A 111343-nucleotide genomic window follows, 5' to 3' on the forward strand; every position below is an offset into this window, starting at 1 on the left:
GCCGCGTGGACGGGGACAAGGTGGTCTGCGGCTACCACGGCTTCACCTACGACACCAGCGGCACCTGCGTGTACGTCCCCGGCCAGAAGCGCATCCCGCGCACCGCGCGCGTGTCGGCCTACCCGGTGGTGGAACAGGACTCCTTCGTGTGGGTGTGGATCGGCGACCCGGCGCTCGCCGACCCCGCCTCGATCCCGCGCGCCCGCCACCTGGCCGACCCGCGGATGACGACGGTCGGCGGGATGGAGCCGATCGACTGCGCCTACGGCCTGCTCGTGGACAACCTGCTGGACCTGTCGCACGAGACCTATCTGCACGGCGGCTACATCGGCACCCCCGAGGTGGCCGAGACGCCGATCACCACGGAGGTGGACGAGGGCGCGGGCGTGGTGCGGGTCAGCCGCCGCATGGACGACGCGGCCTGCCCGCCCTTCTACGCCCGCTCCACCGGCATCCAGGGCCGCATCACCCGCTGGCAGGACATCGAGTACCACGCCCCCTGCCTGTACCTGCTGCACAGCCGTGTCGCCCCGGTCGGGGTCCTGCCGCACCCCGACGGCACCGACCCGGACGCCTTCCACGTCGAGATCACCTACGCCATCACCCCGTCGACGGACAACAGCGTGTACGACTTCTGGTGCGTCTCCCGGGACTTCGCACAGGACGACGACGACATCACCACCTTCCTGCACGACTTCAACCGGACCGTCGTCCTGCAGGACGTCGACGCCCTCAACCTGCTGCAGAAGACGCTCGACACCGAACCCGACGACTACCAGGAGCTCAGCATCAACATCGACACCGGCGGACTCGCGGCACGCCGTGTCCTGGCCAGGATGGCGGCCGAGGGCGCACAGGGTGCCACCGGTGTCGCCGCCACCGACCCGCCCGCCCCGGCCGCGGTGCGATGAGCGGCCCCGCCACGGACGAGGTCTACCGCGTCCACTGGCTCCCCGGCACCGACCTGCTGCGCGGCGTGTGCCACTGCGGGGCGGAGACCACCGCCGAGGACCCGGTGACGCTGTGGGAGTGGCTGCTGGCCCACCCACGCGGACACGACGGACCCGAGGACGAGGAGCACTGGTGACCCACCTGTACGAGAGCGAACTGCTCGTCGCCGCCCGGGCCGAGGAGGCGGCCGGCGTGGTCTCGCTGACCCTGCGCCGGCCGGACGGCGGCGACCTCCCGGCATGGCGGCCCGGCGCGCACATCGATCTGCTGCCCGACGGCGGACCGGTCCGCTCGTACTCGCTGTGCGGCGACCCCGCCGACCGCTCCTCCTGGCGGATCGCCGTGCTGCGCGAGCCGGACGGGCGCGGCGGCTCGGCGTACGTCCACGACAAGGTGGCCGAGGGCAGCACGGTGGGCGTCCGGGGCCCGCGCAACCACTTCCCGCTGGTCCCGGCCGCGCGCTACCTGTTCGTCGCGGGCGGCATCGGCATCACCCCGCTGCTGCCGATGACCGCCGCCGCCGAGGCCGACGGGGCGCGGTGGAGCCTGCTGTACGGCGGACGCACCCGCGCGTCCATGGCGTTCGCCGAAAAGCTGACCGCGGCGTACGGCGACCGGGTGCGGATCGTGCCACAGGACGAGTGCGGGCTGCTGGACCTGGACTCCTACCTGGGCGACCCGGCGCCGGACACGCTGGTGTACTGCTGCGGGCCGGAGCCCCTGCTGCGGGCCGTCGAGGAGCGGTGCGCCGCGCACTGGCCGGCCGGCGCCCTGCACGTCGAGCGGTTCAGGGCCGCGGAGAGCGAACAGGACCATACCGCCGCGAAGTTCGAAGTGGAGCTGCGCCGCTCCGGGCTGACGCTGACGGTCCCTCGGGGCCGCAGCATCCTCCAGGCGGTGCTGGACGCCGGCGTCGAGGTCCTGTACTCCTGCACCGAGGGCACCTGCGGCACCTGCGAGACCGACATCCTGGAGGGTGAGGCGGACCACCGCGACTCGGTCCTGACACCGCAGGAGCGCGCGGCCGACGAGACGATGATGATCTGCGTCTCCCGCTGCCGCGGCCCCCGGCTGGTCCTCGACCTCTGACGCGGTGCGGACAGGGGACCAGAGCCTTCAGCGGGACGTCCGACGGGCCGTCGACTGGACCTGGGCCCGGACGGCGATCGTGTCGACAGCAGGTGCAGGCCGGTCTCACCGGCCAGCAGGGCGAGCGCGATGCTGGCCGCCCGCCCAGCTCGAGCCCTGCGGCTGCTTCCCCGCCGCGGCGGTGCCGACGCCGCCCTCATCGAGGTCCAGCCGGATCGGTGCCCGGCCCGCCGGGCCGCTGGGTCCTGCCGGGTCCGTCGCGGTGGGAGGCTGTAGTTCATGGCGGAGCTGAGCATCGAAGACTGGACAGGGCGGCTGTGCGGGCGGCTTTGACGTCGTGGACTGCGCCGGGCAGGGCGGGCGAAGCCCACAGCAGACGCCCGAACGGGTCGGCGATGACCTGCACGTTCATGCCGTGCTCTTGTACTTGCCGGAGTAGTACGGCCGGTCGGCGGCGATCCGTTCGATGGGCAGACCGTGGCGACCCCGACGCCGAACCCGGCCGCGAGCCGGGCATGGGTGTGGGCGCACCGCAGGTGGGCCAGGACCAGCAGGGCCTGCTGGTCCTGGCTCAGCCGGCGCCACCGCGTGCCCCGCTCCAGGCGCCGGGCGGACAGCAGGCGGGAGAAGTACCGCAGGGTCGAGCTGGACTGATCGATCCCCGATGGGTAGACAAGCACGTGAAGCTACGGGCGGACAGGCTGATCTTGGTCGACAACGCAGCTCCATGCCGAGTTCACTCGGCTCACTGCGGAGCTGCAGGCCGCGGACAGGGCCGCCAGCAGTCTTTACACCATAGGCAATGCGACGCACCGGGCCGACGCGCTCAAGGCGTCGGAACAGCGTGACCGGGCACGCGACTGGGAGTCCGTGCTGAATGGCATCCGCAAGCAACCGGGGCACGAGGGATTCCTGCTCCCCCCAAACTGGAAAGAGCTGCGGTCTCTCGACCCGGGCGCGCCGGTCGTCCTACTCACGGCGTCCCGGTTCCGCTGCGACGCCCTGGTTCTGCACCGAGGAGAGACCGAGTCCGTCGCCCTCGGCTGTACGCGAGACGAACTCCTGCATCACGTCGACGCGTTCAACGACCGGGCGACACGGCGGGAAAAGGGCGTCAGGCGGTTCCGCAACGAACTCGCCCGGCTCTGGGGCGCCGTGGTCGGACCGGTCCTGACCGGGCTCGGTCACACCGAGCCCGTGCCCGACGCCTCGGCGCGCGCGCCGAGGATCTGGTGGTGCACCCCGGTCATCGGCACCCTCCGGCCCGTCTACAGCGGGTTGGCCCGGCTGATCGCGAAGGAGTTCTACGAGGGCATCTCCTCGCTGGTAGCGCACGACGACACCGCCCGCGTCCTGCACGCGGCCGTGTCCGCCGTACGCCCCGCCGATCGCCCCTGGCCGGAGACGGCCTGGACTCCGTTCATCCACTTCGGCCCCTGAGCCGAGATCAGCAGATCCACCACGAACAGCTGAACAGCGGACGTTGAGATCGTCCCCGCTCGGGTTCTCGACCGGGGGCATAGGTGTCCGCCACGGGGAGGTCGCCGATAGCGGGCCAGGCCACCTTGAATGCCGCTCCTTCGTCTCCGCCGTCGGCCTGACAGAGCTTCACCGCTGGGAGTGGGACGGCACGCAGCAGTTCCGTGACGTCACGCACACCCGGTGGTAGGCACCGTCCACCGCGAGTGGATCTCCGCCGCCAGCGAAGAATGTCCGAACCGGTCTCAGGCTCCATGTGTTTCAAACACTCGTTCGCGAAGGCGACCGCCGTCCACACGAAGTTCGCGTCCCGGAGATCGCAGTACTCCTCGTCCAGCCGGGCGAAGAGAACCAGGACGTACAAATCGTTCAGGGGCGTGGTCTCGCCGCGCACCCACACCGCGGTGACGTCACGCCCGGAGCGGGCCTGCAGCCGGACGGTGTCCTTCGCACGCCAAGCTCCGTCAGCGCCGCCGAGAGCTCGGTGCCCGCCGGCGGCGCCTGAGTGTCGGCCGACAGGCCCTGCCCACTCTTGCCCATCTCCGCAACGGCCACCCGTACGCCCAGCTCGCGGCCGGGTTCGGCATCGGGACCACGACCGCGTACCGGTACATCACCGAGGCCGTCGAGGTCCTGACCGCTCTCGCGCCGACCCTTGCGGAGGCGGCCCGGACAGCATCGTCGCAGGCGTTCGTGCCGCTGGACGGGAAGGCGGACCTGAATCATCTGTCCCGCAGCGAGGGCCGGCGCACCGTCGCGGAGCTGCTGGAGCGCTTCCACTTGACGGAGGCGGCGAAGAAGCCCGCGTCCACCTACTCCGGCGGTATGAAGCGCCGTCTCGACATCGCGATGACGCTCGTCGGCAGTCCGCGGATCATCTTCCTCGACGAGCCGACCACAGGGCTCGACCCGCGCAGCCGCCACAACACGTGGCAGATCATCCGCGAGCTGGTCTCCGGGGGCGTCACCGTCTTCCTCACCACCCAGTACCTGGAGGAGGCCGACGAGCTCGCCGACCGCATCGCGGTCCTGGGCGACGGCAAGATCGCTGCTGAGGCAACCGCCGACGAGCTGAAGCGGCTCATCCCGGGCGGGCATGTGCGGCTGCGGTTCGCCGCCCCGGCCGCGTACCAGTCGGCGCTCCTGGCGCCGAGCGAGGCCACCACCGACGACGAGGCGCTGGAGATGCAGGGGCGCGGCGACGTCGGCCAGCGCCAGTTGCGCTCCATCCTCGACTGGCTGGACGCGGCCGGGATCGAGGCGGACGAGCTGACCGTGCACACCCCCGATCTCGACGACGTGTTCTTCGCCCTGACCGGCGGTCTGGCCCAGCCGCGGAAGGAGGCCGTGCGATGAGCTCCCTGTCCCTGGCCGTACGCGACTCGACGACGATGGTGCGCCGCAATCTCCTGCACGCGCGGCGCTACCCGGCACTCACCCTGAACGTCGTGCTGACGCCGCTGATCATGCTGCTGCTCTTCGTGTACGTCTTCGGCGACGTGATGAGCGCGGGCATCGGCGGTGGCGGTGCAGACCGCTCCGAGTACATCGCCTACATCGCTCCGGGCATCCTGATGATGACCATCGGCACCACGCTGGTGGGCACTTCGGTGTCCGTCGCCGACGACATGACCGAGGGCATCATGGCCCGCTTCCGCACCATGGCGATCCACCGTGGTTCGGTGCTCATCGGGCATGTGGTGGGCAGCGTGCTGCGGTCGATGATCAGCGTGACCCTGGTCGGTGCCGTCGCCGTGGCCATCGGGTTCCGGTCCGTGGACGCCACGGTTGCGGAGTGGCTGGCGGCGTTCGTGCTGCTCGCGCTGGTCGCCCTGGCGTTCACCTGGATGGCGATCGCGGTGGGGATGGCCAGCCCGAACAGCGAGGCGGCGGGCAACAACGCGGTGCCGCTGGTCATCCTGCCCTTCATCTCCAGTGCCTTCGTCCCGGTCGACGCGATGCCGGGCTGGTTCCAACCGATCGCCGAGTACCCGCCGTTCACTCCGGCCATCGAGACGCTGCGCGGCCTGCTGCTCGGCAGCGAGATCGGACACAACGGGTGGCTCACCCTGGCCTGGTGACTGGGCCTGGCCGTACTCGGCTACTTCTGAGGGAGACCAACGCCGTGTGCACCGCGACGATCGACGACAAGGGGAAAGGGCGCCATGTGTTCGACCGTGCTCACTGGCAGGACCGCCTCGGCCTGTTGCGTTCCCGGTATCACGTGCCGGGTGCGGCGCTTGCGGTGCTGGTCGACGGTGAGATCCACGAGCTGGCCAGCGGCGTGCTGCATCGGGACACCGGTGTGCGGGTGACCGCGGACTCGGTGCTCCAGTCCGGTTCGTTCGATCGCCAAGGTGTACACGGCGACGCTGGTGATGCAGCTGGTCGACTCCGGTCAACTGCGGCTCGACACCCGGGTGGTGGGCGTACTGCCGGACTTCTCGGTCGCCGATGACGAGGTCGCCGAGATCGTGACGGTCAGGCAGTTACTCAGCCACACCAGCGGCATCGGCGGTGAGTTCACCCATGACACCGGCCGCGGTGACGACTGCCTGGCCCGCTACGTGGAGGCGTGCGCGGACGTGGGCCAGGACTGCCCGCCGGGGACCATCGTGTCCTACTGCAGTACCGGGTAAGCGATTCTCGGCCGGATCGTGGAGGTGATCACCGGGCAGACCTGGGACGACGCGCTGCGTGACCGGGTGCTGGCACCGCTGGGTCTGGAGCATTCGATGACACTCCCGGAGGAGGCGCTGCGGTTCCGGGTGGCGATGAGCCATGTCGGTGGGCTGGAGGACGAGCCGGAGCCCGCGCCGGTGTGGGACATGCTGCCGCGGTCGGCCGGGCCGTACGGGCGTGTCCTGGTCACCGCCGGGGACGTGGTGCGGTTCGCGCGGATGCATCTGCATGACGGTCTCGCGCCGGACGGTACGCGCGTGCTGTCGGCCGAGTCGGCGGCGACGATGCGTCAGCGCGTGGCCGACTGCCGGGACCCATGGTCGTTCATGGCGGACGGGTGGGGGCACGGGTGGGCGCTGTACGACTGGGGCGGTGTCGCCGGTTACGGTCACGACGGTGCCGCTGTAGGGCAGTTCTCGTATCTGCGTGTCGTGCCCCGCAGCGGTGTCGTCGCCGCTTTGCCGACCAATGGGGGCAGTGCGACCAGTTTCACGTCGACCTGTTCCAGGAGCTGCTGGGTGAGCTGGCCGGGGTGCGGCTGCCCGACGCGTTCGCTCCTCCCGAGAAGCCCCGGAAGGTCGATGTGGGCGCGCTCACCGGTACATACGAGCGGGAAGGCGTACGCATCACGGTCGGTGAGCGTGACGGTGTGCCGCGGGTGCGGCTGGAGCTGACCGGTGGGGTGGCGAAGTACTCGCCGCCGATCGAGTCGGATCTGGTGCCGGTGTCCGACTCGGTGCTCGCCATGCCGGGGATCGGTCCGGTGAGCGCACCGTGCCTTCCACTGGTTTTCGGGACACTTCCGGACCGTACGCCCTACGTCTGCTTCGGCATGCGCGCTTCCCAGAAGGTCTCTTGAGGATGTCGCCGTCGGGGGTCAACGGCTCTGCCGGGGTTCGGGCAGTCCCCGTCGGTCGAGCTTTCCGTTGGGGCCCAGCGGGAGGCGGTCGAGGACGACGAAGGCGGAGGGGATCATGAAGGCGGGAAGCCGGCCGGCGACGAACCGGCGCAGTCGCCTCGGGTCGGGGCCGCCTGCGAGTTCTTCAGGGCCCGGTGCGGCGGATACGAGATAGGCGACGAGACGGCCGCCGCCTGGGCCGCGCGCGGGACTGACGGTCACCACGGCGTGGGCGATGCCGGGGTGGTCGGTCAGCACAGCTTCGATCTCGGCGGGCTCGATGCGGATCCCGCGGATCTTCATCTGGGTGTCGGCACGCCCGAGGTGTTCCAGTTGCCCCTCCGCGTTCCAGCGGGCCAGGTCGCCCGTGCGGTACATGCGCTCCCCCGGCAGACCGAACGGGTCGGCGACGAATCGTTCGGCGGTCAGGTCGGGCCTGGCGTGGTAGCCGCGGCCGATCGAGCCCGCGACGTACAGCTCCCCCGCGACGCCGGGTGGCACAGGGGCGAGGCCGGGGCCGAGGACATAGGGTCGGAGAGCAGGAAGTCCAGCCGTCGGCTGGGGTCGCGGGGGTCGATCGGCAGGTATCCGGCACCGGATTTCAGGATCCCCAGCAGTGCCACCACCAGGTCGGCCGAGCGGGGCAGCGCCAGCCCGACCAGCGCTTCCGGGCCGAGTCCGGCCCGGATCCGCGCGGCTGCCAGCGGGTCGGCCCGCGCGTTGAGTTCCCGGTAGGTCAGCGACTGGTCGGCGCACACGACGGCCACCGCGTCAGGGGTCGCGGAGACCTGACGCTCCACCAGTTGCGGGATCGTCAGCCGGGGCATGGGCACCGCTGTGCCGACCAGTTCCTCCAGCAGCCGGTGCCGTTCGGCCGCGCCCAGGACGTCGACCGCGGCCACCGGCAGACCGGGGTCCGCCGCCACCTGTTCCAGCACCCGTACGAACCGGCCCGCGAGTCTCTCCACCGCCGTCCGCTCGAACAGGTCGGTGGCGTACTCGATCGCACCGGTCAGCTCCTGGCCGCCCGCACCGGCGGCCGCGGTGACGGCGAGGACCAGGTCGCCTCGCGCGGTACGCGCGCCGGCCGGTTCCTCGGCCACGGTCAGGCCCGGCAGGTCGAGGAGGGGCGTGGTGCGGCGGCGTGCGAGGACCGTCCGGAACAGCGGGAGGGGGCCGGAGCGGTGCGGGTCGAGTGCGTCAAGGGTCTCTTCCCGGGAGTCGAGGCATCGGTCCCGTACGGCGTCGAGGAGCGTGCCGAAGGACGGGTTGGCCGACAGGTCCGTGCGCCGCAGGCGGATGGTGTCGTACGGCTCGTTCGAGCCCGCTGCCGTGGCTCGGTCGCTTGCCGCGGTCAGTGAAGCGGTCGGCGTGTCGGTGCCGCTGCCCAGATGGTGCCAGAGCACCGCGAGCGCCAAGCGCAGGACCATGGCGGTGGTCGCGCGCCGGTTCTTCGCCAATGCGCCGATCGCGTCGAGGAGTTCGGGCGCGAGGGGGAAGTGCACCGTGTCGTGGCGGTGGTCTGCGGTCGGCCGGGGCGATACGGTGGCGGGGGGTGGGGCGGGTTCGGGCCAGGCCGGCGGGATGCCGTCGCGCCGCGCGGTGTAGGCGGCCGGCAGGTCGCGCACCAGGGGCGTCGACAGTTCCCGGTCCGCCGCGCCGGGGCGCAGTACCAGAACCAGTAGGAGCACGTCGGGCGTGCAGGCCAGCACCTGCGCCCTGACCGCTAGTGCTCTGACCGCATACGTTCACCGGGTCGGCGTTGTCTTTTGTGAGGCATGTGAGAGCTGCGTCGTGTGCGCTCGCGGACGAGGCTCCAAGCAGGCTCAGCCGTGGAGGAAGGAGGTGACTTCGGAGAATGGTGTGGCGGTCTCGGGTGTGAAACGCTTGGTCTCGCCTCGGAAGGAGCGGACCTCCAGCCAACTCTGGGCTGCCGCAGTCGGGAGCACGTCCAAGAGCGCCTTGAGGTCTGCGGATCTGAAGACCTTGAAGGTCCGCGTCCGGCGGTAGTTGGACGGCTGGACATCGAACCTGAGGTCGACGACCGGCTGTGGCTGGCGGCTCCAGTCGCTGTAGGGCAGTGCATCGTGGCCGCGGATTCGCGCGTCGATGAGGACTTCCGGATCCGCGTCGCCGATCTCGCAGTCGAAGATTGGGAAGGCTGTCGCGACGCGAGCGGCGATGGCTGGATACGCGATGCAGGCTTGCCCGAGTGCCGGCGCGCAAAACAAGGCGTGACTGAAGGGTCCCACCGGCATTGACAGCGGCACCTTGTGGTGGGACTGCCCGTCGAAGGGCAGGTCGCGCCCAGCGCCGAGGACGGCCAGGAAGGACGACACGGCCGCGGGGTCACGGCACTGTCCGCGCACGGTGAAGCGAACGGCGCTGCGTCCCTGGTCTCGCAGCACGAAGTACTCGTGAAATCCCATGGGGTGATCCGGGGCATGGCTGCGGTGGTACGTCTCGTCAAAGCCATCGATCGGCAGATACTCGGGGACCGGGGCATGCGGCCGGGTGCTTGACTTGATCACGTCGAGGACGGGCGTCTGCTGGTCAAGTTCGGCGACGTCAAACGGCCGCTCGACCTCGGCGAAGCCCTTGCGGAGCCATTCGTTGATCTTGCGGGAAGCGTGGCGGCTGGCGCGCTGTTCGTCGTCCAGCGTCGACGTGCTCGCCTTGCCGCTGGTGCCTATCGCGCCCCAGCGGAGGAAGGAGCGGATGCCTTCCTGGCGAATTTCCCGGTACTCGGTCTTAGCCCCCTGTAGGAGCTCGAATCGTCGCCAGCCCGCCACCAGTTCCTCCAGCGCATGTGAACAGGGGAGCGGCGCAGTGCAACCCGAGGCCGTCCTCCGGCCGACACGTTATCCGGTGACTGAGCCGGTGGTCCCCGCTCCCGGCGTCGTTCACGCCGCCGCGGGGAGTGGCCGTCCGCCCCAGCGGATGCCTTTTTCACTGCGGACACCCGCACGTTCGCGGCGTTGAGCGGCCAAGACGTCGTGGTGGCGGGCGTTCTTGTTGCGTCATCGCAGGTAGGCATGCAGGGCCCGGGTCTGGGCGGTGTGGTTGGGGTGGTTGGAGTTGGCGATGGTGAACTGCCGCAGCGGCCCGAAGTGGGCCTCGATCGGGTTGGCCCAGGACGCGTAGGTCGGGGTGAAGCACAGCTCGACCCGGTGCTTCTTCGCCCAGCGGCGGATCTTCTCGCCCTTATGGGCGGACAGGTTGTCCAAGATCACGTAGATCGGGCTCCGTCGGGGCGGGCGGCTCGGATCGACGCGCACCGGAATCCGCTCCATGGGCCTCGGCGACTTCCTGAGCTGCCGCATCCCCGGAACTGAGGTCCACCTCGGCATGTCCCGGCGACTGTTCGCCACCTGCGAGCGCCTCCACGAGGAGGACCTCGCCATCGCCCGGCGCACCCCAGGACTGCGCGCCGAGGACCAGCTGGCAACCGACCTGGAACTCAGCGACGAAGCCCAGGAAGAACAGCGACTCACCCAGCGACGCATCTTCCGCGAACAGCAGGAGGAAGCCCGCCCACGGCTGCGTCCCCTGCTCCGCGACGCCTACGAGCGGGGTGCAGCGAGCGACTGGAGTGACCTTCTGCGCCGTCCACAGGAGCCGGAACTCGATCTGGAGGGCGACGAGGGTCTCCTCGAAGCGGCGACGCCGGAAACGTACCTGGCCGTTAGCCGATACAACCTGCCCTCCGCACGCGCCTGAGGGCTGTCCCGTAATCGATCTTCAGACGTGCAGGGCATGCAAAGCAGCTGGGGCGGCGGTCCGCCTATGCGGCCTGGAGGAGGTTGTGCAGGCGGGCGACGCCGGGCATGGCATGGTGAACGCCTTCACCTTTGAGTCGGCAGCCGCGCAGGATTTTCCACGTCTTCATCCTGGCGAAGACATGCTCAGCGCGGGCTCGGACTTGCTTGTGGAAGCGGTTGTGCTCCTGCTTCCAATCACATAGGTCACCGCCGGCGGGGCGTCGATGCGGGATCACAAGACCGGTGCCCGGGTAGCCGCCATCAGCGATTGTTGTCGTCTCCCCGACGGCCGCCTTGGCGCCGGACTCGACCCATGCCTTGCAGTCGTTGCGGTTACCGGGGACCGGCCGTCCGACCGCGACGACCAGACGGGTGTCAGCGTCGATGACGACCTGGTGGTTGGTGCAGTACCTGTAGTTCTTCGATTGCTCAGCGATGCCGTGGTCGCGGGTAGGAACCAGGGTGCCGTCCACGATGAGTACTGTGCCCCTGCGGAACCGCTGCCGCTGCTTGAGCGCGAGCAGTGGGCCGGTGCGGGCGACGATCCGGTCAGCTGCGGACTTCGAGACGCCGAGCAGCGGCGCGAGCTGCCGTAGCGTCAGGTTGGTTCGCCAGTAAGCGGCGACGAGCAACACCCGGTCCTCCGGCGGCAGCGACCATGGACGCCCCGGGCGCAGCACTTCGGCTCCCTCGCGGCGCAGCATCGTGATCAGCTTGCGGAAAGCGCGCGGGTTCAGCCCGGTGAACGGGGCTCTCCAGGACGACTCCGACGCCGTGATCACTGCAGCCACATCAAGAGGGTCGCACCACCCCGGAGAACAGGGCTTACGGGGATCAGTACCAGCCAGAATTCGCTGGGCGGTCCCGTCATCGGCCGGTACCGTGCGACGCAGAGTCAAAGGGGGTGAGCGGGTGCGCCCAGTGCTGTTGGTGGATGTGGACGGACCGCTGAATCCATATGCCGCCAAGCCACACCGGCGGCCTGAGGGCTATGAGACGCACCGGTTGCTGACGCCTCGGTGGGAGGCCGCTGAGCGGCGTCGGCTGGCTGAGTGGGGGCTGCCGAACAAGCCCGTGAAGCCGCTGCGTGTGTGGCTCAACCCGGACCACGGGCCGACGCTGAGCGCGCTCCCCTACGACCTGGTGTGGGCAACAACGTGGGAGGAAGAAGCCAACACCTTCGTCGCCCCAGTCCTGAGATTGCCCGAGCTGCCCTTCATTCCCTGGCCCTCGCCGCGGCCCGAGCCCGGGAACGGTGTGTTCTGGAAGACACCTGAGATCGTCGCGTGGGCGAGAGGCCGTGCGTTCGCCTGGGTCGACGACGAGATCACAGAAGCGGATCGCACCTGGGTGAAGGAACACCACGACGGTCCCGCCCTACTGCACCGGGTCGATCCCCGACGCGGCCTTGCCATCGACGACTTCGCCGCGCTGACGGCATGGGCAACCGGCCTGAACTTGACTCCGCAACTGATCGGCGATCGGCCGCGACATCGTCGTGCCTGATCGTTACGGGACAGCCTTTAGGGCTTGCAGATCATCAACATGTTGTCTTGATCTTGCTGTTGGGGTCGTTGCTCAGGGCGATGACCCGGGCCTGGAGGGTTGTGAGGGCGGCAGGCGGGGTGGTCGCCGGCGTGACGCTGATGCCGTGTGCTTCGAGCAGTGTCCTGATCTTCAGCAGGGTGCGATGCATGGCAGTCCGGCTGCTGCCGAAGAGCACGGCGAGGGGTTCTGCGGCCAGGTTGACACGCAGGTGGAGCACGGTGGCCAGGACCTGGTCGGGGAAGGCGAGCCGGGGCGGGCGGCCGCGTCCGGTGTCGCCGTCCGTGGCCAGGGTCTGAGTCAGGTCCCCCAGCTGGTGTGGGGACAGTCCGGTCAGCGCGGGGTCGGACAGCAGGGCCGGGTCCCACTGCGGCGCCGGTGTCCGCTGGGTTCGGGCCGCCGGGATGGACGGGGCCGGCTGGGAGTGCAGGGCATAGTTCCAGTCGCCGTGGAAGGCATGGCGGGTCAGTGGCAGGGCTGCCATGTCCGCGTTGTTGATGGCGACTCCGGTCGGGTAGGTGTTGGTGTCCAGCTTGGCCGTGACGCGCAGTCCGGTGCGGGTGGTGGTTGCGGCGATGGACGGCTTGCGCCTGTCTCATCCCAAGTCGCCCGTCGCACGGCCCATGCTTCCGCCGCTTGCGGTGCACGCCTGGGCGCACGCCCTCGAGCGGCGGTACGTCCAGGTCATGGTCGAACGTCGCGCGTATCCGAGTGATCTGTCCGATGCCCGCTGGGAGTTGATCGAGCCGGTGCTGACCGATTGGCGGGCCGAGCGGCGCCGGCACGCACTGAACATCGGCCGCCCGCCCGAGCATGATCTGCGCGAGATCATGAACGCCATCTTGTACGTGGACCGCACCGGGGTGCAGTGGCGTTATCTGCCGCACGACTTCCCGCCTTGGGAGACTGTGTACGGCTACTTCGCCAAATGGCAGAAGAACGGCGTATTCGCCCAGCTCACCGGCGTGCTCCGACGAGCGTTACGGCAGAAGGAGGGCAAAGGCGCGGAGCCGTCCGCTTGCGTGATCGACGCCCAGAGCGTGAAAACCTCCACCAGTGTCCCGGCCGCCGGACAGGGCACGGACGCGGCGAAAAAGATCGTGGGCCGCAAGCGGAGCATCGTCACTGACACTCTCGGACTGCTGCTGGCGGTGCTCGTCACCGCGGCGAGCGTGCAGGACTCCGTCGCCGGCACCGACTTGATCGACCAGGTGGCCGCCGCACACCCCACCATCCGCAAGGTCTGGGTGGACGGCGGCTACCGACAGCACCTCGTCGAGCACGCCGCCGCCCTCGGCATCGACATGGAAATCGTCCAACGCACGCCCGGAAAGCAGGGATTCAGCCCGCTGCCCAAGCGCTGGACCGTGGAGCGGACCTACGGCTGGCTGATGCTCCACCGCCGCCTGGCCCGCGACTACGAGACCCTGCCCGCCCGCTCCGAAGCCGTGATCCAGCTGGCGATGACCGACCTGATGGCCCGCCGCCTCACCGGCGAAGCAACCATCTCCTGGCGCGACCCGACACGACAGGATCAAACACTCATTTCGGGATGAAACATCGGGAGAAAACGACCTCTGAGGCTCCACGGCCTTGACCACGAGGTCCCACCGGACGCTGTCGAAGAACTTCTGGGTGTCGAGCTCGATCACTCAGTCCTTTCTCCAGCAGCGTTGCCGGCAGCGGTCCAACGCATCATGGGCCGACCGTCCGGGCCGATATCCGTACGAGTCCGGGTGGAACACCGGCTCCGCTCGCCTCGTCAAGTGCCTGGCCACCACAGTCTGGGCAACCCGGTCGGGCTCGCAAACTCGTGCGAGGGCTCCGGATAAGAAGAGGCCGTCACAGTGATGCTGGACGGCCTCCTCGACGACGTTGTCCCGCGGCCTTGACGCTGCTGCCTGTGGGCTTACCTCCCTTCCACGTTGCCGACTGCGAGTTCCGCGGGCAATTGCTCTCCTGGTCCGGCTGGTGGCCCTCCCTGGTACAGATAACGACGGCCCTGCAGAACGTAGATCCCGTCCCCGCCGGTGACGACGAAGTGGTCCGGGTTCTCCTTTCCGTCATTCTTGCTGAGGTAGAGCAGATAGGTGCGACCGACCTTCATCAAACGAGACGTGTCGGGTGACTCGACGTCCTGCGTGCCGAGTTGTTGCACCTTGATGTTCGGTCCGGAGATCTTTCCGGTCAGGATCTTCGACACCCTGAGATCAGTCACGGTGATCGGAAATCCGTCGCGCACGGCGGTACCAGACCCGACCGCGTTGGCGAGAACCACCGCCGTGCTGTCTTCTTCCACACGGCTGAGATCGGTGTAGCGGTTGACCAGGGAGACGGATATCCGCTGCTTCGGCCGGGTCTCCGCTTGCTCCGCGGCGCAGCCGCTCGATGAAAGGATCACCAGTGCGACCGTGCCCACGACGGCCGCCCGCAGGGCAGGGTGCCGGATGGGGGAGGAGTGCATGCGTCGGCCGCTCAGTACAGGGCGTTCGCGCCGTTGATGTCGTCCTGGCGCGGCGTCCAGAAGCCGCAGACGTCGTACCAGCCGTCGATGGCCCTGTCCATGATCGAGACGCTGCTGCAGCTCGAACCGCTAGCCTCCCTGTTTCGCTTTGGGTGGCTGCGATGGGTCGATCCCGGCGTGACCGGCAATTTTGGCTACTGGTCTGCGGTGGACATGGCGATGGCCCGGCGCTCGGCCGGGTTCTCCGGGTTCCTGGGGTCGTGGGTGGTCAGGGACGGTGACGGTGGTCAGGTGGCTGGTCGGGGCAGGGCGGCCAAGCAGTCGAAAGCGCGGGTCAGCTCATGTCGCCAGGGCCAGGTGGTGGCGATCCGCAGACGCAGGCGCCGTCCGCCGCGGGTGATACGGGCAGCTGCGTGCAGGATCCGGTAACGGAGCTTCTTCGGCTCGGCGGTGGCCAGTTCACCTTCCAGTAGCAGGGTGCGAGTCCAGGCGAGCAGGTCGGTGGCGGCGAGTGCGAGTTCGAGCCAGGTGGCGTTGATGGTGAAGTGGCGGGACGGGAAGCGGCCGAAGCCGGTGTTCTTGCCGTTGCGGATGCGGTCTTCGACGCGGGCGTGCGCGCGGTGGCGGGCTTCCAGGTACTGGGCTGTTCCGCCGCGGGAGTGGGGGGTGTCGGTGAGGTAGACCTGGTGGCGCATGCCTTCGTCGAGGTCGAACAGGGACAGTTGGGCGCCGGGGTGCGGGCGCTCGCGGCGGACGATGATCCGGGTGCCGTCCGGGTAGCCGGCCAGGTCGATCATGCCGGTCAGTTCGGCGACTTCGGCTCCGGTCCGCAAGCTCCCGTCCTGCTCGAGTGCGGGGTGCCAGACCTGGCCGGGCAGGGCCCGGATCGCGCGGCGGACCGGTTTGGTGATGGGGTGTCCGACCGAGAAGAACGTGCGGATGCCGCGTGCGCGCTTGGAGCGGATGTGGTGCAGGAAGGCTTTGGCGCCTCCGGCGGTGTCGGTGCGGACGAGGATGTCGGTGCCGTGGCGATGGGCATCGGGGATCTGGGCGAGGGCCTGGTCCAGGATGGTGATGTGGTCGGCTGCGCTGTTGGCTCCGGCGTTGCCGGGCCGTAGTAGTCCGGCGAGGGCTTCGCCGGTGTTGTCCAGGAAGCACAGCAGCGGGTGGAATCCGAAGCCGTGCTTGTAGGTGGCTGCCGCCTGCTCCTTCTCGGAATGGCAGGTGACCAGGGTGGCGTCGATGTCCAGGACCAGACCCGCGAGGTCGCGGCCGGCGGCGCGGGCAGACGGTATCCCCGCCCGGGTCTCGGCAGCTTGCAGCCATGCGACTTCCCGGGCTGTGGCTCTGGCTGCGCGCAGTGCGGACAGCGTCGTGGGATCGATGCCGGCCAGCAGCCGCCATGCGGTCGGTGTGGAGGCGACCGGGCCGAACACCGCAGGCTGGTCGCGCAGGACGGAGAGGTCACGGATTGCTTCGCCGCCGTCGGCGAGCATCACGGCCATGTCCACGGCGATCCGTCCGGGGGCGTGCCCGGTGCCACGTGGTCGCAGATGGCGCAGCGCGTTGGTGAAGGCGGCGGTCAGGCCGGTGGCGTCGGCGAGATCGGCCAGCAGCCGAGATCCTGCGTGGCTGATCACCCCGTGGCCGTCGGCCGAGACGACGAGCTTGGGGCGTGAGGCGGTAGTGTGCACGCAGAAAGTGCCTTCCTGCTGGAACGACAGAAGCCTTAGACAAGCCCTATCGTCCCAGGTCAGAAGGCACTTTCGTGTTTCCGCCCAAGATTCGGACGCCGCTCAAGCGAAACGGCCAGGCTAGCCGCCGCGGTGTGGGCGAGGCCCAGGGCGTGGCCGAGCTCATGGACCATGATGGCCTGGCGCTTGGTCGCGCCGTAGTTCTGCGTGTAGTAGTCGTTCCACCACGTCACCATGGTGGTGTCCCAGGTCCCGCCGCTGCAGCTGTTGGTGACGGGGTTCTGCTGGCTGGTGTTGAGTGTGATGCCCACGAATTGCGCGCCCTGCCAGGTCGCCCCGAAGTTGCCGTTGGCGACTCGGATGTTGGCTCCGCTGGTGACCTCGTTCATGTTGAACTGTGTGCTGGTCGAGTTCCACGCTTCCACCGCGTTCTTCGCGGCCGCGGCGTAGCCCGACGTCGTGGTCGCGTCCTGCCATTTCAGGGTGCCGGTGGAGAACTGACAGCCGAGGGTGGCGTATGCAGCCGCCGGGGAAGCCGGTATGACGACGGTGGCGGAGGCGACGGCGAGCGCGGCCAGAATTCCCTTCCAGTGCTTCACGTAAATTCCTCTCGGTTCGGTTTTTCGTTCTCTGACGGTGGGACTCGAGTGGAGCGGCTCAGTTCGGCAGTTCGGGCTGCAGCGCTGCCGAGACCATGTCGAAAAGCCCCCAGTACCCTTCGACCCAACTGCTGTCCGGCAGGCCGGTGCTGGTGGCTACATGAGTGAAGGCCTCCGCTCCGACCCAGCCCTGGAACTCGCCGGAGTCGTCGATGATCTGCAGCATGGGGCGGGGGTGGGAGTTGTAGGCGTAGCAGGCCTGCCCCTGGGCCAGGGACTGGCACCAGTACTCCTCGGTGTTACGGCGGCCGCCACCGATTTCACCGATGTAGCGGACACGGTCCTTGTCGGTGCCAGCGCAGGAGGTGTTCGGCTGGAGCCAGCCCATGCACGGGCTGCCGGTGCACGGCTTCCACGGGTTCGAGGCCGTACCGAAGGTCCAGGTGCCGCCCGTTCCCTCCCGGCCCACGATGCCCGTCCGCGTGGCGGGGTCGGACGAAGACGCCTTGGCCACGACGAAGGCTCCCCGGTACGGTTCCGCGTTGTAGCGTGGGTCGTTGACGAGCTGACTCATGGTCGCCCGGCTCGTGCGGTCCAGCGAGGCGTTGCTGCCGTAGCCGACGCCGAAGTTGGCGTACGCGGAGAAGGTGCCCTGAGTCGGAATCTCCACGTCGTTGCCGTAGGCTCCGTAGAAGGTGGGGCTCGTGATGCGGGCCGCTCGCCCGTCGGCCAACCCCGTGGTGACGTTCCAGCGTTCGGTGACGGACTGTGCCAGCGCCGTGCCGGCGGCGTTCCTGGTCCAGGTCACGGCGAGCCGCCCGTCCGGCGTGTAGTCGAAGGTGCCCTGGTAGCTGCCCATCGGATCGCCGGTGAATCCGTCGACCGTGCGGACCGCGCAGGTGGGGACGTCTCCGCCGCAGTCCGCAGTCATCACGTTCACCCGCTGCGGCTGTTCCCGCTGGTTCCAGGTCCAGTAGTTGGTGGTCACCGTGCCATCGGGCTGGAAGGCGTAGTACCCGAGCCGGACCCAGTTGCGGTAGTTGTTCTTTGCCGCGAGGTCCAAGTAGCCGACGGAGACGACCCAGTTCGCTTTGCCACCAGGCAGCGGTGTGACCGCCCGTGCCGGTCCCGCCGTGACCAACATCGCTGCCAAGAGTGCCACGACCGCCGCCAGGGCCCCGGCCGATCTCGTGACGACGGCTCTCATCACGCTGCTCACCAACGACGACTCCACTCCTCAGGCGTCCACCAGGCGTGTTCCAAACACGTCCTTTTACCCGGAGCCTTCGCACGGGTTCACGGGAGACGTAAACCCGTGCGAAGGCTCCGGGTAAAGACGAGTGCACCCCCACCCCACAGACACGGAGACCGCGTGAACGGCTCGCCTGGCAGACCTGGCGATGATGCTTGCGTCATCGCCGACAGCTGACGCCCGCCCAGTGCGACTTCGCCAAAGTGGTGGGCGTGTTCTCCACGGCACCCGACGTCCCCCGGGACAAGGCCAGGACGCTGTACGAGGTCATCAGACGGCTGGCAGGAGTGACCGAACCGGCCCGGGGCACGGACGGCGCCGGGCGGACCGTCCTCGCGATCGGAGTCGAGGGCGAGTACCGCGACTCCTCGGACGAACACAACGGCATGCAGGTGCTGCTCGACCCCACGTCCTTGGCCTACCGGGGGGGTGCGGTATGTGGGCGGACTCGGCTACTGCATCGGCGGTGAGGCATCCGGAGGCCCCTTCGTGACCAAGGGAACGGTTGTGGCCACGGCGACCCGAGTCTCGACCGCGCTCGTGGACCAGGCAGGCCAACGACCCTGACCTCGGCGCGGGTTCAGGAGGAACGCAGCAGTCCGTTGGCGGCGACGGCCGCAGCGTCGAGCGCCTCCGCCGGGCTCTTCCGTCCGGTCGGCGCCGCCCGGATCTCGGGCGCGAGCAACTCCATCACCGCCTTCATGACCCGGCCGGAGCAGATACGTTCCCGCGGGCACCGAACGCCGCCTCCCGGGCGGGCCCCTTGAGCGGGCCGCCCACTAGCCTCGTGGTTTCACGAGCGTGGCTGTCCTACATGTGATCGACGAGGTGAGGAGTGCCGCTGACCTGGCGCGATGGGACCTGTTCAGAGTCCTGGTGCGGTCAGGGACGCCCTGCAGCTTGAGCCGGGGGGTGGCGAGCGCCTCGCCGAGGCCGAGTTCGGCGGCGGCGCCGGGGAGTGCGACGAGGAACGCGGCCCGCGCCTCGTCCACGGTCAGTCCGGTGAGCCGGGTCCGGTGGCCGTCGACCAGCCGGTAGCCGCCGGCGTGGCCGGCGGCGCCGTACAGCGGGATACCGGCGGCACCGAGCGCCTCGATGTCCCGGTAGACCGTCCGGACGGAGACCTCCAGTTCGTCGGCCGGCTGCCGGGCCGTCATCCGGCCCCGGTTCTGGAGCAGCAGAAGCAGGGTGACCAGCCGGCTCGCACGCATGCCGCTCAGTATCCACTGACAGTGGATGTCAGCAGACTGGCCCTAACCTGCTGCGCATGGACGACAACTGGACCATGGACCTCACGCGCACCGGGCAGGCCACCGTATGAGCATCGTCGAACTCCGGCAGTACACCCTGCATCCCGGCGCCAGGGAGACGCTGATCGAGCTGTTCGAGCGCGAGTTCGTGACCGGTCAGCAGGCGGTCGGTATCACCGTCGGCGGCCGGTTCCGCGATCTGGACGACCCGGACCGCTTTGTCTGGCTGCGTGCGTTCCCCGACATGGCGCACCGTCGGCGCGCGCTGGAGGCGTTCTACACCGGCCCGGTCTGGCGGGAGCACCGCAACACCGCGAACGCCACCATGATCGACAGCGACGACGTCCTGCTGCTGCGCGGCCCGGGCTTCACGCCGGAGCCGGGGACGAGTGAGGTGCTCGCGACCGTCTGCCATCCCACCGACGCGGCCGACTTCGACGCGTACGCCGCCCGGCACCTGGGCCCGGGGCATGCACTGCACCGCACCGAGCACGCCGAGAACGACTTTCCCCGCCTGCCCGTTCGCACCGGGGAGGATGTCCGGATCTGGTTCGGCCCGGCCGAACCGGCACCCTGGCCGACCCAGCGGCTGCGGCTGGAGCCCGTGAAGCCTTAGCCTCGGGCTTCACTTGGAGCCCGTCCGGATCACGGGCGGGAACGCGAAAGTGCCTTCTGAACTGGGACGATGAACCTTGTCGAGGGGTCCTGTCGGTCCAGGCGGAAGGTACTTTCTACGTGCAGGTATCGGTTCGCGTCCCGAGCTCCGTGTTTCTGCCGACGGTGCGGGGGTGGTCGGTCACGCCGGTGCACGGCTACTGGCTGATCTGGCTGATCTGGCTGATGCCACCGGGCTGACCAGCTCGTACTCCACGGCGCTGAGTCCACTTCGACCACGCGGTACCGGTCATGACCCGGGCCGGATCGCCACCGACCTCGCGGTCATGCTCGCCGACGGCGGCGAGGCGATTGCGGATCCGGCCGTGCTGCGGGACCAGAGCGAAGTGTTCGGCCCCGTCGCCTCTACACCGACTGCCTGGCGGCTGCTGGCCGCCGTCGACGAACGCGTACTGGACCGTCTGCGCTCAGCCCGGGCCCGGGAAGTGGCCTGGCTGCAGGCATCCGAGATCCGCTGCGGCATACCGGCGGCGAAAGCCGGCGGACGGGAAGTGCCCGGCCTGGTCCTGGGCATCGACGCGCAGCTTCAGCTTCCACCCGCTGCTGTGCTTCCTCGCCGACACCGGCGAGGGCATGTCCGGACGGCTGCGGCCCGGAAACGCCGGCGCCAACACCGCCGCGGACCACACCGCGGTACTGGACGACGCTCTTGCGCAGATCCCCGACGCCCACCGGCACGGCACCGACATCCTGATCCGCACCGACAGCGCCGGAGGCGCCAAGGCATTCCTGACCCACCTGCGCAGCCTGCGCTCGCGCAGCATCCACACGTTCTTCTCGGTCGGGCATCCCGTCAGCGAACCGGTCCGCCGCGCGATCCGCACCCTGCCCGAGCACGTATGGCATCCCGCGCTGGAGCAGGACGGCTCCCTGCGCACCGGAGCAGAGGTCGCCGAGCTGACCGGCATGGTGGACCTGGACGGCTACCCCGACGGCACGCGGATCATCGTGCGGCGTGAGCGCCCGCATCCCGGCGCCCAACTGTCCCTGTTCGACCTTGACGAAGGCATGCGCCACCAGGTCTTCCTCACCGACACCCCCTACGGCGAAGGCTCATTGCAGCACCTCGAAGTACGCCACCGGGCGCACGCCCGCGTTGAGGACCGCATCCGCTGCGGCAAGAGCACCGGCTTCGGCCGCTTCCCTTCGCAACACTTCGCCGTCAACCAAGCGTGGCTGGAGTTGTCCCTGACCGCCTGGCACTGTCCCTGACCAGCCACGACCCGAGGAACCCAGGAGAACCCGACCCGCGCGTCGGGCCCCGGCCATGCCCGCCCGGACACGAGCAACCGAAACCACCGCTTTACCGCCACCCGATCAGCCCAGCCATGCGAAGCGAAACGGGGAGGTTGGGCAGTCTCGTTCGGATCAGTCGGTCGTTGGCCCGGGTGTGCCGTTAACAGCAGCAGACGTCGGACGAACGAGGCAGAGTCGGCCGACTCGCCCGTGAAATCCCTGCAACGAGACGGAGCACCGAAATCGAGGAACGCGAGGTCAGCGGCGGACATCCGCACACCGATCGCGTCCACACCCTGCACGATGTGCAAGAGACGAGCCAGGCAGACAGAAAGCTGCGACGTGCCCGTTGGCTTTGGCAGCCCGTTGATCTCTACCAGCAGTCAACGGATGGCACGCAAGGAGGAGGCATCCACTTCTCGCGGATCCCGATATGCGGTGCACGGTTTCTCTCCGCTTCTCCGCACCTCAGCCTCCTCACTTATGGGAACGGCTCTCTCTGATGACGTATTCCGGTCCTACGGCGACCACCCGGCGTGCGCGAAGTCGGCAAGGTCGCTGACGTGACGCACCTTGAACCGCCCCACCAGCACATCCTGCGCTGGCTCACCGGGGCACGGCAGCGACTCATCCGCCGACGTCCGACTCGCTCCAGGCTCGGCTCGGTCGCCGAAACCCCCGCCGGGAGAAGCCCGCGCCTTCACCCCCTGGTCCTTGAGAGAATTTTTCCCAAGGTGTATTGACTCGGGACGCATCCCGTGGAGACTTATTACTAGACCACAACACCGAAAGAGCCACAAAGTCGGTGAGGACGTCTAGTCGGCGGAGTGACTCGGACAGGATGTGGTTCAGGCCCCCGGCAAGCCGGCGCGACACCGAGGCGACAGTGACGACTGAAGCTTCAAGACACGCGCAGCACTACCGGGGACTGTTTTTTGCCCTGGGAATCTTCGCGGGCGCCTGGCTGAGGTGCGAAGGCTCCGTCACGCCGATGTGAGGCTGGATCTTCACGGTGATGGCCGCGTCCTCGGGGCGTCACCCTCCTCGTCCTCCCCGAGGATCATGTACACGTCCCTCTGCCCGGTGCCGCGCACACCCCAGTCAGTGTCACCAGCCACCCGGCACGCGGGAACGGCCACACCACGGGGGTGAAGCCGGCACATGCGCCGCCCGGACGGCCTCGTACAGGCACTCGATATTGGCCGCAGGGGTCACCCGACGCACCCCAGGAGGTCGGTCATGCGCGTCGGCACCGGGCTGCCGCAGAAGGAAGCCGAAAGCGCCCGATAGATTCGGCTGATCCTTTGCGCGGAGACTGCAGCGATCCGCCGCAGATGTCAGGAGCGCATCAGCAGGGCTTCAAGGGGCTCGCTGTGGTGCAGACGGTTGATGGCATCGGCCAGCAGCGGGGCCACGGACCGTACCTGGAGAGGAAGCTCCTGCGCCTGCCCTGCGGCGAGAGTGTCCGTGACGAGCACGCGACGGAGCCGGAGCCGTCCGAGCCGGTCCCGGGCGTCTCCCGCCAGCAGTCCGTGGGTCGCAGCGACGGCGATGTCCGGAGCGGCCCCGCAGGCGAGCAGGACACGCACGGCCGCTTCCACCGTTGCGCCCGTGCTGATCATGTCATCCACGATGACCGTGGCCCGACCGGCGACCTCACCGACCAGTTCCTCGGCCTGCACCCGCGTGCCCGACTCGCGGATCTTGCGTACCACGGCCACAGGGCGCCGCAGCAACCCGGCGTAATGCTCAGCCAGTTTGACCGCACCGAGATCCGGCGACACCACCACAGCCGTACCGGATGTCTCCACGGCGAGCGCGGCAGCAAGGGTCGGCACGGCTGTCAGCATCTCCACCGGAATACCGCACATCGCTTCCAGCGCGGCGGTGTGCGGGTCCACGACGACCAGCCGGTCCGCACCCGCGGCCTCGAGTGCCTCGGCCACGACCCGGGCTCCCACCGGCTGGCCCGCCTGTACGCGCCGGTCCTGCCGGGCATAGCCGAAGTACGGGACGACGGCGGTGAGCCTGTCGGCACCACCCCGGCGGCAGGCGTCGAGCAGCAGGAGCAACTCGATCAGGTGCTCGTTCACCGCAGGCCCCGTGGGCTGGACGACATACACGTCCTCGCCCCGCACAGGGCCGACCACGGGCCGCAGTTCCCCGTCCGGAAACCGCTCCAGCTCGCAGGCCACCGGCGCGGTGCCCAGCGCCGTCGCGACAGCGTCGGCAAGGGCTCGATGAGCCGAACCCGCGACAACACCCGCGCTCATCATCGCCTCCTTGACCCGCGAGAGCCGGCCAGGATCACGGACACAGCAGGCCACCTGCACCCCCGGGGGTCGGCTCTTGCCGCTCCGTCTCCAAGATCTCTCGCCCCGCCGCGGACCGCGGTCGCGTCGCGTCCTTGGGTGCCCGCCCGCACTCGCGGTCCGTGAACTGGCTCTGGCATCCGGGTGCGGCGTCACATCGCCGCCGGGGACGAAAGTGTCAGGCCCTGGTCCCAGGCTAAGCGGTCAGGGCGCCGCCGTCCTCCTGCGGTCGCGCCACCGGGAAGGCCCGGCGATACGCCCCCAAGAAACCTGTTCGCTGCGGGCACCGGTCGAGCGTTGTTTACTGGCTATGAGCGGTGACCGGCAGCGCACGCGCTGCCGTGGCCGACCGGAGCGGTGGTGCTCGCCTATGGCTGATCAGGCTCCCTACGGGACGTGGCGGTCTTCGCTGACCGCCCAGGACGTCGCCCGGGTTCCGCGCCTGCGTACCGTCGCGGCCGAGGACAGCGGAGCGGTGTGGTGGCAGGAGGTCCGCCCCGCACAGGGCGGACGCGCCAGCGTGATGAGGGGCGGCCCTGGGTCCGAGGCCATGAAGGTGCTGGTCGCCGATCTCGATGCCATCGGCTTCTGGGACGGCGCCCCCTGGCTCCCGGTGGGCCGCAGCGCGGCGGTGGCCGCCGGAGACGACGCCCACCGGCTGTTCCTGCTGGAGCCGGGCGAGGAGCCGCTGCCGCTCACCGGGAACGCGGAGGCCGGCGAGGCGAGCGTGAACCGCTTCGCAGATCTCGTACGGGGGCCGGAGGGGGACACGCTGTGGTGCGTCGGGGAGACAGACCATCGTGCGGCAGGCGGGCGAAGGTCGCTGGTGGCGGTGCCACTCGACGGCAGCCTGGCCGTTCGCACCCTGCTCACCACCGCGGACCACCTGTCCACGCCCCGGCCGTCGCCCGACGGAACGTGGCTCGCCTGGCTGCAGTGGCCGGATGGGCAGATGCCGTGGGACGGCTCGGAGCTTCGGGTGGGCCGGATCACCGCGGAGGGCCTGACCGAGGTCCGGACGCTGGTCGGCGGTCCGGTCGAGTCCGTGTTCCAGCCCGAATGGGCTTCCCCGCGGTCCCTGTACGTGGTCTCCGACCGGACCCGGTGGTGGAACCTGTACCAGGTGGAGCTGACCGGTGCGCTGCGCCCGCTGTGCCCTTGGGCCGAGGAGTTCGGCCAGCCCCAGCGCGGGGCCGGCCTGGCCACCTACGGCTGCCTTCCGGACGGCCGGCTGGCCGTGCTGCACGGAACCGAGGAGTGGAGGCTGGACGTCCTCGATCCGTCCAACGGAGTGGTGGCCCCGCTGGCTCTGCCCTACACCGCCTGGCAGCCGAACCTGCGTACCGGGCGCGCCGTGATCGCCGGGGTGGCGGGCACGCCGGGCTCTCTGCCCTGCGTCGTGGCCGTCGACCCGTCGACCGGCCGGCACTCGGTCCTGAGCCGGCCGGTCCCGGAGCCACCGGCGGAGTACCTGCCCCTCAGCCGGTCAGCGGTCTTCACCGCACGGGACGGCCATGAGGTCCACGCCGTGGTGCACCCGCCGCGCAACCCCCACTTCCGGGCGTCGGGCCGCGAGCTCGCGCCCTTCCTGCTGTTCCTGGACGACGATCCAGCTTCCCAGGCGACCGGCATGCTCGACCTCACCATCGCCTTCTTCACCAGCCGTGGACTCGGTGTCGCGGAGATACACGGACGTGGCGCGTCGGGATACGGCCGCAGCTACCGCGAGCAGATCTACGGGCGGTGGGGCACAGCGGACGTGGAGGACTGCGCCGTGGCCGTGAGGGCCCTGGCCGAGCACTGGGAGGCCGATCCCGCACGGCTGGTCGTCCGGGGGACCGGTGCGGGAGGCAATACGGCCCTGGCGGTCCTGGCCGGCACCGACCTGTGCGCGGCCGCCGCCGTCTACGCCCCGGTCACCGGCCTCGGGCCGACCGCACCCGGCACGTCCCATACCCTGGCGGACCGCCTGAGAGCGCTTGCCGGCGACTCGGCTCTGCTGCGCCCCCCGTCGTGGCCGGCCGCCCGCATACACCGCCCGGTGCTGATGCTGCACGGCCTGCACGACAGGACCGTACCCGCCACTCACAGCGTGCTGCTGCGCGACAGGCTGCAGGAGTTGCGGGTTCCGCACGCCTGTCTCGTATTCGGCGACGAGGGCCACGTCTTCCGCAGGGCGGAGACGATCACTCAGGCCCTGGAGGCGGAACTCTGCTTCTACGGCCAGGTCCTCGGCTTCCGCCCTCAGCAAACCCGACACCTGCGCATACACGGGCTGAGCAACGGCGAGCACCCGACATGCAGCGACACCTCACCGCGACCGGAAGAGGCCGGCACGCGCGGATGACCAGCCGGGCAGCCACGCCCGTGGCGCACGACAGAGAGAGCTGCCGCGAACGTTCCTGCACGAGGAGGGGCCAGTTGAAGGACAAGCGTGTGGCCCACCCGGGCATGACGGCCGATGCCCGGTTGAGCCGACTGGAAACGCAGGTCGCAGCCCTGGCCGAGGCCGTCCGGGCACTCGCCCGTGGCCTGGAGAGCATCCCCTCGCAGGACGTTCCGCCCGAGGAGGCGGCACGCGGTGCACGACTCGCCCACGAACTCCTGCTCTCCCAGGGCCTGTAGACGCACCGTGGCGCCGGAGAAGACAGAGTCGTGAGGAGGCCGCCCTGCGCGGCGCGGTCCTGCGGGCCCAAGGCGGCTTCACCGGGGATGCGCAGTGCGGTGTCCTCCTCGATCCCGGGTGGGATGCGTACTGTGACGGAGTCGCGGTGGGCGACTCTGCCCCGTCCGCCGCCGCAGTTGGGGCACAGAGTGTCGGTGATCGTGCCGCTGCCGTAGCCCCTGGGCGACGGATGGTGACCGTTTCGGTTCCCCCGGTGAGGACGCGTGTGAGGGGTCTGGCAGAAAGCTCGAAACTCACGCCGCAAACCCGTCCGAGGCGCCGCTGCCGACCGTCACACCAGCAGTGCGCCTCGGACAAACCGGCCCGCCGGGCCTGCCAGGGCCTGCGCGGCCGGCATCCCCCAACGATCCAACAGCGTGCCGGGCGGCCGGGGACACTCGGGACCCTCGTCCCCCGCTCCCGCGAGGGGTTCTGAGAGGCCCGGCGGCGCGCGGCGCCAACCAGCCAGCATTCCGACCCAAGAGCTGCCCGCCGTCGGACACGCACCGACGGTGGCCCTGGCTGTCAGTACAGTCCAGGACGCTCCTTAGAAAGGAGGTGATCCAGCCACACCTTCCGGTACGGCTACCTTGTTACGACTTCGTCGCAATCGCCAATCCCACCTTCGACGGATCCCTCCCCCGCAAGGGGGTTGGGCCACCGGCTTCTGGTATTACCGACTTTCGCGACGTGACGGGCGGTGTGTACAAGGCCCGGGAACGTATTCACCGCAGCACTGCTGATCTGCGATTACTAGCGACTCCTGCTTCACGGGGCCGGGTTGCAGACCCCGATCCGAACTGGGACCGGCTTTGGGGATTCGCTCCGCCTTGCGGTTTCGCAGCCCATTGTACCGGCCATTGTAGCACGTGTGCAGCCCGAGACATAAGGGGCATGATGACTTGACGTCGTCCCCACCTTCCTCCGGGTCGACCCCGGCGGTCTCCCGTGAGTCCCCAGCACCCCGAAGGGCCTGCTGGCAACGCGGGACGAGGGTTGCGCTCGTTGCGGGACTTAACCCAACATCTCACGACACGAGCTGACGACAGCCATGCACCACCTGTGCCGGACGCCCGAAGGCACCTCCCGTTTCCGGGAGATTTCCCGGCATGTCAAGCCTCGGTAAGGTTCTTCGCGTTGCCTCGAATTGAGCCACATGCTCCGCCGCTTGTGCGGGCCCCCGTCAATTCCTTTGAGTTTTAGCCTTGCGGCCGTACTCCCCAGGCGGGGCACTTAATGCGTTGGCTGCGGCACGGACGGGATGGATACCGCCCACACCTAGTGCCCATCGTTTACGGCGTGGACTACCAGGGTATCTAATCCTGTTCGCTCCCCACGCTTTCGCTCCTCAGTGTCAGGACAGGCCCAGCAAGCCGCCTTCGCCTGCGGTGTTCCTCCCGATATCTGCGCATTTCACCGCTCCACCGGGAATTCCACTTGCCTCTGCCTTCCTCTAGCCAGCCCGTATCGGCTGCGGTTCCGGGGTTGAGCCCCGGGATTGCACAGCCGACGCAGCAGGCCACCTACGAGCTCTTTACGCCCAGTAACTCCGGACAACGCTTGCACCCCACGTATTACCGCGGCTGCTGGCACGTGGTTAGCCGGTGCTTCTTCTGCGGGTAACGTCACCCGAGGGCTTCTTCCCCGCTGAAAGAGGTTTACAACCCGAAGGCCGTCATCCCTCACGCGGCGTCGCTGCATCAGGCTTGCGCCCATTGTGCAAGATTCCCCACTGCTGCCTCCCGTAGGAGTCTGGGCCGTGTCTCAGTCCCAGTGTGGCCGGTCACCCTCTCAGGCCGGCTACCCGTCGTCGCCTTGGTGGGCCGTCACCCCACCAACAAGCTGATAGGCCGCGGGCCCATCCCGGGCCGGAAACCCTTTCCATCTCCATGGATGCCCGTGGAGATCACATCCGGTATTAGCCCTGGTTTCCCGGGGTTATCCCGGAGCCCGGGGCAGGTTGCCCACGTGTTACTCACCCGTTCGCCACTGATCCACCCCGAAGGGCTTCACCGTTCGACTTGCATGTGTTAGGCACGCCGCCAGCGTTCGTCCTGAGCCAGGATCAAACTCTCCGTGAACGCACGTGAACCGGAGAGCCGTCGGCCGGAAGATCCTACCGGCACACTCTCCTCACTGTGCATTCGCAGGAACCTCAACGAGATCACTTCGATCTCGCCGGGGAAAATAGCGCTGGCTTCGGCACGCTGTTGAATTGTCAAGGGTTAGAAGGTATCGATTGGGGTGCGTCACCTCTTCGAGGAACATCTCCCAATTGCCCTTCATATACGACAACCAAATATTCCGTCGAGATATTTCCTCAACGCACGGCGGAACCTGAATCGTAATGCTCGATGGCTTCGGCCAGCCGCGCCTGGCTGCGCCCTCAAGCCAGCACGGTGAACGGGATGATCTGGTCGGAGGCGAAGCGGTCGAGCACCGCACCGGTGCGCAGGTCCTCCAGCAGGCGCCCGGCGGTGGCCCGCCCGATCGTTTCGGCCCGGCGCCCAGCCGGAGGGCACTGATGTCGTCGTGCTCTTCGATGCGGACTTCGTATCGGGCCCGGGCCAGCACCTCACGAGCGCCGTCCGCCATGCGCCGGCTCACCGAGCGTTCCTGCAGGTGGGAGGCGAGGGCGATCCCCCACAACGATCGCACCGGCCCGGATCGCTCCGCTTCCACAGGGGCGAGCGGGCCACCGCGCCCCACCTCCAGCCGCAGCACGCCGCCGCCGGTCGGCACGCAACCGGGCCGGACCAGGGTGACCGTGACGGCGAGCCCCATCCGGCCGAGCCGTGGGGCGACCACGTGCAGGGCGTCCTCCACACCTCTCTGCCACGCCTTCAACCTGCGCTCTCGGGGCGGCTGCGGCTGCTAGGTGCCCGGAGCGTTCATCGCGCCATGCGTGGCTCCTGCGTCCGCCGCATCCCTGTCAGGCGGCCCACGCGGCCAGCGGCATGTAGCGCTCCGGGGCCCGCAACTGGGCCAGCGCCTGCTTCTCGAGCTGGCGCACCCGCGCGGGCGTCAGCCCCACCTGGTCGGCGATCTGCTGCACGGTCCGCGGCCGGCCGTTGTGGAAGCCGTACCGCAGGGTGAGCACCAGCGCCTCCTGGGGCGGCAACGCGTCCATCGTCGCCTTCAGCTGCTCGGCGAGGCCGCGGTACTCCGCGACCTCCGGAGCCTGCAGCACCTCGGTGTCCACGATCACGTCACCGACGACGGTGTCGCCCTCCTCGCCCACCGGGGTGTCGAGACTGATCGTCCGCCGGCCCACCTGGCGCAACTGGGTCACCTTCTCGCCGGCGAAGCCGCTCTCGGCCGCCACCTCTTCCACGGTCGGCTCACGTCCCAGGGCCAGCTGCAGCCGGCGCTCCGCCCGGCCGAGCTTGCCGATGTCCTCCACCACTTGAAGGGGAAGCCGTACCGTCCTGGCATGGCGGGCCAGGCCCCGCTCGATCGCCTGCCGGATCCACCACGTCGCGTAGGTGGAGAACTTGTAGCCCTTGGCGTAGTCGAACTTCTCCACCGCCCTGATCAGGCCCAGGTTCCCCTCCTGCAGCACGTCCAGGAGAGGCAGGCCGCGACGGCCGTAACGTTTCCTGGCGATCGCGACGACCAGCCGCAGATTGGCGCGGATCATGTGGTCCTTGGCGAGCTGACCGTCGCGGGCCACTGTCTGAAGGTCATGGCGCCTGTCAGCGGGCAGTTCCCGCCCGTCGGCCTCGGCCTCGCGCAGCAGATGGTCGGCGTACACCCCGGCCTCGATCCGCTTGGCCAGGTCCACCTCCTCCTCGGCGCTGAGCAAAGGGGTGGAGCCGATCTGGGTCAGGTACTGGCCCAGCAGGTCGAACGCGTCACCCGGCTCCACCGGCTCAGTGCGGTGACGAGCCTCGGCCACGCTCGCCTGCAGCGCCATGATCATCAACCTCCGTGTGGGTCCCAGCGCGCTCCCCCCGATGCGCTCCAGGACGGCCATGCCCTGGGACACCGTCCACGCTACGCGCCCTGCAGAACGACGTCGTGCCGAGGACGTTCCGGAGGCATCCCTGCAGTTCCCACCGCTGTTCCGCGCGATTCCGGTCATCCCGGGGGCCGGCGAGCCGGAGCGAGCTCGTGGTCGATCGTGACGGCCGAGCAGCCGTCGGGCCTGCGCAGCGGCGTCGAGCGGGTCTCCTCGACGTCCCGGCCATGGAGGTCGAGAGGTTCCAGAAGGGTCGTGATGTTCCGGCGATACCGGTGACCGCGTACATGGCGATACCGGTGACCGCGTACATAAGGTCGGCTGATGGCACCGGCGAGCGGTGCGGTCACGGACCGTACCTGGAGCGGCAGCGCTCGCGTCCGCACGACGGCAAGGCCGTCGGTGACGAGAAGACGACGGAGCGCGCGGTGCCCGAGCCGGTCGTGAGCGGCCCTCACCAAGACGCCGTGCGTCGCGGCCACGGTGTTCTCGGGAGCGGCCCCGCCGTCGAGCAGGCCCGCACGGCGGCTTCCACCGTCCCGCCGGTGCTGATCATGTCGTCAACGATCACTGCGGGCCGGCCGGCGACATCGCCGACCAGCGCCTCGGCCTGCACGCCGGCGCCTCACTCGCGGGTCTTGCGCACCACGGCGACAGGTCGCCGCAGCGGTCCTCCGTAGTGGCCGGCGGGGATCGGTCTGTGCTCGTCTCCCGGTTCGCTGGGCCGGCGAGTGCGCTCGCTTGCCGTGCCTCTACAGCGGCACCACCTCGTCGGCCTGTGGCCCCTTCGGCCCTTGGACGATCGTGAACTCGACTCGCTGGCCCTCCTCCAGGCTCTTGTAACCGGGTGTTCGGATGGCCCTGAAGTGAACGAAAAGATCAGGACCGCCCTCGTCCGGGGTGATGAACCCGAAGCCCTTGTCCGCGTTGAACCACTTCACCGTGCCTTGCGCCATCGTCATGTCCCTTGCAGAAGAGGTCCGAAGATCAGGACACACTGTCCGTCGGCACGGTACAGCGCTGCGGCCACCGACCAGGTGCCGCCACGACGCGGACGGCAGCATGATGCCCGGTCGGGTAGAACCGGTGCCTTACCGGCGGGCTTCGTCGCCCGGCACCGGTACTGGACGCGATGGAGCTGCCGGCCCTGGGCCGACGGACGTCTGCCGTCCGTCGCTGGCGCTGTGCGGGTCTGAGAGGGCGATCCGCGAACCGCCCTCAGAACGCGCAGACGTGCCCGCTACAGCCCCCGCTGTAGTCGTCGCGGATCGCCACCGCGGCCCCAGGGGCGGTACCGGGGACGGCCAGCGTGAGGACCTGGCCGGTGCGTGCTCCGTACCGGTAGACGGTGATCCCCTTCACCCGTGCCTGCCACGCCGCCAGGTAGATCGCGCGGACGTCCGCGGCCGTGGCGGACTCTGGCAGGTTGACGGTCTTGGCCACTGCCGCGTCGACGTGGCGTTGAACCGCGGCCTGCATCCTCAGGTGCCATTCGGGCGGGATCTCGAAGGCGGTCACGAACGCCTGTCGTACGTCGGCGGGCACGCCGTGGACCTGGCGCACCGTGCCCGTGCGGTCGATCTCGGCCATGAGCTGGTCGGACCAGAAGCCCCGGTCCCGCGCGACGCGTTCGAAGCGAGGGTTGGTCTCGGTGAGCTGGCGGCCGAGGATGTGGCGCACGTAGGAGAGGGCGAACATCGGCTCGATACCCGAGGTGGTTCCGGCGATGAGCGAGATGGTGCCGGTCGGGGCGATCGAGGTGAGCTGGGCGTTGCGCAGCGGTCTTGTGCCGCGCGGGGCGTGGCGGCTGTGTTCGTACAGCGGGAAGGGGCCGCGCCGGGCGGCGAGTTCGGCGGACGCGGACCGGGCCTCCCGCTGGATGACGCGCAGGACGCGCTCGGCCAGTCGGAGCGCGGGATCGGAGTCGTAGGGGATGCCGAGGGTCGCCAGTAGTTCGGCCAGCCCCATCACCCCCAGGCCGATCTTGCGGGAGGCACGCGCCGGGCCCTCCAGCTCAGGGATCGGGTACCGGCTGACGTCGATCACGTCGTCGAGGAAGCGCACCGCGAGCCGGACCGCGGCGCGCAGGCGTTCGACGTCGACCGTGCCCCCGGTGGTGAAGCGGGCCAGGTTGAGCGAGCCCAGGTTGCAGGACTCGTACGGCAGAAGGGGCACCTCGCCGCACGGGTTGGTGGCCTCGATCCGCCCGAGGGAGGGCAGCGGGTTGGCCCGGTTGATCCGGTCGAGGAACAGCAGGCCGGGATCACCACCGTGCCATGCCGCCCGGCAGATCCGGTCGAACAGCTCCGCCGCGGCGACCTGTGCCACCGTGGCGCCGGTGCGCGGATTGACCAGGCGGTGCCGCCCACCGTGGAGCACGGCCCGCATGAAGCGGTCGGAGACCGCCACGGAGAGGTTGAAGTGCTCCAGGCCCCCGCTGTCCTTGGCGTCCACGAAGTCGACGATGTCCGGATGCGAGATGTCCAGCACGGCCATCGAGGCCCCGCGGCGCCGTCCTCCCTGGGCCAGGACTCCGGCAGCCGCGTCGAACACCGTGAGGAACGACACCGGGCCGCTGGCGACTCCCCCCGTACTGGCTACGGCATCACCACGGGGACGCACATGTGAGAAGGAGTAGCCCGTGCCTGCCCCGGCCTGGTGCAGCACGGCCGCGTGTCCGAGCGTGGTGAAGATCGAGTGGAGGGAGTCGGCGAGTGGGAGGACGACGCACCCGGACAGCATTCCCAGGCTCGTTCCCGCGTTCATCAGGGTCGGGGAGTTCGGCAGGAACTCCAGTCGGCGCAGCGACGCGGCGAACGCCTCCGCCCATCGGGAAGCCGACCCGGGGGACCACTCGTCCTCGGCCTGCGCCACATGGTGGGCGGCGCGGTCCATCATTTCTCCGGTCGACTCGACCACCGTCCCGTGAGGATCCCGCAGCAGATAGCGCTCCTTGAGGACGGCGACCGCGCCGAGGCCGAGCTTGAGGTCGTCGCGCACGCCGAGGCGGAGCTTGGCCCGGCGTATCTCGGCGTGACCGCGACGGTAGACGACGTAGGCGCGGGCCACGTCCGCGAAGCCACCCGTCATCAGCGCGCGCTCCACGGCATCCTGTACGTCCTCCACCCCTGGCGGCCGGCGCCCGAACCGTCTGCCCAGCTCGGCGCCCACGGCCGCCGTCACCGCAGCCGCCAGCGCGGGGTCGCGTCGACCCACCTCGCGCGCCGCCCGGGACACCGCCGCCTCGATCCTGGCCGGATCGAAGCTGACGACCGCCCCACCGCGCAGGCGGAGCCTACGCGGCGCTGGATGCGGCAGCGACCGACCTGCCGTTTCAGTCCGCCGGGTTCCGGACATCGCCTCCCCTCCTGCGTGAGGCTGATGGATATCGAGGGCACTCCGGCACGAGACGCCAGGGGCTGTGCCGCTCCATCCAGCGCCCTCCCGCGACGGAGCACACGTCAGCGTCAGACCGCCGCAGTGGCCGGGGCCATGTGGTCGGTGAACCAGTCCCGGGCCAGCTCGGTGACCTTCTCCAGGGCACCGGGTTCCTCGAAGAGATGGGTGGCACCGGGCACAACCGCGAGACGGCTCTCGCAACGCAGCCGGGCCTGAGCCTCGCGATTGAGATCGAGTACCAGCTGATCGTGACCCCCGACGATCAGCAGCGTGGGCGCCGTCACCGCCGGCAGCCGCGGCCCGGCCAGGTCGGGCCGGCCACCCCGGGAGACGACCGCGGCGATCCGCACGCCCGGCTCGGCGGCCGCCCACAACGCGGCTGCCGCGCCGGTGCTCGCACCGAAATACCCGACAGCCAGCCCTTGGGTCTCGGGCTGTCCGCGCAGCCATCCGGTGGCATCCGCCAGCCGGCGGGCCAGCAGCCCGGTGTCGAACACGTTGGCCCGGTCGGTCTCCTCGGCCTCGGTGAGCAGGTCGAACAGCAGGGTGCCAAGCCCCGCCCGGTTCAGTCCGGCCGCGACGAACCGGTTGCGCGGGCTGTGCCGGCTGCTGCCGCTGCCGTGCGCGAACAGCACGACCCCGCTCGCGCCCTCGGGCACGGTCAGCTGCCCGCGCAGCACCATCGCACCGGCTTGCACGTCCACCTCCCGGTCCTCGGGCACGCTGTGACGGGCCTCGGTGCGGCGGGTGCTCACCGGGCGGGCGACCGCTTCTTCCAGACAGGCGACGACCTCATCGTCGTCGGTCTGGGAGAAGTCGGCGTAGAACTGTCCGATCGCGTAGAAGCTCCCGGGGGTGTGCGGGCACACCAGTTCGTCGGCGTCCTCGCCCAGCCGTGCGGTCCAGTCGTGCGGTGCCACGGGGACGGCCAGCACGATCCGTGCGGCCCCGCGCCCGCGGGCGATCCGGCAGGCCGCGCGCGCCGTCGACCCGGTGGCCACCCCGTCGTCGACCACCACGGCGGTGCGGCCCTCGAGCCCGACCGGTTCCCGCCCGCCCCGGTAGTGCCGGGCGCGGCTCTCCAGCACCTCCCGCTCACGCGCCTCGACCTCGGCCAGCTCGTCCGGGGTGACACGCGCCATGCGCACCACGTCGTCATTGATCACGCGCACACCGCCCTCGCCGATCGCCCCCATCCCCAGCTCCGGCTGGAACGGCACGCCCAGCTTGCGGACCAGGCACACGTCCAGCGGCGCGCCCAGCGCCCCGGCGACCTCCGCGGCGACCGGAACCCCTCCCCGGGGGAGACCCAGCACCACCACCTCAGCGCCCTTGAGGTGCTCCAGCCGGGTGGCCAGCTGCCGGCCGGCATCACGACGATCCACGAAGAACACGATCCGACCTCCTCGTCCCGGAGGAACACGGCGAGCGTCGCCTGCGCACCGCACTTCCATCCTCACCCCGGCAGGGAACGGACGCGCACCGCTGCGAGACGTGCTCAAGCCTCGCTTCGGATACGGAGGTGGAACGGCCCGCATGAGGATGGAGCGCAGGCTCAGAGCACCCGGAGGCGATCACGGTGTCGGGCCGTGTGGCCTGCCTGCGTCACCCGATCAGAACCGTTCCGAGGCGGCACGCGACGTCTGACCAGGACGGCCCGCACGCTGCACCGACTGGTTCCACCAGCGCAGGTGGGCATCAGGCCGCCCCCTCCCCGGCAGGGTGCGGCAGGGTGCGGCACGATGACGAATGACGACCGGGCAGGGTGCGTGGTGCATCGGGCACTGGCCGACCGAGCCGAGCAGCAGCCCGGAGAATCCGCCCGGCCCACGGCTGCCCACCACCAGCGGCACCGCCCACCGGGCCGCATCGCTGAGCACCCGCACCGGATGTCCGCGGACCACCACGTGCCGGAGCTCGGCCTGGGGGTACTCACCGCCCGCCGCCCGGGCCCGCAAGACGTCCGCCGCAGAGCCGTCGGCACGCTGTGCGCGACGGGCCAGTGCGGATCAGGCGGTGCGGTGGACGCACACCTGCCTTTCGGTGGGTCGGAAAGCGTCGGAGTCCACGGGCGTGGCTGCCGTCTGGAGTGGTCGGGTCGCCGCGATCGGCTACTCCTTGACAGCTCCGGCGTTGGCGCCTTGGACGAAGTACCGCTGGAAGCAGAAGAACAGCGCGGCGACGGGCAGGGTGGCCAGCAGGGCTGCCGCGAGCTTGAGGGGGTACTGGGTGCCGCCGCCCAGGCCGCCGGAGACGAGTCGGGCGAGGCCGGTGGTGAGGGTCTCGTACCGGCTGGACTGCGTGGCCACGAGGAAGTGGGTGAACTCGTTCCACGAGCCCTGGAAGGAGAGGATGGTCAGGGTCAGCAGGGCTGGGCGGGCCATCGGCAGGACGATCGACCAGAAGGTGCGGAAGACGCCGGCGCCGTCGACACGGGCGGCCTCCTCCACTTCCCGGGGGATGGACTCGAAGAACTGCTTCATGATGAAGATGCCCGCTGCGTCCACCATCAGCGGCAGGATCATGCCGGTGTAGGTGTCGAAGAGGCCGAAGGTGTTGAGCACGAGGAAGCGCGGGATCAGCAGGGCTACGTTCGGCACCGCCAGCACGGTGAGCACGAAACCGAACAGCAGGGTGCGGCCGGGGAAGCGCAGCCGGGCCAGGGCGTAGCCGGCCATCGAGTCGAACAGGACGCGTCCGGCGGTGACCACGACGGTGACGAACGCCGAGTTGCCCAGCCAGCGCAGGAACGGGACCCCGTCACCGGCCCGGCTGAGGCCGAACAGGCGCTGGTAGGCGGCGGTCGTGGGGGTGGCGGGGATCAGACCGAGGGGCTGGGCGGCCGCGTCCGGGTCGGTCTTGAACCCGGTGACCAGCTGGATGACGAACGGCATGAGGTACAGCAGGCCGAGTGCGGCCACAGCCGCATGGCCGAGGATGCGCAGCGGCAGAGGGAAGCGGCCGAACGCGGGACGTCCCTGCACCCGGTCGGCCCCGGACTCGGCGCTCATCGGTTCCTCCGCGTGCGGGGGCCGCGCTCCCGGAACAGGAAGCGCTGGATGGCGGTCATGGTCAGGATCAGCGTGAGCAGGATGAAGGCGATGGCCGCACCCTGGCCGAAGTCGGCGTCGCCGAACGCGGAAGAGTAGGACAGGAAGGCCGGCGTGAGAGTGGTGTTGCCAGGGGCGCCTTGGCTCATTACGTAGACTTGGTCGAAGACCTGCCAGGTGCCGATCAGGCCGAGGGTGAGGACGAGGAAGAGCACGGGTCGCAGCGCCGGCAGGGTCACATACCGCAGCATCTGGAAGCGGCTGACACCCTCGATGGCGGCGGCTTCCTCCAGCTCGCGGGGGATGTCCTGGAGGGCCGCGAGGAAGATCAGCATGAAGGTGCCGGAGGTCGTCCACACGGCGAGCAGGATGATCATACACATCGCGACGGACGGTCCGGACAGCCACTCGAACCAGGACAATCCCATGAAGGAGTGGTCGGCGAGGACTCCTGCGGGGTGGTCGCTGTCGACGATGCCGAGGCCGCCCAGGAGGAGGGAGAGCACGCCGCGGGGGTCGTTGAACCAGTTCGGGCCCTTGATCCCGGTCCAGGACAGGATCTTGTTGACCGCGCCGCTGCCCTGGAACAGGAAGAGGAAGATCGTGGAGACCGCGATCGAGCTGGTGACGGAGGGGAAGAAGAACGCGGTGCGCAGCACGCTGCGGCCGCGCAGCATGCGCTGGTTGACGATGAGCGCCAGCGTCAGCGCGAGCGCGGTCTGCAACGGGACGGTCAGCAGCACGTAGTAGGCGTTGTTGCGCAGGGAGGTGGCGAAGAGGGTGCGGTCGAGGCCGTCCTGGGTGAGCAGGGCCCGATAGTTGTCAAGGCCGACGAAGTCCGCCCGGCCGCTGAAGGGGTTGGACTGCCCGTCCCAGTGCAGCAGGCTCACCCACAGCGCCATCAGAGTCGGAAGCGCCAGGAACAGGCCGAGGATGATCGCCATAGGGCTGACGAACAGCCAGCCCCAGGCTCCTTCGGCGCGGCGCCCCACGCGCGGGGCGCGGGAGGTATGGGGCGCCGCGGCCGGGCCGGTCCCGCCGGGCGTGTCAGGTTCGCCCGGCGAGACGGCCGTACGGGGACCACCGCCCGCGCTGGAACCCGGAGCCGGGCGAGGGGTTTGTGACGTACGCGGGGACATGGCGGCTCAGTTGCCCTTCGTGAGGGCCTGTTCGCCGTTGCGCTGCAGGTCGGCGAGGATCTTCTTCGGGTCGCCGGTGCCCAGGGCGGCGAGCTCGGTGTTGAACTGGGTCAGCACCTTGTCGAAGCCCGCGGCGGTCACCGGGCCCTGTGCGTAGGCGGAGGCGTCGGCCCACGCCTTCGCCGACGGGTACTTCTTCGCGTACTCGGCAAGGGCGCTGGTGCGGGAGGGCATCACGCCGAAGGCATCCGCGTTCTTCAGCATCTGCGTGCCGGTGGTCAGGTACCGCACCAGGTCCACGGCCGCTGCCCGATGGGCACTGTCCCGAGCGACGCCCCAGCACTGGCTGAAGGCGAGCGTGCCCTTGCCGAGCGGGCCGGCGGGCAACGGGACGACCGCGTACTTCACGTTCGGGTAGTCGGCCTTCATGCCGCCGGTGAGCCAGTTGCCCTCGATGGTCATGGCTGCCTTGCCCTTGCCGAGGGCCTCACCGCCCCAGTTGGTGTCGACCTGGTTGGCGTACTTCAGGGAACGGGCCTTCAGCAGCGACTGCACATAGTCGAGGGCCTCGGTGTTCTGCGCGCTGTCGGCGGTCATCCTGGTTTGGTCGCTGTTGGTTATCCAGCCGCCTGCTTCCCTCATGAAGACGCCGATGCGCGCGTACTCGCCGTTGACGACCAGACCCGTGACGTCGCCCTCGGTCAGCTTCGCGGCGACCGCCTTCAGCTGGGCCCAGGTGGTCGGGTAGTCCTTCGCCGTCAGTCCGGCCTTCTTCCACAGGTCCGTGTTGATCGCCAGGGCGAGGGTGGAGGTGTCCTTGGGCAGGCACACCAGCTTCCCGTCATAGGTGAAGGAGGCGCGCAGCTGGGCGGAGAAGTCGTCCGCGTCCTTGATCTGATCGCCGTACGGGTAAAGGGAGCCGCCCCGGGCGTAGTTGGCGAACTGGGCGGAGTCGACGTAGAAGGCGTCCGGCGGCTTGTGCCCGGCGAAGGACTGGGCGAGCTGCTGGTTGATGTCCTTGGCGACGTCGACCGTCACGGTGTTGCCGGACTGCTTCGCGTACGCGGCCGCCGCGTCCTTGACGGCCTTGGTCTCCGCGTCCCCCGAGGAGGCGATCAGCACCGTGAGGTGCTGCTTGGAGCCGGTGTCCTGCGCAGTCTTCTTGTCGCTGCCGAAACTCGACGAACAGCCGGCGGCGACCAGCATGGCAGCGCAGGCGACGAGGGCCGCGACGGCCGTACGGTTGGGCATTGCTTCCTCCGAGGGTTACGTGTGGTACCTGCGGCTCCTCCCGGGCGCACGAAGGCGTGGGCCAGGGGCGTGGGGTGGAGGAGGAGAAACGTTCCGAGGTGGGGTGGGGGGTGGGACCGGCCGGGGAGAGGGAGGGTGGGCGGTTCGGGTAGGGCTCAGATGCCGGCGGGCGGTTCGGGTAGGGCTCAGGTGCCGGCGGGCAGCGCCGCGGTGGCGCTGTCACGCACGACCAGGGAGGGCTCCAGCAGGAGCCGCTCGGGCGGGGCGTCGGGGGCCGCGATCCGTGCCAGCAGGAGGCGCACGCATTCCCGGCCGATGTCCTCCAGCGGCTGGGCAACCGAAGACAGGCCGGGCGAGAGGAGTTCGGCGGTCGGCGAGTCGTCGAAGCCGACCACGGCGACGTCACGGCCGGGGGCGGCGCCCCGCTCGCGCAGGGCCTGATAGCAGCCGAGCGCCAGCATGTCGCTGGCCGCGATCACCGCGGTCGCCCCGCCGTCCAGGAGCGGTTTCGCCGCCACGCGGGCCGCGTCGAGGCCGTTGACGCACTGTCCGCGCCGCCCGCGGGTCGGCAGAGCGTGCCGTCTCATCGCCCGCAGCCAGCCCTCGGCACGGTCGTCACCGGTGCCGGAGGAACCGCGTTCCCATCCCAGGAAGGCGATCTTGCGATGCCCGAGGGCGACCAGGTGCTCGACGGCGGCATCGGTGCCCGAGGCGCCGTCGACGTCGACCCAGTCGCCGACGGGCCGTCCCGACCACATCCGGCCGAACCCGACGAACGGCACGCCCTGTTTGGCCAGCCATGCCTGGCGCGGGTCGCCCCGCTCGGTGCCGCTGAGTACGAAGCCGTCGACCTCGTGCTGGGCCAGCAGTTCCTCGTAGCCCTCCAGGCTCGGGCCGCCGGGCGGGGAGGCGAACAGCAGGATCCGGTACCCGGCCTCGTCGGCGGCATCCGACAGAGCGTGCAGGAAGCGGTCCATGACCGCGCCGCCCGCGGTGCCGGGCGGGGTGGGCTGGATGCCGTAGCCGATGAGCTTGCTGGAACCGCTGCGCAGCGTCTGCGCCGCACGGCTGGGCCGGTAACCCATCTCCTCGATCACGCGGCGGACCCGCTCCAGGGTCTCGGGGCGCAGCAGGTCCGGGGAGTTGATCGCGTTCGACACGGTCTGCGACGAGACGCCGGCCCGCCGGGCGACCATCGCGAGGGTCACCGGGCCGCCTTTGGCCGAGGAACGGTTGCTGGAGCGGGGCATACGGCTCTCTCACAGGCAGAGGAGATACGGACTTGATTCGAACGTTCCAAGACCCGTTGCCATGGCTCTGACGAGTCACTTACTGTCCTTGGAACGCTAAAACACTGAGAGGTTCCACTTCTTTGGATGCCACTGTCAAGACCCAGGACCCCAACAGCTCTGTCACGCCACCGACTTCGGCGGCCGAGGGCTTGCAGCCGTTCCTGCATGACGCGGTCGTCACCCTGCACGCGCCGACCCTCGTCGTCTCGCATGCAAACGGGCAGCTCAACGGGGGTGCGGATGGCTTCTACCACGGCGACCGCAGGGCGCTGTCCCGACTCGTCGTCGCCGCCGAAGGCATCGCCCTGACCCCCGTCTCCGGGGGCTTGCGCGGCGCAGACCGCGCCGGGTTCCGGTCCGTCCTGCGCGGTCTCGGCGAGGTGACACCCGACCCGGCCATCGCCCTGAACCGCCGCCGCAGCACGACAGTGGGCCGGTTCGAGGAGGACCTGGAGGTCACCAACGCCGGCAGCCTGCACGTCCGCTTCCGTCTGACGGTGACCGTCGGCACGGACTTGGCCACGATGGACCAGGTCAAGTCGGGGCGCACTCCCGAGGAAGTTCCACCCCGGGCCGCGGACGCCGACGCCGTCGGCCTGTCCTGGACATGCGACGGCTTCACCGCCCGCGTGGTCAGCGACTCGGCGCCGGACCTGCTGGAGGTGCCGGCAGGAAGGCTGTCGTACGACGTCGAACTGGCCCCCGGCGCCTCCTGGTCGGTGGTGCTTCACGCTACGGCGGCCTACGCGGACGGCGACCAGTTCCCGCCCGCGCCGACCGACCAACTGCCCTGGCGCACCCCCGTGCTACGCAGCGCGGACCGCCGCCTGGACCGCTGGCTGGAGCAGTCCCTCGCCGACCTCGACCGCCTGCGCCTGACCGACCCGCGGTCAGAGCAGAACCGCCCTGACCAGTTCCTGGCGGCGGGCGCCCCCTGGTTCCTGACCCTCTTCGGACGCGACGCCCTGTGGGCCGCCCGCATGCTGCTCCCCCTCGGCACGGACCTTGCCGCCGGTACCCTCCGCACCCTCGCCCGCCGCCAGGGCGCAGCCACCGACCCGGCCACGGAGGAACAACCGGGCAAGATCCTGCACGAGGTACGCCGCGACAACCTCAAGTTCGCGGACCGGCTGTCTCTGCCCCCGGTCTACTACGGCACGGTCGACGCCACCCCCCTGTGGATCACTCTCCTCCACGACGCCTGGCGCTGGGGACTCGACCCGGCCGAGGTCGAACAGCTCCTGGCACACGCCGAGTCGGCACTCGCCTGGATGCGGGACCAGGCAGCCGTTGACGGCGACGGCTTCCTCAAGTACATCGACCAGAACGGCCACGGCCTGTCCAACCAGGGCTGGAAGGACTCCGACGACTCCATCCGCTACCGCGACGGCAGCCGCGCCCATGCACCGATCGCCCTGTGCGAAGTGCAGGCGTACGCCTATGAGGCCGCGCTCGGCGGAGCCGCACTGCTGCGCGCGTTCGGCCGCCCGGGGGCCGACGAATGGGAAGCGTGGGCCGAGCGACTCGCGGCCCGCTTCCGCAACCGCTTCTGGGTGACGGACGAACGCGGCCCCTACCCGGCCGTCGCACTCGACGGCGACGGCAGGCCGGTCGACTCGGTGACCTCCGGCTTCGGCCATCTCCTCGGCACCGGCCTGCTCAACGCCGAGGAAAGCGCGCTGCTCGCGGCCCGGCTCGCCGGCCCCGACCTGGATGCGGGCCACGGCCTGCGCACCCTCAGCAGCATGGCGGTGGGCTACAACCCGTACGGTTACCACGTGGGTTCCATCTGGCCGCATGACACCGCGATCGCCGTCAACGGCCTCACCAGGGCCGGGTACCCGGACGCCGCGAGTTCTCTGGCAGCCGGCCTGCTGGCGGCGTCGACGGCCTTCGACGCCCGCCTTCCCGAGCTCTTCGCCGGCCATGGCTGTGAGGCGAGTCCCGGCCCCGCCCCCTATCCCGCGTCCTGCCGACCACAGGCATGGGCGGCGGCCTCCGCGGTCCTCGTGCTCCGGGCAGCGCTCGGCCTCGACGCGGACGTCCCCGGCGGCACGGTCACCGTGAACCCCACCTTCGCGCCGGTGTACGGGCCGCTGACGATCACCGGGCTCCAAGTCGGCGGAGGTCAGCTGGACATCACGCTGACGGCGGACGGATCGGTGAAGACGACAGCGAATGAGAGGCTGACCGTGGTCACATCCTGATGCCGGGGCAATCGACGCGCCCTAGCCGTACGGGTTGAGCGCCCAGAAGCGGACGGTGTCGCTGCGACGGTCAAACCACAGTTTGGTGCAGTAGCCGCTGCCGTCGCGGTCGAACTCGTGCGAGCGGACCCACTGGGGGTTCTCCGGCCCCTCGCCCTTGAGCGGCTTCTCGAACCACGAGGAGACGTCATCGGCGGGCCCCCCGGAGACGAAAGCGTGGGCCGCCGTCAGCTCGGCGAGTTTCCCCGGTGTCAGCCGGGCGAAGCCCGAGATCACCAGCTCCGGCGACGGTATGCCCCGATCGTTGTCCCGGCTGCTCACCCACTTGGCGTCGGTGAGCGGGCCCAGCAGGGGGAACGCCCGCTCCAGCGGTGCGGTGTCGGTGTGCCAGTCCCCCTCGGCCCCGTTCGCCATCTGCCGCAGGGTCCACCAGGCGGGCAGGACCGCCAGCCCCGCCCCGGTCCCGATCAGCTTCCGTCGCTCCAACGAGATCCCCCTCATGCCTGACTTCGGGGAGCCTTATCCGGCTCGAGCACCTCACCCGGACCTGTTGATCACAGGAGCATCAGAAGGCACAGGTACCCCCTACGAGCATCGCCGGGCGGCTACCGGCCCCCCGACGGCGCGAGGTCCTGCTCGGTCCAGATGGTCTTGCCGGTGGGGGTGTAGCGGGTACCCCAGTGATGGGTCATCTGGGCGGTGATGAACAGGCCCCGGCCTCCTTCGTCGTCACTCGCGGCGTGCCGCAGATTGGGCGAGGTGTGGCCGGTGTCGGACACCTCGCAGATCAGGGTCCGGTCACGGATCAGGCGGACATGGATCGGGCCGCCGACATAGCAGATGGCGTTGGTGACCAGTTCGCTGACGATGAGCGCGGTGGTGAACGCCAGGTCGTCCAGCCCCCAGTCGCCGAGCTGCTTGCCGACGGCGGTGCGGATGGTGGCCACCGCCGCCGGATCCGGGGGCAGTTCCCACTGGGCGAGCCGGTTCCTCTCGAGCAAGCGGGTGCGGACCACGAGCAGTGTCGCGTCCTCGTCCACCGGCCCGGGCAGCAGGGTGGCCACCACCCGGTCGCACAGCTCGTCCAGGGACCTTCGGTCGCGGGCGAGAACGTGGGACAGCTGCGCGAGCCCGGCGTCACGGCCGTCCGCCGCCTGGAGGAGGCCGCCCGTGAAGAGGGCGACGAGGCTGCCGGGCGCGAGCTCCAGTTCCGTGCTCTGGTAGGGCGGGCCACCCACTCCCAGCGGCGGTCCGGGCGGCAGCTCCGGATAGTCGACGACGCGCGTGTGCGGTTCGACGACCGCCGGCACCATGTCCCCGGCTCGCGCCAGACTGCACTTCCCCGAGACGGGGTCGTACACCGCGTACAGGCAGGAAACACCCCGGGCCTCGTCGCCCTGCGGCCTCAGGCGGCCGGGGCCGTGGCCCGTCCCGCTCTCGTACGCGGTCTGCTCGACCAGGTCGTCCAGGCGAGACAGGAGCTCATCCGGGCTCAGGTCCAGCCGGGCCAGGACACGCACGCCCGTGCGCAGGCGTCCCATGGTGGCCGCGGCGCGCACGCCGTGACCGAGCACGTCCCCGACCACCAGCCCAACCCGGGTGCCCGACAGGGAGATGACGTCGTACCAGTCGCCGCCCACCCCGGACCCGCTGTCGGCCGGCAGGTAACGGCTTGCCGAGCCGACGGCGGCCGGCGGCGGCAGGTGGCGCGGAAGCAGGCTCCGCTGGAGTTTGAGGGCCATGGTGTGACCGCGGGTGACCACCGGCATCAGCAGGAGACCGAGCAGCAGGGCGCCCAGGCCCAGGACGGTGACCCCTCCGGTCCGTCCGATCAGCGGCAGGTCGACGGTGGTCGTGCCATAGCGGGGGCTCGCGTAGACGTGGAAGGCGGCATAGAGGAACAGCAAGACCATGATCAGCCCGCCGAGCCCCGGGAACACGCCCTTGAAGACCAGGTCTCTGGGGCTGCGGGTGAGGACCTTGCGGTGGTACCAGAGGCAGGCGAAGCCGGTCAGCCCGTACTGGAACGCGATCGCGAGACCGACCGAGCTGATCGAGTCGGCCAGGGCGTTCCGGCTGAACGACATGAGCAGGACCAGCACGCCGATCGAGGCCGCTCCCATACCAAGGGTCCCCCAGGTCGGGGTGAGAAACCTGCGGTGGACCCGGGCGAACCGGGCCGGGAGAGCCTTGTGGACCGCCATGGAGAAGACGGTCCTGGCCAGCGGCAGGATGGTGGTCTGGGCGGAGGCCAGCGCGGAGGTCAGCACCATCAGGACCAGCAGCCTCGACAGGAACAGCCCCGTGCCGTGGCTCCCGAACACGGCCTCGCCCAGTCCGGAGAACACGTCGCCCGAGTTGTCCGCGTTGCCGAGCCCGATACCCGAGGTGCCGACTCCCGCGAACGCCTGCGCCGATGTGGACACCAGCCCGTAGATGATCAGGAGCAGCACGATGGAGATGACCGCGGAACGCCCGGGGATGCGCGTGCTGTCGACGGTTTCCTCGTTGACCGCGAATGCGGTGTCCCAGCCCCAGTAGATGAAGACCCCCGCGAGGATGCCCGAGGTGAGGGCCGTTGCCGAGGGCACGTGGAACGGGTTGAACCAGGAGGCGGAGACGTGGATCGCCGTCGGGGGAGGGCTGGCGTAGACCCTGACCAGAGCGGCGACGGCGAACAGGATCAGCATCACCACTTCCGCACACAGCAGCCAGCGCTGGACGGCCGCCGAGACCTCGATGCCGACGTAGCAGATCGCGGTCAGTACGGCGATCCAGACGACGCCCGCCACGGTGATCCACAGGCGGTTGTCGGCCAGCCCGTTCAGGCCCACCAACGTGAAGCCGTAGCTCGCGGCGATCCCGGCGAGGTTCGCCATGACGATGACGTCGGCGACGACGACACCCCAGCCACCCATCCAGCCGGTGCGCGGTCCGAAGGCACGGGTAGCCCAGGTGAAGGTGGTCCCGCAGTCGGCGTTGCCCGCATTGAGCTCCCGGAAGGCGTAGGCGACCAGCAGCATCGGGATGAACGCCAGCATGGTGACGATCGGGGCCTGCAGCCCGACCCCCGCCACGATGACGCCCAGCGTAGCGGCGAGACTGTACGCGGGGCCGGTCGAGGCCAGGCCCATGACGACCGAGGAGAACATGCCCAGGGCGTCGTTCTTGAGCCCCTTCCGGCCGGCCCCCCTCCCGGGAGCGGGGCGGCCGGCGGACACGCAGCGACCGAAGTGCCTCACACTTGATTCCAACGCCGGGCCGCTCTTCACCGCAACCGCGCCACGGCAGCGGCAGCGGCAGCGGCAGCGGCAAGGCCACCGGTCGCCGCCGGTCACGGAGACCCTCTGGGATCCGGCAGGGGCGTTCGAAGGCACGCTGGTGCCGAGGCGACGGCCACGTCCCGGTACCGGGCCACGGGCGCGGCACGGGACCCGTGCGACATCGCAGCTCAGGCCGGCGATCGGCCGGGCGTACGGATGCCGGTGCGGCGTCGGCCGCGGACGGTCGGCCAACCTGTACGGAGGTCGACAGCCGGCAGACAGGCCGGCGGCCCGCGGCAAGGTCGGCTCCGGCCGCCGTCTGCCAGGGACGGAGCCACGGCGGTCGCGGTCACACCCGCCGGGCACGGGGCCCGGCCTCGTGCCCGGCCTCGCGGATCAGGGGCGACACGGGCACCGGGCGTCCTCAGCTCGCCCGCCATCGCAAGGACGGCCGCTCCTGCTTTCACGTCACCCTCCCCGCTGGCGGCGGCCTGCACCCGCTGCGCGACCCCTGCACCGGCGCCGAGGAGGACGACGAGGTTCGTGTGCGCGGGCCCGGGAGCTGCAGCAGTTGAACGAGGAACTACGCAAGGCGCATGTGTGAACGTGGAGGTGGCCGTCACCCTGCAAGAGGCGATGTTGCACGCCCCGGCCCGCCCCGACCCTGGCGCATCACGCGCAGGACATGGTGGTGCGCTGCCTGCCGACGGTCGGTTCGCCGAACGTGTGCGGCGACTGGTACGACGTGGTCGACATCCCCAGGGCCGGCCGGCCCTGGCCGTCGGGGACGTCATCGGCCACGGCTTCAGGCCGCCGCGGTCACGGGCATGCTGCGCAGTGCCCTGTCCAGGGGCCATCCGCGCCTTGGAACGCCCCGCACAATCCTCACAGCGAGCCCTTGCCGACTGTCATGATGGTCTCCTCGCTGCCGCCCGTCACACTCAGCCGAAGCACCGTACGCTCGTCCTGGGCCGACGTGCAGCAGATGATCGACCACGCCCTCGAATACCTCCGGGGCATCCAGGGACCCTTGGTCGGGCACACACACCATCTCCAGGGGAACGTACGGATACGCATCTCATGAGGTCCCCGGGTGCGACAAGGTCAGCCTGTATCCCAGAACAGCGGTTTGTCGTCAACTGACTTCGCCACCGGCCGACGGAACACGACCCGGCCACGGTCAGCCGATGGCGCATGCCCAAGAAAGTTCGGTCAGATCACTTCAGATCACCGGGCGTAGAGCCGGGCGGCGCCATGGAGGGTGCCGGGTGGGGCAGGTCGTGGTCCGCCCGGCCGGAGAGATGAGAACCAGCTCTGGCGGTGGGCAGAACGACGCGAAGACAGCCCGGTAGGGCGTCAGTCAGCGACAGAGTCACGACCGCCGGAAGCCGCCTACGAGTATCGATGTCAGTGGTGGCAGGCAGGATGGCGGGCATGACGACACCCGTTGAGCAGATTGTGGATGCCCGCGCCTACGCGCAGGCCGTCGAGACCGCGGTGAAGGCCGCGGCCGCCTACTACGCGGGCGGTACCTCGCCCCTGGATGACGACGACTACGACCGGCTGATGCGGGGCATCGCCGCCTGGGAGGCCGAGCATCCCGACCGGATACTGCCCGACTCGCCGACCGGGAAGGTCGCCGGCGGTGCCGCCGAGGGCGACGTTCCGCACACCGTGGCGATGCTGAGTCTCGACAACGTGTTCTCGCCGGAGCAATTCACCGCCTGGGCGGCCTCGCTGGGCCGCCGGCTCGGCCACGAGGCGGAACGCTTCAGTGTCGAGCCGAAACTCGACGGGCTTGCCGTCGCGGCCCGCTACAACCAGGGTCGGCTGACCCGGCTGATCACCCGCGGTGATGGGATGGCCGGGGAGGACGTCTCACATGCGATCGGCACCATAGAGGGCCTCCCGGATGAACTGACCGAGCCGGTGACGGTGGAAGTACGCGGCGAAGTACTCATGACCACCGCACAGTTCGAGCATGCCAACGCGGTACGCACCGCGCACGGCGGGCAGCCGTTCGCAAATCCGCGCAACGCCGCAGCGGGCACACTGCGCGCCAAGGACCGTGCCTACACCGTGCCGATGACGTTCTTCGGCTACGGCCTTCTGCCGCTGCCCGACACCGAGACCGGCCTGGCCACACAGTTGGGCGCCCTCTCCCACAGTGAGCTCATGTCCCTGGCCGTCAAGCTCGGCGTGAACACGACCGCCGCCACCGAGGTGCCCGGCATCGCCGCAGACACGATCGAGCAGGTCCTGGCCCGTGTGAAGGAGATCGCCTCCTTGCGCGCCGAGTTGCCGTTCGGTATCGACGGCATCGTCATCAAGGCAGACCTGGCCGCCGATCAGCAGGCTGCCGGATCCGGATCGCGGGCCCCGCGCTGGGCGATCGCCTACAAACTGCCCGCGGTCGAGAAGATCACCCGGCTGCTCGAAGTCGAGTGGAACGTGGGCCGTACCGGCATCATCGCGCCACGCGGGGTCCTGGAACCGGTCGAGATCGACGGCTCCACCATCACCTACGCCACCTTGCACAACCCGGCCGACATCACCCGCCGCGACCTGCGCCTCGGCGACCACGTCATGGTCCACCGCGCCGGCGACGTCATCCCCCGCATCGAAGCCCCTGTCGCCCATCTGCGCACCGGCGCCGAGCAGCCGATCCTGTTCCCCGAGGTGTGCCCGCGGTGCGGGTCCGGCATCGACACCAGCCAGGAACGCTGGCGCTGCGAGCAGGGCCGCAACTGCCACCTGGTCGCCCCCCTCTCCTACGCCGCGGGCCGCGACCAGCTCGACATCGAGGGCCTGGGCGCCACCCGCGTCGTGCAGCTCGTCGAAGCCGGCCTCGTCACCGATCTCGCCGACCTGTTCACCCTCACCCGCGACCAGCTCCTCAGCCTGGAGCGGATGGGTGAGACCAGCACCGACAACCTGCTCGCCGCCCTGGCCGCGGCGAAGACACAGCCTCTTTCCCGGGTGTTGTGCGCGCTCGGCGTCCGCGGGACGGGCCGCTCCATGTCCCGACGCATCGCCCGCCACTTCGCCACCATGGACAACATCCGAGCTGCCGACGCCGAGGCTTTGCAGCAGGTGGAGGGCATCGGTGCCGAGAAGGCACCGTCCATCGTCTCCGAACTCGCCGAACTGGGCCCGCTGATCGACAAGCTTGTGGCGGCCGGGGTAAACATGACCGAGCCCGGCGCCACTCCCCCGTCGAGAGCCGCCGCGGACTCCGGCATCAGCGGCGCCACGCCAGGGGCCCCCGCCCCGACCGCCGGTCCGCTCTCCGGGATGAGCGTCGTGGTCACCGGCGCGATGACGGGGCCGCTCCAGCAGCTCAGCCGTAACCAGATGAACGAACTCATCGAACGGGCCGGAGGACGCGCCTCCTCCAGCGTGTCCAAGAGGACCGCCCTGGTGGTGGCCGGCGAAAACGCCGGATCCAAGCGTGCCAAAGCCGAGGATCTCGGCATCCGTCTCGCCACGCCCGACGAATTCGCCGCCCTCGTCGCCGACTTCCTCGGCTGACACCGGTCACGAGCGATACGTGTGCGGCATCGGTCTGCCTGAACCCAGCCTTCACGCGCGACCGGATGCCGGACCTGCGGCGGCAGCGCCGGGCCCGTGCGGACGGTGGTCGGCACGGCGGCAGGCTCAGGTGGAGGGCGAGGTCATCCGCCGAGCGCGATCGGGCCGATGCCGGACGGCAGATGTCGTACGGCCGCTGCAACGGCCTCGTGCGCGGTGGCGAACCGGCCCAGGTCCTGGCCGATGATGCCCCTGCCCACCCCGTACGTGCCGTCGCTGTTCGCGGCCAGACACGGTCCGACGACAGTCAGGCGTGGGCGGGTGGTGGTCGAGAAGCGCAGAGCCCAGTGACTCGTGAACGGATAAAGAGCGCGCAGGGCCGGCTCGGCGTGCGCCGCCTCGATCAGGGCCTGGTACGCCTCCTGCCAGGCGTACCCCAGTTCGCCTGCCTCCTGGCGCAGGCTCTGCCACTCGGATTCCGTCAGCCGTGCCGGATCGTGGTCGGGGACCTCGAACCGGCCGGTCAGGTGCACGAAGGGCGCCGCCCGGCGGATACCGTCCAGGGACGCCCCGTCGTGCCACGCCCGAGCTGCCCTGGCGAGCTCCACGAGGTCGTCCGTCCTGCCGTCGATCAAGGCCAGGTTCTGGAACGGTTCCTCGCCACGGATCGACCACCGCCGTTCGTGCAGCCATGCACTGATCTGCAGCGGCTCACGATGCGGCAGCGTGCTCGGGACGGTCGCGTGGAGCAGCGGATCGTAATCGGGGGACGTGACGGGCACGGCGCCGAGGCGTGCTTCCACCTCGGTCCGGAGCGCTGTGGCGAGGCTGCCGCAGGCCGCAACGTCGGGGTACAGGAGGGCGGGATCGGGAGAGGTGGGCACAGCTCGTGATTGTGCCCGAGCCACTGGTTCCTGGGGCCGGCGGCCTTGATCGATCACGGAAGAGGTCGGTGTCAGCCACCAGTACCCCGGCAATCGATGTCGAACTCCGCATCGCCGTCGGCTCCGGCCGCACCTCTGAGAACAACGGAGCCGTCCTGGCCCTCACCGGAGATCCGCCATCTTGAAGTTGCTGGTCACGGTTGGTGTGAGTCGTTACGTCGCAGCCAATGAAGCTCAACGGTGGATTCCCCGCACCTCCGAGAGAGCCCACTCGGGCTTCGGGTGCACGAAGGGCACCAGGTAGACGAGCACGAACACGCCCACTGCGCCCACTCCGATGGCCGGCCACGCCCAGATACGCCGCGTGTTGATCGCCGAGTCGCACGCCGCCACTCGAGCGTCCACAGCCCGCTCCGGCTGCCCGGCCTGGACGGCGTCATAGGTGATGGCGCTTTCCACGCCTGTAACGGCAGTCCCGCACTTCAGAGGCTCCCCCTTGCTCACATCGACCTCGACACCGAGCAACAACCCGCATAGGCCGATGAGGAAGAGGGCACCAGCGATGACGGACAGCACCGCGTAAACAGTGCCGTCTATCGTCCGTTCCTCGTTCCAGCCAAGGCGTCTTCTGCTTCCCATAGTTCCGTGCTTACCCCGCCGTGCGATCCGCTACGTTGCGCATCTTCCGGCGGTGCGCTCTACGTGCACTTCCATGGCGGCCGGGTCAATGGCCGGCGGACGACCTGGTCTCAGCTGGGGCCGGCCGAGCGGCTGCGGCCGGTCGGCCCGGGGGGCGGGTCGCTGCTGCTGGCGCTCAGCTACGGCGGGCGGCCGTCCGTCGACTGGGGGATGCTGTTCCGTCGCACGGCCCGCCGCATCCGTGAACGGTTCGAGCCGCGCTTCCCCGAGGTCGCTCCGCACCGGCTCAGGCACACGTTCGCCAAGGCCAGGCTGGCGAAGCTGGTGGAGGGCAGCTATCGGCAGGCCGCCCAGCTCGCAGCCGCGACGGGAGATGCTGCCGGGCTTGCCCTCTACCTGCTGAAGGCGGGCCCGCTGCTGATCCTGCGGGATGCTGGGGCACTCCAGCGTGACGACGACCGAGGTCTACCTCAACCCTCGGGAATTGCATCAGGCGGACGAGAAGCCGCAGGTCGCCAGGTCACAGCGAGGGCTTGAAGGACTCCAAGGCTACTACGAACTAGCCGCCTGACCAGGTATGTTGCCGAGAATATCCCTTCTGATGCAAGATCCTCCCTCCAGGAGGGATGGTCTGGAGTGGTGCATCAGCGCAAGGTGGCCCTGGCCGGGTCGGCTCATCTGGAGCTTGTCTCCGGGGTGGTCCAACTGCGCCCCGAGGATGCGATGTTCGACGCGATGCTGCGGGCTGGCGTGCTCAGCAGAAGTCGCGGGGGCTGAAGGACGACACGATCGATCCGCGGGAACGGCTGATACGCCGGTTCCTGGAGTTCGCGAACGACTACCCGTGGCAGTGGACGCCGGCCCACATGGACGGGTGGTCGGTCTCGTTGACCGGTGAGAAGCATCTGGCGCCCTCAACGATCCGCAGCTACCAGGGCACCGTGCGGCTGTTCAGCGAGTTCCTCATCGACGGCCGCTATGGCTGGGGCCCGGCCTGCGAGGAAGCCTTCGGCACCTTCCCGGTGGCGGTCTGCCACGAGTGGAACGCCATCGCCCACCTCAACGATTACGAGGGCGCCCCAGAGGCGAAGCCGTTCACCCGGGAACAGCTGCAACTCTTCCTCGACTACGGCGACGACCAGGTCGAACGAGCGGTACGGGCGAAACGCAAGGGCGCCCCGGCGGCCTACCGCGACGCCACGTTGTTCAAGGTGACCTCAAACCGCCCTATCTGCTGAAAATCTGGCGACTGTGACGCCGTCCTGTGGGGCGCAGCCACCCCAAAACATTCGATGCAAAGATTCCATTGCAAGCATTGCTTTGCATCACTATCTTTGGAGGCATGAACGAGCCCCAGGACTCGCACGTCCGCAATCTCGATGCCCGATCCCTGCGCGGGCTCGCACACCCACTGCGCATGCAGCTGCTGGACGCCCTGCGCTTCGGTGGCCCGGCCACCGCGTCTCAACTCGCCGAAAAGCTGGGCGAGTCAAGCGGTGCGACCAGCTACCACCTGCGGCAGCTCGCCATTCACGGCTTCATTGAGGACGCCCCCGAGCGCGGCAAGGGGCGGGAACGGTGGTGGAAGGCGGTCCACAAGGGCCTGCGCTTCGACGACGCACTGCTCACGGACGCCAGCCCGGACGTGCGCGGGGCCGCCGACATGTACCTCCACGAGATCGCCACCACCCAGACCCGGGACCTGTCGACCTGGCTCGGCAACCGCCAGACATGGCCAGAAGAATGGAACCGCACCTGGGACATGAGCAGCGCGACACTACGGCTGACGCCCGAACTGACCCAGGAACTCGTCGAGAAGATGCACGCGCTCGTCGACACCTACCGCGACCGGGCCGCCGACGAAGACGACGCCAACACCGCCCAGGTACGCATCCACACACACGCGTTCCCCCTCACCACGGAGTGAAAGGCCACAGCCCGATGCACCCCGAGACCCACCTTGCCCTGCACCATGCCCGCGCCGCCGAACTCCGCGCCGAAGCTGACGCGTACCGTCGCGCCGCAGCGGCCCGGCACCCCCGGGACCTTCGTACCCGTCTCGGCTGGGCCCTCGTGGAAGTCGGCCTGCGGCTGGCCGCCGCCCCCAAGGCAGCAGCCGCCATTCCCTAGCGCCGTTCGCGACCGCCGCCCCCATGGGGAAACATGACCGCGAGGTTGGGGAATCAGCTGACGCCGAACCCACCTGAGGTGGGGAATTGCATGACCGTCGACACATCGGCGACAAGGGCGGCATAGTCGAGCCGATTGAGCGCTACCTGGCTTACTTGACTGACATCGAGCGGTCGCCGAACACGGTCAAGGCATACGCTCATGATCTGAAGGACTGGTTCGTCTTCCTCGACCGACGTGGTCTGGACTGGCGCGAGGTTCGGCTGGAGGACCCGGGTTCATGCGCTGGCGGCTGAGCATCGGCCCGCAGCGTCAACCAGGCCGTCATCGACATCCTGGCCCTCAACCGGTTCTCCGGCTTCCTGGCCGACCCCGCGTCGCCGCCGACGAGCTGGCCCGCGTGGACCGGACCGTACTGGAACGCTACCTCGCCGACCTGGCCCTGGATTCGCGCTCAACTCATTCCCGCGGCCGGGACATCAGTTCACTGAACGCCTTCTTCCACGCCGTGCGCCGCCACGGCTGGGACCGCAGCCTCCCGTCGAACGCGACCTTCTACCCCGATGACTTCCCTCGCCCCGGCAAGCGGTTGCCCCGGGCGCTGGCCGAGCACGTGATGGCCCAGGTCGAACAGCCTGCCAACCTCGGCCGCTGGCACACTCCCGACGGCCGGGCGCTGACCTTGATCCTCATGCGCTGTGGGCTGCGGGCTGCGGGTCGGCGACGCCTGCCACCTGGCCTTCGACTGCATCATCCGGGACGCTGACGGCGCCGCCTACCTGCGCTACCTCAACCGGAAGACGAAACGCGAAGCCCTGGTCCCCATCGATGAGGAGGTCGAGGGTGACATCGCCGCCCAGCAGCAACGCGTCCTTGAGCGCTGGCCCGGCGGCAGCCGGTGGCTGTTCCCGGCGCCACGGATGAATCCCGACGGCACCCGGCCCCTGACCACGCATTCCTACCGAGGCCAGCTTGATCGTTGGCTGGAGCGGTGCGACGTCCGGGACGAACATGGCCGGCCGGCCCATCTGACACCCCATCAATGGCGCCACACTTTTGGAGCCAGACTGATCAACCGGGACGTCCCCCAGGAAGTCGTACGCGTCCTTCTCGATCACTCTTCCGGCGAGATGACCGCCCACTATGCCCGCCTGCACGACTCCACGGTCCGACGGCACTGGGAAAAGGCCCACAAGGTCAACATCAAGGGCGAGAGCGTCACCGTCGATCCCGACGGCCCTCTGGCCGAGGCCACCTGGGCCAAGCAGCGGCTCGGGCGCGTGCCCCAGGCCCTGCCCAACGGCTACTGCGGCCTGCCGGTGCAACGGACCTGTCCGCATGCCAATGCCTGCCTGACGTGTCCGACGTTCGTCACGCCCCCCGAGTTCCTGCCGCAGCACCACGAGCAACGGCAGCAGCTGCTGCAGATCATCTCGGCCGCCGAGGCCCGCGGCCAAGCGCGCGTGGCCGAGATGAACCGCCAGGTCCTCAGCAACCTGGAGAAGATCATCACCGGTCTGGAAGACGACCCCGGGCAGCCGGAGGCTACCGCCGATGCGAGCTGACAACAGCCAGCACATCGTCGACGCCGCCCGCCGCCGCAGCGAGTACACCCGTGCCAAGGCCGTCCAGGCCCTCCGCTCCCTCGACGCCGCGGGCGAGCCGATCACTTTCGAGACCGTCGCGAAGCGGGCCGGAGTGTCCCGGTCCTGGCTCTGTGCCCGGCCAGACCTGCGAGCGGAGATCGAGCGACTGCGTGCAGCACACTGCCGGGAGCCCAGCTCGCCCGGTTCCCGCACGTCAGCGCACTTCCGACGCGTCCTTGCTGCGACGCCTCGAAGCCGCCAACGCCCGCATCCGGCGTCTCACCGAGGAGAACCAGCAACTTCGCGAGCAACTCGCCCGCGCACTCGGCGGACAACGCGCCGCGACAACTCGCACCAGCCCACCACGGGCAGGTGCCGGCGTACAGCTGGATGTGCGCCACGTACCGATGAGAGTGCACCAACGTGGTGGTGGAGACGGGTCGTGTCCGTGAGTCGACTGTCGTCGGTTCGGGGTGCCGGCAGGGGCGGCCACTTGAGAGAGCCCCTGCCGGCGTTGGATCAGGATGCTTCCGCGACCCGGTTGAAGAGCCGGCCGGCGAGGTCGACGCCTGTGACCGCGCCGCCCGCGCCGCGGGAGAAGTAGCCGCGCTGCCCCTTGAGGCCGCCTTCGGTGACGATGTACTCGTCGCCGTCGCCGGGAAGGAAGCCGATGTCCGCGGCCGGGTAGTCCGGGGGCATTTCCTCGTCCGATGCCTCGCGGATCTCCGGCTTGATGCCGACCGCCAGGGTGAGCCGGGTGCCGTCGGTGGCGATGTCGAGGTTCATGGCGTCGATCTCGTAGCGGCCGACGACCTGTTGGGCCTGTCCCTCGTCGTACGGGACCGGCTCCGCCGTCTTCTCGACGACGCCGATGTAGTGCTCGAGCGCCCACCGCACGACGGACTGGTTGAAGGGGTAGCCGTCCGGGCCGACGTTGGCCAGGGAGACCACCGCGAAGTTGCGTTCGGGCACGATGAGCAGCTCGGCGAACTGGCCGTTGCCCGAGCCGCCGTGGCCGATCCCGCGCAGGCCGTCCAGGTCGTGCAGGAACCAGCAGATACCAAAGCCGTCGCCGAGCGTGCTGGCGCGCAGCCCGACCGTCTGCTCCCGCATGCGGTGCAGCTCCGCGGCTGGCAGCACGCCCTCGCCGTCGCCGAGTTGGAACCGTGCCCAGTGCAGCAGGTCGCTCACCGAGGAGGCGAGGCCGCCGCCGGGGTTGTCGCCGCGCGCGCCCTCCTTGAACGCTGCCCAGGGCCGGGCGGGGCGCAGTTCGCCGTCATCGCCGCGGTTGTAGCCCACCGCGAACTTGCGGACCATCACCTCCGCCAGGCCGTACACGGTGTCCGCAAGGCCCACCGGCTCCAGGACGAGCGAGGACATGGCCTGCTCGAAGGGCAGGCTCGTGACCTTCTCGATGATCCGCCCGGCCAGGTTGTAACCGGCCTGGCTGTACGAGGCGCGGGCCCCGGGCGGTGCGATCAGCGGCAGCTGGGGCAGCTTCGCCACGAGCCCGGCCAGGGAGCGGTCGCCCTCGCCGTCGTCGATCAGGTTCCAGTCCAGGCCCGCGGTGTGGTTGAGCAGGTTCAGGACGGTGATCTGCGCCGCGGCCTGCTCGTCGGCGAGCTTCAGTTCGGGCACGTAGCTCCGTACCGGTGCGTCCAGGTCCACCTTCCCCTCGGCGACGAGGCGCATCAGCGCGGTCGCCGTGAAGGTCTTGGACACGGACGCCAGAGGGAACAGCGTCTTCTCGTCGACCGGCAGCGGGTTGCCGAGGCTCGTCACACCGTGCGAGGCGTAGATCTCCTGGCCGTCCAGGAGCACCCCGACGGCGACACCAGGAACGCCGAGCTCCGTGGCATGCGCCTTGACGAACTCCGACAGCTTGTCCTGCGACATGGCTCCCCCTTCGAGCACTTGAACTAAGTACGAGATAGAGCGTAGGCGGCCACTCGAACTAAGTGCAAGGCTTGACATGAACTAAGTGCAAGTAAGGTGGTGGCTATGCCGCGAGACACCCTGACCGCAGACCGGATCGTCCGTGCGGCCATCGAGCTGCTCGACGACGAGGGATTGGACGGCCTCAATATGAGGAGCCTGGCGAAACGGCTCGGCTCGGCCGCCACGGCCGTTTACTGGCACATCAAGACCAAGGACGACCTGGTCCGACTTGCCAGCGACGCGATCTGGTCCGAGGTCGAACTGCCTGATCTCGACGCCACCGACTGGCGCACGGCCGCCACCGCTCATGCCTCCGGCATGCACGCGATGCTCACCCGGCACCCCTGGCTCGTCCAGGCATTCGGCAGCCACCTCCTGCACGGATCCGGCCAGGCCCGGCACAAGGACCTCAGCCTCTGCATCTATGAAAAGGCGGGCTTCGCCGCCGCCGACGCGGACCGGGCGGCCGCCGCCGTGTTCACCTTCGTGCTCGGCAGCGGGCTCGGCCCTGCCGCGCAGATCTCGCTGAACCGCCAGCTGAGCAAGAACGGCGCAGATGCCGAGCAACTGATGGCCGACGCCATGACACGCGCCACCGAGACCGCCATGCAATTCCCGCGCCTGCGCGAACGTCTCGGCACCACAGCCGCCACGGAGTACGCCGCGGCGCCCGACAACACCTTCGCGTTCGGCCTTCAGTCCCTCCTCGACGGCTTCGAGACCCGCCTCACCGCCGACCGCGCCAGCCAGCGCGAGTGACCTGCGCCCGGACAACACCTGCCCGACCAGCCCACGGCCCCTTTTCAGTTTCGCGTCGACGCACGAGCAGGGCGAGGCGAGACAGAACGGGACACCCGCATGCCCCTGCATCCGGCTCGCCGAGACCCGCTCAACTGCCCTGTTCCATGCCACCGAGCTGCCCGCCGCGGTCCTCGCCCGCACCCTCGGCATCGACATCACCGTCGCCGTGAAGTGGCAGCGAGCCGCTGCCGGAGACTGGGCGGCATACGCAGCCGAGATCAGCCGCCGGAAGAAGGATTCATGAGGGTATCGCTACTGACCTTGCTGGCGTGATGTCGTGGGGGTCGACAAGCTGTGCTTGTCGCAGTAGGCCGGTCACATGAGGTATCCGCAAGGGGGCGGGCTGACCGCGGAGCGACGGGCGTTTCGCGAGCACATCCGGATGCAGGCGGCCGAGTTGTTCGCCCTGGAACACGACAATGCAGCTATCGCCAGGCAGTTACGTGTCAGCGTGCGGTCGATACAGCGGTGGCACCAGGCATGGGAGCACGGCGGAACACCGGCCCTGGAGTCGAAGGGGCAGGCGTCCCAGCCCAAGCTGAGTGAGGCACTGTTTGCGGCGCTCGAGCAGGAGCTGGCCAGGGGGCCGGTAGCGCACGGCTGGCCGGACCAGACGTGGACGCTCGCGCGGATCAAGACGCTGATCGGGCGCCGGTTCCACAAGAGCATGACGCTGTCGGCCATCGCGCAGATGCTGCACCGCCACGGTTTCAGCCATCAGGTCCCCGCCCGCCGCGCGGTAGAGCGGGACGAGGACGCCGTCACCGGCTGGGTGAAGGGAACCTGGCCGCAGGTGGAAGGTCCGTGGCGGCGCTCGGGGCCTGGCTGTGCTTCGAAGACGAGGCCGGCTTCTCGATGACGCCGCCCACCGCCCGCACCTGGGCCCGGCGCGGCCACACACCCGTCATCCGGGTGCGGGGACGTTCCCAGCGCCGCTTCTCCATCGCCGCCCTGGCCTGCTACAAGCAGGGTGAACGCTCACGCCTGGTCTACCGGCCCAAACGCCACGTCGATCACAAGCGGGGCGGCAGACGCAGTTTCACCTGGACCGACTACCGCGACCTGCTCATCGCCGCCCACCAGCAGCTTGGCGCACCGATCGTGCTGGTGTGGGACAACCTGAACGTCCACAAAGACCATCGGCTGCGGGAGTTCATTGACACTCACGATTGGATCACCTGCTACTTCCTGCCGTCCTATGCACCCGACCTCAACCCCGTCGAGGGCATCTGGTCACTGCTGCGACGCAGCAGCCAGGCCAACACCGCATTCACCAACCCGGACCACCTCATGAGCGCGCTTCGCCACGGTCTCCGCCAGATCCAGTACCGCAGCAACCTCATCGACGGATGTCTCGCCGAAACCGGCCTCACCTTGACGACATCACGGCAACAATGTCAGTAACGGTCGCACAGTTCCCTATCACCTGGGACGTTAAGCGGAATGTGGAGTTGATCTCCGAGGTTTTGGCCGAAGCCCGGCCCGACGACATCGTCGTCCTGCCCGAGGGCGCACTGTCAGGCTACGGGCCTGACCTCTCCGTCCTTGGCGACCTCGACACTCTGGCCCTGGCGCACGCCACAGACCGTGTCGCCGACCTGGCGCAGCGGCAAGCGGTCCATCTGTTCTGCGGCACGTTGCTCTTCGATCAGGGAGTCTGGAGCAACGCCGCCGTCTACTTTTCACCCAACGGCGTGAGGTGGATCTACCGGAAGATCAACCTGGCGATGAACGAACGCGGCCGACTGGAAGCGGGGACCGACCTCTCCACCCTTTCCATCCCGATGGCCGGCGGGCATGTCAGCCTCGGTGTCCAGATCTGCCGGGAGATCCGCTTCCCCGAGCAATGGCAGCACCTTGCCAGCAGCGGAGCACAGGCGTTCATCTATCTCAGAAGCTGTTGTCTTTCCGGAGTTGGGGACTGCATTTCCACTGGTCGGGCGTAGGGTCGGCGGTCCTGTGGGAGTAGTGGCCTGTCGTGCTGTCGCTGCCTGGGAGGTCGTGGATGCCGTCGGTGGTTGGGCTGTTGGAACAGCGTGAGCTGGGTGCTCGCCGTCGTGTGGACGAGTTGCGGGAGGAGGCCGACCGCATCCAGGCCGAGCTGGCTGTGGCCGAGCGGGAATGGAAGGAGTGGGCCATCGCCCGCTCGCGGGTCGACGAGGTGCTGGCCTTGGTCGACGAAACAATGCAGGACCAGGTCCGGGCCGACCGGACCGCGCCAGTGCCGGATGCGGCGAAGGCGAAGTCGCAGGTGCCGGTGTGGCGGGAGGGGCTGGACAGGTCGGTGCTGTCGGTGGACTACCAGCGCATCCTGGACGTGCTCGCGGACCGGTGCCGGCTCGGTCAAGGGCCGCTGACCTGTCAGGAGATGGCCGCGGGGTTCGGCATGGAGGTGGTGCCGGCGCGTGTGGAGACATTGCGGTCGAAGGCGAAACGACTGGTCGCGCGCGGCTGGCTGGCCGAGCCCGCGCCGGGCCGGTTCACGCCTGCTGCGGGCGTGAGCGGGCAAGGCGGCGGGTCATGAGCAGGGTCATCGACCAGTAGACCATCACCTCGGCGCTGGTGGTGTGCCGCTCGTAGTCGCGTGCCAGGCGGCGGGTGCGCATCAGGTGGGCGAAGAACCGCTCGACGATCCACCGCTTGGGCAGTACCACGAAGCCGCGCATGTCGTCGCTGCGTTTGACGATCGCCAGGACCAGCGCGAGGAAGGCGAGGCAGTAGTCGATGAGGCTGCCGGTGTAGCCGCCATCGGCCCAGACAAGGGTGAGGCGGTGATGCGCGTCGGCCACCTGCGTAAGCAGCACCCGGGCGGCGGCGCGGTCGCCGACATCTGCGGCGGTGACCATCACCCCGAGCAGCAGGCCGAGGGTGTCGACCACGACGTGCCGCTTGCGCCCGTTGACCAGCTTGCCTCCGTCGAACCCGCGGCTGTCCGCACCGACGACCGCGTCCGCCTTCACCGACTGCGAGTCGATCACTCCGGCCGTCGGCTCCGCGTCGCGGCCCACCTCCTCGCGAACCTGCGCACGTAGCCGGTCGTGGAACTCCTTGACCAGGCCATGGTCGCGCCAGCGGCGGAAGAACGCGTACACCCGGTCCCACGGCGGGAAGTCGGCCGGCATCGCCCGCCACTTGATGCCGTTGTCAACGAGGTAGCGGATCGCATCGAGTGCAGCCCGGTGGCAGTACGCCTCCGGCCGGCCACCGCGACCGCGCATCCAGCCCGGCACCGGAAGCAACGGCCGGACGGCCGCCCACTCCGCGTCCGTCATGTCCGACGGGTAGCGCCGCTGCCGCAACCCGTTGTCGACGGCGTTTCCGAACCGGTGAGCCAGGCAGTCACACTCCCAGGTGACCGAGCTGGACTGCCCGGCATTCGGCACGAAAGACTGCTGCATCAAGGGCCTCCTGCTGCTCGGTGATTCGACACCAACGAGCTGTTCAGGAGGCCCTGTCCGTATGCGCCAAGCGCCCCACGATCACCCAATCGGGACTCTCGTTCGACGCGCATCTCTCAAGATCGAAAAAACAACAGCTTCTCACCCACGCCGCAAATACAGCCGAGCCAGCCGGGGTTTGGAGAAGCCATCTCATCAGCCGAGCAGCGGAGAACCAGCGGTTCGTCCTTGCGGCGAACGTCGCGGACCCTCACCAGCACTGCCCCAGCATGATCATCTCGCCGCGAGGAGAGGTCCTGGCCGAGGTGACCTCCGGCGACACCGCCGTCATCAGATCCACCATCGATCTTGACCAGTCCGGCAATTGGTACCTCGGCCAGCGGCGGCAAGACCTGCTGAGGCTGTCCTACGAAGGACAGGGCAGATCAATGTAAACGGTGCAAAGCGCGGCTGCCCACAGGCAGGCATTCGGAGGGTTCCAATACCCGAGCCCACCATTAGAGCGACTGGACGTGCACCGCATCCATCGCGCTGCCTGGGAGAGCGTCGGCGCTGCCCCTGATGGGGCAGCGCTCGCGGAGGCCGATGCCGAGTTCGCGCAGGAGGAGTTCTGATGCCCGCCGAAGTGATCCGCGAACCCCTGGCATTGCGGTTGTCGCTGCCGGGTCCGGATCCGTATGTCATTGAATTCGGGGTTCTGGAACCCGTTGCTGGGGTCCGGCCTCGCCGAGGGGCTGGCGGCCGCAGTTCATCCGCACGGGCCGATCGGCAAGACCAGGACCGTCAGGGGTCCGCTGGACCGGCAGGCAGGCGATGCTGCTACCAAGGGGCGCACCGCCCTGCACACCCCCGCTCCGTTGGCAGGCGGGTCCGGCTGGTGTCCACGCGTTGCGGGCCGACAGCCGCCGTCTTCGCGGACTACGCGTTGCGGAGCTGGGCCGAGCAGCGAGAGCAAGTACACGGCTCGGCCACCCTGGCCGCCCAGGGCGACGCACTCCAGCGGCTCCGCCGCCAGCTGAGCAAGATCAGCCCCATCGCCCCTGCAGGCGTCGTCCCTCTGCCCCGCCGATGAACTCCTCCGGCGCGTGCTCAAGAGGGTAGAGAGGTGGTTGTCGTTGAGTGAGAGGACGAGAACCACGTGGATGTGTATGAAGCTGTGGACACTCGCCGGGCCGTGCGGGCGTTCAGCGATGAGCCGGTGCCCAAAGAGGCTCTCGAACGAGTGCTGACCGCTGCCACACGGGCTCCGTCCAGTGGAAATCTCCAGCCGTGGCACGTCTATGTCGTGGCCGGCGAGCCCTTGGCCGAACTGAAGAAGCGTGCGACGGCCAGGGCGCTTGCGGGAGACCCGGGTGATGAGCGGGAGTATCCGATGTATCCGGCCGAGCTGCCTTCGCCGTATCTGGACCGCTTTTCCACTGCGGCCGCCCAGCGGTACGAAGCGCTGGGAATCGAGCGCGACGACCCCGACAGACCCATGAAGATCGCCGCCTTGAACTCGGGGGCGTTCGGGGCGCCGGTCGTGCTGTTCTGCTACCTCGACCGGACGATGGGTCCCGGGCAGTGGGGGGATGCGGGGATGTACTTGCAGACGGTCATGCTGCTACTGAGGGCGGAAGGGGTGCACAGCTGTCCCCAGGTGATGTGGACGATGTATCGCAAGACCGTCAGCCAGATAGTCGGCGCCGATGACGGGCTCGTACTGTTCTGCGGTGTCTCGGTGGGATTCGAGAAGGAAGGCGTGCCCCGGCTGCGTACTGGGCGAGCGGATATGACGGAAACAGTGAGCTTCATCGGAGTGTGACTGTCAGGCGGTCAAGATTCGCAGGACAGCCCATGAGCCACCGGGTCCCCAACGGGCTGACCCGCGATTGATCTCGGGGCGTGTTGGCCCGCGGGTCCGGCTGGGTGGTGGATCAGCAGGCGCGACCGTCTCCATGTCCCCGCACTCACCGACCAGGATCAGTCGCAGGTCGGCCCATTAGGGTCGCTGGCATGACAACATCCCCTGCTAGCAGCACCTTCGACTCGCTCCGCCTCGACGCCGTGCCCGATCAGCACGCGTTGCGCCGGGTCTACGAGCTGCCCAAAGACACGGCCATGCGCAAGCAGATGACTGAACTCACCGAGCAGACCAGGCGGTTGATCGGCTGCTCCTCGCTGGTCCTGGTCGCCAGCACGGACGCCGAGGGCAACTGTGACGTTTCCCCGCGCGGCGGCCCCGCGGGGTTCGTTGCCGTCCTGGACGCACGGACCGTGGCGATACCGGACGCGACCGGCAACAAGCGTCTGGACACCCTGCAGAACGTCATCGCCACCGGACGGGCCGGGCTGCTGTTCGTCATCCCGGGGCGCACCACGACGCTCAGGGTGAACGGCCGGGCCTGCGTCTCCACCCGCCCGGAGCTGCTGTCGCAGCTGACCGCCGTGGGCAAGCCTCCGGCCAGTGCGCTGGTGCTGGGGATCGAGGAGGTCTACCCGCACTGCCCTAAGAGGTCCTAACAGAAGTTTTTGATCAAGTGACCGTCGGCTTGTCTGCTCGTTGGTCGGGTCGTGGGGAAGCGTCAGTCTCGGCCGTGGATCGTGTCGGACGAACTGTGGTCGCTGATCGAGCCGTTGCTGCCCGAGCCGGGTCCGAAGCTGGTGGCGGGTCGGCCGCGAGTTCCGGACCGGCAGGCCTTGTGCGGGATCCTGTTCGTGCTGCATACCGGCATCCAGTGGGAGTACCTGCCGCAGGAGCTGGGGTTCGGTTCGGGCATGACCTGCTGGCGGCGCCTGGCCGCCTGGAACGAGGCCGGCGTGTGGGAGAAGCTGCACCTGGTACTGCTGAAGAAGCTGCGGTCGGCGAAGCAACTGGACTGGTCGCGGGCGGTGATCGACTCCTCCCACGTGCGGGCGGCCCGGCGGGGCCCAAAAGCGGTCCCAGCCCGGTCGACCGAGCGCGGCCGGGCAGCAAGCACCACGTCCTTGTCGACGGGCAGGGCATCCCGCTCGCGGTATCGCTGACCGGCGGCAACCGCAACGACGTCACCCAGCTGATCCCGCTGCTGGACAAGGTCCCACCCGTGGCCGGCACGGTCGGGCGGCCACGGCGCCGACCGGCCATGCTCTTCGCCGACCGCGGCTACGACCACGACAAGTACCGGCGACTGCTGCGGCAGCGAGGCATCCGACCAGCGATCGCCGAACGCGGCCAGCCCCACGGCTCCGGCCTGGGCATCTTCCGCTGGGTCGTCGAGCGAACGATCTCCTGGCTCCACGGCTTCCGCCGCCTGCGCATCCGCTGGGAACGGCGAGACGACATCCACGAAGCCTTCCTCGGCCTCGCCACCTGCCTCATCACCCACCGACACGTCCAACGCCTTTGTTAGGACCTCTAAGTCGCTCCTGCGCAGCGGGGCCTGGAAGCCGGAGCAGTGGCTGCCGGTGGACGCCCAGCCGACCTCGGCCGAGGTGACGCTGGCCCAGCTGCGGATGCCGGAGCTGACGATCGCTGACATCGAGCAGGCGGAAGCGGACTCGCTGAAGTACCGGTACGAGTAACGGGCCGACCTGCGTCTACTGAACCACCAGCCCGTCGAATCACCGGCCAGCACGCCCCAAGATCTATCGCGGGTTGGCCCGAAACAGGGGCGGCCGTGCCCGGCAACTCGTAGAGGCTGAGATTCCAAACGCTTCACCCGCACGGATGAACTTCGCCCCGGAACACCGCCGAGACACGTGATCTCCGCGTCTTCGACGCAGAGATCACGGCGCAGCCCATCTCGACGAGACGCTACGGAAGGCGGACACGCCCGACGCCGCGATAATCCAGTGGTCCACCAGATGCCCTGCCCGCCCTCCACAAGGCGGCGGCCGGCGGCCCGCCCCCCTGGCCGACAAGGTGTTCTTCCCCAGCTTGGGCAGTTTGAGCGTCAAGTCAATTCGGCTCCGTCGCCGGTCTTGTGACGCTGTCGGGGCTCCGTGAAAATCGCCAGTCCGACTCTCGCTTCATTTGCTTGCGAGATCAACCAAGTAGCGGAAGATCCGACAAGGACCGAACCCTCTTGCTGACGCGCTATCGGGGTGGGCCGGTGTCGTAGTCGTGCCGAGCCTGCTCGACCTTGTCCAGATTGGCGGCAGCCCATTCGGCAAGGTGCGCGAAGAGCGGGGCCAGGCTGTGGCCCAGCTCGCTGATCTCGTACTCGACCCGAGGGGGGACCTCCGGGTGGTACGTACGCACGACCATGCCGTCGCGTTCCAGCTGCCGCAGCCGCTGGGTCAGGACCTTCGGTGTGATCGTGCCGATCCGTCGTTCCAACTCGACGAACCGCTGTCGGCCGTACGTGTTGAGCGTCCACAGGATCGGCGTGGTCCACCGGCTGAACACGATGTCCACGACCGAACTGGTCGGACAGGCAAGTTCCGGATCGGTCGCAGCGGTTGCCACCCAGTCAGTGTTGCCGGCCACGCACGCCCCTCGGGGATAGTCACTTTCCTCTGGGTACCTACTATATCGACGGTGTTAGCGTCCCCGTGTCGCCCGGAGAGCAGCTCTCCGCGACGTCACACCCGCTCGGGTGGCGACAACCATGCTGAACTGACACGGGAGTTGTTCATGTTCGTAGTGACGGGGGCAACCGGCAACGTCGGCCGATCGCTCGTGCAGGCCCTCGCGGCAACCGGTGCGCAGGTGACCGCGACATCCCGGGGGATCTCGGCGGCGGATGTGCCGGAGCGCGTCGCGTACACGCGGGCAGACCTGGTCGATCCTGAGAGCCTTCGGCCCGTATTCGACGGAGCCGACGCGCTGTTCCTGCAGAACGGGGGCCCCAGCGCGCACCTGCTGGCCCCACAGGACATCCTCGACGTCGCCAAGGCCGGCGGCGTCGGGCGCGTCGTCCTGCTGTCTTCCCAAGGAGTCGTGACCCGACCCCGGTCGGCCTCTCACGGGGGCACGGCAGGCTCCATCGAGGAGGCCGTCCAGCAATCAGGCATGGCCTGGACGATCCTGCGGCCCGGAGGCTTCAACTCCAACGCGTACGTCTGGGCCGAGTCGGTCCGCACCCGAAGGACCGTCGCCGCGCCGTTCGCCGACATCGGACTGCCGACCATCGACCCGGACGACGTCGCCGAGGTCGCCGCCGCAACCCTGCGGGAGGACGGCCACGCCGGACAGATCTACGAGCTGACCGGGCCCGCACTCAGCACGCCTCGCCAACGGGCCGAGGCGATTGCCGACGCACTCGGCGAACCCGTCCGGTTCATCGAGCAGACTCGCGACGAGGCCCGCGCGCAGATGCTGCAGCTCATGCCCGAGCCCGTGGTCGAGACCACGCTGGCCATCCTCGGCCAGCCCACCCCCTCCGAACGGCGCATCAGCCCCGACGTCGAGCAGGTCCTCGGCCGCGCGCCCCGTACCTTTGCCGACTGGGCTCAGCGCTACATCGCCGCTTTCCGATAAGACCGCTGTCTCCGGCCACGGCAAGCCCCGTCAATCCGCTCGCCGAGTCAGGGCGTGAGGAGTACGCGCTTGCGCAGGAGGTCCAGAATCGACTCGCCCGAACCCTTGTCTCTTGAGTAGCTTCATCCTTGTGATCCGTCCTTCGATCTGGCCTGAACTCCAGGGGGTGGAGAGCCCGGCGGTGACGGCGTCGATGTCACGGCTCAGCGGCCGTGGAGACGGGCGGCGCGCCGGAGGCGCAGCGGTGACGGCCTTGAACGGGCGGAGGCAGGGGGGAGACTGCCGCCACCGGCAGACGATCGACACGGCGCTACCTCATGGATGTCGTCAAGTGCCGGGCGGTGCCCGTCGCCTTGGTCGGGGGCAGGAGCCGGGCGAGCCATTCGGTGCGGGTTCGGCGGGCTGTGGCCGAGATGTGCGCGTGGGGGTAGAGAGCGTCGAACCCGTGGAAGCCGCCCGCCCAGACGTGGAGTTCGGCCTGACCGCCGGCCGCCCAGATGCGGGTTGCGTAGTCGGTGTCCTCGTCGCGGAAGACTTCGGCGGAGCCGGTGTCGATGTAGGTGGTCGGCAGGCTGGAGAGGTCGTCGGCCAGCGCGGGCGAGATGTAGTGTCACCCTACTGGCCCGCGGCCTCGGCACTCCGGCCATCGCGGCGCAGATACTGTTCTGCCCCATGCTCGACCACCGCAACACCAGCACCTCCAGCCGCCAGTACTCCGGACGGCCCGGCGTCTGGACACGCGAGATGAACGAGTTCGGGTGGCGCCCCGTTCTCGGCGACCTCACCGACGACGAGGTGTCCGCGCCTCAGGGCGCGCTGCGCAGACGGCCTCGCCCACAGCAGCCAAACGTGGGCCGACCGCAAGCGCGAGCTGACCGTGCAGTCCTCGGCCCGCTGGGCCGGAAGCATCGCGAAGGCCACGCACGACCAGTGGGCGCTCGCCCGCCGCGGCCAGTTCGCCCATAAGCGGGAGCGGACCGACCGTGAGGCCGGGCGCGTGCGTGTGGTGCGCGGTCGCGGGGCTGAAGACCGACAGGGGGATCGGGACCGGCCGGTCGACCGGCGCGAGATCACCGTGCCCGCCAAGGACGGTGCGCCCCTGGAAGTTGCGGTAGAAAGCGGAGACGCTCTTGCCAGACAGGCGTGCCACGTCCTACGACCCGGAAGGGTTCAGCGTAGTGGTCGCGGATCCAGCGCACGGCCCGGGAGACATGGCTGAGGCTGCTGTCGGCGAGGCCGAGCTGGCGCACGGTGACCGTGATGAGCCCCATCCAGTTCCAGAAGCAGATCCGGCTGCAGGAGGCCCGGCTGCTGCTCGCCACCCACCCGGACGATGTCACCGGAGTCGGCCAACGCGTCGGCTACGACAACCCGTCGCACTTCAGCCGGGAGTACCGCCACCACTTCGGCGCACCCCCGAGCCGAGACGCGGCCCGCCTGCGGAGCACCGTACGGTGCAGGCGGCGGGCCTTCGCGAACCATTCCTGCCTGGTGTGGTAGCCGCCCGGCGCCTGCTTGCTGCCCTTCTGCCCGACCGGGAGGGACAGTCGGTGCGTGATAGTGCGTACCCCGGCCTCAAGGCCCTGGAATGGACCACGGTCATCGACGGCGTCCTGATCTCGAAGGTCGACCGATCGGATCCGCCGGCGCCCTCCATGTCCGGCACGGTGCTCGCGGTCATCGCCCAGGGCGCCAAACGCCTCGCCCTGGGCGACAGAGTCTCCGCCGTGCATCCAGTAGACGCAGGGTGCGGCGGCGGTGCGGTCGGTGTTTACCTCGTCTCCCGTTCCGCCTCCGACCCCGACGTCGTCCACGTCACGGAGGGCTGGACCAGCGAGGTCCGCCGTGCTCTGCTCGCCAGTGATCAGGCGCCACAGGATCTCACGTTTGACCAGTGGAGCCAGTACGGCGCGGTCGCGGGGTTCGTCGAGCAGGCGCAGCAGCCTGACCACCGCGTCGAGCATCGCGGGAGGGGCGTCGCTGACGGAGATCCCCGACGGGGCACCTCTGCCCGAGCGGGGAGTGTCTGCGGGACCGGCGCCGGGACCTGCGTCACCACCGGCCGGCAACCCGTCAGCCAGGCCCCACCGCTCGGATCCTCCGCACTCACCCCTGCTCACTCACACGCGCTACAACTCAGGACTTGGCCAACCCTTCCAACCCCCGCAGGCGCCCTGCCCTGAGCGGGTGTCATCGCCACCATGCGCACCCGCGTGCGGGCGTCCTTTGCCTGAGCCGGACCGGCTCCGCGTCGTCGAACTCGGCAACGCGGGCATCCCGTCTGGCCAGGACCTGTTCACCGAGGAGGGCGACATCGCCGAGACGGTGTGGCGCCCGTGCACGACACCACCGGTCAGCTGCGGTTCCCGGCCGGCGCCGACGCGGTCCGACTCGCCCGGGCGAAGTGATCGGTCAGCAAGTGCCCGACCGGACACGGTGACACCTGGTGTTGACCTCCCGCCGCCGGCTGAACACCGCTGCGGGCACCACGCGTTGCACGACGCGCGAACCATGGCCGCATCGATGTGGACGGGCTGCGGAGGGCACCGACCGTGCCGCCGCAGCCCACCGTGGGGGGAGCCGGCCGGGCCCGGTCGGCTCCCCCCAGCGGGGACATGCAGTGTTCGCCGGGTGGCTGACGTACGGGACACAGGAGGCCACCGGCATCGCCCGGCCGGTGCCGGCCCGAGGTGGGGTCACGGCCGGGCCGGGTACGGAGCCGCACCGGGCAGGAAATCACTCCTCGATCCGCAGACACCTCCACGTCTGCGGGCCGACGATGCCGTCCTGCTGCGACGGGGGGAACTGACACCGTGCCTGTGTACGCTTCACGGCCGCAACCGTGTCGGGCCCGTAGACGCCGTCAAGTGCGCTGGGCCCCTGGCCATGGTAGTCGGTGAGGCATTGGATCTCCTTGACCCTGTCTCCGGTCGCTCCAGGAGAGACCGTGACATTCCAGGCCCACGAATAACCGGCCGTCACGCCGGCGTAGTTGGTCGTCTCCTTCCACCACACCAAGCAGCGGCTGTCCGGGTGGAACGGCACGGAGGCCGACACCGCGGAGTGGCTCCGTGCGGTCACCCCCGAGACGTGTGCCGCCGGCGCTGCCGAGGCAGCGCCGGTGCCGACCCCCAGGAAGACCGTGAGGGCCGCCCCTGCTGCGAGGAGGAGACGCGACGTGGTACTCATCTGCATCCTTTCGTTCCGCGGTGTACTTCCGGAGCACTTCTTCGAGGAGGGAGGGACGGTAGGTCGTAGCGGCGCCCAGGACCGCCGCACAGTCAGGACGCGGTCAGGCGGACCGCAGGGCACGCCAGGTTTGCGGACCGACGATGCCGTCGATGGTGATGGAATGATCACGGCTCCAGTTGGTCTGGAGCCGGCGGACCGCCGACTCGGTGAGCGCGCCGTACACCCCGTCGACGGTGAGCTTCGGGCCGTCGTAGTACGCGTGGTCGTTGATCAGGCACTGGATCTCACGGACGATGTTGCCCTCGTCGCCCCGCTGGACCACCGTCTTCCAGGCCCAGCTGTAACCGGCTGTGAAACCGGAGTAGCCACCGCTGGTCTGCCAGTGGATGTTGCACGTCGCGGCGGCAGCGGTGTCGGAGTCCTGGGCGGCCCGGACGGGAGCCTGGACGCCGGCTGTCAGAACGACGGCCAGCCCGGCGGCGACTGCGAGCCTGCGGATGCGCATGGGTTTCCCTCCGTGAACAGCTGTGAGTGTCGGGAGCGGTGGGCACGGTCCTCTCGTGGGAACAGTTGTCCCCGCGGTCCCCCGTCAGCCCCGTGGTCCCCCGATGTGCGGCGCGGCGAGGCGGGTGGGCTAACACTCTTCCCGGATGTAGTCGGCCCACCTGCTGAACGCCGCCTCGGTCCCCGGTCCGGCGATTCCGTCGATCGGGCCGGTGTAGTAGCCCCAGTTCTTCAGCAGCTTCTGGAACGCCGTCACCGTGCCGCTGCCGACGATCCCGTCGATCCGCCCCTTGTACCACCCGTTGAAGGTGAGGTAGCGCTGCAACGCCTGCCAGCTCTTGGTGCCCAGCAGCCCGTCGTACGGGCCGTTGTAGCCCCAATCGTTGTTGTGCAGCCAGCACTGGACCCCAACGGCCTGGCCGGTGCTCAGACCGAGGTTGACCACGGCGAGCGGGACGGCAGCCCCAGAGCTCACGACCTGCTGCGAGGCGGGTGCGGACGCCGCGGAGCAGACGCCCGCACCCGCAAGGCTCCCGGCGGCAAGGCCGGCAACGGCAGTGACGCTGAGGAAGGCTCTCGATAGAACATCACGTCGCATTCATTCCCCCTTCGGATCGTCCGGTCGGCCTGGGCGACAGCAGGTGGAGGACCGCTGAGCGGTTCTCGGGGCCGTGCTGCCGGACGGGCAGTACGAGGGTGCGGGACGAGCAGGGCATAGGGCGTGCGGTGGTGGGCAACTGGAGACGTCTCGGGACGTCTCAGGCTGTGACCTGCGGAGAGGCGGTGGGCGGGGACGCCTCCCGGGAAAGAGATGGGCTCTTCGCGCCGTCTGCGGCGATGACCGGATCCGGCGCACGAGAGTGGGCGGCTGGACGGTATGGGCCACGTGAGCGGCTGAAGGGGAGGAGACTCAGGGCAGGTCCTGACGGCGCGGGCGTTCCGCAACTCGCGGAGGAGCCGGGTGTTGGCGAGGAGGCGCGGTGAGGTGGAGGGCGCTGCCCAAGTCGCTTGATCCACAAGCGCGGGAGCTCGTGGTGGAGTTGCGGCGGCTGAAGGATCACAGCGGGCTGAGCCTGAAGTCGCTCCAGGCCAAGACGCCTTTCAGCAGTTCCTCGTGGGAGCGGTATCTCAACGGAAAGGTGCTGCCGCCCCCAGCCGCCGTCGAGGCCCTGGCCACGAGGGCTGGCGCAGATGCCGCCTCCTTGCTGGCATTGCGGGATGCCGCCGAGAGAACCTCGACCGCCGCTGCCGTGACACCGGCGAAGAGCTGTCCTGCAGCGCAGGAGCGGGATCCGGAGCCGAAGATCCGGGTAGCGGCGTTGTCCCTCGCCGCGGGTGCGCTGCTGGCTTCCGCGATCACCTCGGTCTTGTTGATCACCGCTCCCTGGGGCGAACGGCCCCCTGCGACAGGCGGGGCAGGCGTCGGAAGGTACACGTGCACGTACGCCCGGCATGGCGACCAGTTGTTCGCCGGGAACAGCACCACCAGCTCGCGCCTGGTCATGCGCAACACGACTGGCCCCGACGCCGCGGAAGTGCAGTGCCTGCTCCTGCGCCACAAGCTGTCACCCGGTGATGTGGACGGCTACTTCGGCGAACACACCGAGGCCGAGGTCAAACGGTTGCAGCGGCTGGACCGGGTACCTGCCGACGGGATCGTCGGCGAGCGCACGTGGGCGTTGCTGCGGCACGTGGAATGAACGGCGACGAGAGGGAAGACCGGGCAATGGTGTACTCCCAAGGGGCCGCTCGCTGGCGGCGGCTGCCGCAGGACCTGCCCACCGCGTGCTCACGTCTCGTCACCGGCCTGCGGGGGCTGAAGGACCGCAGCGGCCTCAACCTCACCGAACTGGCCGAAGCGACAGCCATCAGCAGGTCGTCCTGGGAGCGGTACCTCAACGGCAAGCAGTTCCCTCCCCGGCATGCCGTCCGGGCCATCTGCCGGGCAGCGCAGGAGACCGAGGACGAACTCCTGGCGCAGTGGGCGGTGGCGGACGCGGCCTGGAGCGGACGCGGGCACGCGATGGCTCCCGGCTCTGACCCAACATCTCCGCCCAGTGTCGGCATCGGAACCGCCGTGCCCGACAGCCGGCCGGCGACCGGGCCCTCAAGGCCGGTACGCAGAGCGTTGCTTGCAGCATCCGCTCTGATCGACAAGCGTCCCATGAGCACAGCGGTCGGTGTCTTCCTGCTGTGTGCGGCGATGCTCACGCCCGCCGTCGTGATCCACGCCTCCCGCGCCACCGGGCCCTTGACGGCCACCCGCCCGCCCATATGCCGACTGCGGTCATGCCAAGGCCGGAACCCACGTACGACCGCGTGCGAGGATCCCGTCACCACGGCCTCTCACACGGCGGCTGACGGCACCCGGCTCGAAGTCCGGTTCAGCCCGAGCTGCCAGGCCGGGTGGATCCGCGCCTGGCCCACGCACCCCGGCTTCCGCATCGAGATCACCGGCCCTGACGCGCGCCCCCGGAGTGCCGTCGAAACGGCGCGGCCGGCCGACAACGAAGTGACAACGACGACGATGATCGCCGCCCCCCGTCCTTCGGACTTGCGCGCGTGCTACTACCCCTCCACCGGTCGCCCCGGACGGGAGTGCTTCGGCGGCACCGCCTGACCGGAGCTGCCGCATGTCACCGCCCGCGCCGCCTGCCGCGCCGGGCTGCCCGCCCTTCCCGACCGCGCCCTCACCCGGGCTCCCAGACGCTGTCCTCCCTGTTCCGCGCATACGTCGACGACATCACCGAGCAGCGCGGCTGCACGCACGTGACGTACCCGGACGCGAAGGATTCCCGTAGCCGGCCACGGGACGCGCGCCGCCACATGACCGGGAGCAGTGCCGCGTGGTCCCCGCCGGAAATGCGGTGGAGTTCGCCGATCTTGCTGATTAGTGTCGTGGGATGGGTACTCGCACTTTCCGGATCACGGTCCGCGGTGTCTTCGACGGGCTCAGCGCCGATCAGCGGGCCGAACTCCTGGCCCGCGCCGCAGAGCACGACGTTCTGCGCGCGGCCTTCACACCCGAGGGGCACCTCAGTTACGACCTGACGGCGCGATCCGCCTTCACCTTCCGATTCCTGGATTCCGGGGAGGAAGAGGAGGACATCCTGGAGGCGTCCGAACGCGCTGAAGAGGCGGCGAAGGCGTGGCTGACCGAGCGCGGCTACGGCTACAAGAACGTGCGCTCCCAGGCCGAGGACCTCTCCCAGGCGCCGTTGGGCAAACGGCAGCGCCGCGCTGCGGCCCAGAAGAACGCCTGATCCTGCAACCGCACTCTCATGGCCCGGTGACGGCCGCAGGCAGCGCTCCCCCAGATCGTCTGCCACGACGGGTCCGCGACCTACGCCGAGGCGATCCGCCGAGCCCTGCCCAGGGCGACGTCGATCGCCGCGGGATTCCCGTACGGGGCGCGGTGCATCGGTGTCCGCCATCCGCCCTTCCGCGAAGAGAGGCTCCTGACCGGCAAGGGCGGCCCGCCGTAGAAATGGCGGCCGGCAGGCTTGCAGGCTTGCAGGCTTGCAGGCTTGCAGGGCCGGACACGGCCGGAGGGGGCCCGCGGCGTGTCCGCATCGGCCAGCAGTCCCCGCCCGGGACCGCCACGAGCGCGGTCCGGCCCGGGCGGGTGGTGCGGCCCCGTCCTCATGACGGACACACGAGCAGGCCCGATGCGCGCCTGTCACCGAGGCGGATCACCGGTCGGGCGGTTCCTCGTGCGGGCGCGGGGCTGACGTCCCTGACCTCCGCGGACGGGGGTTCCCCACTCGGTTTCCCCCCGGAGGGCGCCCTTGAGCACCTTGCCGCCCGGGTTGCGGGGAAGCGGGGTGTCGCGGACGGCGACGTACTGCGGGATCTTGAAGTCGGCGAGCCGTTCCGCCAGGTACGCCAGCATCGCCCCGACGTCGAACGAACCGGCGGAGGCCGGGACGACGACCGCCCCGACCTTCTCCCCCATGACCTCGTCGGGCACGCCGAGGACCGCCGCCTCGGCGACTCCGGGCGCCCCGGCCAGGGCGTTCTCGACCTCGACGCAGTACACGTTCTCGCCACCGCGGTTGATCATGTCCTTGGCGCGGTCGACGATGCGGACGAGGCCCTCGTCGTCGATGCGGGCGAGGTCACCGGTGTGCAGCCAGCCGTCGACGAAGGTCGCGGCCGTGGCCTCCGGTTTGTTCCAGTAGCCGGCCACGCGGTTCGGCCCGCGTACCAGGAGTTCGCCCACGCCGGTGCGGGGGTCCGCGTCGGCGAGTCCGAGGTCCACGACGGGTGCCGCGAAGCCGACCGAGTCGGCGTGGTCGGTCGACCACTCGTGGGGCAGGAATGTCGCGATCGAGGCGACCTCGGTCAGGCCGAAGCCGTTGCCGACCCGGGCCGACGGGAAGGCGTCCTTGATCCGCGCGACCAGGGCGGGCGCGATGGGGGCTCCCCCGTAGGCCGCGAGGGTGACCCCGCTGGTGTCCAGCGACGCGAAGTCCGGCTGCGCGATCACGAGGTTGTAGATCGCCGGGACGGTGATCACGATGTTGATGCGCTCCTCGGCGATCGTCGTCACGAAGCGTCCGACGTCGAAGGCCGGCAGGATCACCGCCGTTCCACCGACGGCGAGCTGGACGAGCAACTGCGTGTTGCACCCCGTCACGTGGAACAGCGGCACGGAGATCAGGTTGCGCAGCGCGGGCCCATCGCTCCGGTCCACACCGAGCACCCGCAGGGTGGTCTCGATGTTGGACAGGAAGTTCTCGTTGGTGGTGACGGCGCCCTTCGGGAAGCCGGTCGTGCCGCTGGTGTAGAAGATCGCCACCGGGTCGGTGTGGGCGGAGTCCTCGTGCGCGGCCGGTGGTCCGGCGGGCAGCGGTTCACCGGGCCGGAAGACGTACGCGGCTCCCGAGTCCGTCAGGACGTAGTCGACCTCGGGCTGCGCGAACCTGGTGTTGACCGGAACGACGATCGCGCCGGCGAGCACGCTGCCCAGGAAGGCGCACACCCAGTCGGCTCCGGCCGGCAGGAGGATGGCGGTGCGGTCGCCGGGTGCGATGCCCCGCTGCCGCAGGCCTCCGGCCACCTTGCTCGCGCGCGCCCACAACTGGGCGTAGGTCAGGCGGGGCCCGCCGACCTCGACGACCGCTTCGACGTCGGCGTACGCCTCGGCGGAGGAGCGGATCGCCTCGAGGAGGGAGACCGGCAGGTTGTCGTAGCGGGCGATGCCGTCCGGGCCGCGCGTGATGCCGCTGGTGTCGAGCGGTCCGTGCTTGGTGTCGCTGGTGTCGAGGGGTCCGTGCTTGGTGTCGGTCATCCGCTCACGCCCCGGCCGTGAAGTAGCGCCGCGGGTTGTCGACCAGCATCGCGTCGATCTGCTTGTCGCTGACACCGGCCTCGCGCAGGGCGGGCAGCACGTCCGTGGGGATGTGCAGGAAGTTCCAGTTCGGGGCCGCGGACTTCACCAGCTGCTGGTAGTCCTCACCGGAGAAGTAGTCCATGTAGCAGGCGGCGTCGTGCGCCAGCACGATGCGGTCGGCGTAGCCCTGCGCGCACAGCGCCGCGATGGTGGCGACCCGGTCGCCGGTGGGGTTGTACATGTCCAGGCCGAACCGGTCGCAGCCTATGGTCGCGCCCGAATCCATGACCCACTTCAGGTAGTCCAGGTCGTTGGTGTCGCCGGCGTGGCCGATGACGACCTTCGTCAGGTCCACACCGCGCTGCCGGTAGAACTCGATCGCGAGCCGTCCGGTCTGGTGCCCGGCGTTGGTGTGCACGGTGATCGGTACGCCGGTCCGGACATGGGCCTCGCAGATGGCCGCCTGCACGCGCTCCTGGTCGTGGGTCAGTCCGCGCTCCTCGACCACGCCCTTGAGGAACGCGGCCCGCACTCCGGTGTCCGCGATGCCGTCGGTGATGTCCTTGACGAACAGTTCGGTCATCGGGTCCGGTCCGTCGAAGAGCGTTCCCGGGCCCCGGTAGTGGAAGTAGTGCGGGATCTCGTCGAAGGTGTACAGGCCGGTCGCCACCACGATGTTGATGTCGACCTCGGCGTTGACCCGCTGGATGCGCGGGATGTAGCGGCCGAGGCCGACGACGGTCGGGTCGACGATGGTGTCGACGCCCGCGGCCTTGAGCTCACGCAGTTTCCGAACGGCGTCGGCCAGCCGCTCTTCCTCGTTCCACCACTCCTGCCCGTAGTTGGCCATGATGTCGGGGGTGAGCACAAAGACGTGCTCGTGCATCAGCGTGGTTCCCAGCTGATCCGCTGTGATCGGGCCGCGAACGGTCGCGACGTCGTGGACAGTCATGACTGCCTCCAGGTCGTGCTGCGTCACCATTGACGCCCGCAGTGAAGCCGGTCGGAGCCGAGCCTGTCGTCGCCCCGTGCGCACAGTTGTGTCGTCAACGCGTGCTGTCGCCGCGGATCGCCGCGGACGAGAGGCGGCGGTCCACCTGGGAGGACACACCCCCGTCCCCTAGCCCGCCGCATCCCGGGGCGGATAGTCTGCCGCCTCAGCGGAGGGAGGGGATCGAAGTGGCAGGGACATACCAACTGGACGGTCTGACCACCGGCGGCCGCCCTGCGTCTGGTGCCGCGGCGCAGGATGCCTGGCGCGACTGGTGCTGCCGGGTCCACGGCCATTTCGACTTCGAGTTCGACGACCACTCCTACCGCGGACGGGTGGTCCGCCAGCACACCCGGACCTACCAGCTCATCGCCTGGACGGGAGAGGCGGAAGTCGTCAGACGCAGCGCGCGCAGCATCCGCCGCGACCCCCGCGGTCACTACGAGCTCCTCGTCCCCCTGCGGGGTCGGCTCAAGGTCGGGCACGACGACGAGGCTTGCTGGATCAGGCCGGGTGACATGGCCCTCATTCCGATGGACCTGCCCTCCGCCGTCGCGCACGCCACCGGCGCGGCCGCCCTCACCCTCCTGGTGCCCGTCGGTCTCGTCGAGCAGCGCCTGGGGCCGGCCGTCGTACGCAGCCAGAAGATCGTCGGGGACAAAGGGCTGTCCCGCGTCAGCCGGGACTTCGTGGTCAGCCTGCTCCGCCAGCGGGCCCACTTGTCCGGCCCGGAGTTCGACGCTGCCTGCGATCGGGTCGTCGACCTGGTGTGCCTGGCGGTGGACGGCGGGCAGCGGCTGCCCGAGCAGACAGCCGGCGCCGCCGTCGCCGATGCCGTCAGACGGTACGTCCGCGAGCATGTGACCGATCCGGGACTGTCGGTCTCGGCGATGGCCTCTGCCATCGGCTGGTCGCCCCGCTACATCCAGGCCGTGCTCGCACGTGAGGGGACCACCCCCACCGAGCTGATCCGCACCCAGCGGCTCGATCTGGCGCACGCCAAGCTGTCCAACCCGAACCTCGCCGGCCAGACGATCGCCGCCATCGCGACCTCCGTCGGTTTCACCTCGTCCAGCGCCTTCAGCCAGGCGTACCGGCAGCGGTTCGGCTGCTCCCCCCGCGATGCGCGCCCTCTTCACCGCCACGGGCAGTAGGGCGGAGGAACACCTCGGGACGGGGCCTTCGGCCGGGCCGATGGCCTCCTGACCTCATGCGGGCAACCGCCGTCCGGCGGCAGCCTTTCGGAGGCCCTCTTGTGGTGAGCGCGTCAAAACATGCACCATTTCGGCCATCCAGCAGCGCACCACCGATTGCAGGAGGACTCCCCCGCGATGGCAGTGACGCACAGAACCCGGCGGCGTATCGCCGCAGCGTTCTCGGCGGCGGTGACCGCCGCCACCCTCGGTCTGACCCTGACCGCCCCCGCACAGGCCGCACCGGCGGAAGGCCGCATCATCGGCGCCGGCGCCAAGAACGCAGTGAAGGACAGCTACATCGTCGTCCTGAACAAGAGTTCCGGTCTCAAGGCCGCCTCGGCGACGGGCAACAGCCTGGTCACCCGGTACGGCGGCACGGTCGAGCGCACCTACCGCGCCGCTCTCAACGGCTACTCCGCCCACATGACCGCGACCGAGGCCAAGCGGCTCGCCGCCGACCCGGCCGTCGCCCAGGTCATCCAGGACACCACCGTCGGCATCGACGCCACCCAGACCAACCCGCCGTCCTGGGGCCTGGACCGCATCGACCAGGCCGGCCTCCCCCTGGACGGCGGCTACACCTACCCCGACACCGCCGGCTCGGGCGTGACCGCGTACATCATCGACACCGGAGTGCGCATCACCCACACCGACTTCGGCGGCCGGGCCTCCTACGGTTACGACGCCGTTCAGGACGACTTCGTCGCTCAGGACGGAAACGGCCATGGCACCCACGTCGCGGGCACCGTCGCCGGCACCTCCTACGGCGTCGCGAAGAAGGCCAAGATCGTCGCCGTGCGCGTCCTGAACAACGCGGGATCCGGCACCACCGCCCAGGTCGTCGCCGGCATCGACTGGGTGACCGCCAACGCCGTGAAGCCGGCCGTGGCCAACATGAGCCTCGGTGGCGGCGCCAACACCGCCATCGACACCGCTGTCCGCAACTCCATTGCCTCTGGAGTCACTTACGCCGTCGCCGCGGGCAACTCCGGCGCCGATGCCTCCGCCTACTCGCCCGCCCGCGTCACCGAGGCGATCACCGTCGGCGCCACCACCAGCACCGACGCCCGCGCCAGCTACTCCAACTACGGCTCCGTACTGGACCTGTTCGCGCCCGGCTCGTCCATCACGTCGGACTGGAAGACCAGCGACACCGCCACCAACACCATCTCCGGCACATCGATGGCTACCCCGCACGTCACCGGCGCGGCAGCCGTCTACCTCGCCGGGCACCCCTCGGCCTCACCGTCCCAGGTCGCCAGCGCCCTGACCTCGGCGGCCACCTCCGGTGTCGTCACCGGTCCCGGCTCCGGCTCCCCCAACCTGCTGCTGCGCGTCACCCCTTGACACCTCGAAGGCCGGGCGCCCCTGCGCGCAGGGGCGCCCGGCCGCCAGGTTCGCCGGGGCCGCCAGGTTCGCCGGGGCCGCCGGGGCCGCCGGGGCCGCCGGGCGATCGGACATCGCCGTGATCCGGACCTCGACGTGGTGACCCGGGCAGCGGCAGCCGTTCTTCGCGATGCGCCCCGCGCCGACGGGTCTGCCCGTCACCAGCGCTCGCGCAGGAATTGGTTGTGGTAGGCGTGGACCCTGCGCCGTGTGTCCCGGATGCCGCGGGTGGCGGCGGCCTCCGTCCGCAGGGCTTCGGGGTGGGGTGCCATCCGCCGTCGGTCCCGGCGGACCAGCACGACCGTGCAGACCGCCACGATCAGCACGGCGACGGCGAGAGGGATCAGGAAGGACATCGACACTGCTCCTTCCGCCCGGCTGCCTGCCGGGCGTGGGGGTTCACAGGGGGAGAACGGTGGCCGGCGGCACGGGTGACGGCGGACTCGGCGCCGGGCCGGCGAACCCGGTTCACCGGGGGAAAAGGCGGTGCAGCGGCCGGACGAACCGGCACGTCAGCCGCCAGGCGACGAAGAGTGCTCCGGCCGGCGCGAGCAGGCGCAGCGCCGCGGTGACGGCGCCCGGCGGCGTGAGGGCGACCAGCGGTGCGGTCGCGCCGACAGCGAGGAACCAGGCGAGCACCGTCACCGAGGAGACCGCGACCGACACCGGTACCCCGCCCATCCCCCAGGCGTCGAGGTCGAGGTCCGCGTCGAAGCTGTCCACGGCCGTGACACCGAGGGCGACGAGCAGCCAGAAGCACACGACCACGACGAGGGCGGCGGTGAACAGGATCGAGGGAAGGCCGGTGGCGGCCACCACGAGCATCCGCATCATCACGCCCCTCCCTCGCACGGCACACATGGACGGCGCGCTGCGGCCTTCGGTCCCGGCCCAGGCATCTGCCGGTGTCCGGCACCGGAACCGTCCGCAGTGCTCCCCACGCGTCATGATGCACGGCGGACACCCAGGAGCGCATTGCCGGTCTCCGGCAGTGTTCACTAGGGTCTTCATGCCGGTGAGCCGCCAAGGAGCGTCACCGGCACGTCAAGATTCATGGGGGCGGCGTGACCGACCGGGAGATTCCCGAGCAGTATCTGGACGGCTATGCCCGGATACTGGCCGAGGCGTCGGCCACGGGCCGACGTCTCACCCGCCAGGAGATCGAGTCACGGCGCACGCTGGGGGAGCAAGCCGCCGACGCGGGCCACGGGCTGCGCGCCCTGGTCGGCGCCCACTTGGCGGCGGCCCGCTCCGCCTGGCCCGGCACAGCGGGATCGGCCGACAGCACACTCGCCGCCATGCACCAGGCGATCGACGCCTTCGCCGAAGGATACGAACGCGCCCAGCGCCTGGCGGTGCGCCAGGAGGAGGCGGCGCGCCGCGAGTTCATCGACGATCTCCTCTACGGGCGCAGTGACCTGGGCCGCCTCGCCGAACGCGCCGAACGCTTCGGTCTGCGCCTGTCCCACGCCCACGCGGTCGCCGTCGCGCAAGGCCCGAACGCCTACCACGAAAGCGACGCGGTGCCCCGGCAGGTCGAGCGCGCGCTCATCGCCCGGTTCGGCGACCGCAGCGTCCTGGTCACCACCAAGAACGGACGGCTGCTGTGCATCGTCCCCGGCCACGAGGACGAGATACTCCCCTACTTCGCCAAACAGGCGTACGCCGCCACCGACGGCGGCCGGGTCGCCATCGGCCGGGCGCAGCCCGGCCCGGGCGGCGTCGTCCAGTCGTACGAGGAGGCGCTCAACGCCCTCGAACTGGCCGAGCGCCTCGGCCTCGACGGCCCCGTGCTGCATGCGGCCGACCTGCTCGTCTATCCCGTCCTCACCCGCGACCGGCAGGCCATGGCCGACCTCGTGGTGAACACGCTGGGTCCGCTCACCTCGGCCCGCGGCGGTGCCCTGCCACTCCTGGACACGCTCACCGCGTACTTCGACTCCGGCTGCGTCGCCGCCGAGGCCGCCCGGCGCCTGTCCCTCAGCGTGCGGGCCATGACCTACCGTCTCGAACGCATTCACCAACTCACCGGCGCCGACCCCTCCGATCCCGCACACCGGTACATGCTCCAGACCGCGGTCATCGGCGCCCGGCTGCTGGACTGGCCCGCCCGGGACATCTGACGCCTCCGCCGCTCAGCGGCAGCGCGAGCACACCGGTCTGTCCGCCGGAGACCGCGCGGGCCATGGCCGCCCCGTCCGCGGGTGGCCGGTGCCCGGGCGTCCGGCCTTCTGACCGGCTGCCGCCCACGCCCCCGTCGGGCGGCGGCCGCTTCGTCCGGCCCGGCGACGACCGGCCCGTCCTCACGGCCCGTACGCGCGCCTTTCTCCGGCGGGCCCGAGCCAGGCCACGCACGAGATCGGCCACGCACGAGATCGGCCACGCATGAGCCGGCCCTCGTCAGGAAGCCGTCAGCGTTCCGGCAGGGCCCGTAAGAGCGGCATCAACGGCGCACGCCGGGGGCGCGAAGAGGGGGTTTCCTCAAGAGGTCCGTTCCCACCCGAACCCCCCAGGAGTTCACGATGGCCGATCTGGCCTTCGTCGTCGCCACGATCACGGTCTTCGCGCGACACGGGCACGTCGGCCGCGAAGGAGGCCGGCAACATGGTCGACCTCGACTCCAACCCGACCAAGCTCGTCGAGATCGTCGAGATCGGCAAGCAGTTGCTGATCACACGGGGTGCGCTGACGACCTTCTCCATCGCCAACGACGTCGCGAAGTACTTCGCCATCATCCCGGCGATGTTCGCGGTCGCCCATCCGTCGCTGGACGGGCTCAACATCATGAGACTGGCCTCGCCGGAGTCGGCGATCCTGTCGGCGGTCGTCTTCAACGCGCTGATCATCGTGGCGCTGGTGCCGCTCGCCCTGAAGGGCGTGCGCTACCGGCCGATGAGCGCCGACGGAATACTGCGGCGCAACCTCGGGATCTACGGCCTGGGCGGCCTGATCGCCCCGTTCGTCGGCATCAAGCTGATCGACCTGCTCATCTCTGCGGTCCCCGGGATCGGGTGAAGGACATGAACACCTCTCTTGTGAACACCGGACGCATGCTGTGGGCCGCCCTGCGCATGCTGCTCGTCCTCACCGCCGTCACCGGCGTCGTCTACCCCCTCGCCGTCACCGGCATCGGCCAGACGTTGTTCCACGACGAGGCCAACGGGTCGATGGTCGAGGCCGACGGCAGAGACGTCGGGTCGAAGCTGATCGGCCAGAGCTGGAACATCAAGGGCACGGACAGGCCGGATCCCAAGCGGTTCCAGGGCCGGCCGTCCCACAGTGGCTACGATCCGCTGGCCACCGGCTCCGGCCAGCTCAGCGCCGGCAACCCGGAGCTGGTGGCGATGGTCGAGGCCGCCAAGAAGCAGGTCGCCGCCTTCAACGGGGTGTCCGAGTCCCAGGTGCCCAAGGACGCGGTCACCGGCTCGGCCTCGGCGATCGACCCGGACATCTCCCCGCAGTACGCGGACATCCAGGTCAGGCGGGTGGCGAAGGCGAACGGGCTGCCCCCCGCGCAGGTGCGGAAGCTGGTCGGCGACCACACCCGGGGCCGCACCCTCGGCTTCCTCGACCAGCCTCGCGTCAACGTCCTGGAGCTCAACATCGCGTTGAGGGCGCTGGCGGCCGGGGGCTGACCGTGCCGTCGCAGCGGCAGGCGAAGCCGACGGCACGGGGAGTCTCTCCGGCCGTCGGCCGCAGCCGTTGCCGCAGTCGCGCGTACGAGGTGGGCGCCGCGGCCGGGACGGCGCCTCCGCCGTGACGAACTACCGTCGGCCGTCGGCCGGTACAGGTCCCTGGTCAACCGCGTCTGCGTTCTCGTGGTCGTCGCCCGGGGGGCGCGTCGTCGGCGCGGGGGCGTCTGTCGCGTACTCCGCGGCGGAGAAGCGGCGGACCCCCGGTACGGCGGCGGTTCCCGCGCAGGCCAGACCCACCCCGATCGCCGCGGCCCAGAGCGGCGCCTGCGGGCCCCACGCGTCCGCCGCCAGCGGGGCGAGGGCGTAGCCGAGGGGCATGGCGGCCAGGGACAGCAGCCAGTCGTAGGAGGTGACGCGTGCCAGCACCGTGGGTGGGATGGCCGCCTGGACGGACGTCTCCCAGACGGGGTTGAGGAAGCCGAGGCCGGCCAGGGCCAGACCATAGGCGGTGATGACGGCGAAGGCCGGGGCGCCGGCCGCGAAGAGGGCGAGCGGGAGCGCGTAGGTGGACAGGCCGAGGTTGGCCACGAGTACGGGTCGGCGCAGGCGGGCCCTTCCGGCGAGCAGGGAGCCGAGCAGCAGGCCCACGGCTCCGGCCTGAAGGATCGTCACCCAGGTCTTCTCCCCGCCCAGATGCCTCACGGCCAGGGCGGGACCGAGCGTCATCAGAACGGCCGCGGCACCGTTCCAGGTGGCGTGTGCGAGGAGACTCGTCCAGTACCAGTCACGGCTGCGGACTTCCCGCCAGCCCTCCACGAGGTCGACTCGGAGGGAACTGCGGTCCGCCGGGACGTGGGCGACACGCGTCGCGGCGAGCAGCCCCGCGCTGGCCGAGAAGGACACCGCGTCCAGGACGAAGGCCCACCCCGGTCCGGCGGTGAGGATCAGCAGCCCCGCGAGAGCAGGGCCGCCGAGATTGGTGGCGCTCTTGACCGCGCCGAGCGCGGAGTTGGCGACCTGCCGGTCCTCGCCCGGCACCGAGCCGGTGATCAGCCTCGGCAGAGCCGGCATGGCGAACGCGGAGGCGGTGCCGCCGGCCATGGAGGCGAGAGCGATCTGCCACACCTCGGGCGTCCTGCTCAGGAGTTGCAGGCCGACGTAGAGCTGTGCGGCACAGCGTACGAGGTCGGTCAGCAGCGCCACCGTCCGGGGGTTGAAGCGGTCCCCGACCACCCCGCCGAGGGGCAGGAGCAGAAGGCGGGGAACCATCGCGCACCCCAGGACGAGCGCGAGAGCGGATGTCGAGCCGGTGGCCCGCAGCACGGCGAGGGAGAGCGCGGCGGGCACGACGGCGTCCCCGACCAGGGAGAGGGACTGCCCCAGGAAGAGCAGCCGGAAGGGGCGGTTGCGCATGAGTCGGTGGGCCATGCCGCCGAAATCTATTTCGGCACCGAAGTTTCGTCAACGAAATATCTGGGCTCGAAATATCTGGAACCGAAGGATGCGGCGTAGGCTGGGGCCATGGACCGCGCAGAGCCCCGGGGGCACGACTGGACGGACGAGCACGTCACCCGCTGGCTGACGGTGCTGCCGGGTCTGGATCCGGACATCGAGGGCGCGGTGACCCGCATGAAGAAGATCACCTGGCATCTGGGCAAGGTCCGCGAGCGGTCGCTGGCCGACTGTGACCTGGAACGCCACGAGTTCGACACCCTGCACAAGCTGGCCGCCCGTGCGGGCAGGGCCGCCCCGTCCGAGCTCGCCACCGACCTCGACCTCGCCCCCGCCTCGGTCACCGGCCGGCTCGACGCCCTGGAACGCCGCGGCTTCGTACGCCGTACGCCGTCGAAGACGGACCGGCGCCGCGTCGACGTGGAGCTGACCGACGCCGGACGGGCCGCGTGGCTGGGCGCGATGGACGTCGTCGGTGACGAGGAATACCGCCTTCTCGGCGTCCTGTCGCGGGATGAGCGCCGTGCGCTGTCCGACATGCTGCGCCGCGTCGCGCTGGCCGCGGAGGCGCACCAGGAGCCTTCCTGACTTCTCCGGCAACGCCCGGACGACCGGCGGACCCCGACGACCGGAGGACCTCGACCGGCGGACCCGGGCGACCGGCGGACCCCGACCGGCGGACCCCGACGACCGGCGGATCCGGGCGACCGGCGGACCCCGATGACCGGCAAACACGGGACGACCGGCAAACACGGGACGATCGGCAAACAGGGGACGGGTGACCGGCGGACCCGGGTGACCGGCAAGCCCGGGACGACCGGCATACCGCGTCGCCGGAGAGGAGACGGCGTGGTCGGCTCGACGCCGCCGCGCGGCGCCGGGCGTCGTCCCGGCCCCCGTCCTCAGGCCGGTGGAACGGCGTGGCCCGCGGCCACCAGCCGGCGCCGCCCGGCGTCCAGCAGCGCGGCCGCCCGCGGAAGGCCGCCCAGCGACCCGGACAACGCCGCCAGGGCCGTGCCCAGAACGGCGGTGGGCGCACCGCGGGCGCGGAGGAACTGCACTTCGAAGGAGAGATGGTCGGTGAGGACCTGCGGATCGTCGACGTAGTCGGCCGCGGCCACGACGTCCGGGAGACGGCCCAGCTCCTCCAGGACGGACTCGGCGTGCTCGGTGCCGGGGTCGCGCAGCCACGGGTACTGCTCGCGCAGCCGGGCGAGCAGCCGGCCCAGCGACTCGGACCGCCGCCGGACGATCCGGGAGTACTCACCGTCGGCGAGGTGCTCCAAGGGCGCCGCCTCCGATGGGGCCTGCGGCCACCGCGCGGCGAGCATCTCAGCGGCGGTGACCGGATCGGGCGCGTACAGGTCGGCCCCGAGGGTGCGGGCCCAGACGCCCTCGGGCCCGAAACCCGAACCGCCCGCGAGCACCGGCACGCCGACGTGCCGGCAGCCCTCGACGAGGCGGTGCGCGGCGGGCAGCCGCACCGGGATCATGCACGACAGGCCCACCAGGTCCGGCCCCTGCCGGTGCACATGGGACAGCAGGTGCGGGACGAGAACGTGGGCGCCCAGGAACGTCAGGTCGAAGCCGCGCAGCCGCAGCACCTCGGCGGCGATCCGGGCCGGCAGGGTGTGGCGCTCCCCCTCGACGCACGCGAACACGACACGACGGGCCGGGGCGGAGTCCGGGGGCCGCGGCGGGCGGTCCTCGGCGGCCACGGCCCTCACCACCCGCTCGCTCACATGGGTGGCGGCGTGCTCCTGGGCCACGCTCCACTCCGTCGACACCCACCGGGCGCCGACAGCGGCCTGGGCCGGAGCGATCAGCCGAAGCAGGATGTCCTCCGCCGAGGTCCCGGACCGCAGCAGGCCCAGGGCGAGCGCGGTGGCCCCGGCCTCGTCGGCGTGGGCGAGGTGGTCGTCGAAGGCGGCGCGGACCTCCGGCGCCGCGGCGGACACGCCGGTCACCGGGGGGCTCCGGCGGCGCCGGGCGAACCGGGTGCGGCCTGCAGCGCCAGCACCGCGATGTCGTCGTGGGCATGCCCGGCCAGCCAGTCGGCGGTGCGCAGTTCGATCCGCTCGGCGACCGCGCCGGCGGGCATCCCCGCGCAACCCGCCAGGTCGTGCGCCAGCCGCTGTTCCCCGTACTCCTCGGCGCCTTCGGGGCCGCCCCGGGCCTCGGTGACCCCGTCGCTGTACAGCAAGATCAGCTCGCCGCGCGCCAGGCGGACTTCGGCCTGGGCGAATTCCGGGCCGGGCAGGGCCCCCACCAGCATCCCGCCCACGTCCACAGCCTCCACGGTGCCGCCATGGCGCAGTACCAGCGGCGGCAGATGCCCGCCGCCGGCGAGCACGACGTCCAGGCTGTCTCCGGCGCCCGGGCGGGCGGTGCCCATGACCACACTGACGAACCGGCCCGAGTCCGCTTCGAGCAGCGACTGGTTGAGCACCTCGAGCACACGCAGCGGGCGGGACTCGACGTGGGCCAGGGTCCGCAGGCTCTGGCGGACGTGGCCGGTGAGCACGGCCGCCTCGACGCCCTTGCCGCAGACGTCCCCCAGGGCGAAGTCCACACCGCCGCCGTCCCGCGCGGGTTCCACCTGGTAGAAGTCGCCGCCGAAGCCCAGCGCCTCCGGGGCGGGGCGGTAGGCGGCGCCCAGCCGCACCCCCGGCACCTCGGGCAGCGGTGCCGGGTCGAGGCCCGACTGGAGGACGGCCGCGGTGTGGGCCTGCTGGGTGTAGAGCGCTGCGGTCGACAGCGCCGTACCGGCCCGGTAGGCGAACTCGCGCCCCACGGCGGCGTCCGCGGTGTCCAAGCCCCGGGTTCCCGCCGACCGGACGAGAACCAGCGCCCCCGTCGGCGCCCCGCTGCCCGGCAGTGCCATCACCAGCGTCTCGCCTCCCGTGCCCGGATCCGGCGGTGCCGCACCGCCGAGCGCACCGAGTTCGCCCGGCCGGCAGGGGGCGGGCCGCAGCCACAGGCCCGACAGGGCCCGCACCAGTGGCGGCACACGGTCGAGCAAGGACGCCGGCAGCACGCCCGACTCCGCCGCCGTGCCCGGCGCCGTGCAGCGGTACCACTCCGCGTGGCCTCTACGCGGCGGCAGTACGAGCACCGCGGCGTCCGCCAAGGCCGGCACGGCGAGTTCCACCACCCTCCGGGCGGTACGGCCGTGGTGCAGGGAAGCGCCCAGCCGTCGGCCCGCCTCGCCGAGGAACGCCGCGCGGGACCGCTCGGCGCGCAGCTCGGCCTCGCCCTGGCGGACCGCGGTCACGTCACTGACGAGCCACACCGCGCAGTCCTCCACCGTGCTCCTGCGCCCGGTCAGCCGCCGGCCGCGGAAGTCGGCGTCGAAGCGCGCGGCAGAGGCGGCGGCCGCCTGCCCCAGGGGTCCGGCCGAGACGGGGTCCGGCGCCATCCCCGGCCGCAGGCCCGGGAAGTAGACGCCGGTCAGGCCGTTGCACCAGCGCACCACGCCGGTGGCGTCGCAGACCACGACCGCCTGGTCGACGAGGTCGAGCAGGGCGTTCAGCAGCTTCTGCCCGGGACGGCCCCGTGCCTCCCCGGCCCCGCCGTGCGCCGCCGGGCTCGGGGCCCGCGTGCCCGTCACCGGGCCCGCACCCCGGGAGGACGGGTCCCGGCACCGCATGAAACGCGGCCGGCTGCCTCGCCGGCCGGCAGAGGAGAGATACGCACCGCCGCTCCACACCCCGGTGCCCGAAAAATCCTTTACATCCGATTTCTCATGATACAGTCCGCCTCCGCTCCTTGCCGGGCACCGCGCGCAGGAGCCGGGCCCCGTCGTGCGCCACCGCGCCGGCCCGGGGCGAGCCCGGCTCGACGAGGCCGCCCGGGCCGCGGTGCCGGACGCACCGTGAGGTCTTCACGGGCGCCGGCACCGTCCCGGGCGGGGAGGGGTTCAGCAGGTCGGGACGCCGGGAAGCCAGGCGTCGGGGACGTCGATGAAGATGTTGGAGATGTAGCCGCCGTAGTCGGGCAGATACGACCAGGCGTCGTTGCTGTAGCCGTCGTAGTTGACGAGTTGACCGTGCACCTGGCACTTCACGCGTACGGTCGTCGGGCCGGCCAGGCTGGCCACGCGGGTGGAGTTGGTGGTCGCCTGGGCCCGGATGCTGACGTCCGTGCCCCAGGTCGGGAACGACGTGGTGTTACCGCCGTCCGTCCACAGGTAGCTGACGGTCACCCAGCCGTTGTCGTTCAGGCCGACGTTGTAGAAGGTGCCGTCGGCCAGGTCGATGCCGGCCGGGTTGGCCACCTGGCGGCCGAACTCGTCCCGCCCGCCGTTGTATCCGTTCTGGTAGGCGGCCTGTGCCTCGGGCAGGCCCCGGGAGAGGTCCCTCCACTGCTCCCGCTGCGAGGAGGGGTTCCAGTAGTCGTCGTGCGTGTTCCAGGGGCCGACGTCCCATACGGGTGCCGTCTCGCAGCGCGCCGGCCCGCACACCTGGACCGAGTACTGGCTGCTTCCGTTGGGCGAGAGGGCGCGCCGTGAGGGCAGGGCCACGAAGTGGTCGTTGCTGCGTATCACGTGACCGTTGGCGGTGGTGCCGCCGACCAGCCCCTCGCGCGTGGCGTAGACGCGGGCCGAGAAGGACGAGGCGGCGGTGAGCGCGGGCTGCGCGGGCGGGGTGCCCTGATCGTCCGCGGTCAGTGTCAGGCCGCGGACCGCGGGCGCGGCACCGGCCTTGGTGCTCCACAGGGTCAGCCGGGCCTGCACATCGCCGACGGCGCGGGGCAGTTGGGCCGGGGTGCCCGCTGTCGCCTGCCGCCATTCGGTCCAGGCGCCGTCGGCACCGCGGCCGCGGACGTCGACCGCCACGCTCGCGCCGCCCGGCACCGCGGCGTCCAGGTCCACGGTGATCCGGTTCACCGGCCGGTCCAGGTGGTGCGGCTCGAGTACGGCCGAGGCGTATCCGCGGTTCCGGTTCAGCGACGCGGGGCTGAAGGAGTCGTCGCGCACGCGCAACGCGCCCCCGCTGTAGCGGACGTTGACGTCATCGGCCCCGAGTGCCGAGAGGTCCGCGTGCCAGGACACCGGTGATGCGTCGGCGCCTGCGGCGGCGGTGGCTTGCGGGGCTGTTCCCAGCGCCGTGCCGGCCAGGGCCAGCAGGCAGGCCGCGCCGCTCAGCGCGGGCAGGAGAAGAACTCTGCCACGGGTGGTGGAACCCTGGCGTCGGAGGAGGGGGGTTGGCATCGTGGGGACTCCTGAGTAGCGGGCGTTGTTGACGTCGGTGCAGGTGCCGGCGAGGCCGGCCGCCGGGCGGGGACGCGGGCGTCGTGACTGCCGGGCGCGCGATGGGGAGCGCGCGCCGCGGAGGGGATCTGCACGGCATGCGGGGTGTTCCGTCCGAAGGGCATGGGGCGCGTTTGCCGGCCGCTCCGGTACCGGGCGGGCTGCGGGACGCGGCCAACCGGTCCCGGTGCCGGCCGGGCCGGGGACCGGTCCCGGTGCCGGCCGGGTCGGGGACCGGTCCCGGTGCCGGCCGGGCCGGGGGCTCACGGCCGTGTGGGGAGCGGACGGCGTGCGGCAGAGGTGAGCGCGGGCTGTGGTCCCCGGCGGATCAGCACACGGGGACGTCGGGGATGCGGTCGCCGCTGGTGTCGACGTACACGTTCGTCATATAGCCGCCGTACTGCGGGAGATGGGCCCACCAGTCACTGCTGCGGGACCCGTCGGAGATCAGCCGCCCCCGCTTCTGGCAGTCCACCAGGACCTCGACGCCCGCCGGCAGCGTCGTGACCACGGACGAGTCGGTCGTGGCGTCGGCTCGCACGCGCACCCCCGAGCCGAGGGTGCCGAGCCAGGCGCCCGAGGGGCGCTGCGCACCGGGCACGTCTAGGGAGCCGACCAGGCGCGTGAGGTCGGAGTACGCGGTCCCGTACGGTGTGCCGGCGGGGTTGAGGGTCAGCACGACCACGATGGACCGGTCGCCGGCGCCGACGGTGCCGGTGGAGTGCAGCGCCGGCCTGGCCAGGTCGACCCCGTCGGCGGCCGGGCGGCCGGCCGGCACGGCCTCGGCGGAGCTGCGGGCCAGGCGGGTCCCGGGCGCGGAGGCGGCGGGCACCGGGGTTCCCCCGTCCGCCGTGCATCCGCCGGAGGCAAAGCCGGACCAGCCCTGTTTGACGGCCCAGGGTGCGGTGAAGGCGGACGGGATACCGAAGCGCTGGTCGTAGCCGTCGTTGGCGCACCGGGTCGACAGGCGCAGGTTGCCCATGACGAACTCCCGTACGGCAGCGGGTGCTTGGTCGAGGAGATAGCGGTAGATCCGCACGGTGTCCGACGCCGTGAGCGCGGTGTACCCCCAGTACCCGGGATAGGCGGCGGGCGGCGGTGCCGTGCCGGTCAGTCCGAGCCGTGCGACCATCCGCTCGATGATCAGGCTGCCGCCCCGCTGTGCCCAGTAGTGGCTGGCCGCGCCGTCGTCGCTGCTGCGCAGCATGGCCTCCAGCCGTGTCCGGTCCGCGGCGGGAACCCGGTAGTCGGGACCGAGGTCCCACAGGACGTCGAGCGCGAGCAGGAGTTTGACGACGGACGCCGACCTGAACTGCGTCTCGGTGTTGAGCTGTTCGGTGAAGCGGCCGGTGGCCCGGTCGAAGACGGCGATACCGGCGGTGACGCCCGCGGGCACGTCCGGTCCGGGCAACGCGCGAAACGACGGAGCGGCCGAGGCGCGGGCCGCCATCAGCGCGCCCAGCACCGCACAGGCCATGACGAGGCCCGCCAGCCGGCGTCCGAGGCCGCGGGGAGGACGCCGCCGGCGACGGCCCGGCTTCGGTGGGAGCAGCCGACGGGCGGGGCCGGCTGCGGACCGGGTTCCCCTTACCCGCGGGGGTTGTTGGGGGGCCGCGTCGGGCGCGGGCCGGTCCGGCGGATGCGGCGCCGCCGTGTCCGCCCGAATCCGCGGATGTGGCGCCGCCATGTCCGCCCGAATCCGCGGATGCGGCGCCGCCGTGTCCGCCCGGTCTGCCGGAGCCTCGTGCTCCGGGCCGCCTTTGTGCATCGTCGCCCACTCCCTGGGTCGGCCGGCCAGTTCCCGCGAGGGCCGGTGCCGGCCGCGCGCGGGCCCTCGCATGATGAGCCGACCGACTTGTCATGGGCAAGACATTGCATGCTGAGCGAAAGGCCCGGGGGCTTCCTTGTCATGCGCAAGGCATCTTTCTACCTTGTGGCCCCGGTCCGCCGTCCACTCGGACGCGGACTCCCCTGCCCTTTCCCCCACAAAGGAGCGAATCGCGATGCCCTTCAGACGCCTCTGGGCCGCGGTGGCCACCGCACTGCTGGCACTGGCCGCACTGCTGCTGGGCCCGGCCCCGTCGGCCGGTGCCGCCACCTCCGGTGCGGCCCTCGCCGCGGCACCGAACTTCAAGGCCCCCTATCCCTGCGGCCAGAAATGGACCTACAGCCATCACTCGGCCGAGGTCCGCCGCGCCCTGGACTTCATCCGCGCGGACGGCGGCACCACCAACGGCACGCCGGTCCTCGCCTCCGCCGCGGGCACCGCCTACCGCCATTACGAGGCGAACGGCGCGGGCAACTACATCTCCATCGAGCACGGCGGCGGCTGGCGGACCTACTACTTCCACCTGTCCGGCTTCAGCGTTTCCGACGGCGCCCACGTCGAACAGGGCCAGCAGATCGGCACCACCGGAAGCACCGGCAACTCCACCGGCCCGCACCTCCACTACGAGCAGCTCTACAACGGCGCCGGCCAGGACATCGTCATCAACGGCAGCGCGCTCGCCTACCCCGGCAGCTACAACCAGTACTACCTCACCAGCGACAACGGCTGTGGCGGCGCCGGCGCGCCGTTCATGACCTGGGGCACCGGGGTGCGGGTGCGCAGCGACGCGCACCTGAACTCGCCGGTGGTCACCACCCTCAGCGGCCCCACCAGCGTCCGGGTCCTGTGCCAGAAACAGGGCGACACGGTCAACGCCGAGGGCTACACCAACAACTGGTGGAGCAAGCTGCGCGACCAGAACGGCTTCATCAGCAACATCTACATCGACAACCCCGCGTACCAACTGCCCGGCGTACCCGTCTGCTGACCCGCTCCACCGCAAGCGCCGGCCCGGACCCGAGTGTCCGGGCCGGCAGATTCCCGCCCACGGGCCACCCCTTGCCCGGCCGGCCGGCCCGCTGGGCGCCGTGGCTGGGGAGCTGACCCACCACAGCACCATCGAACCCGGGTCCCGACCGCCGGCGAAGTCGTCCCCTGTTGCAGGTCGCCCCGTCCAAGACCGACAGCGAACGGCTCCTGCCGGTCGGGCCGGAACCGGCGGACCTCCGCCGGAGCTGCCACCACAGCATCACCGGGCCCGCCGACCTGACCGTCGCCGGGCCCGCACCATCAGCCCCTCAGACGCAACTCGTCCAGTTCACTGCCGATCGCATCCCGCAGCACATCGTGCTGCGGACCGAGTCTGAACCGCTCCTCACTCCACCGCTCACGCGGATACAGCCACACCGGCCTGCCCACCAGCTCGGCCGACTCCCACTCGAACCGCGGCCAGACATGGGCATGCAAGAACGGGTCCGTGTTGCCGAGGATCTCCAGGTTGACCCGGCGGAAATCGGGGTCCAGCCGCCGGCAGGCCCGCTCAACCGCTTCTCCGAGTTGGTCCATGTCGCACAGAAACGAAAGCCGCTTGGCCTTCGGCAGGTCAGACAGCCGTTGAACACCCGGCTCGTCCGCGAGGAGAACTGAGTACCCGGGCAGGAACTGAACGTCGCCGATCACCGCGAAGCCAGACTCAAGCCGCCGCAGCACAGTCGGATTCTCGCCCCGCAGAGCAGCCCCGATCCGGTCCGTCCGCCACTCACCGGTCATGGCCCGAACCTACCCACCAGCGATCAAGACCTGCTCCCGGTAAGTCTGGTGGGAATCTGGGCCCGCCCCTGCGGCGGCTCGCCCCGGCCTTTGCCGGTGGAGCGGCAGGCGGCCAGGACGTCGAAGTCGTGGTGGCCGCCGAACCCGACCGCCTCCGGGTGCAGGAGGCTGCCCTCGCCCGGGGCGACGTGACGGCGGACGACCGTTCTGGTGCGGTCGTACACGATCGCCATGGGCACCCCCTGATATGCGGGTCTCGATGTCAGGCTCCGGGAACGTTGCACTTCATCAGTCGATCGGTCGGGCCGGGTTGGAACACGCGCCGAAGCCGTCATCTGGAGCGTCGGTTGCCGGGGGTCTGCACTCGTGGCTGCTGATCCAGTGGCCGGCACTCTCCAGGAGGGGCTCGGAGTCGGCCTCGGCCCGGAAGGTGAAGGTGACGCCTGTCGTCTCGACCCGCAGGGCGAGCTGTCCGGGTGGTTGGTGGAACGGAACGGGACTCAGGCGGCAACCGACCGCGCTGAGCTCCGCCGTGACTTGAGTGCGGGTGAGGGGCCCGGCGAACGTGGCGAGTGCCGTCGTTCCCGGGACAGGAAGCTCGACGGCGTCTCGCCAGGTCTGCACGCTGATCAGCGTGATGCGACGGCAGTGACAGACGCAGAGCTCAGCGTCTCCGTAAGAGAACAGACGTGGCCAACGCCGCCGCTTGCTCACCCGACCGATATCCCACGGCGGCCCGAGCGTCGCCGCGATCTCATTGAGAGTCGCGTCGCAGTGCAGCGGGCCGATGGCTGTGGTGGAGCCGAACTCGGCCAGGGCTCGAAGGGCGGTCACGCGGTGGAGCGTGCCACCTGACCTGCTCGGACGTCCACCGAGTTGATCCGCCCCCACGGCTGGCTGGGGGCGAGCGTGGACTCAGCCGGCCTGCTCGTCGGGACGCGGCGGCGGGCCGTCGAAGACACGCAGGACTCGCAGACCGGCATGAAATGGCAGTCCGTCTCGACGAGCGAGCGAACCAGCAGCCGGTGGCTGCCGGGCTGTTCTTCGGCCAGGTCGCTGACGGCCCGGTCGTAGAAACGGTGCCCGTTGGCGCCGGCCCCTGCCGACAGCTTCTGCCAGGCCCGCCCGGGCACCTTCGCAGCCAGGGCGTCCGCGCGGAACTTCCCTGCATTGGTGGTGACTTCGGCCGAGCAGGCGACGGCGCGTACGTGGCCGGCCTTGCGCTCTTCCAGCGCGGACCGCAGCTTCGGGTCGCCGCGAAGACGGTGCCGCCGCCGAGCCCGGCTGCGTGGCAGCGGTCCGGGTCGCACGTCCACGAGCGCGGAACGTACAGTTCACGGTCCACCGCCGTGTGCCCGCGGCGGCCCGCGTGGACAACATGGACGGCGCGACCTACGCGTTTTCGATTCTGCCGGCGGTGCCGGTGTACTGGCGCTGGACACCGACGGTGTGCGCGCCCTTCTTCACATCCCCGGTCTCGCCGACCACCGGCACCGCGTCTTCATCGTGCAGATGCTCCAGAACGCACACGCACGTCATCCCGCACGGCCTCGGCGATCGGCCAGCAGTTCTTGCGCGGCAGGTCCGACAGCAGCCCCAGCACCAGGTCCCGCACCCGATGCCGGGGCTCAACCCGCCTGAACCGGCCCGCTATCCGGCCCCTCAGGACATCGAACGCCTCGTGCCAGCGGCGGGGTCCACGCTGCGACGTTCGGCCGCCGTGTCCTCGTTTGTCCACACAACACACGGTGATCAGCGGTGGCCGTACCCGTCTGTCAGCCGACTGTACCGAGCGGTCCCATCGGCCACGCCGAGCACCCCGTTCAGCGGTCCCCGAGTCAGAGGCTGAGGGGTTCATCGGTCGCCGGGAGTAGGTCGCTCGCCTCATGCGCGCTTCGTGCCCGCTGGCTAAGAAGCTGTTGTTTTTTCGATCTTGAGAGATGCGCGTCGAACGAGAGTCCCGATTGGGTGATCGTGGGGCGCTTGGCGCATACGGACAGGGCCTCCTGAACAGCTCGTTGGTGTCGAATCACCGAGCAGCAGGAGGCCCTTGATGCAGCAGTCTTTCGTGCCGAATGCCGGGCAGTCCAGCTCGGTCACCTGGGAGTGTGACTGCCTGGCTCACCGGTTCGGAAACGCCGTCGACAACGGGTTGCGGCAGCGGCGCTACCCGTCGGACATGACGGACGCGGAGTGGGCGGCCGTCCGGCCGTTGCTTCCGGTGCCGGGCTGGATGCGCGGTCGCGGTGGCCGGCCGGAGGCGTACTGCCACCGGGCTGCACTCGATGCGATCCGCTACCTCGTTGACAACGGCATCAAGTGGCGGGCGATGCCGGCCGACTTCCCGCCGTGGGACCGGGTGTACGCGTTCTTCCGCCGCTGGCGCGACCATGGCCTGGTCAAGGAGTTCCACGACCGGCTACGTGCGCAGGTTCGCGAGGAGGTGGGCCGCGACGCGGAGCCGACGGCCGGAGTGATCGACTCGCAGTCGGTGAAGGCGGACGCGGTCGTCGGTGCGGACAGCCGCGGGTTCGACGGAGGCAAGCTGGTCAACGGGCGCAAGCGGCACGTCGTGGTCGACACCCTCGGCCTGCTGCTCGGGGTGATGGTCACCGCCGCAGATGTCGGCGACCGCGCCGCCGCCCGGGTGCTGCTTACGCAGGTGGCCGACGCGCATCACCGCCTCACCCTTGTCTGGGCCGATGGCGGCTACACCGGCAGCCTCATCGACTACTGCCTCGCCTTCCTCGCGCTGGTCCTGGCGATCGTCAAACGCAGCGACGACATGCGCGGCTTCGTGGTACTGCCCAAGCGGTGGATCGTCGAGCGGTTCTTCGCCCACCTGATGCGCACCCGCCGCCTGGCACGCGACTACGAGCGGCACACCACCAGCGCCGAGGTGATGGTCTACTGGTCGATGACCCTGCTCATGACCCGCCGCCTTGCCCGCTCACGCCCGCAGCAGGCGTGAACCGGCCCGGCGCGGGCTCGGCCAGCCAGCCGCGCGCGACCAGTCGTTTCGCCTTCGACCGCAATGTCTCCACACGCGCCGGCACCACCTCCATGCCGAACCCCGCGGCCATCTCCTGACAGGTCAGCGGCCCTTGACCGAGCCGGCACCGGTCCGCGAGCACGTCCAGGATGCGCTGGTAGTCCACCGACAGCACCGACCTGTCCAGCCCCTCCCGCCACACCGGCACCTGCGACTTCGCCTTCGCCGCATCCGGCACTGGCGCGGTCCGGTCGGCCCGGACCTGGTCCTGCATTGTTTCGTCGACCAAGGCCAGCACCTCGTCGACCCGCGAGCGGGCGATGGCCCACTCCTTCCATTCCCGCTCGGCCACAGCCAGCTCGGCCTGGATGCGGTCGGCCTCCTCCCGCAACTCGTCCACACGACGGCGAGCACCCAGCTCACGCTGTTCCAACAGCCCAACCACCGACGGCATCCACGACCTCCCAGGCAGCGACAGCACGACAGGCCACTACTCCCACAGGACCGCCGACCCTACGCCCGACCAGTGGAAATGCAGTCCCCAACTCCGGAAAGACAACAGCTTCTAAGGTCGGCACTCATGCAGACCACGGGGATTGTTCGCCGCCAGGCGGCGGAGCGTAGGCGCGACACTCTCGAACGGCTTGTTGCCGAGCGGGATGTATGGGTGTCGACAGCACATCCTGATCGCGGGCCGCACCAGGTGCCGCTGTGGTTCTTGTGGGATGGGCGAGCAGTGTGGATGTGCACCAGTGCCACTTCCGTGACTGCGCGGAACGTCCGCGAGGAGCCGCGCGTGCGCCTGGCGCTGCCCGACACCTTCGACGTGGTGCTTCTCCAGGGTGAGGCGGAGTGCTTCCTGGACCAGGATGTGCCCGGAGACGCGGCGGAGGCGTTCGCCGCCAAGTTCGGGTGGGACCCGCGTGCGGAGGAGGGTTCCTTTCTGTATGTGCGCGTGATGCCGAAGAGTGTGCGCGCTTGGCGCGGCGAACCGGAACTACGCGGCAGAGTCATCATGCGCGACGGGACGTGGCTGGAATAGCGGCCGTGAGTCCGTTCTCTCGCGCGATCGGGGTGGCGGCACGTCAGCCCCGTCCTCGCCTCTGGGCCGGTCCCGGGGGCCAGAGCCATGTGTGTCCACGGGTCCGGCCCACGATGTCGGCGCTGTGCGCGGCTGCCACCACCGCCATGACCGGCCATGCCAGGAGGGTCGTCGCGATCTTCGCGTAACCGCCATCGGTGCCCACTGTGACGACCACCACCTCGGCAGGGAAGGCCGGCGCTCCGAGCAGTGCCCCGACAAGGGCAAGCCCCCATGTGCGGGTGACGAGGCGAGATGCGCCGGCCAGTCCTCCCCCGAGGATCAGGCCCCATCAGCACACCGGCCAGCAAACCACCCCCGATGAGCATCCCGCCGGTCTGCAGGGCACGCGTGGCAATCCGGGTGTCCCCTCCCCCGAGGAATTCGGCCACGGCCACCCCGACCGCCAAAGCGGCCCATGGGATGCCCGGAACGCCGGCCATCAGCAGGCCGACCCGGACGCTGCGCCGCAGCATTCCCTGCCCGTTCACATTCCCCTTCATGGGGTCGCAGTGGTCGGCGAAAATCGATTCGGCACGGCCGACCCAATCGAAACGGGGAGGTCAGAGCCGTTTCGCCATCAAGAGGAGGACGCTACGGCCGGGTACGGATGCGGGTCTGCCGGGGCTGACGGGACCTGCGCCCCAAGGCGATATGGAATTGTGGCGCATCTCACCCATTCATATCAGGTGGAGGCTGGCGTTGACTTCGACCAGAGCGGCCAGCACCTGCAGTGTGACGACCGCCACCGCGGTGATCCGTATCTGGTTCTGGGCGACGACGCGCCCCGTGATGCCGCGCGCGCGGACCACGCCCGCCGCTCGGCGGTAGCGCGCATGGCCGGTGCGGTACACCCACAGGGCGAAGAAGAGCGTCGGAACCCCGACGACGAATCCGAGTAGATGGCTGTCGCCGTCCCTGGCGTGCATGAGCAAGCCGCCGACCGCGAGAAACGAGAAGCCGGTGCGTCGCCAGGCATGGTCGGTGCGTTCCGGTTGCAGGCCGGGGTCCACGGCCGCGGTGGCGGAACGGCTCACGTTGCCGTTCATCCGCCCTTCTTCGAGACCAGGATGACCATGAGGACCAGGACGAGGACGGAGACGGTACTCAGCCCGACCGCGACGTTGCGCAGCAACTTCGACTTGGCGGGCAGCGGGTCACCCAGCCGCATGGCCCGCTCGTGGGCAGCCCAGTTCCCGTACGCCGTCACGGAGATCATCAGACTCAGGCCGGAGAGGGTCAGTGCGAGCAGTTCACGCCCGCCCTTGACACCGAAATACGGTGCGAACTGGATGACTGCGACGCCGGCACCGAGCAGGGCCAGCGAGGTGCGCACCCAGGCCAGGAAGGTCCGCTCATTAGCCAGGGAAAACCGATAGTCTGGGTCTTTGCCGCACTCGTACAGCGGCGGTTGACTGTCGCGCAGTCGGCTGAGCAGCCGGTCGGGCTTCACAGTGACAATGGTCCCGTTTCTATCCTTGAAGGACATTTTGTAATTTGTCCCTTTTCTAGGCTGCATGCTGGCCGGAGTTCGTGGGCCTGCCGGGTCATCTGGCGAGCCGGGCGGGCGGACCACTGTCTACCGGATGTACCGAATCTCAATACAGATATGAGCAGTTAGACATATGCATACCTGATTATACTCTAGCCGCATGAGGCCCTTGCCCGTCGATGGCACCCGCCCTGCCGGTGGCGCATCACGTGCCCGGCTGCTCGCCGATACGGTCACCCGGCTGCGTCGGTCCCTCCGCTTCTCAACGGGGGGCGAACGCCCTTGGGAGATACTTCCGATGGCCCAGCTCGAACTGCTGCAGGACCTTGCGGAGCACTCCCCGGCCCGCATCGGCGACATCGCCGCACGCAAGCGCCTCGCATTCAGCACGGTCAGCGGGCTGATCGGTCAGATGATCAAGAACGATCTCGTTGCCCGCGCCATCGATCCGGCCGACCGCCGCGCCTCCGCCGTCACCCTCACCGAAGCGGGCAGAACCCGGCTGGATGCCTGGACGCGCGGTCAGGAGCGACGGCTGGACAACGCGCTCGACTCGCTGGACGAAGCTGACCAGTCCGCGATCCAGGCCGCGCTGCCTGCCCTGATGCGGCTGGCCCGGCAGCTGGACGAGTAGCGGCGCTACCGCAGCCGGGCGTCGGCGGCTGGTACCGGTGGTCTTTCCGGCAGCTGGAAAGCGTCGGCCTTCGTGTTGAGCGAAGGGCCAAAGCAAGCTCTTTTTCCAGGTGACGGATGCCGGCCTTGAACGTGTGCCTCCGGGCGGTCCGCGGGTTCGGTGTCGGCGGCGGTCTGCAGCAGCACGTGCAGTTGACCCGCTCCATGGGCAGGCCGGGGCCGGCGGTCTCGGCGTCCGTGGCGGTGCGGATGAAAGCCTGATACGCCGTCATCCGGTCGGCGGCTCCCTCAGTCCGAGCCGTAGCACAACCGGAGGAACTCCTCCATCGCCGCGTCGACGCCGGCACGGTCACCGCTGGCGAGCAGGTCGAGCAGCAGACCGCGGACGGTGGCGAGTCCCAGCCTGGCACGGTTCCGGGCCACCGCAGGGTCCACGCCCGCGGCGACCTCGGCGGCCACGAGCGGCTCCAGCCAGTTCGTCACAAGCCCTTCGAGGACCGGGACGGCCTCGGGGCGCCCCCGCAGTGCGTGCCCGCAGATCTCGAAGAAGAGCCGCTCCTGACCGGCCAGCCGAGGGTCTGTCAACTGCCGCCACAGAAGCCGCGCGACATCCGCGGGCGAGAGACCGGGCTCCGCGCGGAGCCGGGACAGCAGCTCGCGCTGGCGCCGCTCGGACGTCCGGACGATCTCGACGAGCAACTGTTCCTTGGAGCCGAAGTAGTGGATCAGCATGCGATGACTGACGCCGATCGCGGCGCCCAGGCGACGCAGACTGAGGTCCGCAATGCCGTGTGCGGCGACGTGGTCGACGGCCGCGTCCACCAGTTGTGCGCGCCGGTCCCCGCCCGTGCCACGCCCGGCCTCCCCCGCTGCGTGCGAGTCATCCGTGTTCACCACATCGTGAGTGTACCAATTGGTACACGGCTCATGTACCGTGTGGTACATGAAGTCCGTCACCGTGTCGATCGACGTGCCGCAGACGCCCGAGCAGGTCTACGACTTCCTCGATGTCATGGCTCACCACGAGCGATTCACCGACCACTACCTGACCGACTGGCGCTACAGCGGCCCCGACCGCGGCACAGGATCGTGCGCCACGGTCACGGCCGCACTGGGCGGAGCGAAGAGCGAGATCACCATCGAGGTCGTCGAGGCCGACGCACCGCGGCGCATCGTCGAACGCAACGTCAGCGCGGCCGGCCGGCGCCTGGCCCACGGCACCTACGCCATTGAGCCCCTGGGGACCGGCGGGAGCCACATCTCGTTCACGTACGCCTGGACGCGCGCTCCTCTCGCGGACCGGCTGCTGGCCCCCGTCGTGCTGCCCACGATGCGGCGCGCCAACCGCACGGTCATGCGGCGGCTGGCCATCGAGTTGGCTCGCCATGTGTCCACTGCCGGTTCCTGACGTCGACGCATACCGGCTGTCCGGCCCGGCACCAGGGCCCGAGGCCCCTGGCAGTGACCCCGGGCAGCCGGGCGCAGACCCGCCCGAGCCGGCGCTTCGCGCACAACCGGGTCCAGACGCGCGGTCCGCCGGAGGCAACAGCTTGCCTCTTCACACTCCGAACAGTCCCGCCGCGTTGTCGTGGCACACCGCCCGCAGCCACTCCTCCCCGAGACCGAGCCGCTCCAGGGCGTGGAGCTGATGCACGTACGGATAGGGGATGTTGGGGAAGTCGGAGCCGAGCAGGATACGGTCGCCGAGCCCGGCCAGCCGGGGCAGGACCCGTCGCGGGAACGGCATCAGCCCCTCGGTGAAGTCGGTGAACGCCATCGTCGTGTCCAGCCGCACCTCCCCGTACCGGTCGGCCAGGCCGAGGAACTCCTCGTACTCGGGCATCCCCAGATGCGCGACCACCAGCCGCAGCCGGGGATGCCGCGCCAGCACCCGCGCGATCGGCTCGGGGCCGGTGTGCTTGCCGGGCGCGGGCCCGGAGCCGCAGTGGATCACCACGGGTGTCCGGGCCTCGGCCAGCAGTCCCCATGCGGGATCGAGGAGTTCGTCGGCCGGGTCGTACGCCCCCACCTGCACATGCGCCTTGAAGACGCGCGCGCCCGCCTCGACGGCCTCCCCGACGTAGGTCTCGACGCCCGGCTCGGGGTACAGGGTGGCGGTGTGAAGGCAGTCGGGGGTGCGGTGGGCGAAGTCGGCCGCCCAGCCGTTCAGCCACCGGGCCATGCCCGCCTTGTGCGGGTACAGCATCGCGGTGAAGGCGCGTACGCCGAACTCCCGCAGCAGGGCCGCCCGTTCCGCCTCCTCCTTCCGATAGGTGATCGGCCATTCCAGCCCCCCGGTCAGCGGACCCAGCGCGTCGAAGTAGCCCCAGACCTTGCGCAGGACACGCTCGGGCATGAAGTGCGTGTGGACGTCGACCAACCCGGGAAGACCGAGCCGCCCCCAGAAGCGGCGGACCTCACCGGCCTCCTCACCCGCAGGCATGTCGCTCATGGTCCCTCACGAACCCGTGGCTGCGCTCGCGCCCGGCGACCCGTGCAGGGTGCGAGGGGCCGTGGGCGGGGTGGGTCCGGCAGAACCGGCAGGGTCCACCGATGCCGTGCGGTGATCGTTCATGTCGCCCACGATCGTCCCTGGTGCGGTGGCGGGTCCACTCCCTCGCGCCGGGGATCCGTGAGTGATGCATCACCCGGCCCTCCGGCGGCGGGGAGGCCCGGCACGGCGCGCAGGTCCGGCGGGCGGTGTGCCGCAGGCCGCCCGCCCGGTCGGCTGCCCCGGGAGCGTCGGCCGGAGCCGGTCTTCAGGCGGCTGTCGAGCAGGTGCTCAGGACTGCCCGCCGGGATTGCGCACAGAGTGGGGAAGCTCATCCGCCCTGCGGCGCGGCCGACCCCGCACCATCGATACGTTCCCCGCCGACGCATCGGTCGTGATCCCTGCCGGGCGACCACCCGAAGGGGCCGGCCGGTGAGGTGAAGAGGTACGGTCCCGCCGATGTCGCAAGGCGCGCCGTCATGGTGCTCGCCCTTCACTCCTCTCGTTCAAACCCGTGCCGGAGCACTGCCCGGCACCAGTGCTCCTCACCGGTGAACTGCACATGGACGGCGCCGGCGCGGGGCACCTGCCGGACGCAGGGAGGCGAGGCGCCTGACCATCACGGCGGCGGCTGGCGCGCGTGGGGCGGCCGAGGACGACTCCGACCAGGACGAGTACCAGTCCGCCCAGTTGCCGGACGGTCAGCACCTCTCCGGCGACCACGGTGCCGAGCAGCACACCCGTAACGGGGTTGAGCAGCCCGATGAGGCCCACTGTCCCCGCGGGCAGGTGCTGGAGCCCGGTGAACCAGGCGGCGAAAGCCAGCGCGGTGGCGATCAGCGCGGCGTAGCCGAACGCAAGGAGCACCCGTGCGGAGAGCGCCGGCGGAGGGCCCTCGGCTGCCGCGGCGACGGGCAGCAGGAACAAGCCTCCGGCGGTGAGCTGCCAGGCGGTCGAGGCCAGGACATCGGCGCCGGCGCTCCACCGCTTGGTCAGGATGTGGCCGAAGGACGACACGAGCATGGCCGCGGCCGAGGCGAGGACTCCCGGCACGCTCACCCCCTCCGCCCCCGTGAGCAGCATGACGCAGACCCCGGTGAGCCCGATCGCGGCGCCGGCCAGGTGTGCGACGCCGGGCCGCTCGGACACCAGCGCCCAGGCGATGAGCATCATCGCCATCGGAGATACGGCCATGACGGTCGAGGCGACGCTGGTCGGCAGCGACTGGGAGGCGGCATAGACGAGGACGAAGAACACGCTCACATTGAGCAGCCCGAGCACCGCGGAGCGCCCCCACCACGCGCCGCGCGGCCCCTGCCTGCACAGGGCCAGCAGGATGAGACCGGCGGGCAGCGCGCGCAGGGCCGCCCCGTACAGCGGGTTGTCCGCCGGGAGAAACTCGTGGGTGACGAAGTAATTGGTCCCCCAGGCCACCGGCGCGATCGCGGTCAGTACCACCCAGCGCATATTGGTTTCCATGGAAGACAATATAACTTCCCGGGAAGCTATCGTGGTGTCCATGGAGAATCCTCAGCCGCAGGACCACGTAGCCCGCATCCAGGCCGACTGGCACCGCGAACGGCCCGACGTCGATGTCACCCCACAGGGGGTGATCGGCCGACTCCACCGCCTGGCCGACCGGCTCACCGAGGAGCTCCGCCTCGTCTACGGCCGCTACGGTCTCAGCGAGGGAGAGTTCGACGTGTTGTGCGCGCTGCGCCGCGCCGGAGCCCCGTACGAAAGGGCGCCCGGCGAGCTCGCGGCGCACACCATGGTCACCACCGGCGCGATGACGAAGAGAATCGACCGCCTGGAGCGAGCCGGGCTCGTCACCCGCCGCCGTTCCGACGACGACCAGCGTGGCCGGATCGTCGCCCTCACCGGGCCCGGACGCGAGCTGATCGACCGAGCGTTCACCGATCACATGCGAAACGAACGCCACCTGCTGGATCTCCTGACGGCCGCCGAGGCCGAGTCGCTCCAGACGCTGCTCACAACCTGGCTGTCCCGTTTGGAACATCAGCCTGCTTCCGGCAGCGAGTGACCCTCCGTCCTTCCGGGGTCGCGACCAGCGCCTGGAGGCCCTCGATGTGCTCGACGTTCCCATGCAGGTCCCGCCGCGAATGCCGGTGCCGCTGCCGCTGCCGCAGCGGGTGGTCACGGGAGAGGCCATCGCCCCCCACATGACCAACGTGGCTTTGGCGATGAGGAGTTCACCCTCGTGGTCGATCCGGGCCGGCCGAGGATCAGCAGGCGCCGGTTCTCGCCGCGGTCAGTCGGAGGCGGGATCGATGGTGAAGTAGTGGCCCTTGTCCAGGTCCTCCAGGAGGCCGGGGCCGACCGGGTGCCATCCCAGCAGCCCCCGGGTCAGCGCGCTGGAGGCCGGCTGGTCGACGGAGAGGACGGCACCCAGGAAGCCGAAGTCCTCGGCCGGGCGGGAGGCCGTCGGCAGGTCGAGGTGGCGGCCGATCACCTCGGCGATGTCGCGGATCGGCACCCCTTCGTCGCCGACAGCGTGCAGCATCGATCCCGCCGGAGCCTGCTCCAGGGCCGACCGGAACAGTCGGCCGGCGTCCGTCACGTGCACCGCGGGCCAGCGGTTGGAGCCGTCGCCGCTATAGCCCGCCGCCCCCTTTTCCCGGGCGTCGGCGATCAGCCAGGAGACGAAGCCCCGGTCTCCTTCTCCGTGCACGGTCCGGGGCAGCCCCACGACGCACGAGCGGACACCGCGTGACGCCAAGTCGAGCGTCGCCCGGGCGTTCGCGGCGCGGCCCGCCATGAGCGAGCCGGGCGGAAACTCGGGACGGTCGCGCTCGGTCGCCGTCGCGCCCGGTATCGCGGGCGTACCGGAAGCGATGACCAGGGGCTTGCCGGAGTCCTGCAGTGCCGCGCCCAGGACCTCGATGGCGCGCGCATCGGTCCGCACAGAGTCGTCGAACCGGGAGAAGTCGTGGCCGAACGCGAGGTGGACGACGCCGTCGCACTCGGCTGCGCCGGCGTGCAGGGTGTCCAGGTCTTCGAGGCCGCCGCGGAGCACCTCCGCCCCTCTGGCGGCGACGACCTCGGCCGAGGAGTCCGACCTGGCGAGCCCGAGGACCTGGTGCCCCGCGCCGATGAGTTCGGGTACGACGGCCGAGCCGACCCAGCCGGACGCGCCCGTGACGAATACGCGCATGAAGAACCTCCGTGATGTCAGGAACTGTCATCAGCATAGCGCAGCGATGTCAGGGACTGTCATCACGTAGGATCACCCCATGGGCAGATGGGAGCCGAATGCGCGAGGGCGACTCGCGGAGGCAGCGCTGAGGCTCTACGCGGAGCAGGGTTTCGAGCGGACCACCGTCGCCGAGATCGCCGAGGCCGCGGGGCTGACCGAGCGGACCTTCTTCCGGCACTTCGCCGACAAGCGCGAAGTGCTCTTCTACGGGACCGAGATGGCGCTGGACTTGCTCACCCGCACCATCGCCGAGGCGCCGGCCTCGGCGTCCCCGATGGACGCGGTGGGCGCAGCGCTGGAGTCCTTCGGCGCCTTCTTCCAGGAGGACCCGGAGCGCGTCCGGCGGCGGGACGCGGTCGTCTCCGCCAGCACCGAGCTGCGTGAACGTGAACTGGTCAAGCTGGACGCCTTCGCCTCCGCGATGGCCGGCGCGCTGCGCGAACGCGGCACCCCGGAGCCGGCCGCCGGCCTGGCCGCCGAGGCCGGCCTCGCCGCCTTCAAGGTCGCCTACGCCCGCTGGGTCGCCGCCGGGCCCGGCAAGGCGGGCAGGACGGGCGAGCAGGATCTGCCACGGCTCTTCCGCACGTCACTGGCGGAGTTGCAGAAGATCCTCACGGACCGCACGTCGGCATAGCCGCGGCGAAGCACCAGCCCGAGTTGCACCGACGGCCACCGCAGTGAGACCCCGGCAAGCCGAGCCGGATTTCGTTTGCGCAGCAACCAGCGCCCTTCTACCGTGCCTGCCGTGATGTCGTACTGCTTCGCCGCCCTGTGGATCGGCCGCGCCTGAGCGCGGCGGCATCCCTCACCATCCCCGTCGCGCCCGCGAGACCTCTCACCATTCCCACGGGCACGGAGATCCCTCATGTTCACTCCCTACCAGGAGCTCGACGCGCTTCTGGCCGACTTCGTCGGCACGGTCCACGGCATCCTCGGCGACACCTTCGTCGGCGCCTACCTGCAAGGCTCCTTCGCACTGGGCGCCGGGGACCCGCACAGCGACTGCGACTTCATCATCGCCACCACGGTGCTGCCCAGCGGCCCGGCGGAGACGGAAATCCGCCGGCTGCACGACGAGATACCCACCCGCCCCGGACACTGGACGAAGCACCTGGAAGGCTCCTACGCGGACACCACGTCCCTGCGTGACGTCTCCGGGCTCGGAGTGCCCTGGCTGTTCTGCGACCACGGCCACCGCGAGCTGGTCTGGGACACCCACTGCAACAGCCCGCACACCCGCTGGATCCTCCGGAACCACGGCGTCACGATCGCCGGGCCCCCGATCAGGGATCTCGTTGACGAGGTGCCGCAGCAGCCCTTGCGCGAGGCGATGCGCGTCATGCTGCCCGGACTGATGGACGATCTGAAGACCTGGGCCCCCTTCGGCATGGCCTGGGCCCAGCGATACGCCGTGACCACCTACTGCCGGGCACTGTTCACGCTGTACACCGGCGAAGTGGCCTCCAAACGCGGCGCCCTGGAGTGGGCGCACGACAACCTGGACCCAAGGTGGCACCCGCTGCTCGACCAGGTGATCGAGGACCGAACCCGCGGTATGGACCCGGGGGACCCCCCTCGGCCAGGGAGCATCGACGCGATGTACGCCTTCGCCGCCTACGCGGAATCACTCGTCGGCTGATGCGGCCGGGCCCTGCCGGACCGCCGCCTCGCGGCACGATCGCTCCCCATGCAAACCGGTCGGGCCCCTGCACCGCCGGCAGGGCACCGGTGCGGGAACCGGGTGGGAATCTGATGGGGCCACCTGCAATGTGGGACCGCATTTCATCGTCCGCCGTTTCGAGGATCAGGAACATGCGGAGCGTCCCCTGCTCGGCTTCTTCTCCCGGACGAGGATTGCGGAGTCGGCAAAGCAACTGCTGCGCGAGGGGCTCGGAGTGCAGCGACCGGAAGGCGTGCAGGTGGCCACCACGATCCCGCCGTGGCCGCACCGGCCGGACTGACACCGACGGAACCCGATTGGAGTTCCGGGAGGGTGCGTGCAACGGTCGGCATCGCCGCTCCGTCGAGCGTGCTGACGGCGTCGCGTGCGGGCGCCGTCGGCGTCCGTCGACCAGCTGGACAGATCCACGATGGCATTGATAATCGATTATTGCTCGGATCATCTACGCTGATGGCATGGCCCAGACGGCTCGCACCGCCGCCTCTCCGGGGAAGCCGATGCTCTCCGAGCAGGTCTACGCACATCTGCGGGACGCGATCATGCGCGGAGACCACGCTCCCGGTGACGCCCTCAAGCCGCAGGACCTCGCCAAGGAACAGGGTGTGAGCCTGACCGTCGTGCGCGAGGCGCTCGTGCGGATGGTCGGCGAGGGCCTCGCCGACCGGCTGCCCAACCGCGGCTTCGCCGTCCCGGCCTTCTCCGACCGCCGCCGGCAGGAGATCTCCGAGGCCCGCCGGACCGTCGAACCAGTCGTGCTGCGCATGTCCATCGAGCGCGGCGACATCGACTGGGAGGCCCGTGTGCGGGCCGCCCACCACCGCCTGGCCCGCACCCCTGCATACCTGCCGGAGGAGGGCGAGCACTACAGCGGCGCATGGTCCGAAGCCCACCGCCTCTTCCATCGCGCGCTGCTGGAGGGCTGCGGCAATCCCGTCCTGCTGGAGACCTTCGACCGGATGTGGACCGCGAGCGAACTGGCTCGCCGCTGGTCGGCGCACCGCCACCCCGACCGGGACGGCGTCGGCGATCACCGCCGGCTGGAGGAAGCGGTGCTGGCCCGCGACGCCCACACCGCGGCCGAGGTACTGGCCCGGCACCTCACCCGGACCACGGCGGGACCGACCGACTCCACCCCCACGACCCCGTGTCCGGGATGCGCGGCAGCCCGTCGCGAGTGAGGCTGGTGCCATGGCCAAGCGCGTGATCGTCTACCCGCCGCTGGAGAGCGGTGGCCGCAAGGTGGGCGTCGACGATCGGATTCTCGGCACCGCGTACAGCCTCCACGACCTCACCGTTTTCCTGCAGAACGCCGGCCTGGCCGGCTGGGACGAACTGGATGTCGCCGAATCCGGCCTGATCGAATGGCATGAAGGCGGGCCAGAGGTGTGGAAGTGCTGACCGCGTGAGCGTCGCTCTGCGCCGCGCGGTAGCGCCGCGCTGCCGTGCGGCGAGATCAAGGTGTGGACCTCGATCGCGGTGCACAGGTACACCGGAGCGGGGTACTGACGTTCGACTCCGTGACGGTGTGGGAGTCGAGCCGGTTGGACACGTGATAGGCGAGTTCGGTCCCGTCAGGGGCGGAGAAGACCGGCATGGCCGAACCCTGGCACGCACACACGGATCGGGGCAACGGAGTCCGATGCCGTAGGACGTCGATGCCGTAGTGCAGGGCCACCGCGTCGCCGTCTGCCAAGCTCCGTGCGACCGTGCCGGGCTGACGGCGACTCACCTGGGCCTGGATGACACCGAAGGCCGCAGCAAGACCGGGAACTGCCGAGGGTGAGCCGACCCGGCCGGACAGAGCCGGCAGTGGGCGTCGCAGCAGGGTGCGGCGATGATGTGCGGGTGTTCTACGAGGATCTCAGCGAGTACGCCTACCTGGACGAGGACGCGTTCGGGGACAGAGAGTCGTTCTACGGGCTCTGGTACCGCCCGGCGTACACCCGCCTGAACATCGGGTGGCTGGAAGCCGGCAAGCCGTACGCGACAGGGCCCGTTCCCGCGGGCTTCGTGGAAAAGCTGCAGGCCGTCCAGCGCGTCCAGTGGATGAACGTCTGCCTGGGCTTCCACGAGTGTGACCTGTGTCCCGAGGAAGGGGCCCCGGAAGGGAACGGGGAGATACGGATCCCGGGTGAGCCCGGCATCGCCTACGCCGCTCCGTTCCTGATCACGCATTACGTCGCCGTTCACCGCTACCGGCCGCCTCAGGTCTTCATCGATGCCGTCCTCGCCGTCGACGTCGACACGTGGGCTGCCACCCGGTGGCCCGAGGTGCCCTTTCCCTGGGTCCCCGATGACGCCGAACGCCTGCTGGAGTAGAGGCGTGGACCCCGAGGCCGGGAGACAGGCGGTTCGGCCACTGGTGATCCGCCGATGACGGCGGGTACGGCGCGGCACCGCACCCGCCGGCCGGCTCAGTGGCCGGTGGATCCGTTCCAGTCCACGAGTTGGACGATGACGCCGTTGGGGTCGGTCACCTGAAAGGCGCGCTCGCCCCAGGGCTCCTCGCGCAGCGGCATCGTGATGGCGACTCCTTCGCCGGTCAGGCGGGCCAGTTCGGCTTCGAGGTCGTCGACGACGAAGGCAAGGATCACCCCATCAGCGTGGTCATCACGCTGGTCTTCGGGGAGGGTGGCAAGGCCGCGTCGCAGGTAGACGACGTTCATCCCGGCGTCCTCGCGGGCCAGTGAGGCGAATCCGTCGGCGGCCGTCTCCTCGCGGAATCCGAAGTGGTCGGTGAGGAAGGCACTGGATGCCGCGACATCGTCGACGTTCAGGGACACGGCGGAAGCGGTGATCGACACGAGTACTCCTTGATCGGACACCATGCACACTTCATTACTTCGTACGCAGTACAGTGTACAACGTACGACGTTTTCATGGGCGAAGATGTCCCCGTGCCTATCAACCGAAGCAGCGCTGGGGATCCGGCCCGCACCCTGGAATTGCTGTGGCGCGTCCCGGCCACCGCTCCTCGACGCGGCCCGCAGCAGCGGCTGAGCATCGACACCGTCGTCGCCGTCGCGGTCGAGCTGGCCGACGCCGACGGTTTGGACGCGGTCACCATGCGCCGCGTCGCGCAACGGCTCGGAGTGGCGCCGATGACGCTGTACACCTACGTACCGGGCAAGGCCGAACTGCTGGATCTCATGCTGGACGCCGCCTACGCCCAGATGCCTCGGGCCCGCACCTCCGGTCAGCCGTGGCGGGCCCGGCTGACCGCCGTGGCCGAGGAGAACAAGTCGTTGTTCGAGGCGCACCCGTGGGCGGCGACGATCTCCACGAGCAGGCCACCACTGGGGCCAGGGATGATGGCGAAGTACGAGCACGAACTGTCTGCACTGGAGGGACTGGGGCTCGACGACGTCGAGATGGACGCAGCCCTGACCTATCTGCTCACCTTCGTCCAGGCCAACGCCCGCCTCGCAGCCGAGGCGCACGCGGCCCAGCAGGACAGCGCGATGGACGACGAGCAGTGGTGGGCCGCCAGCGCACCCCTGCTCGCGAAGGTCCTCGATCCGCGCGCCTACCCCATCGCCGCCCGCGTGGGCACGGCGGCGGGCAGCGCCCAAGGTGCCGCCTACAGCCCGGCGTACGCCTGGGAATTCGGCCTCGGCCGTGTCCTCGACGGGCTCGCCGCCCTCATCGAGGGTCATACCGGCTCCTCGGGTGTCACCTGACGGGGGTGGCCGCAGACGGGTGGCTGCGGACGCCGGCGGGATTCGAACCCGCGGACGAGGATGGACAGGGCCCGTCCGGCCTCATCAGTCGTCGCCCGGAGGGCCTTCCGCACGACGATTGCAATGGGCCGCTCTGCCACGGCGCCGCAGCCTGCCGGGACCGCGCGATCCCGGTGCCCAGACCATAGAAGGCCGCACCCGAGTGGTCCCAACGGTTTTCCGCGTACGCGGGAAGCGGCCCGGCCCCACGGCGCGGAAGGGTGGTCGGCGATGTCAGTGGCTCCCACTAGGTTTCTCGCATGAGTTCTTCGCTCAGCGTGTACCTGCTCGACGTCGCCGCCACGCGCGCCTTGGTCGGGTCCCGCGACGACCAGTTGCTCAAGGTGATCCGCGACAGCTTCGGGGACGACCTCGCCCGCGACGACGACTATTTCGCTCATGCGGTCGAGCAAGGCGCCCCCACCGCCTACGAGGCACTGCGCGCGGTCGTCCACGGCGGGCCTTTCAGCGAGAACGGGGATCACGCCTTCAGGTACGGCTACGCCTACGAGCGGCTGTGCTCGCTCACCGGCCTGTTCCTGGACAACGACTGTTTCACACCGCACCGGGGTGACTGGCTGTCGGTGGTCGACCAAGGTATGAAGGCCCTCGGGATCACGGCCGTGTCCGTGGAAGCCTTCGGCCACGGTGCTCTGCCCGCTCCGCTGCCGTACACCTTCACACCAGGCTGCGGCGAGTGGACGCCCGATCACATAGCAGAGGCGCTGGAGCAGTTCGAGGCCGGCAAGCGGGCGGCCGACGAGTCGGAGCGGACGCCGCCGCTGGAACCGGAGGTCATGGAAGCCGTCATGCAGTGTCTCGGCTGGATGCGGCGAGCGGTGGCGCGGCCGGGCTTCGGCGTCATCGGCTTCCGCGCCTGAGGTTCCGAACGGCCGCTTCTCTCCTGGTGCCGGCACCGCCGCGTGGGCTCTGTGCGGGGTCCCCTGCCGGCAGCCCCGGGTCCTCGTGCCGTTGATGCGGTGCCGCCGCGAACGCTTCGGCGACCAAGCCGTTCCAGGCCGGCCACAGCCGG

102 protein-coding genes, 1 tRNA gene, 1 rRNA gene and 21 pseudogenes (1 of these 125 running past the window's edge) are annotated in these 111343 nt (G+C 70.0%); 65 read left to right on the forward strand and 60 right to left on the reverse strand.

The annotated features are described in order from the left end of the window. The 3 genes in view from ACZ79I_RS00985 to ACZ79I_RS00995 are tightly spaced (each overlapping or abutting the next) and all read left to right on the forward strand, a layout consistent with a single transcriptional unit that may run on beyond the window. On the forward strand, positions 1-911 hold the 3' portion of the coding sequence (locus tag ACZ79I_RS00985) for a Rieske 2Fe-2S domain-containing protein (RefSeq protein ID WP_471493186.1). 187 nt of this gene lie to the left of the window's left edge; 911 of the gene's 1098 nt are visible here — the last part of the coding sequence; its start codon lies off the left edge, out of view; it ends in the stop codon at positions 909-911. After that, positions 908-1087: a hypothetical protein gene (locus ACZ79I_RS00990; protein WP_471493187.1), complete on the forward strand. Its 180-nt coding sequence runs from the start codon at positions 908-910 to the stop codon at positions 1085-1087. Before ACZ79I_RS00985 ends, ACZ79I_RS00990 begins: the two co-directional genes overlap by 4 nt. Then, complete coding sequence (locus ACZ79I_RS00995; protein ID WP_471493188.1) at positions 1084-2040, forward strand: PDR/VanB family oxidoreductase; 957 nt, start codon at positions 1084-1086, stop codon at positions 2038-2040. Before ACZ79I_RS00990 ends, ACZ79I_RS00995 begins: the two co-directional genes overlap by 4 nt. A gap of 319 nt (positions 2041-2359) precedes the next feature. On the opposite strand, the pseudogene ACZ79I_RS01000 reads toward ACZ79I_RS00995, so the two are convergent. Beyond that, positions 2360-2720: pseudogene (locus ACZ79I_RS01000) on the reverse strand (helix-turn-helix domain-containing protein); the annotation flags it as partial. A 190-nt stretch (positions 2721-2910) separates the two neighbouring features. Between ACZ79I_RS01000 and ACZ79I_RS01005 the strand changes: the two are divergent. The 5 genes and pseudogenes from ACZ79I_RS01005 (at position 2911) to ACZ79I_RS01025 (ending at position 7060) form a co-directional block, all read left to right on the forward strand. Continuing rightward, on the forward strand, positions 2911-3480 hold the full coding sequence (locus ACZ79I_RS01005) for a hypothetical protein (protein ID WP_471493190.1): 570 nt from the start codon (positions 2911-2913) through the stop codon (positions 3478-3480). 540 nt (positions 3481-4020) lie between these two features. Continuing rightward, on the forward strand, positions 4021-4875 hold the full coding sequence (locus tag ACZ79I_RS01010) for a transposase family protein (RefSeq protein ID WP_471504681.1): 855 nt from the start codon (positions 4021-4023) through the stop codon (positions 4873-4875). Then, positions 4872-5600, forward strand: coding sequence for an ABC transporter permease (locus ACZ79I_RS01015; protein ID WP_471493192.1), 729 nt, complete (start codon positions 4872-4874; stop codon positions 5598-5600). Before ACZ79I_RS01010 ends, ACZ79I_RS01015 begins: the two co-directional genes overlap by 4 nt. Positions 5601-5897: 297 nt before the next feature. Next, positions 5898-6875, forward strand: a pseudogene (locus ACZ79I_RS01020) (serine hydrolase domain-containing protein). Beyond that, on the forward strand, positions 6860-7060 hold the full coding sequence (locus ACZ79I_RS01025; protein WP_471493193.1) for a hypothetical protein: 201 nt from the start codon (positions 6860-6862) through the stop codon (positions 7058-7060). Before ACZ79I_RS01020 ends, ACZ79I_RS01025 begins: the two are co-directional and overlap by 16 nt. A 30-nt stretch (positions 7061-7090) precedes the next feature. On the opposite strand, the pseudogene ACZ79I_RS01030 reads toward ACZ79I_RS01025, so the two are convergent. The 4 genes and pseudogenes from ACZ79I_RS01030 to ACZ79I_RS01045 all read right to left on the reverse strand — a co-directional run. Beyond that, a pseudogene (locus ACZ79I_RS01030) lies at positions 7091-7663 on the reverse strand (AMP-binding enzyme); the annotation flags it as partial. A 26-nt stretch (positions 7664-7689) separates the two neighbouring features. Continuing rightward, positions 7690-8529, reverse strand: a pseudogene (locus ACZ79I_RS01035) (AMP-binding protein); the annotation flags it as partial. 396 nt (positions 8530-8925) lie between these two features. After that, positions 8926-9891, reverse strand: a complete 966-nt coding sequence (locus ACZ79I_RS01040) for a WGR domain-containing protein (RefSeq protein WP_471493194.1) — start codon at positions 9889-9891, stop codon at positions 8926-8928. Between the two features lie 111 nt (positions 9892-10002). After that, positions 10003-10430: pseudogene (locus tag ACZ79I_RS01045) on the reverse strand (transposase); the annotation flags it as partial. On the opposite strand from ACZ79I_RS01045, the gene ACZ79I_RS01050 reads away from it, so the two are divergent. Beyond that, complete coding sequence (locus ACZ79I_RS01050; protein WP_471505511.1) at positions 10391-10819, forward strand: hypothetical protein; 429 nt, start codon at positions 10391-10393, stop codon at positions 10817-10819. The pseudogene ACZ79I_RS01045 and the gene ACZ79I_RS01050 sit on opposite strands and share 40 nt — an antisense overlap. 64 nt (positions 10820-10883) lie before the next feature. On the opposite strand, the gene ACZ79I_RS01055 is transcribed toward ACZ79I_RS01050, so the two are convergent. Beyond that, on the reverse strand, positions 10884-11651 hold the full coding sequence (locus ACZ79I_RS01055) for a transposase (RefSeq protein ID WP_471493196.1): 768 nt from the start codon (positions 11649-11651) through the stop codon (positions 10884-10886). Positions 11652-11781: 130 nt separating this feature from the next. Between ACZ79I_RS01055 and ACZ79I_RS01060 the strand changes: the two genes are divergently transcribed. Further along, a complete protein-coding gene (locus tag ACZ79I_RS01060) occupies positions 11782-12366 on the forward strand; it encodes a hypothetical protein (RefSeq protein WP_471504683.1) in 585 nt (194 codons plus the stop codon). Positions 12367-12400: 34 nt separating this feature from the next. Here the strand turns inward: ACZ79I_RS01060 and ACZ79I_RS01065 are convergent. After that, positions 12401-12985 (reverse strand): annotated as a pseudogene (locus ACZ79I_RS01065) (ISAzo13-like element transposase-related protein); the annotation flags it as partial. A 106-nt stretch (positions 12986-13091) separates the two neighbouring features. Between ACZ79I_RS01065 and ACZ79I_RS01070 the strand changes: the two are divergent. Then, entirely contained in the window at positions 13092-13961 is an 870-nt protein-coding gene (locus tag ACZ79I_RS01070) for an IS5 family transposase (RefSeq protein ID WP_471504685.1), read from the forward strand. A gap of 353 nt (positions 13962-14314) precedes the next feature. Here ACZ79I_RS01070 and ACZ79I_RS01075 read toward each other — a convergent pair whose 3' ends face one another. The 4 genes from ACZ79I_RS01075 to ACZ79I_RS01090 form a co-directional block, all read right to left on the reverse strand. Continuing rightward, on the reverse strand, positions 14315-14869 hold the full coding sequence (locus tag ACZ79I_RS01075) for a hypothetical protein (protein WP_471493198.1): 555 nt from the start codon (positions 14867-14869) through the stop codon (positions 14315-14317). A gap of 287 nt (positions 14870-15156) precedes the next feature. Then, positions 15157-16563, reverse strand: coding sequence for an IS1380 family transposase (locus ACZ79I_RS01080; protein ID WP_471493051.1), 1407 nt, complete (start codon positions 16561-16563; stop codon positions 15157-15159). A gap of 59 nt (positions 16564-16622) precedes the next feature. Further along, on the reverse strand, positions 16623-17162 hold the full coding sequence (locus ACZ79I_RS01085; protein WP_471493200.1) for a matrixin family metalloprotease: 540 nt from the start codon (positions 17160-17162) through the stop codon (positions 16623-16625). 58 nt (positions 17163-17220) lie between these two features. Beyond that, the gene (locus ACZ79I_RS01090) at positions 17221-18306 is read right to left on the reverse strand and encodes a hypothetical protein (protein ID WP_471493201.1); all 1086 of its coding nucleotides are present in this window, start codon (positions 18304-18306) and stop codon (positions 17221-17223) included. A gap of 320 nt (positions 18307-18626) precedes the next feature. Between ACZ79I_RS01090 and ACZ79I_RS01095 the strand changes: the two genes are divergently transcribed. Continuing rightward, on the forward strand, positions 18627-18884 hold the full coding sequence (locus ACZ79I_RS01095) for a hypothetical protein (RefSeq protein WP_471493203.1): 258 nt from the start codon (positions 18627-18629) through the stop codon (positions 18882-18884). 423 nt (positions 18885-19307) lie between these two features. Here ACZ79I_RS01095 and ACZ79I_RS01100 read toward each other — a convergent pair. Beyond that, positions 19308-19625 (reverse strand): annotated as a pseudogene (locus ACZ79I_RS01100) (helix-turn-helix transcriptional regulator); the annotation flags it as partial. A gap of 106 nt (positions 19626-19731) precedes the next feature. On the opposite strand from ACZ79I_RS01100, the gene ACZ79I_RS01105 reads away from it, so the two are divergent. Together ACZ79I_RS01105 and ACZ79I_RS01110 are read left to right on the forward strand one after the other, a co-directional pair. Continuing rightward, positions 19732-20280, forward strand: a complete 549-nt coding sequence (locus ACZ79I_RS01105) for an NIPSNAP family protein (protein WP_471493204.1) — start codon at positions 19732-19734, stop codon at positions 20278-20280. Between the two features lie 127 nt (positions 20281-20407). After that, positions 20408-21533 (forward strand): annotated as a pseudogene (locus tag ACZ79I_RS01110) (transposase); the annotation flags it as partial. A 1379-nt stretch (positions 21534-22912) separates the two neighbouring features. Here ACZ79I_RS01110 and ACZ79I_RS01115 read toward each other — a convergent pair. Continuing rightward, positions 22913-23848 (reverse strand): ribose-phosphate diphosphokinase, encoded by a 936-nt coding sequence (locus ACZ79I_RS01115; RefSeq protein ID WP_471493205.1) that lies wholly within the window; start codon positions 23846-23848, stop codon positions 22913-22915. Positions 23849-24257: 409 nt separating this feature from the next. Between ACZ79I_RS01115 and ACZ79I_RS01120 the strand changes: the two genes are divergently transcribed. Both ACZ79I_RS01120 and ACZ79I_RS01125 read left to right on the forward strand, forming a co-directional pair. After that, positions 24258-26234, forward strand: a complete 1977-nt coding sequence (locus ACZ79I_RS01120; RefSeq protein WP_471493207.1) for a S9 family peptidase — start codon at positions 24258-24260, stop codon at positions 26232-26234. A gap of 74 nt (positions 26235-26308) precedes the next feature. After that, positions 26309-26512, forward strand: coding sequence for a hypothetical protein (locus tag ACZ79I_RS01125; protein WP_471493209.1), 204 nt, complete (start codon positions 26309-26311; stop codon positions 26510-26512). Positions 26513-27103: 591 nt separating this feature from the next. Here the strand turns inward: ACZ79I_RS01125 and ACZ79I_RS01130 are convergent. The 11 genes from ACZ79I_RS01130 to ACZ79I_RS01180 all read right to left on the reverse strand — a co-directional run bounded on the left by ACZ79I_RS01130 (position 27104) and on the right by ACZ79I_RS01180 (position 40602). Then, positions 27104-28633 (reverse strand): 16S ribosomal RNA (locus tag ACZ79I_RS01130). Between the two features lie 851 nt (positions 28634-29484). Then, the gene (locus tag ACZ79I_RS01135) at positions 29485-30468 is read right to left on the reverse strand and encodes a sigma-70 family RNA polymerase sigma factor (RefSeq protein ID WP_471504688.1); all 984 of its coding nucleotides are present in this window, start codon (positions 30466-30468) and stop codon (positions 29485-29487) included. Positions 30469-30967: 499 nt separating this feature from the next. After that, a complete protein-coding gene (locus ACZ79I_RS01140; RefSeq protein ID WP_471493210.1) occupies positions 30968-31129 on the reverse strand; it encodes a phosphoribosyltransferase family protein in 162 nt (53 codons plus the stop codon). 136 nt (positions 31130-31265) lie between these two features. After that, positions 31266-31469: a cold-shock protein gene (locus ACZ79I_RS01145; RefSeq protein ID WP_471504692.1), complete on the reverse strand. Its 204-nt coding sequence runs from the start codon at positions 31467-31469 to the stop codon at positions 31266-31268. Positions 31470-31731: 262 nt separating this feature from the next. After that, positions 31732-33870, reverse strand: coding sequence for an adenosylcobalamin-dependent ribonucleoside-diphosphate reductase (locus ACZ79I_RS01150; protein WP_471493211.1), 2139 nt, complete (start codon positions 33868-33870; stop codon positions 31732-31734). A gap of 110 nt (positions 33871-33980) precedes the next feature. Then, entirely contained in the window at positions 33981-35306 is a 1326-nt protein-coding gene (locus ACZ79I_RS01155; protein WP_471493213.1) for a phosphoribosyltransferase family protein, read from the reverse strand. A 219-nt stretch (positions 35307-35525) separates the two neighbouring features. After that, positions 35526-35870, reverse strand: a complete 345-nt coding sequence (locus ACZ79I_RS01160; protein WP_471493215.1) for a universal stress protein — start codon at positions 35868-35870, stop codon at positions 35526-35528. 153 nt (positions 35871-36023) lie between these two features. After that, positions 36024-36923 carry a carbohydrate ABC transporter permease gene (locus ACZ79I_RS01165; protein WP_471493216.1) on the reverse strand — a complete coding sequence of 300 codons (900 nt, stop codon included), beginning with the start codon at positions 36921-36923 and terminating at the stop codon, positions 36024-36026. After that, positions 36920-37906, reverse strand: a complete 987-nt coding sequence (locus tag ACZ79I_RS01170) for a carbohydrate ABC transporter permease (RefSeq protein ID WP_471493218.1) — start codon at positions 37904-37906, stop codon at positions 36920-36922. Before ACZ79I_RS01170 ends, ACZ79I_RS01165 begins: the two co-directional genes overlap by 4 nt. Positions 37907-38107: 201 nt before the next feature. Then, on the reverse strand, positions 38108-39352 hold the full coding sequence (locus tag ACZ79I_RS01175; RefSeq protein WP_471493219.1) for a sugar ABC transporter substrate-binding protein: 1245 nt from the start codon (positions 39350-39352) through the stop codon (positions 38108-38110). 185 nt (positions 39353-39537) lie between these two features. Beyond that, positions 39538-40602 (reverse strand): LacI family DNA-binding transcriptional regulator, encoded by a 1065-nt coding sequence (locus ACZ79I_RS01180; RefSeq protein WP_471493221.1) that lies wholly within the window; start codon positions 40600-40602, stop codon positions 39538-39540. A 122-nt stretch (positions 40603-40724) separates the two neighbouring features. Here ACZ79I_RS01180 and ACZ79I_RS01185 point away from each other — a divergent pair, with 122 nt between their 5' ends. Next, on the forward strand, positions 40725-42851 hold the full coding sequence (locus tag ACZ79I_RS01185) for an amylo-alpha-1,6-glucosidase (RefSeq protein ID WP_471493223.1): 2127 nt from the start codon (positions 40725-40727) through the stop codon (positions 42849-42851). 21 nt (positions 42852-42872) lie between these two features. Here the strand turns inward: ACZ79I_RS01185 and ACZ79I_RS01190 are convergent, their stop codons facing one another. Next, entirely contained in the window at positions 42873-43337 is a 465-nt protein-coding gene (locus ACZ79I_RS01190; RefSeq protein WP_471493225.1) for a hypothetical protein, read from the reverse strand. Positions 43338-43456: 119 nt separating this feature from the next. After that, positions 43457-46072 (reverse strand): amino acid permease, encoded by a 2616-nt coding sequence (locus ACZ79I_RS01195; RefSeq protein ID WP_471493227.1) that lies wholly within the window; start codon positions 46070-46072, stop codon positions 43457-43459. Between the two features lie 589 nt (positions 46073-46661). Here ACZ79I_RS01195 and ACZ79I_RS01200 point away from each other — a divergent pair. Continuing rightward, positions 46662-46999, forward strand: a pseudogene (locus ACZ79I_RS01200) (PP2C family protein-serine/threonine phosphatase); the annotation flags it as partial. Here ACZ79I_RS01200 and ACZ79I_RS01205 read toward each other — a convergent pair. After that, positions 47000-47134, reverse strand: a complete 135-nt coding sequence (locus tag ACZ79I_RS01205) for a hypothetical protein (protein WP_471505514.1) — start codon at positions 47132-47134, stop codon at positions 47000-47002. Positions 47135-47548: 414 nt separating this feature from the next. Between ACZ79I_RS01205 and ligA the strand changes: the two genes are divergently transcribed. After that, positions 47549-49645, forward strand: a complete 2097-nt coding sequence (ligA, locus tag ACZ79I_RS01210) for an NAD-dependent DNA ligase LigA (RefSeq protein ID WP_471493228.1) — start codon at positions 47549-47551, stop codon at positions 49643-49645. A gap of 143 nt (positions 49646-49788) precedes the next feature. On the opposite strand, the gene ACZ79I_RS01215 is transcribed toward ligA, so the two are convergent. Beyond that, positions 49789-50529, reverse strand: a complete 741-nt coding sequence (locus ACZ79I_RS01215; protein WP_471493230.1) for a DUF6193 family natural product biosynthesis protein — start codon at positions 50527-50529, stop codon at positions 49789-49791. A 234-nt stretch (positions 50530-50763) separates the two neighbouring features. Beyond that, positions 50764-51168, reverse strand: coding sequence for a hypothetical protein (locus ACZ79I_RS01220; protein WP_471493232.1), 405 nt, complete (start codon positions 51166-51168; stop codon positions 50764-50766). Between the two features lie 6 nt (positions 51169-51174). On the opposite strand from ACZ79I_RS01220, the gene ACZ79I_RS01225 reads away from it, so the two are divergent. The 8 genes from ACZ79I_RS01225 (at position 51175) to ACZ79I_RS01260 (ending at position 55488) form a co-directional block, all read left to right on the forward strand. Further along, the gene (locus tag ACZ79I_RS01225) at positions 51175-51705 is read left to right on the forward strand and encodes a hypothetical protein (protein ID WP_471493234.1); all 531 of its coding nucleotides are present in this window, start codon (positions 51175-51177) and stop codon (positions 51703-51705) included. Between the two features lie 329 nt (positions 51706-52034). After that, a complete protein-coding gene (locus ACZ79I_RS01230) occupies positions 52035-52406 on the forward strand; it encodes a hypothetical protein (protein WP_471493236.1) in 372 nt (123 codons plus the stop codon). A 104-nt stretch (positions 52407-52510) separates the two neighbouring features. Beyond that, positions 52511-53095, forward strand: a complete 585-nt coding sequence (locus tag ACZ79I_RS01235) for an ArsR/SmtB family transcription factor (protein WP_471493238.1) — start codon at positions 52511-52513, stop codon at positions 53093-53095. A gap of 14 nt (positions 53096-53109) precedes the next feature. Further along, a complete protein-coding gene (locus tag ACZ79I_RS01240) occupies positions 53110-53298 on the forward strand; it encodes a hypothetical protein (RefSeq protein WP_471493240.1) in 189 nt (62 codons plus the stop codon). 86 nt (positions 53299-53384) lie between these two features. Further along, on the forward strand, positions 53385-53594 hold the full coding sequence (locus tag ACZ79I_RS01245) for a site-specific integrase (protein WP_471493241.1): 210 nt from the start codon (positions 53385-53387) through the stop codon (positions 53592-53594). 104 nt (positions 53595-53698) lie between these two features. Beyond that, entirely contained in the window at positions 53699-54064 is a 366-nt protein-coding gene (locus tag ACZ79I_RS01250) for a hypothetical protein (protein WP_471493243.1), read from the forward strand. Next, positions 53997-54863, forward strand: coding sequence for a tyrosine-type recombinase/integrase (locus ACZ79I_RS01255; protein ID WP_471493244.1), 867 nt, complete (start codon positions 53997-53999; stop codon positions 54861-54863). The genes ACZ79I_RS01250 and ACZ79I_RS01255 overlap by 68 nt, the downstream gene beginning before the upstream one ends. After that, complete coding sequence (locus ACZ79I_RS01260; RefSeq protein ID WP_471493246.1) at positions 54853-55488, forward strand: DUF6262 family protein; 636 nt, start codon at positions 54853-54855, stop codon at positions 55486-55488. The genes ACZ79I_RS01255 and ACZ79I_RS01260 overlap by 11 nt, the downstream gene beginning before the upstream one ends. On the opposite strand, the gene ACZ79I_RS01265 is transcribed toward ACZ79I_RS01260, so the two are convergent. After that, on the reverse strand, positions 55404-56780 hold the full coding sequence (locus ACZ79I_RS01265; RefSeq protein ID WP_471493247.1) for a serine hydrolase domain-containing protein: 1377 nt from the start codon (positions 56778-56780) through the stop codon (positions 55404-55406). The two genes, ACZ79I_RS01260 and ACZ79I_RS01265, sit on opposite strands and share 85 nt — an antisense overlap. A gap of 105 nt (positions 56781-56885) precedes the next feature. Between ACZ79I_RS01265 and ACZ79I_RS01270 the strand changes: the two genes are divergently transcribed. The 4 genes from ACZ79I_RS01270 to ACZ79I_RS01285 all read left to right on the forward strand — a co-directional run bounded on the left by ACZ79I_RS01270 (position 56886) and on the right by ACZ79I_RS01285 (position 60147). After that, positions 56886-57581, forward strand: a complete 696-nt coding sequence (locus ACZ79I_RS01270; RefSeq protein WP_471493249.1) for a TetR/AcrR family transcriptional regulator — start codon at positions 56886-56888, stop codon at positions 57579-57581. 361 nt (positions 57582-57942) lie between these two features. Next, positions 57943-59027, forward strand: a protein-coding gene (locus ACZ79I_RS01275; RefSeq protein ID WP_471493049.1) for an IS630 family transposase whose coding sequence is annotated in 2 segments (ribosomal slippage) — positions 57943-58468 and positions 58468-59027 — 1086 coding nt in all. Because the reading frame shifts where the segments join, the coding sequence is not laid out codon by codon here. A gap of 41 nt (positions 59028-59068) precedes the next feature. Next, a complete protein-coding gene (locus ACZ79I_RS01280; protein WP_471493251.1) occupies positions 59069-59569 on the forward strand; it encodes a carbon-nitrogen hydrolase family protein in 501 nt (166 codons plus the stop codon). A gap of 59 nt (positions 59570-59628) precedes the next feature. Beyond that, positions 59629-60147: a hypothetical protein gene (locus ACZ79I_RS01285; protein WP_471493252.1), complete on the forward strand. Its 519-nt coding sequence runs from the start codon at positions 59629-59631 to the stop codon at positions 60145-60147. Here the strand turns inward: ACZ79I_RS01285 and ACZ79I_RS01290 are convergent. Beyond that, positions 60104-61021 carry an IS5 family transposase gene (locus tag ACZ79I_RS01290; protein WP_471493253.1) on the reverse strand — a complete coding sequence of 306 codons (918 nt, stop codon included), beginning with the start codon at positions 61019-61021 and terminating at the stop codon, positions 60104-60106. The two genes, ACZ79I_RS01285 and ACZ79I_RS01290, sit on opposite strands and share 44 nt — an antisense overlap. Before the next feature lie 20 nt (positions 61022-61041). Here ACZ79I_RS01290 and ACZ79I_RS01295 point away from each other — a divergent pair, with 20 nt between their 5' ends. The 5 genes and pseudogenes from ACZ79I_RS01295 to ACZ79I_RS01315 all read left to right on the forward strand — a co-directional run. Then, positions 61042-61455, forward strand: a complete 414-nt coding sequence (locus ACZ79I_RS01295; protein ID WP_471493255.1) for a nitrilase-related carbon-nitrogen hydrolase — start codon at positions 61042-61044, stop codon at positions 61453-61455. A 704-nt stretch (positions 61456-62159) separates the two neighbouring features. Continuing rightward, positions 62160-62825, forward strand: coding sequence for a nitroreductase (locus ACZ79I_RS01300; protein WP_471493257.1), 666 nt, complete (start codon positions 62160-62162; stop codon positions 62823-62825). Between the two features lie 191 nt (positions 62826-63016). Then, a pseudogene (locus ACZ79I_RS01305) lies at positions 63017-63514 on the forward strand (MSMEG_1061 family FMN-dependent PPOX-type flavoprotein); the annotation flags it as partial. Positions 63515-63601: 87 nt separating this feature from the next. Continuing rightward, positions 63602-64392, forward strand: a protein-coding gene (locus ACZ79I_RS01310) for an IS5 family transposase (protein ID WP_471504694.1) whose coding sequence is annotated in 2 segments (ribosomal slippage) — positions 63602-63923 and positions 63923-64392 — 792 coding nt in all. Because the reading frame shifts where the segments join, the coding sequence is not laid out codon by codon here. A 4-nt stretch (positions 64393-64396) separates the two neighbouring features. After that, positions 64397-64564, forward strand: a pseudogene (locus ACZ79I_RS01315) (MSMEG_1061 family FMN-dependent PPOX-type flavoprotein); the annotation flags it as partial. A gap of 514 nt (positions 64565-65078) precedes the next feature. Here ACZ79I_RS01315 and ACZ79I_RS01320 read toward each other — a convergent pair. Beyond that, on the reverse strand, positions 65079-65450 hold the full coding sequence (locus tag ACZ79I_RS01320) for a winged helix-turn-helix transcriptional regulator (protein ID WP_471493259.1): 372 nt from the start codon (positions 65448-65450) through the stop codon (positions 65079-65081). A 168-nt stretch (positions 65451-65618) separates the two neighbouring features. On the opposite strand from ACZ79I_RS01320, the gene ACZ79I_RS01325 reads away from it, so the two are divergent. Then, positions 65619-66464: an NAD(P)H-binding protein gene (locus ACZ79I_RS01325; RefSeq protein ID WP_471493260.1), complete on the forward strand. Its 846-nt coding sequence runs from the start codon at positions 65619-65621 to the stop codon at positions 66462-66464. Positions 66465-66774: 310 nt separating this feature from the next. Here ACZ79I_RS01325 and ACZ79I_RS01330 read toward each other — a convergent pair. Then, a pseudogene (locus tag ACZ79I_RS01330) lies at positions 66775-67071 on the reverse strand (alpha/beta hydrolase); the annotation flags it as partial. Between the two features lie 2 nt (positions 67072-67073). On the opposite strand from ACZ79I_RS01330, the pseudogene ACZ79I_RS01335 reads away from it, so the two are divergent. After that, positions 67074-67268, forward strand: a pseudogene (locus ACZ79I_RS01335) (alpha/beta hydrolase fold domain-containing protein); the annotation flags it as partial. Positions 67269-67548: 280 nt separating this feature from the next. On the opposite strand, the pseudogene ACZ79I_RS01340 reads toward ACZ79I_RS01335, so the two are convergent. Then, positions 67549-67717, reverse strand: a pseudogene (locus ACZ79I_RS01340) (AraC family transcriptional regulator); the annotation flags it as partial. On the opposite strand from ACZ79I_RS01340, the pseudogene ACZ79I_RS01345 reads away from it, so the two are divergent. The 3 pseudogenes from ACZ79I_RS01345 to ACZ79I_RS01355 form a co-directional block, all read left to right on the forward strand. Continuing rightward, positions 67716-67964 (forward strand): annotated as a pseudogene (locus ACZ79I_RS01345) (helix-turn-helix domain-containing protein); the annotation flags it as partial. The pseudogenes ACZ79I_RS01340 and ACZ79I_RS01345 sit on opposite strands and share 2 nt — an antisense overlap. A 50-nt stretch (positions 67965-68014) precedes the next feature. Then, positions 68015-68200 (forward strand): annotated as a pseudogene (locus tag ACZ79I_RS01350) (AraC family transcriptional regulator N-terminal domain-containing protein); the annotation flags it as partial. A gap of 33 nt (positions 68201-68233) precedes the next feature. Further along, positions 68234-68302, forward strand: a pseudogene (locus tag ACZ79I_RS01355) (putative quinol monooxygenase); the annotation flags it as partial. Positions 68303-68314: 12 nt separating this feature from the next. On the opposite strand, the pseudogene ACZ79I_RS01360 reads toward ACZ79I_RS01355, so the two are convergent. After that, positions 68315-68503, reverse strand: a pseudogene (locus tag ACZ79I_RS01360) (AraC family transcriptional regulator); the annotation flags it as partial. Positions 68504-68747: 244 nt separating this feature from the next. Between ACZ79I_RS01360 and ACZ79I_RS01365 the strand changes: the two are divergent. Continuing rightward, a pseudogene (locus ACZ79I_RS01365) lies at positions 68748-68872 on the forward strand (short-chain dehydrogenase/reductase); the annotation flags it as partial. A gap of 328 nt (positions 68873-69200) precedes the next feature. Here ACZ79I_RS01365 and ACZ79I_RS01370 read toward each other — a convergent pair. The 3 genes from ACZ79I_RS01370 to ACZ79I_RS01380 form a co-directional block, all read right to left on the reverse strand. Then, positions 69201-69653 (reverse strand): peptidoglycan-binding domain-containing protein, encoded by a 453-nt coding sequence (locus tag ACZ79I_RS01370; protein WP_471493262.1) that lies wholly within the window; start codon positions 69651-69653, stop codon positions 69201-69203. Positions 69654-69756: 103 nt separating this feature from the next. Further along, positions 69757-70161: a peptidoglycan-binding domain-containing protein gene (locus ACZ79I_RS01375; protein WP_471493264.1), complete on the reverse strand. Its 405-nt coding sequence runs from the start codon at positions 70159-70161 to the stop codon at positions 69757-69759. A gap of 129 nt (positions 70162-70290) precedes the next feature. Then, positions 70291-70635 carry a peptidoglycan-binding domain-containing protein gene (locus tag ACZ79I_RS01380; protein ID WP_471493266.1) on the reverse strand — a complete coding sequence of 115 codons (345 nt, stop codon included), beginning with the start codon at positions 70633-70635 and terminating at the stop codon, positions 70291-70293. Between the two features lie 556 nt (positions 70636-71191). Between ACZ79I_RS01380 and ACZ79I_RS01385 the strand changes: the two genes are divergently transcribed. The 3 genes from ACZ79I_RS01385 (at position 71192) to ACZ79I_RS01395 (ending at position 73423) form a co-directional block, all read left to right on the forward strand. Continuing rightward, positions 71192-71860, forward strand: coding sequence for a peptidoglycan-binding protein (locus ACZ79I_RS01385; RefSeq protein WP_471493268.1), 669 nt, complete (start codon positions 71192-71194; stop codon positions 71858-71860). 26 nt (positions 71861-71886) lie between these two features. Continuing rightward, entirely contained in the window at positions 71887-72780 is an 894-nt protein-coding gene (locus ACZ79I_RS01390; RefSeq protein ID WP_471493269.1) for a helix-turn-helix domain-containing protein, read from the forward strand. Between the two features lie 283 nt (positions 72781-73063). Beyond that, positions 73064-73423 carry a DUF6204 family protein gene (locus ACZ79I_RS01395; protein ID WP_471493271.1) on the forward strand — a complete coding sequence of 120 codons (360 nt, stop codon included), beginning with the start codon at positions 73064-73066 and terminating at the stop codon, positions 73421-73423. Between the two features lie 416 nt (positions 73424-73839). On the opposite strand, the gene ACZ79I_RS01400 is transcribed toward ACZ79I_RS01395, so the two are convergent. Further along, positions 73840-75453, reverse strand: a complete 1614-nt coding sequence (locus ACZ79I_RS01400) for a class I adenylate-forming enzyme family protein (RefSeq protein WP_471493273.1) — start codon at positions 75451-75453, stop codon at positions 73840-73842. A 4-nt stretch (positions 75454-75457) separates the two neighbouring features. Then, the gene (locus ACZ79I_RS01405; protein ID WP_471493275.1) at positions 75458-76447 is read right to left on the reverse strand and encodes a phosphotriesterase family protein; all 990 of its coding nucleotides are present in this window, start codon (positions 76445-76447) and stop codon (positions 75458-75460) included. A 227-nt stretch (positions 76448-76674) separates the two neighbouring features. On the opposite strand from ACZ79I_RS01405, the gene ACZ79I_RS01410 reads away from it, so the two are divergent. Both ACZ79I_RS01410 and ACZ79I_RS01415 read left to right on the forward strand, forming a co-directional pair. Then, on the forward strand, positions 76675-77640 hold the full coding sequence (locus ACZ79I_RS01410) for a helix-turn-helix domain-containing protein (protein WP_471493277.1): 966 nt from the start codon (positions 76675-76677) through the stop codon (positions 77638-77640). Positions 77641-77817: 177 nt separating this feature from the next. Beyond that, positions 77818-79029 (forward strand): S8 family peptidase, encoded by a 1212-nt coding sequence (locus ACZ79I_RS01415; protein WP_471493278.1) that lies wholly within the window; start codon positions 77818-77820, stop codon positions 79027-79029. Positions 79030-79226: 197 nt separating this feature from the next. Here ACZ79I_RS01415 and ACZ79I_RS01420 read toward each other — a convergent pair whose 3' ends face one another. Both ACZ79I_RS01420 and ACZ79I_RS01425 read right to left on the reverse strand, forming a co-directional pair. Next, complete coding sequence (locus ACZ79I_RS01420) at positions 79227-79424, reverse strand: hypothetical protein (RefSeq protein ID WP_471493280.1); 198 nt, start codon at positions 79422-79424, stop codon at positions 79227-79229. Between the two features lie 112 nt (positions 79425-79536). Further along, entirely contained in the window at positions 79537-79902 is a 366-nt protein-coding gene (locus ACZ79I_RS01425) for a hypothetical protein (RefSeq protein ID WP_471493282.1), read from the reverse strand. Positions 79903-80132: 230 nt separating this feature from the next. Here ACZ79I_RS01425 and ACZ79I_RS01430 point away from each other — a divergent pair, with 230 nt between their 5' ends. From ACZ79I_RS01430 to kdpC, 3 genes and pseudogenes are all read left to right on the forward strand, one after another. Continuing rightward, a complete protein-coding gene (locus ACZ79I_RS01430; protein ID WP_471493284.1) occupies positions 80133-81191 on the forward strand; it encodes a PucR family transcriptional regulator in 1059 nt (352 codons plus the stop codon). A gap of 445 nt (positions 81192-81636) precedes the next feature. Then, positions 81637-82083 (forward strand): annotated as a pseudogene (locus ACZ79I_RS01435) (potassium-transporting ATPase subunit B); the annotation flags it as partial. Positions 82084-82088: 5 nt separating this feature from the next. Next, positions 82089-82703, forward strand: coding sequence for a potassium-transporting ATPase subunit KdpC (gene kdpC / locus ACZ79I_RS01440; RefSeq protein ID WP_471493286.1), 615 nt, complete (start codon positions 82089-82091; stop codon positions 82701-82703). 129 nt (positions 82704-82832) lie between these two features. Here kdpC and ACZ79I_RS01445 read toward each other — a convergent pair whose 3' ends face one another. Then, positions 82833-84131: an MFS transporter gene (locus ACZ79I_RS01445; RefSeq protein WP_471493288.1), complete on the reverse strand. Its 1299-nt coding sequence runs from the start codon at positions 84129-84131 to the stop codon at positions 82833-82835. 93 nt (positions 84132-84224) lie between these two features. Here ACZ79I_RS01445 and ACZ79I_RS01450 point away from each other — a divergent pair, with 93 nt between their 5' ends. Next, positions 84225-84743, forward strand: coding sequence for a MarR family winged helix-turn-helix transcriptional regulator (locus ACZ79I_RS01450; RefSeq protein WP_471493289.1), 519 nt, complete (start codon positions 84225-84227; stop codon positions 84741-84743). A 314-nt stretch (positions 84744-85057) separates the two neighbouring features. Here the strand turns inward: ACZ79I_RS01450 and ACZ79I_RS01455 are convergent, their stop codons facing one another. The 4 genes from ACZ79I_RS01455 to ACZ79I_RS01470 all read right to left on the reverse strand — a co-directional run bounded on the left by ACZ79I_RS01455 (position 85058) and on the right by ACZ79I_RS01470 (position 90883). Continuing rightward, complete coding sequence (locus ACZ79I_RS01455; protein ID WP_471493291.1) at positions 85058-86122, reverse strand: cobalamin B12-binding domain-containing protein; 1065 nt, start codon at positions 86120-86122, stop codon at positions 85058-85060. After that, on the reverse strand, positions 86119-87765 hold the full coding sequence (locus ACZ79I_RS01460) for a PP2C family protein-serine/threonine phosphatase (RefSeq protein WP_471493292.1): 1647 nt from the start codon (positions 87763-87765) through the stop codon (positions 86119-86121). The genes ACZ79I_RS01455 and ACZ79I_RS01460 overlap by 4 nt, the downstream gene beginning before the upstream one ends. A gap of 309 nt (positions 87766-88074) precedes the next feature. Further along, positions 88075-89367 carry a hypothetical protein gene (locus ACZ79I_RS01465; protein ID WP_471493294.1) on the reverse strand — a complete coding sequence of 431 codons (1293 nt, stop codon included), beginning with the start codon at positions 89365-89367 and terminating at the stop codon, positions 88075-88077. A gap of 367 nt (positions 89368-89734) precedes the next feature. Continuing rightward, positions 89735-90883, reverse strand: coding sequence for a hypothetical protein (locus ACZ79I_RS01470; RefSeq protein WP_471493296.1), 1149 nt, complete (start codon positions 90881-90883; stop codon positions 89735-89737). A 526-nt stretch (positions 90884-91409) separates the two neighbouring features. Between ACZ79I_RS01470 and ACZ79I_RS01475 the strand changes: the two genes are divergently transcribed. Next, positions 91410-92222, forward strand: coding sequence for a M23 family metallopeptidase (locus ACZ79I_RS01475; protein ID WP_471493298.1), 813 nt, complete (start codon positions 91410-91412; stop codon positions 92220-92222). Between the two features lie 302 nt (positions 92223-92524). On the opposite strand, the gene ACZ79I_RS01480 is transcribed toward ACZ79I_RS01475, so the two are convergent. The 4 genes and pseudogenes from ACZ79I_RS01480 to ACZ79I_RS01495 all read right to left on the reverse strand — a co-directional run. Then, complete coding sequence (locus tag ACZ79I_RS01480) at positions 92525-93004, reverse strand: HIT family protein (RefSeq protein ID WP_471493300.1); 480 nt, start codon at positions 93002-93004, stop codon at positions 92525-92527. A gap of 23 nt (positions 93005-93027) precedes the next feature. Further along, on the reverse strand, positions 93028-93237 hold the full coding sequence (locus ACZ79I_RS01485; RefSeq protein ID WP_471493302.1) for a hypothetical protein: 210 nt from the start codon (positions 93235-93237) through the stop codon (positions 93028-93030). Positions 93238-93292: 55 nt separating this feature from the next. Further along, entirely contained in the window at positions 93293-93838 is a 546-nt protein-coding gene (locus tag ACZ79I_RS01490) for a hypothetical protein (protein ID WP_471493304.1), read from the reverse strand. Positions 93839-94014: 176 nt separating this feature from the next. Then, positions 94015-94670: pseudogene (locus ACZ79I_RS01495) on the reverse strand (transposase); the annotation flags it as partial. Positions 94671-95057: 387 nt separating this feature from the next. On the opposite strand from ACZ79I_RS01495, the gene ACZ79I_RS01500 reads away from it, so the two are divergent. Further along, positions 95058-95975, forward strand: a complete 918-nt coding sequence (locus ACZ79I_RS01500; RefSeq protein WP_471493253.1) for an IS5 family transposase — start codon at positions 95058-95060, stop codon at positions 95973-95975. Here the strand turns inward: ACZ79I_RS01500 and ACZ79I_RS01505 are convergent. Beyond that, complete coding sequence (locus ACZ79I_RS01505; protein WP_471493252.1) at positions 95932-96450, reverse strand: hypothetical protein; 519 nt, start codon at positions 96448-96450, stop codon at positions 95932-95934. The two genes, ACZ79I_RS01500 and ACZ79I_RS01505, sit on opposite strands and share 44 nt — an antisense overlap. A gap of 126 nt (positions 96451-96576) precedes the next feature. Between ACZ79I_RS01505 and ACZ79I_RS01510 the strand changes: the two genes are divergently transcribed. Next, entirely contained in the window at positions 96577-97038 is a 462-nt protein-coding gene (locus tag ACZ79I_RS01510; protein WP_471493306.1) for a pyridoxamine 5'-phosphate oxidase family protein, read from the forward strand. A 719-nt stretch (positions 97039-97757) separates the two neighbouring features. On the opposite strand, the gene ACZ79I_RS01515 is transcribed toward ACZ79I_RS01510, so the two are convergent. Beyond that, positions 97758-98126 carry a DUF202 domain-containing protein gene (locus ACZ79I_RS01515; protein ID WP_471493308.1) on the reverse strand — a complete coding sequence of 123 codons (369 nt, stop codon included), beginning with the start codon at positions 98124-98126 and terminating at the stop codon, positions 97758-97760. Continuing rightward, complete coding sequence (locus ACZ79I_RS01520; protein WP_471493310.1) at positions 98123-98530, reverse strand: YidH family protein; 408 nt, start codon at positions 98528-98530, stop codon at positions 98123-98125. Before ACZ79I_RS01520 ends, ACZ79I_RS01515 begins: the two co-directional genes overlap by 4 nt. A gap of 337 nt (positions 98531-98867) precedes the next feature. On the opposite strand from ACZ79I_RS01520, the gene ACZ79I_RS01525 reads away from it, so the two are divergent. Further along, positions 98868-99203: a MarR family winged helix-turn-helix transcriptional regulator gene (locus ACZ79I_RS01525; protein WP_471493312.1), complete on the forward strand. Its 336-nt coding sequence runs from the start codon at positions 98868-98870 to the stop codon at positions 99201-99203. 287 nt (positions 99204-99490) lie between these two features. Here ACZ79I_RS01525 and ACZ79I_RS01530 read toward each other — a convergent pair whose 3' ends face one another. Further along, a complete protein-coding gene (locus ACZ79I_RS01530; protein ID WP_471493313.1) occupies positions 99491-100099 on the reverse strand; it encodes a TetR/AcrR family transcriptional regulator in 609 nt (202 codons plus the stop codon). Positions 100100-100145: 46 nt separating this feature from the next. Here ACZ79I_RS01530 and ACZ79I_RS01535 point away from each other — a divergent pair, with 46 nt between their 5' ends. After that, complete coding sequence (locus ACZ79I_RS01535) at positions 100146-100610, forward strand: SRPBCC family protein (RefSeq protein WP_471493315.1); 465 nt, start codon at positions 100146-100148, stop codon at positions 100608-100610. A gap of 150 nt (positions 100611-100760) precedes the next feature. Here the strand turns inward: ACZ79I_RS01535 and ACZ79I_RS01540 are convergent, their stop codons facing one another. After that, positions 100761-101654, reverse strand: coding sequence for an amidohydrolase family protein (locus tag ACZ79I_RS01540; protein ID WP_471493317.1), 894 nt, complete (start codon positions 101652-101654; stop codon positions 100761-100763). Between the two features lie 516 nt (positions 101655-102170). Next, complete coding sequence (locus ACZ79I_RS01545; RefSeq protein WP_471504697.1) at positions 102171-103160, reverse strand: EamA family transporter; 990 nt, start codon at positions 103158-103160, stop codon at positions 102171-102173. A gap of 52 nt (positions 103161-103212) precedes the next feature. On the opposite strand from ACZ79I_RS01545, the gene ACZ79I_RS01550 reads away from it, so the two are divergent. Next, positions 103213-103737, forward strand: a complete 525-nt coding sequence (locus ACZ79I_RS01550; protein WP_471493319.1) for a MarR family winged helix-turn-helix transcriptional regulator — start codon at positions 103213-103215, stop codon at positions 103735-103737. Positions 103738-103965: 228 nt separating this feature from the next. On the opposite strand, the gene ACZ79I_RS01555 is transcribed toward ACZ79I_RS01550, so the two are convergent. After that, positions 103966-104868, reverse strand: a complete 903-nt coding sequence (locus tag ACZ79I_RS01555; RefSeq protein WP_471493320.1) for an SDR family oxidoreductase — start codon at positions 104866-104868, stop codon at positions 103966-103968. A gap of 79 nt (positions 104869-104947) precedes the next feature. On the opposite strand from ACZ79I_RS01555, the gene ACZ79I_RS01560 reads away from it, so the two are divergent. The 6 genes from ACZ79I_RS01560 (at position 104948) to ACZ79I_RS01585 (ending at position 108910) form a co-directional block, all read left to right on the forward strand. Beyond that, positions 104948-105544 (forward strand): TetR/AcrR family transcriptional regulator, encoded by a 597-nt coding sequence (locus tag ACZ79I_RS01560; protein WP_471493322.1) that lies wholly within the window; start codon positions 104948-104950, stop codon positions 105542-105544. Positions 105545-105775: 231 nt separating this feature from the next. Further along, positions 105776-106549, forward strand: coding sequence for an aminoglycoside adenylyltransferase domain-containing protein (locus tag ACZ79I_RS01565; protein WP_471493323.1), 774 nt, complete (start codon positions 105776-105778; stop codon positions 106547-106549). A gap of 130 nt (positions 106550-106679) precedes the next feature. Continuing rightward, positions 106680-106871 (forward strand): hypothetical protein, encoded by a 192-nt coding sequence (locus tag ACZ79I_RS01570; RefSeq protein WP_471493325.1) that lies wholly within the window; start codon positions 106680-106682, stop codon positions 106869-106871. A 175-nt stretch (positions 106872-107046) separates the two neighbouring features. Next, on the forward strand, positions 107047-107769 hold the full coding sequence (locus ACZ79I_RS01575; protein ID WP_471493327.1) for a GntR family transcriptional regulator: 723 nt from the start codon (positions 107047-107049) through the stop codon (positions 107767-107769). Positions 107770-107779: 10 nt separating this feature from the next. Next, complete coding sequence (locus ACZ79I_RS01580; RefSeq protein ID WP_471493328.1) at positions 107780-107989, forward strand: hypothetical protein; 210 nt, start codon at positions 107780-107782, stop codon at positions 107987-107989. 447 nt (positions 107990-108436) lie between these two features. Then, positions 108437-108910, forward strand: coding sequence for a DUF7919 family protein (locus ACZ79I_RS01585; RefSeq protein ID WP_471493330.1), 474 nt, complete (start codon positions 108437-108439; stop codon positions 108908-108910). A gap of 95 nt (positions 108911-109005) precedes the next feature. On the opposite strand, the gene ACZ79I_RS01590 is transcribed toward ACZ79I_RS01585, so the two are convergent. Further along, positions 109006-109395 (reverse strand): VOC family protein, encoded by a 390-nt coding sequence (locus ACZ79I_RS01590; protein ID WP_471493332.1) that lies wholly within the window; start codon positions 109393-109395, stop codon positions 109006-109008. A 93-nt stretch (positions 109396-109488) separates the two neighbouring features. On the opposite strand from ACZ79I_RS01590, the gene ACZ79I_RS01595 reads away from it, so the two are divergent. Further along, positions 109489-110271, forward strand: coding sequence for a TetR/AcrR family transcriptional regulator (locus ACZ79I_RS01595; RefSeq protein WP_471493334.1), 783 nt, complete (start codon positions 109489-109491; stop codon positions 110269-110271). Between the two features lie 27 nt (positions 110272-110298). On the opposite strand, the gene ACZ79I_RS01600 is transcribed toward ACZ79I_RS01595, so the two are convergent. Beyond that, a tRNA-OTHER gene (locus tag ACZ79I_RS01600) sits at positions 110299-110417 on the reverse strand. Between the two features lie 153 nt (positions 110418-110570). Here ACZ79I_RS01600 and ACZ79I_RS01605 point away from each other — a divergent pair. Beyond that, positions 110571-111191 carry a DUF7691 family protein gene (locus ACZ79I_RS01605; protein WP_471493335.1) on the forward strand — a complete coding sequence of 207 codons (621 nt, stop codon included), beginning with the start codon at positions 110571-110573 and terminating at the stop codon, positions 111189-111191. Positions 111192-111343 lie beyond the last annotated feature (152 nt).

The sequence above is a fragment of the Streptomyces sp. PSU-S4-23 genome, assembly GCF_055632315.1.

What these genes read in the sequence shown, in the direction of transcription:
- ACZ79I_RS00990 (WP_471493187.1), top strand. Translation starts at nt 908, where the DNA reads ATGAGCGGCCCCGCCACGGACGAGGTCTACCGCGTCCACTGGCTCCCC.
- ACZ79I_RS01015 (WP_471493192.1), top strand. Translation starts at nt 4,872, where the DNA reads ATGAGCTCCCTGTCCCTGGCCGTACGCGACTCGACGACGATGGTGCGC.
- ACZ79I_RS01050 (WP_471505511.1), top strand. Translation starts at nt 10,391, where the DNA reads ATGGGCCTCGGCGACTTCCTGAGCTGCCGCATCCCCGGAACTGAGGTC.
- ACZ79I_RS01070 (WP_471504685.1), top strand. Translation starts at nt 13,092, where the DNA reads ATGGTCGAACGTCGCGCGTATCCGAGTGATCTGTCCGATGCCCGCTGG.
- ACZ79I_RS01075 (WP_471493198.1), bottom strand. Translation starts at nt 14,869, where the DNA reads ATGCACTCCTCCCCCATCCGGCACCCTGCCCTGCGGGCGGCCGTCGTG.
- ACZ79I_RS01090 (WP_471493201.1), bottom strand. Translation starts at nt 18,306, where the DNA reads ATGTTGGTCACGGCGGGACCGGCACGGGCGGTCACACCGCTGCCTGGT.
- ACZ79I_RS01105 (WP_471493204.1), top strand. Translation starts at nt 19,732, where the DNA reads ATGAGCATCGTCGAACTCCGGCAGTACACCCTGCATCCCGGCGCCAGG.
- ACZ79I_RS01115 (WP_471493205.1), bottom strand. Translation starts at nt 23,848, where the DNA reads ATGAGCGCGGGTGTTGTCGCGGGTTCGGCTCATCGAGCCCTTGCCGAC.
- ACZ79I_RS01120 (WP_471493207.1), top strand. Translation starts at nt 24,258, where the DNA reads ATGGCTGATCAGGCTCCCTACGGGACGTGGCGGTCTTCGCTGACCGCC.
- ACZ79I_RS01135 (WP_471504688.1), bottom strand. Translation starts at nt 30,468, where the DNA reads ATGGCGCTGCAGGCGAGCGTGGCCGAGGCTCGTCACCGCACTGAGCCG.
- ACZ79I_RS01145 (WP_471504692.1), bottom strand. Translation starts at nt 31,469, where the DNA reads ATGGCGCAAGGCACGGTGAAGTGGTTCAACGCGGACAAGGGCTTCGGG.
- ACZ79I_RS01150 (WP_471493211.1), bottom strand. Translation starts at nt 33,870, where the DNA reads ATGTCCGGAACCCGGCGGACTGAAACGGCAGGTCGGTCGCTGCCGCAT.
- ACZ79I_RS01165 (WP_471493216.1), bottom strand. Translation starts at nt 36,923, where the DNA reads ATGAGCGCCGAGTCCGGGGCCGACCGGGTGCAGGGACGTCCCGCGTTC.
- ACZ79I_RS01170 (WP_471493218.1), bottom strand. Translation starts at nt 37,906, where the DNA reads ATGGCGATCATCCTCGGCCTGTTCCTGGCGCTTCCGACTCTGATGGCG.
- ACZ79I_RS01175 (WP_471493219.1), bottom strand. Translation starts at nt 39,352, where the DNA reads ATGCCCAACCGTACGGCCGTCGCGGCCCTCGTCGCCTGCGCTGCCATG.
- ACZ79I_RS01180 (WP_471493221.1), bottom strand. Translation starts at nt 40,602, where the DNA reads ATGCCCCGCTCCAGCAACCGTTCCTCGGCCAAAGGCGGCCCGGTGACC.
- ACZ79I_RS01205 (WP_471505514.1), bottom strand. Translation starts at nt 47,134, where the DNA reads ATGCCCCGGAGGTATTCGAGGGCGTGGTCGATCATCTGCTGCACGTCG.
- ligA (WP_471493228.1), top strand. Translation starts at nt 47,549, where the DNA reads ATGACGACACCCGTTGAGCAGATTGTGGATGCCCGCGCCTACGCGCAG.
- ACZ79I_RS01220 (WP_471493232.1), bottom strand. Translation starts at nt 51,168, where the DNA reads ATGGGAAGCAGAAGACGCCTTGGCTGGAACGAGGAACGGACGATAGAC.
- ACZ79I_RS01230 (WP_471493236.1), top strand. Translation starts at nt 52,035, where the DNA reads ATGGACGGGTGGTCGGTCTCGTTGACCGGTGAGAAGCATCTGGCGCCC.
- ACZ79I_RS01235 (WP_471493238.1), top strand. Translation starts at nt 52,511, where the DNA reads ATGAACGAGCCCCAGGACTCGCACGTCCGCAATCTCGATGCCCGATCC.
- ACZ79I_RS01240 (WP_471493240.1), top strand. Translation starts at nt 53,110, where the DNA reads ATGCACCCCGAGACCCACCTTGCCCTGCACCATGCCCGCGCCGCCGAA.
- ACZ79I_RS01260 (WP_471493246.1), top strand. Translation starts at nt 54,853, where the DNA reads ATGCGAGCTGACAACAGCCAGCACATCGTCGACGCCGCCCGCCGCCGC.
- ACZ79I_RS01265 (WP_471493247.1), bottom strand. Translation starts at nt 56,780, where the DNA reads ATGTCGCAGGACAAGCTGTCGGAGTTCGTCAAGGCGCATGCCACGGAG.
- ACZ79I_RS01270 (WP_471493249.1), top strand. Translation starts at nt 56,886, where the DNA reads ATGCCGCGAGACACCCTGACCGCAGACCGGATCGTCCGTGCGGCCATC.
- ACZ79I_RS01285 (WP_471493252.1), top strand. Translation starts at nt 59,629, where the DNA reads ATGCCGTCGGTGGTTGGGCTGTTGGAACAGCGTGAGCTGGGTGCTCGC.
- ACZ79I_RS01290 (WP_471493253.1), bottom strand. Translation starts at nt 61,021, where the DNA reads ATGCAGCAGTCTTTCGTGCCGAATGCCGGGCAGTCCAGCTCGGTCACC.
- ACZ79I_RS01325 (WP_471493260.1), top strand. Translation starts at nt 65,619, where the DNA reads ATGTTCGTAGTGACGGGGGCAACCGGCAACGTCGGCCGATCGCTCGTG.
- ACZ79I_RS01370 (WP_471493262.1), bottom strand. Translation starts at nt 69,653, where the DNA reads ATGAGTACCACGTCGCGTCTCCTCCTCGCAGCAGGGGCGGCCCTCACG.
- ACZ79I_RS01375 (WP_471493264.1), bottom strand. Translation starts at nt 70,161, where the DNA reads ATGCGCATCCGCAGGCTCGCAGTCGCCGCCGGGCTGGCCGTCGTTCTG.
- ACZ79I_RS01390 (WP_471493269.1), top strand. Translation starts at nt 71,887, where the DNA reads ATGGTGTACTCCCAAGGGGCCGCTCGCTGGCGGCGGCTGCCGCAGGAC.
- ACZ79I_RS01395 (WP_471493271.1), top strand. Translation starts at nt 73,064, where the DNA reads ATGGGTACTCGCACTTTCCGGATCACGGTCCGCGGTGTCTTCGACGGG.
- ACZ79I_RS01400 (WP_471493273.1), bottom strand. Translation starts at nt 75,453, where the DNA reads ATGACCGACACCAAGCACGGACCCCTCGACACCAGCGACACCAAGCAC.
- ACZ79I_RS01405 (WP_471493275.1), bottom strand. Translation starts at nt 76,447, where the DNA reads ATGACTGTCCACGACGTCGCGACCGTTCGCGGCCCGATCACAGCGGAT.
- ACZ79I_RS01415 (WP_471493278.1), top strand. Translation starts at nt 77,818, where the DNA reads ATGGCAGTGACGCACAGAACCCGGCGGCGTATCGCCGCAGCGTTCTCG.
- ACZ79I_RS01420 (WP_471493280.1), bottom strand. Translation starts at nt 79,424, where the DNA reads ATGTCCTTCCTGATCCCTCTCGCCGTCGCCGTGCTGATCGTGGCGGTC.
- ACZ79I_RS01425 (WP_471493282.1), bottom strand. Translation starts at nt 79,902, where the DNA reads ATGATGCGGATGCTCGTGGTGGCCGCCACCGGCCTTCCCTCGATCCTG.
- kdpC (WP_471493286.1), top strand. Translation starts at nt 82,089, where the DNA reads ATGAACACCTCTCTTGTGAACACCGGACGCATGCTGTGGGCCGCCCTG.
- ACZ79I_RS01445 (WP_471493288.1), bottom strand. Translation starts at nt 84,131, where the DNA reads ATGGCCCACCGACTCATGCGCAACCGCCCCTTCCGGCTGCTCTTCCTG.
- ACZ79I_RS01450 (WP_471493289.1), top strand. Translation starts at nt 84,225, where the DNA reads ATGGACCGCGCAGAGCCCCGGGGGCACGACTGGACGGACGAGCACGTC.
- ACZ79I_RS01465 (WP_471493294.1), bottom strand. Translation starts at nt 89,367, where the DNA reads ATGCCAACCCCCCTCCTCCGACGCCAGGGTTCCACCACCCGTGGCAGA.
- ACZ79I_RS01470 (WP_471493296.1), bottom strand. Translation starts at nt 90,883, where the DNA reads ATGGCCTGTGCGGTGCTGGGCGCGCTGATGGCGGCCCGCGCCTCGGCC.
- ACZ79I_RS01475 (WP_471493298.1), top strand. Translation starts at nt 91,410, where the DNA reads ATGCCCTTCAGACGCCTCTGGGCCGCGGTGGCCACCGCACTGCTGGCA.
- ACZ79I_RS01480 (WP_471493300.1), bottom strand. Translation starts at nt 93,004, where the DNA reads ATGACCGGTGAGTGGCGGACGGACCGGATCGGGGCTGCTCTGCGGGGC.
- ACZ79I_RS01485 (WP_471493302.1), bottom strand. Translation starts at nt 93,237, where the DNA reads ATGGCGATCGTGTACGACCGCACCAGAACGGTCGTCCGCCGTCACGTC.
- ACZ79I_RS01500 (WP_471493253.1), top strand. Translation starts at nt 95,058, where the DNA reads ATGCAGCAGTCTTTCGTGCCGAATGCCGGGCAGTCCAGCTCGGTCACC.
- ACZ79I_RS01505 (WP_471493252.1), bottom strand. Translation starts at nt 96,450, where the DNA reads ATGCCGTCGGTGGTTGGGCTGTTGGAACAGCGTGAGCTGGGTGCTCGC.
- ACZ79I_RS01510 (WP_471493306.1), top strand. Translation starts at nt 96,577, where the DNA reads ATGCAGACCACGGGGATTGTTCGCCGCCAGGCGGCGGAGCGTAGGCGC.
- ACZ79I_RS01515 (WP_471493308.1), bottom strand. Translation starts at nt 98,126, where the DNA reads ATGAACGGCAACGTGAGCCGTTCCGCCACCGCGGCCGTGGACCCCGGC.
- ACZ79I_RS01525 (WP_471493312.1), top strand. Translation starts at nt 98,868, where the DNA reads ATGGCCCAGCTCGAACTGCTGCAGGACCTTGCGGAGCACTCCCCGGCC.
- ACZ79I_RS01535 (WP_471493315.1), top strand. Translation starts at nt 100,146, where the DNA reads ATGAAGTCCGTCACCGTGTCGATCGACGTGCCGCAGACGCCCGAGCAG.
- ACZ79I_RS01540 (WP_471493317.1), bottom strand. Translation starts at nt 101,654, where the DNA reads ATGAGCGACATGCCTGCGGGTGAGGAGGCCGGTGAGGTCCGCCGCTTC.
- ACZ79I_RS01545 (WP_471504697.1), bottom strand. Translation starts at nt 103,160, where the DNA reads ATGCGCTGGGTGGTACTGACCGCGATCGCGCCGGTGGCCTGGGGGACC.
- ACZ79I_RS01550 (WP_471493319.1), top strand. Translation starts at nt 103,213, where the DNA reads ATGGAGAATCCTCAGCCGCAGGACCACGTAGCCCGCATCCAGGCCGAC.
- ACZ79I_RS01555 (WP_471493320.1), bottom strand. Translation starts at nt 104,868, where the DNA reads ATGCGCGTATTCGTCACGGGCGCGTCCGGCTGGGTCGGCTCGGCCGTC.
- ACZ79I_RS01560 (WP_471493322.1), top strand. Translation starts at nt 104,948, where the DNA reads ATGGGCAGATGGGAGCCGAATGCGCGAGGGCGACTCGCGGAGGCAGCG.
- ACZ79I_RS01565 (WP_471493323.1), top strand. Translation starts at nt 105,776, where the DNA reads ATGTTCACTCCCTACCAGGAGCTCGACGCGCTTCTGGCCGACTTCGTC.
- ACZ79I_RS01575 (WP_471493327.1), top strand. Translation starts at nt 107,047, where the DNA reads ATGGCCCAGACGGCTCGCACCGCCGCCTCTCCGGGGAAGCCGATGCTC.
- ACZ79I_RS01580 (WP_471493328.1), top strand. Translation starts at nt 107,780, where the DNA reads ATGGCCAAGCGCGTGATCGTCTACCCGCCGCTGGAGAGCGGTGGCCGC.
- ACZ79I_RS01605 (WP_471493335.1), top strand. Translation starts at nt 110,571, where the DNA reads ATGAGTTCTTCGCTCAGCGTGTACCTGCTCGACGTCGCCGCCACGCGC.